The following is a 115,343-nucleotide window of genomic DNA, read 5'->3' as shown; positions in this document are numbered from 1 at the left end:
ATGCACCAGAAGGAATATCCATCATAGGCTCAAAATTGTCCAATACCCATTCACCGCCTAAGATACCCGTCATGCATAAGATTCCATGTTCTGAAAGTAATTTCAGCGAATTTTTCAATGTGACCGTACCCACTAGTTCTAAAACTTTATGCACACCTTTTGGAAAAAAGGAGAAAAGTTGTTCTGATAAACTTGCATCATCAAGCAACACAAAATCCGCACCATATTGCTTTAATAATTCCAGCTTGTTTGTGTTTCGAGTAGTCGAAATGACAGTTGCACCGACACTCTTTGCAAGTTGCAGCGCGGCTAGCCCAACAGAGCTGGTACCTCCACGGATAAGCAGGGGTTCTCCTTTCGTAAGCCGAAGCGTATCAAAAATGGAGGCGTATGCCGTATAATACATTTCAGGAATTGCTGCTAATTCTACCCAATCCATATCATTGTTTACCGGATAAACCTGAGAAGATGGGATCAGGGCATATTCCGCATAACTCCCATCAAATTCACGTCCAAGACCTCCCATTAAGGAGACCACTCGTTGTCCTTTTTGAAAGGAACTATCGGATGGATCCTCAATTTCTCCTACACATTCGATTCCAATTATTCGGGGAAGCTTTACGGACGGGGAATCCCCTTGTCTCGTAAAAATCTCCGACCGATTAATACCAAATGCTTTTATTTTTACCAATACCCAACCTGGTTTCACTTTAGGTATCTGTACTTCCTGGACAACTAATTCATCTGCTCTACAGGGTTTTTCCAATACAACTGCTTTCATTTTAAAATTCTCCTTATCAAGCTATTTTTTACCTTTCAGTAGTCCTGACTTTGTTAAGAAATCTCTTGCAACCGATTCGGCGCTTTTTCTTTCCACACTTACCTCATAATTCATTCTTCGCATTTCGCTATCTGTAATTTTACCGGCAAGTTTGTTCAATGCTGGTACAATCTCTGGATATTTTTGAATGGTTTCTTTTCGTAATAAAGGAGAAGCTTGATATGGCGGAAAGAAGTTTTTGTCATCTTCAAGGACAACCAGATGATTTTTTTCTAATTCACCCTCTGTTGAATAAACAACAACAAGATTTACCTTACCTGTATTAATTGCATGATACCTAACTGATGGGTCCATTGTTACAACGGAATCAAAATGTAATCCATATTCTTGTGCCAAGCCGGGATACCCATCTTTTCTGTCTGCAAACTCAGGATCAAATCCAGCTTTCACATACAGTTGAACTTTTACAAGGTCTGATATCTTTTTCAGTTGATATTTTTCAGCAAAATCTTGCGGGACAGCTAATGCATAGGTATTGTTATATTTCATTGGGTCTAACAATGCCATGTTAAATTTCTCAGCCATACCTTCTTTTGCCTGCTTGTATACATCTTTTCTGTTTGTACTTACTGGGTCTTCTTTCAGTAAATCAGAAATGACAGTCCCCGAAAATTCCGGGTAAATATCAATTTCCTCCGATTTTAACGCATTAAATACAAACGATGTAGGACCTAAACCTGGCTTTAACTCCACCTTTAAGTCTGTATTTTCTTCTATAAGCAATTTATACATATTGTCTAGAATTTCCGGCTCTGTACCAAACTTACCAGAGATAACAATCGTCTTTTGCTCACCTTTGAGAAATGTCGGACCAATCATCGAACCAATGATTAGGATGATAAACAATGCAAAGGCACCAGAGGCGACCATCATCTTTTTAAACGAAATTCTTTCGAGTTGTCGAAGTAAAAGGTCAAAAATAATGGCTAAAAGTGCGGATGGGACTGCTCCCAGTATCACCAATGCATAATCATTCCGGTCAATTCCCAACAGGATAATATCCCCTAATCCTCCTGCACCGATCAGTGCCGCGATTGTTGCAGTTCCAATAATAAAAATGGTAGCAGTTCGGATACCTGCCATGATCACAGGTATTGCCAAAGGAAGCTCGACTTTTAACAGTCTTTTTCTCCTGTTCATCCCCATTGCGCTTGCAGCTTCTAATAACGAGGGGTCTACCTCTTTAATTCCTGTATAGGTATTGCGCAGCAAGGGAAGCAATGCATAACCTACCAGTGCAATAACAGCAGGTACGGTTCCTATTCCAAATATCGGAATGAGCAGACCTAATAATGCTAAAGAAGGAATGGTTTGCAATACTCCAGTAAAGCCAATGATAAATTCGGCAATTCTTTGTTTTCGAGTTAAATAAATTCCTAAAGGTATAGCAATAATCAATGAGAAAAAGAGAGCAATTAATGATATCTGTACATGTTCCAAAAGAGCGTTTAGAAGCTCAGACTTCCTATCTGAAAATACACTTACCAAATTATCCATTAATTTGTCCTCCTTCTCTCAAATATTGAGACATAACCTTAAGCGCAGTTTGTCGGCTAATAATCCCTATTGGTTTTCCATTTTCCTCTACCGAGATTTGTTCGTTCAATTCTAAGTGTTCTAATACCTCTTCTAAAGGAGTAGATAAGGAAATGGTTTTCATATCAGATAACAACGCTCCCCCTGCTGGAGCAGGAGTGATAAGTTCATTCAAATTAATTGCATATTTTCGGCTGCCAACAAATTCGCGTACAAAATCATTGGCAGGATTTGTTAAGAATTCGTGTGGAGTCCCAACTTGAACGATTTCTCCATCTTTCATCAGACAAATACGGTCTCCTAATTTCATGGCTTCTTGCATATCATGTGTAACAAAAACAATTGTTTTTTTAATCTTCCGTTGAATCTCCAGTAAATCATCTTGCAATTTTTCTCGGCTAAATGGATCAAGTGCACTAAACGGCTCGTCCATCAAGAGAAACTCTGGATCCGCAGCTAATGCCCGTAGTACACCAACTCGTTGCTGCTGTCCACCTGATAGCTCACTAGGTTTACGATTTCGATACACTCTGGGGTCGAGCCCAACCATATTTAGTAATTCATCTACACGCGCAGCAATTTTTTCTTTATCCCAATTTTTCAATTCCGGTACAATTGCTATATTTTCAGCAATTGTCATATGTGGAAAAAGCGCAATTTGCTGAAGGACATATCCAATATTCCAACGTAGTTCATTGATATCATAATCACTTATTTTCTTCCCATTAATCCAAACCGTACCTTCTGATAAATCAATGAGACGATTGATTATTTTTAATGTGGTAGTCTTTCCAGAGCCACTGGGACCGATTAAAATAAAAAATTCGCCTTTCTTTATTTCTAAATCTAAAGATTTTGTGGCAAAGGTCCCATTAGGGAATTTTTTCGATACTTGTTCAAATCGAATCATTTTACCTCTCCTTTTAATTAGTAAAATTTTCAATTACATAGATATCTATGTATTATTCCAAAAAAAATTAAAATCTGTTTAAAATCCTTTCCAATAAATGTTCTAACTGTTCTTTTTCGATATTTGTTAAATCTCCGTAAATGACAGTGTTTATTTTTTCTGAAATCTCACGAAAAATTGGTTTCAGATGGATACCCTTTTCTGTAAGATTGATTAAAGTTACTCTGCTGTCCTCCTTACTTTTTATCCTCTCCACATAACCTAGTTTCTGTAACTTATCTACTAATACTGTAACTGTCGGCTGCGTGCGATGGATTTTTTTAGACAGTTCCTTTACAGATAAACCGTTTTTTTCGTAAAGGTGAACTAAAATATCTCCGTGAGAAGGAGCGATACCATCCACTCCGTATTTTCCAAGCTCCGACATAATCATATTGTTTACGGCATCTCTAATCTTTCCAACCATTGAAGCTGTATCATATTTTATCATGTTTACCATTATACATAGATGTCTATATTTTTTCAAGTGATTAAACTATTCTGCACCCGTTCGTTGAACAAGAAAAGGACGAAAATCAACATTACGCTTTAACAGAGCCTTTATTAGAAGAAATCTGTTAAATACCTCCGTTAACCTTTTGTAGATACAAATTTTCAACAATTAATTAACAGAATCTATATAAAAAACACTATCCTGTCTTGATGCTTTAACTAGGAACATTATCTTTTACAATTCAATTAAAATGTAGATTGTGAAGGGTTATACTTAAAGTAACGGATGCGTTTGCTGAAGATGGGATTGCTGCGGCGGTCCTTTTTTTATTGTACAAACAGGTAAAGTTAAGATGAATTTGCATTTCCAATTGTTTCGCATTTGACTTATATTACGAAGGTTTAAATAAAAAATAATAGACAGGAAACTCCTGACTAAATTCTTATATTTCAGGAAGCATTGCTTAATCTATTTTTCTCGTAATTAGAAAAATGCTTCTATATAGGTTTAGTAAATTATCTAACTCTTGGCTACATGTTATTGTTTCATTGCTATTAATACCTGTACTATTTGCAACTTTTACCAATGTTTCTTTCATTTCATCTATACGTTTTAATAAAGATAATTCAAGTGTAAATTTGTTCATTTTATTAAATTCTCCTAGGTAAAATTATGGATTTTAGCACACCAAAACATTATAGAAGGATATTTAAAATTATGAAATAGATTCGACAAACGTTACCAAAATTAGACAAAGGGTAATACTGCACAATACGAAAAAAAATGTGACATATTGTTAAGTCTATATTATAGACAAGTATGTGAAGAACTGTACTTAAATCAAAACCCTGTTTAATCTTGTAACTTCTTAGTTACTGACATGCCACCCATATAACGAAATCTTCTGTGTATCTCTTTATTAACTTCTTGCATTGTTGTTAAATCTTGATGATGATGCCATGTAAATCTTTCCGGAACACCTCCATATTTAAAATCCTCTATCTCATCTGGTGTAAACTGGCTCGCTATTTCTGGATTTTGATAGTGGGAAGAGATCATCCGGCGATGTGCAGAAGCGGTCAAACCTTTGTAGTGGTTCATGTAAGGGTAAACCCAAGAAAAGAAGCATACCATACTCCCTTTTGATTGCACATAGCACATGGACATGTCAAAATTATCATTCATATATAAATAAGCAGACCTTTTCATAACAAAGGTCTGCTTTCATGTATTATTCACCTAAATCCACATTGTGGTACACTTGTTGAACATCTTCTATATCTTCCAACACATCAATCATTTTTTCAAATTGTGCTTGTGCGTCTTCTGGAAGTGTTAGGTCATTTTGTGCAAGCATTGTTAGTTCTGCAACTGTAAATTCAGTTACACCAACATTCTTGAATGCTTCTTGCACTGCATAGAACTGGTCAGGTTCGGCATAAACGATTACCGCTTCATCTTCTTCTAAAACGTCACGTACGTCTACATCTGCTTCCATTAATATTTCAAGCACTTCATCTGCTGTCTTACTTTCAAGACCGATGACAGCCGTAGCATCAAACATATAGGCTACAGATCCACTTACTCCCATGTTGCCGCCGTTTTTATTAAATGCAGCACGCACTTCTGCTGCAGTACGGTTCACGTTATTTGTCAGTGCATCTACGATTATCATTGATCCATTTGGTCCGAAGCCTTCATAACGAAGTTCGTCATAGGTTTCTTCTGAACCGCCTTTCGCTTTTTCAATCGCACGGTCAATAATCGTTTTCGGTACACTATACGTTTTTGCACGCTCGAGAACGACTTTTAAAGCCCGATTTGATTCTGGATCTGGCTCACCTTGCTTTGCTGCTACATAAATTTCACGTCCAAACTTTGCATATATACGACTCGTATTTGCATCTTTTGACGCTTTTTTTTCTTTAATATTGTTCCACTTACGACCCATAATGTTCCACTCTCTTTCAACTTTGAATCTACACAAAATTATTAATATGAAATAAGCTGCTTCTTCAATAATTTTTCAAAATAACTATAAAGAGTTTGTTACGATTTCATATTGCTGACAAACAATACTAATTGAAGATGTTGCATTCATTCACTAGATTATATTATACCTCAATTGCATAATTTGTTAAGAGTTTAATAATCAAAATAAATTCCTTCTTCAAGTCCGATTCCTTCGTCTATACATATTTATGCCCGTAACTAGTAACACTAGTCTCAAGTCTAAAGCAGATATGGAGGATGGGCCATGGGAAAATATTTTAAACAAACATTTGTATTTGTTCTTGACCTATAATTCACTTGTTTGTAGATCGAAAGTCATGAGAGTAACTTTGAATCAAGTGCGGAGAGTAATTTTTCCAACTTGTAAATGAAATACACTCATTAATAGCATGAACTAATTTACATCAAGGAAAGAGACTTCCAATCCGGAAGTCTCTTTTTCTGTCATCTATGCTAATACCCAAGCTTCATCTGCCGGGTTTTTTCGCCATTCCTGTAATTTGTTCATGTCTTCTTTAGAAATAACACCTTTTTCTGCCGCTGTTTCTACAAGGGAAGAATAATCGCTTAATGAGAAGGAAACAACCTTTGCATCTGCAAGTTTTTTATTTCCTGATTCTAGCTCATATGTGAAAATCGATACGATACCGAGAACTTCGCATCCCGCTTCGCGCAATGCTTCTACACATGTAATGGCGCTGCCGCCTGTGGAAATCAAGTCCTCGACAACGACAACCTTTTGTCCTTCTGTCACTTTCCCTTCAATTTGATTACCTTTGCCGTGACCTTTTGCCTTACTGCGCACATAGCACATCGGCTTATTCATCAAATCGCTCACCCATGCAGCATGCGCGATACCAGCCGTAGCCGTTCCAGCGATAACTTCCGCTTCCGGAAAATGTTCTTCAATAAGTGTTTGTAATCCTTTTGCGATTTCTTTTCGCACGTTTGGATAAGAAAGCGTGAGACGATTATCGCAATAAATTGGTGACTTGATGCCAGATGACCATGTAAAAGGCTCGTTCGGCTGTAAAAATACTGCACCGATATCTAATAAATGAGATGCGATTTGTTTTTTCATACAGTAAGTTCCTCCCATTGTCGTTTCACTTCTTGATAAGCCTTATACGGCTGTTCTGCTTTTGTAATGCTGCGGCCGACTACAATATAGCTAGAACCGAGCTCACGAGCGCGCGCAGGCGTAGCGACGCGAACTTGATCGTTCGCATTGTCAGAAGTCATTCGAATACCCGGTGTTACTGTCACAAAATCTTTACCGCAAACCTCTTGCAGCTTCGGCACTTCAAGCGTTGAGCACACCACTCCGTCCAAGCCGCTCTCTTGCGCTAGCTTGGCATAATGTACGACTGTTTCCTCTAAAGATTTTTCAATCCAAATCTCACGTTTCATCACATCTTCAGACGTGCTCGTCAGCTGTGTAACCGCGATGCAAAGCGGACGTTTCGTTCCCTCTTGTCTTCCTTCTTCGAGTCCCTCTAACGCCGCCTTCATCATCGCTGTTCCGCCGGCCGCATGCACATTCACCATATCAACACCTAAACTTGCAAGATTGCGCATCGCACTCTTTACTGTGTTTGGGATATCATGAAGCTTTAAATCCAGGAAAATATGATGTCCCTTTTCTTTTAAATACGTGATGATCGCCGGACCTTCTTTGTAAAAAAGCTCCATCCCGACTTTCACATATAGCTTTTCATTTTCAAAATTCCCGAGAAACATTTCTACTTCTTGTTTGCTCCGAAAATCAAGTGCGACTATGAGCGATTGTGCCATTGTTCCAGCTCCTTCCGTAACATTCCGAAATATGTTCAAATCCGAGCTGATCTAACACATGAGGCAACTCTTCAATAATCGTCGGACATACAAACGGATCAACAAAGTTTGCGGTTCCAACTGCTACCGCGCTTGCACCGGCATAGAAGAATTCCACCACATCTTCTGCAGTTTCGACTCCTCCCATTCCGATAATTGGGATATTTACTACTTGACTTACTTCATAAATCATGCGAAGGGCAACCGGCTTGATAGCCGGACCGGACAAGCCGCCTGTGCGGTTCGCTAAAACCGGTTTTCCTGTTTTCAAGTCCAAGCGCATGCCAAGAAGCGTGTTAATCATTGTTAACCCGTCCGCTCCCGCTTGTTCAATTGCCTTCGCGATGTCCACAATGTTTGCTACATTCGGCGAAAGCTTCACGTACACAGGCACCTCAGAAACTTCTTTCACCTGTCTCGTTAAGTCTGCCGCAATTTCCGGCACTGTTCCGAACGCAATTCCACCTGTTTTAACGTTCGGACAAGATATATTCAGCTCCAATGCATGCACATTCGATGCTTTTGAAATTTCTGCCGCTACTTTTACGTAATCTTCTGCTTGCGAACCTGCAACATTTGCGATGATGGGTACATCGAATTGCCCAAGCCATGGAAGCTCTTCCTTCATCACTTTATCTAATCCAGGATTTTGCAGACCGATTGCATTGAGCATGCCTGCTGATGTTTCCGCTACACGCGGTGTCGGGTTACCAAAACGCGGCTCTGCCGTTGTCGCTTTAATCATGATAGAGCCGAGTGTGCTCAAGTCATACAAGTTCGCAAACTCGCGACCAAATCCGAAGCAGCCAGATGCCGGCATGATTGGATTTTTTAACGATAACCCTGGCAATTCTACATGTAGCTTCTTCATAGCACAACCTCCCCAACCTTGAATACCGGACCGTCACTGCAAATCTTTTTGTAGGAATAACCGTTAGGATCGCTTTGTGTATGACATACGCAAGCAAAGCATGCTCCGATGCCGCAGCCCATTCGTTCTTCCAGTGAAATGTAAGCTTTCTTGTTGCTGTAGCGCTGCTCCAGTGCTTTTAGCATAGGAGTCGGTCCACACGAATATAACACATCAAATGTAATACCATATTGATCTAATATATTTGTAACAAATCCCTTTGTTCCGTGTGATCCATCCACAGTAGCGATATATGTTTCGCCCAATTCCGCAAACTTTTCTTCATAAAATACGGCATCTTTATTTTGAAATCCTAACACATGAATCACACGCACTCCCTTTGCAACAAGACGCTGGGATAATTCGTATAACGGAGGCACCCCGATGCCGCCGCCTACTAAGCATGCAATTTGTCCTTCTTCTGCTTCCTCTACAGGAAACCCGTTACCTAAAGGCCCCAATACATCAATTTTACTTCCGGACAGCTGTTGAGACAGCACCTTCGTCCCTTGTCCTTCCGCACGATACAACATGGTAAATTCACTTTTTTCTTGGTCAATGTTACATATACTGATCGGGCGTCGCAGCAGAGGGGAATTTCCCTCTGCCACCTTAATGTGTACAAACTGCCCGGGTTCGCTCATTTCTTGTACGAGACTGCCTTGCAAAACAAGCTCATAAATGTTGTGTGCGATTTCCTTTTGGCTGACAACTGTCATCATTTCTTTTTGGATCATGAATAGATCACCTCATGATGCTTTACAGGTGTTGCTTCCTTCATTTCCACAGCAGAGAATGTCATGGATTCTAGAACACGGAGGATCGCTTTCGTCGTATCGAGAGATGTTAAGCAAGCCACTCCGTTTTCGACAGATTCACGGCGGATGCGGAAACCGTCGCGCGCCGGCTGTTTTCCTTTTGTTAATGTATTGATCACAAACTGCGCTTTTCCTTGGCGGATAATATCAAGCAAATTGTATTCCTCTGAATCGATTTTGTTTACGACTTGTACTGGAATATTGTTTTGCATCAATGTTTTTGCCGTTCCGTTTGTCGCTAAAATGTTGTATCCAATTTCGTAGAAGCGTCTTGCGATTTCCATCGCTTCATCTTTATCTTTATCGGCTACTGTAATGATGATAGAACCGTGTGTCGGAATGTTGATTCCTGATGCCACAAGTCCTTTATATAATGCTTTTTCAAGCGTTACATCTTTTCCCATTACTTCGCCTGTAGATTTCATTTCCGGTCCTAATGTTGTATCTACAGAACGCAGCTTTGCAAACGAGAATACCGGTGCTTTTACGTACACTTCTTTTCGCTCCGGATGATAACCTGTCGTGTAGCCAAGGCTTTCCAATGAGTTTCCAAGAATAACTTTAGTCGCGATGTTCGCCATCGGCACGTTTGTAATTTTGCTTAAAAATGGTACTGTACGGCTTGATCTTGGGTTTACCTCGATTACATACACATCTTCTTTATACACAACAAATTGAATGTTCAGCAAGCCGATGATGTTGAGCCCTTTTGCAAGAGAGATCGTATACTCGACGATTTTTTCTTTAATCGCTTCAGATAAGCTTTGCGGCGGATATACTGCAATGGAATCGCCAGAGTGAACACCAGCGCGTTCAATGTGCTCCATGATACCCGGGATATATACATTTGTTCCGTCCGAGATGGCATCTACTTCAATTTCTTTTCCAATCATATAACGGTCGATTAGAACAGGATGCTCTGCATGCACTTTTACCGCATTCTTCATGTAGTGAAGAAGCTCTTCTTTATGGTATACGATTTCCATGGCACGTCCGCCGAGTACATAAGATGGTCTTACTAGCACCGGATAGCCGATTGCTTCCGCAATTGCCACTGCCTCTTCTACTTCAGTCGCTGTTTTTCCTAGCGGCTGCGGTACCCCTAGAGCTGTTAAAGCTGCTTCAAACTTATCACGGTCTTCTGCGCGATCCAAATCTTCAAGAGATGTTCCTAAAATTTTCACGCCGCGCGCCTCTAACTTAGCTGCCAGATTGATTGCCGTTTGACCGCCGAATTGTACGATAACCCCTTCTGGTTTTTCCAAATCGATAATATGCATCACATCTTCAATAGTAAGCGGCTCAAAGTACAGCTTATCAGAAATACTGAAGTCTGTTGACACAGTTTCCGGATTGTTGTTGATAATGATTGCCTCATATCCCGCTTCTTTAATTGCCCATACAGAGTGAACTGTCGCATAATCGAATTCAACTCCCTGCCCGATACGGATTGGTCCCGATCCGAGCACAATTACGCTCTTGCGGTCTGTTACGTTGGATTCATTTTCTTCCTCATATGTGCTGTAGTAATAAGGCGTAGAGGATTCAAACTCCGCTGCACATGTATCTACCATTTTGTATACAGGAACGATGCTTTCCGCTTTACGCGTTTCATAGACAGCAAGCTCGTTTGTATCCCACACAGATGCGATGTAGCGGTCGCTGAAGCCCATTTTCTTCGCTGCCTGTAAGGTTGCTACATCACCTTTATTTTCTTTTAAGGTTTTCTCCATACGGACGATGTTCTCTACTTTTTGCAGGAAGAAGAAGTCAATTTTACTCCAAGAATGAATCTCTTCTTTTGTAACGCCTTGGCGGATTGCTTCTGCAACGATGAACAATCTTTCATCATCCGCTTTTGCAATGCGCTTTTTCATCGTTTCTTTATCAAGGGATTTCAGATGCTCCATTTCAAGATGGTATACGCCTAATTCCAACGAGCGAACTGCCTTTAAAAGAGACTCCTCAAGGTTGCGTCCGATTGCCATAACCTCTCCTGTCGCCTTCATTTGTGTCCCGAGCAAGCGATTTGCAGATTCAAATTTATCAAACGGCCAGCGCGGAATTTTTGAAACGACATAATCAAGGGCCGGTTCAAAGCATGCATATGTTTTTTGCGTAACCGGGTTGATGATTTCATCCAGTGTCAATCCTACTGCAATTTTTGCTGCCAGCTTTGCGATCGGATAGCCGGTCGCTTTAGAAGCAAGCGCAGAAGAACGGCTGACGCGCGGGTTTACTTCAATTACATAGTATTGGAAGCTGTGAGGATCCAGCGCAAGCTGTACGTTACAGCCGCCCTCAATGCCTAACGCACGAATAATTTTCAGCGATGTGTTTCGCAGCATTTGGTATTCACGGTCACTTAATGTTTGACTCGGTGCGATAACGATGGAGTCCCCTGTATGCACGCCCACAGGGTCAATGTTTTCCATGTTACATACAACAATCGCATTATCATTTGCATCACGCATAACTTCATATTCAATTTCCTTACAGCCGGCGATGCTTTTTTCGAGCAAGCATTGTGTAACAGGGCTGTGCTTCAATCCGCTTGATACGATTTCAATCAATTCCGCTTCATTGCTGCAAATGCCGCCGCCTGTTCCCCCTAATGTAAATGCCGGACGAACGATTACCGGATAGCCGATTTGATTTACAAATTCATATGCCTCTTCCAGCGTATGAATGATGACACTCTCTGGGATCGGCTCGCCGAGTTCATTCATAAGATTACGGAACAAATCGCGGTCTTCTGCACGTTCAATCGCAGACAATTTCGTTCCTAAAATTTCAACGCCGCACTCTTCCAGTATGCCGGACTTTGCCAGCTCCACTGCCATGTTAAGCCCTGTTTGTCCTCCTAAAGTCGGAAGAACTGCATCCGGACGTTCTTTGCGGATAATACGGCTTACAAATTCAAGTGTCAGCGGCTCAATGTATACTTTATCTGCCGTCGCAGTATCAGTCATAATAGTGGCGGGGTTAGAGTTGACAAGAATTACCTTGTATCCTTCTTCTCTCAAAGCTTGACATGCTTGCGTTCCGGAATAGTCAAACTCCGCTGCTTGCCCGATGACGATAGGTCCGGATCCGATTACTAAAATGGTGTTAATATCTAGGCGTTTTGGCATAGCTCTTCCCCTTCTTTCTTGCAGTTTTCAATCATATTTAAGAACTGATCAAACAATCCATTTGCATCCTCAGGTCCTGGTGAAGCCTCAGGATGGTATTGCACTGTAAATGCCGGTGCATGCTTATGTCGCAATCCTTCTACCGTACCATCGTTTAGCGCCACATGCGTAATCTCAAGCGGTGTATTCGCAACAGTTGCTTCTTCTACTGTATAGCCGTGGTTTTGCGCTGTAATGGCTACTTTGCCCGTCTCAAGATGCTTAACAGGATGGTTAGAGCCGCGGTGACCGAACTTCAGCTTCACTGTATTTGCTCCGCAAGCCAGCGCAAACAGCTGATGCCCCAAACAGATACCAAATAGTGGGATGTTACCGATAATTCCTTTAATCATTTCAATTGCTTCTGGCACGTCCTTTGGATCTCCAGGTCCGTTGCTCAACATAATGCCGTCCGGCTTTAAGCGTAAAATTTCTTCCGCTGTTGTGTTGTACGGAACGACAATGACATCACAATTGCGATTGTTTAATTCACGCAAGATGCCGTGTTTCATGCCGAAATCAACAAGTACTACTCGATATCCGCGGCCCGGGCTCGGGTAAGGATCCTTCGTGGAAACATATTTTACCTGACCGGTAAACACCGTTGTTTTTAGCTCGCTGATAACATCATTGATATCAGCATCCATGTCGCATAAACGACCCTTTAACGCTCCATGCTCTCGAATTATTCTTGTTAGCTTTCTTGTATCAATACCAGAAAGACCCGGAATATTTCGTTCTTTTAAATATTCGCCGAGCGATAGCTCGTTTCGGAAATTTGATGGATATTCACAAAGCTCCTTTACGATTAACCCATTTACAGATGGATTAATTGATTCAAAGTCGTCTCGGTTAATGCCGTAGTTGCCGATTAACGGATACGTAAGCGTCACGATTTGACTGCAGTAAGACGGATCCGATAAAATTTCTTGATATCCTGTCATTCCTGTATTAAAAACCACTTCTCCAGACTTTTCTACATCCCCGCCGAATGCCTCTCCTATAAATACTGTTCCATCCTCTAAAATAAGCTGTCGTTTCATGCGAACACACTCTCCTTTTGCCATGCAATCTTGCCGCTAACAAGCGTCATAACCGGCCAGCCTTTACACTTCCAACCGGCAAACGGCGTATTTTTTCCTTTTGATACGAATGTTTCTGGGTCAATTTCCTGTTCTATTTCCAAATCTACAATTGTGATATCTGCTTCTTTTCCTATCTCCAAGCGCCCTGTTTCCAGTCCGAATGTCTCTGCCGGCTTTTCTGTTAGAAACTTGATTAGCTGTTCCAATGTCAGAATGCCCGTTTCCACAAAGTGTGTGTAGAGAAGCGGAAACGCCGTTTCCAATCCTACAATTCCAAAAGGTGCACGCTGCATGCCTTGCGCCTTTTCTTCCGCAGTATGCGGTGCATGATCTGTTGCAATCATATCGATTGTTCCGTCCAATAGTCCTTCGATAAGCGCTGTACGATCACTGATCCCGCGAAGCGGCGGATTCATCTTAAAGGCTGGATCAAGTCCTGGAATATCTTCTTCACACAAAAGCAAGTGATGCGGTGTTACTTCAGCTGTCACTCGAATACCTGCGCGCTTTGCATCACGAACAACTCTGACAGATTCTTTCGTACTGATATGGCAAACATGGTAGTGACAATCTGCCGCTTCCGCCAACAGAATATCGCGTGCAATATGGACAGATTCGCAAACAGACGGAATGCCGTTCACTCCATGCTCTTTTGAAAAGTTTCCTTCATGGACGCAGCCCTTATTGATTAATGTATTTTCTTCACAGTGCGCTACGATTGGCATGTTTAGCGCTGCAGCTCGTTTCATCGCCTCCAGCATCATACCGGCTGACTGTACGCCCACCCCGTCATCTGTAAAAGCAAATGCACCCAAATCCTTCAGTGCTTCAAAATCTGTCATTTCAGACCCTGCTTGCCTTACTGTTATGGAAGCATACGGCAACACCCGTACATGAGCTGTTTCTTGAATTTTCTTTTGCAAATTCCCCATATGCTCCGGCGTATCCGGAACCGGCTTTGTATTTGGCATGGCGCAAATAGTAGTAAAGCCCCCCGTTGCCGCTGCAAGCGACCCAGTAGCAATTGTTTCTTTATGCTCGCCGCCCGGCTCGCGTAAATGCACATGCACATCAATAAAGCCCGGTGCGATTAATTTTCCTTTTAAGTCAATTACCTCTGCACCATCTGTCTGCAAACCTGCTCCAATTGCGGCAATCTTACCGTTCTTCACAAGAATGTCTGTTTCTTGCAATGCTCCGCTTTCATTTACAAACTGTCCGTTTCTAAACAAGTAATTCATCTGCAACCCCTCCTAATATACCTGGCAAAGCACGTTTTAATACTGCCATTCTTACGTGTACGCCATTTTGCATTTGTTTAAAAATTCGTGAGCGTTCACACTCTACAAGTTCACTCGCAATTTCTACATCGCGGTTAATCGGAGCCGGATGCATAATGATGCTCCCCTGCTTCATCCGTCTCTCTCTTTCTAGCGTCAAACCGTGTTGTCTATGATAGTCACTCATCACTTGCATTGCATATCCATCATGACGCTCATGCTGAACGCGAAGCAGCATAAGCACATCTGCATGCGGAATTAGTTCATCTAAAGAAGCATAAGTGCCGAACTTGTTTTCCTCATCCTTCCATTCATCCGGACTTGCAAAATACACATTCGCGCCAAGTTTTGCCAGCGCCTCTGCGTTTGAACGAGCAACGCGGCTGTGCCGTATGTCTCCTGCAATCGCAACGTTCAACCCTTGAAATTTATGGAACTCCTGTTTAATAGTAAGCAAATCAAGCAAACACTGCGTAGGATGATTGCCGCATCCGTCGCCGGCATTTAAAATCGGGATGCCGACTGAGTTGCTGAGTTCGTCAAAGTAGCGATCTTGAGGATGGCGAATGATTGCTGCCTTCGTTCCGATGGATTCCAGCGTTCTGATTGTATCGTACAAGGTTTCTCCCTTTTGTACGCTTGAAGATTCAGCAGTAAAGTTCAGAACATCCAGCCCCAGCCTCTTTTCAGCTGTCTCAAAGCTGAAGCGCGTTCTCGTACTCGCTTCAAAAAAGAGGTTAGCTACAAAGGTTTGTTCCGCTGCTTTCATTTTCATGCCGCTCGCAAAATCTGCTGCATCTTTTAGGATTTCTGAAATTTCTTGTTCCGACAAATCGCTCATCGTTAACAAATGATTCATAATCATCCCTCATCTCTCTATTTTTCATTTTATCATTTGTGAATGTTTATAACAATATGTGAATAAAAATACCTGATTCTCATAAGACTTCATTTAAAATATAGCCTACGATAATTGCTGTTTTAAATCGTTTACGCGCGTCTCTTCTTTTGTTTTCGGCAAAGGCAGGTCTGAATCTAATCATTGCTGCAAGCACAGTTGCGCCGACCTTGCTGCTTCATGAATATCTAATCATCCTCAATAAAAAAACTCTTTGTGCCCGCTGCACAAAGAGTCCTGCATCCCATACTTAAAAAGCATGAGAAAGCATGACCCTTTGTCAGCCTCACGGGACTGCATTTAAAAGGGCATTACTTTTCATATATACTGACTTTGTCTTCTTGGTCAACCTCAGCGAGTTCAACAACAATTCGTTCATCGCTGGAAGTTGGAATGTTCTTTCCTACATAATCTGCGCGGATGGGCAGTTCACGGTGTCCGCGGTCAGCAAGGACTGCCAGCTGAATTTGCGCTGGTCTGCCGATATCTACGAGCGCATCCATTGCAGCCCGTACCGTTCTTCCCGTATATAACACGTCATCTACAAGGATTACTTTTTTATTTGTAATGTCTGCCGGGATGTCTGAACCCTTTACAAGCGGATCCTTATCCTTTGAATAAAGTGTTAAATCATCTCTGTATAGGGTAATATCAAGTTCGCCTACTGCAACAGACGTTCCTTCAATCTGCTGAATCCGCTCAGCTAATCGTTTTGCGACGAAAAGGCCTCGCGTCTTAATTCCGACTAAGATGCATTCTTCCACTCCTTTATTGCGCTCCACAATTTCGTGACTAATGCGTGTTAAAGCCCTGCGAATCATTGGCTCGTCCAGTACAATCGCTTTTGCCTGCATTTCATTCACCTCCAAAAATATTTGAGAGGAAGGACAAAAAAATCCTCCCGCCATGTGCGAGAGGATTTTTTGAAAAAAGGGTATAGTTCCCCCTTATCTTTCAAACCGTTTCCTTCTCAACCTCACGGGGCTGTGTTAAAGGATCTTATTTAACTGTTGTCAGTATGACAAAATTTTCGCCATATGTCAAGATGATCTGCGTAAATACTCTAATGTATCTTCAAATTCTTTCGGAAGCGGCGCTTCAAACTCTAGGTATTCACCCGTTCTAGGATGGTTGAACCCTAAAATTCCAGCATGCAGCGCTTGCCCCTCAATATCCAATGTTTTTTTCGGTCCATATTTCGGATCACCCGCAAGCGGATAGCCAATATACTTCATATGCACGCGAATTTGATGCGTGCGTCCCGTCTCCAGCTGACACTCTACAAAGGTAAAGTCTTTAAAGCGTTCGAGCACACGGAAATGCGTAACAGCATGCTTGCCGTTTTCCTCTACGGTCATACTTTGACGGTCATGCTTATCACGGCCAATCGGCGCGTCGATTGTGCCTGTATCATGTGGAATAACGCCATGTACAATTGCTTTATATCGTCTCGTTACCGTCTTAGCCACAAGCTGATTCACAAGCGACTCATGTGCCATATCGTTTTTAGCAACCATTAATAACCCTGATGTATCCTTATCGATACGGTGCACAATTCCAGGGCGCATCACACCATTAATACCGGATAAATCATTGCAATGAGCCATTAAGCCATTCACGAGCGTGCCAGTCGTATGCCCAGGCGCCGGGTGCACAACCATGCCGCTTGGCTTGTTCACAACGATAACGTCTTGATCTTCATAATAAATATCTAAGTCCATCTCTTCCGGAAGTACATCAAGCGGCTCCGGTTCAGGAATGAGGATTGTAATCTCATCGCCTGCTTTTGCTTTATAATTGCCTTTTACGCTTTGTCCGTTAACGGTAACGACACCATCTTTAATCCATTGCTGCACCTGCGAACGTGACCATTCCTCATTCACACCTGCAAGCACTTTGTCGATGCGCTCGCCTTTTTGTTCTTCCGTTACAGTCACTTGCACTACTTCTTCCATATATCCTACTCCTTCGCTTTCTTCCCTTCTAGCAGCGTCTGAATGAAAATTAACGCTACACCGATGCACAATGCGGAATCTGCAACGTTAAAGACCGGGAAATTGTATGAGAAAATGTACGTATGAATGAAGTCTACAACTTCTTTACGTACAACGCGATCAATAAAGTTACCGATTGCTCCGCCTAGAATAAGTCCCAATGATATACCCAACAGCTTATCTGTTTTTGCATATTTTCGCATGTAATACACAACAGCAGCAATGAATACTATCGTAATCACATAAAAAAACCACATTTGGTTTTGCAAAATGCCCCATGCAGCTCCTTTGTTCCGGTGAGACGTTATGTACAGCACATCGTTAATGATCGGAATACTCTCTCCTAATTCCATATTTTTCACAATCAGCCATTTTGACAATTGATCAATCAGGATTACAAATAACGCTATCAAATAATAGATCATCTTTTTTCCCCCACATGGACAGTGTACCTCAAAATTTTAGCATAGCTGAGAAGTTTTCACAATGAACTGTCCATGCGAGAGTATAAAATATAAAAGAAGTTGTAAAATATCATTATTGTGTTTGTCCCGTCCTTACATGTCTTTCACTGCAAGAAGCAGAAACAGACGTTAAGAGCGTGATTGATTAAAATCACTATACTGTTAAACGTTCATATAAAAATTCGTGTATAGTACGCGCTGTGGGCATAACACGAAGCTGATCAAAGGATAATGTTTGTCCTGTTTCTTCACATATGCCATACATCCCAATATCCATTTTAAAAAGGGCGCGCTCTACATCCTTTAAGTCCTCCTGAATATGATGAAGAACCGTTTTTTTCTTTCTTTCCTCATCATCTGATAATACTCCAAATAATTCTTCGCTCATTTCTGTGTAATAGAAGGCATGTCTTTCTTTTTGCAGGCGATATTTTAATTCCTCACGTATTAATTCCAATTCTCTTTTAATGTCGGCATAAGCTGCATTCACGTTGAAATTCCCTCCATCACCGTTAAATGTAGCTTTAGTTTGTCCGAAAACATCGCTGTTACCTAACACACTTTTTTCCTATTAAGGGAACAGAAAAACGAAGCCGGCTCGTTCAGGCACAGAGTATAAGGTTCTCCGCCCTAAAAGGCGCTTTTTTCCTTTTGTGGCGGACGGTTCTCTGTTGAAGCATCTATCTATATATGAGTGAATTATAATTTCGACATTTCCATGTGCTATGTGTAACGAAAAAGGAGTATGATATGCTTCTTCTCTCTGGTTTACTCTTGCATGAACCACTACAAAGGTCTGACCGCTTCTGCACGTCGCCAGATGATCTCTCCCCACTATAAAAAAACGTTTTTTTATTCACGTTTATATAGGAGGCGGAGTTAGACAATAAAAAACGGCTGCCTGTGAATAGACAGCCGTTTCTTCATTACTTCACGTAATTTTCTTTTACCACGGAGGCACAGCGCAAGCAAAGTGTCGGATGCTCTGCGTCTTGCCCTACAGTCGGGGATACTACCCAGCAGCGTTCACAAGTTTTGCCTTCTGCCTGTTTAACGAGGACAGCTGTATGCTCATATTTTTGAGCATCTGCAGGTGCTTCTTCCATTGTACCCGCAAGTTCAAAACCGGATACGATGAAGAGTTGCTTTAAGTCCTCTGTAACGGATTCAAGCAATGCTTTCAAGCTGCTTGTCGGATAAAGAGTGATGCTTGCATTCAAAGATTTGCCGATTACCTTTTCGTTACGCGCCGTTTCTAATGCCTTCAGCACATCGTCGCGAAGGAGCATAAATGCATCCCATTTTTCTTTTAATGCATCTGCATCAGCTACCTCTACCAGTTCTGGCATATCAGTAAGCTGCACGCTTTCCTCTGTAACGCCAGGTACGTATGCCCATACTTCATCTGCCGTATGCGATAAAATCGGAGAAACAAGCTTTGTAAGAGAAACAAGCACTTTATACAGAACCGTCTGGATTGCACGGCGGTCGCTGCTGTCCGCTCCCTCGATGTATAAAATGTCTTTTGCAAAATCTAAATAGAACGAACTTAAATCAATCGTACAGAAGTTATGAACCGCATGATAGATAGCCGCAAATTCATATGTGTCATATGCTTCTTTTGTTCTGCGGATTAAATCGTTCAGTTTTACAAGCATATAACGGTCTACTTCACGCAATTCATTTGTTGCCAATGCATGACGGCTTGGGTCGAAGCCGTCCAGGTTACCCAGCAAGAAACGGAATGTGTTGCGGATTTTACGATATACTTCCGCAACTTGTTTTAAGATATCGTCAGAAATACGCACGTCTGCTTGGTAGTCTACTGAAGCAACCCATAAACGCAGGATGTCTCCGCCAAGCTGGTCCAGAATTTTTTTCGGTACTACTACATTGCCAAGCGACTTGCTCATCTTGCGGCCTTCGCCGTCCAATACGAAGCCGTGGCTCAGTACGCCTTTGTATGGCGCTTTTCCTGTTACTGCAACCGCTGTAGACAGGGAAGAGTTGAACCAGCCGCGGTATTGGTCAGAGCCTTCTAGATATAAATCTGCCGGACGCTGTAAATCGTCGCGCTCCTCGAGTACTGCCTGATGAGAAGAGCCGGAATCAAACCAAACATCCATGATGTCTGTTTCTTTTCTAAATCCGCCATTCGGACTGGACGGATGCGTGAAGCCTTCAGGCAATAAATCTTTTGCTTCGCGCTCGAACCAAATATTCGAACCGTGCTCACGGAACAACGCCGCTACATGATCGATTGTTTCATCAGTAATAATCGGATCACCGTTTTCCGCATAGAATACCGGAATCGGCACACCCCATGCACGCTGACGGGAAATACACCAGTCGCCGCGGTCGCGCACCATGTTGAACAGACGCGTTTCGCCCCACGCCGGCACCCATTTTGTTTCTTGCACAGCCTGCATCAGCTCTTTTCGGAAGGAGTCGATAGATGCAAACCATTGCGCTGTCGCGCGGAAGATAATCGGCTTTTTCGTTCTCCAGTCATGCGGATAAGAGTGTGTAATGAAAGCAAGCTTTAATAATGCGCCTGCTTCTTCAAGCTTTTGTGTAATCGGTTTATTTGCTTGATCATAAAATAGACCTTCAAAACCCGGCGCTTCGCTCGTTAAACAGCCTTTATCATCTACTGGACAAAGCACTTCCAATCCGTACTTTTGACTTACTTGAAAGTCATCTTCCCCGTGACCCGGAGCTGTATGAACGCAACCCGTACCTGCATCTGTTGTAACATGCTCGCCTACCATCACAAGAGAGTCGCGACCGTAAATCGGATGTTTCGCCACTACATATTCAAGCTCGATGCCTTTTACCGTTTTAACAACCTCTGGATTTTCCCATGCCAGCGTTTTTGTTACCTCTTCAAGCAAAGCAGAAGCTATGATATATTTTGAGCCGTTTGCTTTCACTACGCTGTACTCAAGCTCCGGATGTAAAGAAATGCCCAAGTTTGCTGGAATTGTCCAAGGAGTCGTTGTCCAGATGATGAATTTCTCATCGCCTTCCAATACGCCTTTTCCATCTTTCACATCAAAGGCTACATAAATAGATGGTGATTTTTTATCCTTATATTCAATTTCCGCTTCAGCGAGTGCCGACTCGCTCGTCGGAGACCAGTATACCGGCTTTAAACCTTTGTAAATATAGCCTTTTTTGGCCATATCGCCAAACACTTTGATTTGCTGCGCTTCGTATTCCGGTTTTAATGTGATATACGGATTGTACCAGTCACCGCGCACGCCAAGGCGCATAAATTGTTCGCGCTGACGATCCACTTGCTCATAAGCATACTCTTCGCACAACTTGCGGAACTCTGCCACCGTCATTTCCTTACGCTTTACACCTTTATTTGTTAAAGCCTGCTCGATTGGCAAACCATGCGTATCCCAGCCCGGTACATATGGTGCACAAAAGCCGTTCATGGATTTATAACGAACAATAAAGTCTTTTAATACTTTGTTTAAAGCATGTCCCATATGAATATCGCCATTTGCATACGGCGGGCCGTCATGCAGCACGAATAGCGGACGATCCTTTGTGCGCTCCTGCACTTTTGCATAAATATCCATATTAGACCAGTTAGATTGAATGTCCGGCTCACGCTTCGGCAAATTGCCGCGCATCGGAAACTCTGTTTTTGGCATCAGTAACGTATCTTTGTAATCCATGCAATCATTCCTCCTAATTTTGCGACAAAAACAAAAAGAGACCCACTCATCCCCAAAAAGGGACGAGAAGGTCTCCCGCGGTACCACCCTAATAGACTATAATAGTCCACCTTATATTCGTAACGTGAATGAACGCCAGCACTTACTCTGTTTCAGCGTGGAACTCCAGGGTGATATTCCTCCTTTTCCTTATATCGAGCTTCCACCGTCCTCGATTCGCTATATAAGGGGGAAAGAAGTACTCGTCCCTATCCTAGTTTTTATCGAAAAGCATTTGTTATTGAATTATATGTAATTATTAGCAATACGTCAAGTTTACAGCGTCTCTTCTTGCTTGAGGAACTCTGTTTCGTCTTCCAGTTCAAGAAGCTTGTCCCAATCATCGTTGCTCAGCATGTCAAGCTGCGCTTCCAAAAGCATGCGGAAGCGGCTGCGGAACACCTTAGACTGCTTTTTCAATTCTTCAATATCAAATGATACTTTGCGTGATTTCATAAGGGCTTCATTAATAATGCGGTCAGCATTCTTTTCTGCCTCGCGAATAATAAGCTTCGCTTCTTTTTGTGCATTGCGCTTCACTTCTTCTGCAGCCTCCTGCGCAATCACAATGGATTTGTTCAGCGTAGCTTCAATGCTTGAGAAATGACTAAGCTTTTGCTCAAGCTCAGCTACTTTTTCTTCCAGCGTTTTTTTCTCGCGGATCACAAGCTCGTAATCTTTAATGACTTGGTCCAGAAACTCATTTACTTCATCTTCATCGTATCCGCGAAAGCCGCGGCCAAATTCTTTATTATGAATATCCAATGGTGTTAAAGGCACAAACGCCACCTCCAAGTAGTCGTATAGAATTACATTTTAGTTATATCTTCTTTTCGACAAAATCAGAAAATCCCCTTCTCAAAACCGACTTATTTTAACAAGCCGTACATAACTCTCCATTTATCGCGCTTTGATTTCCCGTCAATAGACAGAAGTTTGCTGCGCCCGTACCCTCTTACTGAGAATATATCGCCTGCAAAGCATTCGAAAGAGGGCTGCTCTACCGTCTTCCAATTCACCTTCACAAGTCCGTTTTTAATAAGCGGCTGCACCTTTTGACGGGATACATGAAACATTTCAGCTATTAAAACGTCAAGACGAAGAGAAGAGACAGTTCCTGTTTTTTCACTCCATTCTTCTTGTATATGTGCAATTTGGTGCGCTGGAATCGTTGTAAGAGATACTTTTGCCCTGCCGATGGATTGCAAATTCATTATAATATAATCAGAGACTTCTTTTGCTGCTGCGATATGGACAGTTTCTCCTTGGACTAAAATATCACCGTATTTTTCCCTTTTCAATCCAAGCGACATAAGCGCGCCAAGCACTTGTCTATGCTCAATGGTAAAAAACTTAGCAGCATACTCAATCTGAAGAATCTCCACTTGAAAATCTCCTTCTTCCGGAACAACATAAGAAGGAGAAATCAATGCTCGTTTACGCTCTGTACCAGAAGCGCCCCCATAAAATTGAACAGAAACGTCGGAATGACTGCCGATGAGAGAAGTTATAATTTGCTGTTCACGCGGGTCAAGAAAGTCGGTCAGCTTTGTTTTATGATAAAACTCGGCGCCTTCTTTCCATTCCGCTACTTTGTCTACAAAAACAGCTTCTTCTGGTCGAAAATGATCGTAAATACTCATTCCTATAGCTCCTAAGATATCATGTATAATAACCGAGCCAAACCAGTTTTTGCGAAGCGAAGCACCAAAATTGCAACAATCGGCGAAATATCAATCATGCCGAGCGGAGGAATAATGCGTCGAAACGGTTCCAAATATGGTTCGCAAATACGCGCTAAAAAACGCCCAAAGCTTGAATCACGCGCACTCGGCAGCCATGAAAGCAAAATATACACAATTAATGCGTAATAGTAAACCTCAAAGATGGTGAAAAGTACTGAAGAAATAATCGCCATGAAGCTTTACCACCTCTTTACATTAGAATGTTCTTCTTCTCCGAGCAATTCAGATATTGCCCCGACGATATCTACACTTTCTGGCGTGCATATAAATGTCTTGACGCCAAGTTTTTGAATATCTCCGCCAATCGCATATACGGTTCCGCTTAGGAAATCAACGATTCTTAACGCTTGGTCTGTCGGCATTCTCTGCAAGTTAATCACAACTGCTCGACGATTCTTCAAATGGTCCGAGATACCTTGTGCTTCGGAATAGGTGCGAGGCTCAAGAAGAACAACCTTTGCACCGCTTTTTGCCTTTTCAATGCTGACCACGTTTTGCTTTTGGGGCATCTTGGTAAACGGGATTTCTTCATCCATTTCTTCTTCTCTCTCCATTTCCTGTTCATATGACATCTGCTCTTGTCGCTCTTCCGGTGTGTCAAAGAAAAAATATTTTACCTTTGACCAACTCATATATGTCTCCTCCTTACTTGTCTCCTATTAATATCGTTCCTAATCGAATATAAGTCGCTCCTTCTTCTACAGCGATGAAGTAATCATTGGACATGCCCATGGACAATTCGCTGCAAGGAGCATTCGTAAGATGCAGATCCTGCACTTCTTTTTGTACTGCTTTTAAAGTTTGGAAGCATTTGCGGATTTCTTTCGTATCATCCGTGTACGGAGCCATAGTCATAAGCCCGATTACTTGAATTTTATCATATACAGCCAATTCTTCCATAAAAGTTAGCACTTCGTCCGGATGAAGACCATGCTTGGATTCCTCTTCTGATGTTTTCACTTGTACAAAGCATCGGATCGGTTTTTCCGCACGCTTTTGGATTTCCGCCGCCAGCGATAGTCTGTCAAGCGAATGAAGGTAGTCGATTTTATTTATGACCTCTTTCACTTTCCGTGTTTGCAGTGAGCCGATAAAATGCCAGATTGCTTCTTGCCCGATTTCCTCGTGCTTATGTAAAAGCCCTTCATTCCGATTTTCTCCCAAATGCCGTACACCAGCTTCGAGAACCTCTTTTGTTTTTTCGATTCCTACTGTTTTTGTAACTGCAACAAGCGTGACTTCTTCAGGCGAACGGCCTGCTGTCCGGCACGCCTTTTCGATTTCTATTTTCACAGATGAAAGATTATCTTGAACTGTCAATGCTCGGAACCTCCTTAAAACCTATAAAGCTTAGCATACGCCCAGTGTTTCCACGGTCGCGTCTATGAGAGAAAAACCATTGCTCCTCACAGCTTGTACAAAGAGATGACATAAAGATGTGCTTCTCCTGCACGCCTGCCTGTAAGCATAGCAATCGGTTTATCTCTTTTAAATCAAGGGTATATTGACCTTCTGACACCATACGGTATGGAACAGGATTATTTACTATTTCCTTTACTGCGTCTATGACTCTGTCATCCACTACGTAGCAGCATGCTCCGATAGCTGGTCCAATGGCAACTTGTATATCAGAAAGAGGAATATGCTCACCATGCACCCACTTTTTAATCATTTCAAGAGCAATCCCTTTTACGGTGCCTTTCCATCCAGCATGCGCCAAGCCAATAAGCCGCCGGGACGGAGCATAAAAGTAAAGCGGAACACAATCCGCATAACAGGATGTTAATAAAATATTCTCCTCTTGTGTATAAATGCCATCCGTCCCCGGCACTCCGTCTTCATAAGCGTATACGCCTTTTCCTTGTTCAGAAACTCCGACCTTTTGAACAATATTGTCGTGAATCTGCTCGGAGCAAATCCATGTATGTAATGGAAAATGAAGATGTTCAGCAAGAAGACGCCTATTTTCATGCACAGCTTCTTGCTGATCTCTCACATGCAATCCCAAATTCAAAGATGCGTAGTGCTGCTTGCTTACACCGCCTTCTCGTGTCGAAAATCCTGCCGTTACAGTGTCCCAAGCTGTCAAACACAAGATACCGTCTTTGTACTGAAATGGTTCTTTCTTCATAAAACGGCTCACCCCAAAAAAGTATGGTACTTCTTGTCTATTTTACCATACTTTTATTTTTCCATAATGACAATATAAAAGAAAGAAGAAATTGTAATATTTTTTACGAAAATGTCGTAGTTTGAGTATTTTCCGGTGAGATTTGATTATTTTGTGCCCGAACAAGAATCACATCTTCTCCAATTTTTACGATTTGCCGCCACGGAATCACAATCTCTTCTTCTTTTCCGAACAAACCAAGCATTTTCCCCTGTTTAGCAATGATGACCGCCTGAATTTTTCCTGTATTCACATCAATATCAATGTCTCCGATATTACCCAGTTTTTTCCCGTCAGACACATTCACAACATCCTTCATTTGAAAATCGGATATACGAATCATCTCATCCTCTCCTTTTGTAACCATTATATGTTTTAAATATTCTTCCTATGAAATAAGAAAAGCGGAGCTGGACATCACGAAAAGCGGAGCCGGCTCGTTCAGGCGCAGAACCAGAGGTTCTCGCCCCTCAAAAGCGCTTTTTGCTTTTGTGCGGGCGAGAACCTCTGGTGGCAGCGCCTAGCCGGCGGAGCTGGACATCACGAAAAGCGAAGCCGGCGGAGCTAGACAATAAGAAAGCCTCACCTGTAAAAGGTAAGGCTGCCTATCCTTGAATCGTTTTGTTCATTTGTTTAATTGCAGATTTTTCAAGACGGGATACTTGTGCTTGCGAGATGCCGATTTCTTCTGCAACTTCCATTTGTGTTTTTCCTTGAAAGAAACGCTTGCGGATAATCATTTTTTCACGGTCATTAAGCCGCTTCATTCCTTCTTTTAAAGCAAGTTCTTCCACCCATTGTTCATCGCGCTGCCGATCATCACTCAGCTGATCCATCACAAAAATCGGGTCGCCGCCATCGTTATAGATAGGTTCAAATAAGGATACAGGATCTTGAATGGCATCCAAAGCAAACACAATTTCTTCATGTGTTACGCCAAGCACTTCGGCGATGTCCATCGCTGTCGGTTCTTTAGAATTTTCCGCCATAAGCTTTTCTCTTACTTGCAGTGCCTTATAGGCGATATCCCGCAGCGAACGGGACACGCGAATGGGATTATTGTCACGTAAATATCTTCGAATTTCTCCGATAATCATCGGTACAGCATATGTTGAAAATTTGACATTTTGACTCAGGTCAAAATTATCAATAGATTTCATAAGGCCGATGCAGCCGACTTGAAATAAATCGTCAACAAACTCCCCTCTGTTGTTGAACCGCTGGATGACGCTTAGTACAAGTCGCAAGTTTCCGTTTACAAGCTTTTCCCTTGCGCTCGTTTCACCGGATTGCATCTCTTGAAACAGCTTTCGCATTTCATCGTTTTTCAGTACTGGAAGTTTAGATGTATCTACGCCGCAAATTTCTACCTTGTTTCGTGTCAATGTCTTCCCTCCTACTGGGAGTTGCTGTACAGTGTAAAGTATCTCCTGCAGAGGGAATTTTATGCACAAGCCTTGTTAGACCATTTTGTTAAATTCTTTGCGAAGGCGCTTGATGATTCGCTTCTCTAAGCGTGAAATATAGGATTGGGAAATGCCAAGCATATCCGCAACATCCTTTTGTGTTTTTTCTTCACTGCCGTCAAGACCGAACCGCAGTTCCATGATTTGCTTTTCCCGATCATTCAATTGATGTAATGCTTTTAACAATAAATGTCTGTTAACGTTTGCTTCCAAATCCTTTGTAATGATATCATCCTCTGTGCCCAAAACATCGGACAGAAGCAGTTCATTGCCGTCCCAATCAATATTCAGAGGTTCATCAAACGATACCTCGGAACGATTTTTATTATTTCTTCGCAAATGCATCAAAATCTCATTTTCGATACAGCGCGATGCATATGTCGCCAATTTAATTTTCTTCTCTGGATTAAAAGTATTAACAGCTTTAATGAGACCAATTGTACCAATGCTGATTAAATCCTCAATATTAATACCTGTATTTTCAAATTTTCGTGCTATGTAGACGACAAGACGCAGATTGCGCTCAATCAGAAGCGAGCGAGCTGCTTCGTCTCCTTTTGGCAGCTTTCGCAAAAGCAGCTCTTCTTCATCTTTTGTTAATGGCGGCGGCAGCGCTTCACTCCCGCCGATATAATAAATTTCATCGGTCTTAATTCCCAATTTCCATAATATTTTATACAGTAGATACGTTAAATGCAGCTTTAGCTTTCTCATGCGTTTTCCCCCTATCAACAAAGTTTTAAGCAGTCGTTGATAACAGCATCTTTGGATGAATGATGCATGTATACTCATTATCAGATGATAGCTTCGTATGGCTTAATCCTACGAGCACATGATGAACGGAAAGCACCTCGCCGTCTTTATGAATGCGAACGGCATCCGGCTTCACAGCCAATAGGAATTGATTGCTTTGTCCGATGCCGCGGTAAGGTATGATGCGCAGTCGTTTCATCCATTCTGAGTTTTCATCATCCAAATTCGGAAAATGAGTAACTTTCTTGGCTTGCTCCTGCAGCCACTCTGGAAACAAATTCTTCGTCTCTGACACCTCGACAATCATAACGGGCGTCTTCGTAAGCGGATCATACAGCTGGTTTCCATTGTCAATCAACCCGCTCAGCTCTGCTTGCATATCGCCTATGACCAGCTCAACCTTCACAATGTGCTCGTATCGAATTTTCGTAATCTCTATATCTCCGATTCGCTTTTTGGAAAAATAGTAGATAACAGGAAATCCGACACAAACAAACAACCAGCTGACAGGGTCTCCGAATGAAGCAGTTTTTACAGAAGCAGCTTCGCTTATAGAGGGACTTGCCTGCACAAAAAAATGAAGACCAATCAGACCTCCTCCAACCATAAACGTTACAAAATAAAACATAAAAAGCGTTTGTACAAAGGTGCGCACGCGAGTAAAACCAAATGCAGCATACACAATTGCAATAGAGTAAAAAATTTTTGTGACTGGATGCGTCATAGCATAGGCGAAAGGAGTAAATGTAAAAATGACGATAGAAGAGCCAAGCAGCGCTCCTGCGAGAAGACGCCATTTTTTTGCCTTTCGTTTGAGTATGACCGCTGTCAGCAAAAGCAGAAGAAAATCAATACATACATTCAAAAGCCAAATCACATCGGCATATACAACCAAACGCTCACCTCTTTTTGGTGTCGGTTGAAACTAGTATAATGCACAAGCAATGGTAAAGTCTGTCAATTCATGTTGTGAATTTCTTTGTTATTTTGCTGTATTAAGAGATATTGTGTCATGTGCACATCAGAAAAAACGAGCACAGGAAAACGCCCGTGCTCAGTCCTTTTTTAGATGGACATAGTGCGCCAGCTGCGTTAACGAGCAAACCCTTTTAGACGTCCTCCCTGTGTTTGTAACGAAACATACAGGTTGATTCTTTTGTTTATCGTATACTGCGAGTGGTGTAAACACAGGAAAGTATTGCTGCGGAATTTCATACTTTTTTACTTTATAAAAAAAAGAAAGACCCGAGGGCCTTTCTTTTTTTATCGTCTGCGGCGGTTGCGCAAAAATGCAGGAATATCTATGTCTTCAACCTGCGGATTACGTTCGATGACAGGTTCTTCACGCTTTACTTCGCGCGGCTTCGCTTGCGGCACCGGCTGAGGCGCTGGTGTTGGTGTCGGAGCAGTTGTTGCCGGGCGCACGAGCGGTTTTTGCGGCTGTGCTGTGATGCTGTCATCAAATCCGGTTGCGATAACCGTTACGATAATTTCATCTTTTAAGTTTTCGTTAATTACGGAACCGAAAATCATATTTACTTCCAAGTCTGACGCAGAAGCTACGATATCAGCTGCTTCCTGCACTTCATATAAGCTTAAGTTTGTTCCGCCCGTAATATTCATGAGCACGCCTTGTGCACCATCAATAGATGTTTCAAGAAGCGGACTGGAAATAGCACGCTTAGAGGCTTCAGCAGCACGGTTTTCGCCTGTTCCTACCCCAATCCCCATTAGAGCTGAACCTTTGTTAGACATAATTGTCTTCACATCGGCAAAGTCAAGGTTGATGAGACCAGGTACAGCAATTAAGTCAGAAATCCCTTGTACACCTTGGCGCAATACGTTATCCGCTTCACGGAACGCCTCGAGCATCGGCGTATTCTTATCTACAATCTCTAGCAATCTGTCATTTGGAATTACAATTAAAGTATCAACATTTTCTTTGAACGCGGCAATTCCAGATTGCGCCTGGTTTGCACGCTTACGGCCTTCAAACGTAAATGGACGAGTTACCACGCCTACCGTCAAGGCGCCTAGTTCTTTTGCCACCTGTGCAATAACAGGTGCTGCACCAGTACCTGTACCGCCGCCCATTCCAGCTGTTACAAACACCATATCCGCGCCGCGAAGTGCTTCTTGGATTTGTTCTTTGCTTTCCTCAGCGGCCTTTTTTCCGACTTCCGGGTTGGCACCTGCACCGAGTCCGCGTGTCAGCTTTCCGCCGATTTGCATTTTCGTTTCAGCTTTCGATAGATTCAAAGCTTGTGCATCTGTATTTACGGCAATAAAATCAACACCCTGTACACCGTGCTCAATCATTCGGTTTACAGCGTTGTTTCCTCCGCCGCCTACGCCGATTACTTTTATATTCGCTAATTGATCGTGAGTAGTATCAAACTCTAACATGTCAAAATCCTCCTAGAACCTCATTTTTCTTTCGCATATTTAATCCCACAAGTAGCGGATGACTTTCTTCATCTTTGAAATCATTCGCTCTTCTTCGCGAGGCTTCGGCTTTGCCGTTGGCTGTGAAACAGGAGCAGGAATACGGCGTTCATAAACCTCTTGCTTTTCCTGCACCCCTTTTCCTCTTAGTTTTGCTTTTTGATAAGCGTTCTTAATCAGTCCTACACCAATTGTATACTGCGGCTCACGCACACCGATATAGTCAGGAGTCGCAATGCGGACGCTGTTTTGCAGCACCTCTTGCGCCAATTCTAATACTCCGGACATAGAAGCAACACCGCCCGTAAGTACGTATCCGTTTGGCAGCTGCTTAATGCCCAGACGGCGCAGCTCCTGTTGAACAAAGATTAGAATTTCTTCTAATCTTGCTTCAATGATATCAGATAATTCCACTTGTGAAAATTGTTCGTTCTGTTCATTCCCCATGCCGGACACCGTAAACACTTCTTCCTCAGAAGCAGTATCATAATAAGCATGTCCATATTTAAGCTTGAGCTTCTCTGCATTTTCCGTTGATGTTTTAAAGCCTATCGCAATATCTTTTGTGATATGATCGCCGCCGATAGGCAATATGCTTGTAACCTTCAGCTCTCCTTCTTGAAATACAGACAGCGTGGTAGAGCCACCGCCAATATCAATGAGTGCTACCCCCATGCTCTTCTCATCTTTAGAAAGAGCAAGGCTTGCCGCTGCCAGCGGCTGCAAGCATATGTCCATAATTTCAAGACCTGCCCGCTCCACGCAGCGAAGCAAATTATGTAAAAGCGTTTTCGCTCCGGTAACGAGAGTTCCTTCCATTTCAAGGCGAACTCCAATCATGCCGCGCGGATCATTAATTTCATCAAGGCCGTCTACAATAAACTGCCGAGGTACTACATCAATAATTTCCCGCTCTGGGGCAATGGAAACAACCTGTGCAGCTTCTAATACCCGCAGCACATCCTCATTTCCAATTTCTCGATTTTCATTTGAGACAGCGACCACTCCGTGACAAGGATGAAGCTGCACTTGGTTAGCTCCGACTCCGACCACAATACGTTCAATATGCATACCGACCATACGTTCCGCTTGTTCAATTGCTTTTTTAATAGATTGTACAGTTTCATCTATGTCAACAATGGAGCCTTTTTTCAAGCCATTTGATTTTACGTTTCCAACACCAATGATGTTTAAAGTCTCGTTGACCATCTCGCCAATGATAACTTTAACATGGGATGTACCGATGTCAAGACTAACATACATTTCGTTGCTGTTCATACCTTGGCACCTCCTTTTTTATTTATATCATAAAAATCTCTCTATTGAACACCAATCGTCGCTTTGTTTTTATAAGAAAAATATTCAACATTTCCATACGTTTCCCTTTTTTTGCAAGGATATTTTTCTTATTTTTGTTTAGTGTCCATCCATTTCGCCAAAGCCAATCTGCGGATTACAGCTATGTTTTGGAACAGTCTCACTCCAAAAGCGAATATTGCCGCTAAATATAAGTCTACACCAAGATGTACTCCCAGAAAAGCTAAACTTGCCGCTAGGATTATATTAAAAAAGAAACCAGAAATAAAAACGGCTTCATCATACATATTTTGCAAATGAGCCCGCACGCCTCCGAACAGCGTGTCAAGCGCTGCAAGAATGGCGATGGACAAATAGCTGGAATATTGTTCCGGGATCGCTAAATCAGAGCTTAAACCGAGAGCGACTCCAATAATTAATGCTAAGATGGGAAGCCACATGCTATTTCCCCTCACTTTCTGCTGCTTGCATATTATTCGTACGAATGGAATGATCGTATTTTTGTATATGTATATCTTCTGACGGCTTTGACATAACCAATTCAATATTGTCAATCGCAAAGTGGTCGAAAGAGGTTGATACTTTCATGCGATCGTATAGCTTTTGCGCATCCTTTGCAATAACGCGAATCTCGATTGGCAAAGAGGGCAACGGCGTGTTATTCACCGAAAGTCTTCCGTTCACATCCCGAATCGCGGTTGTAGGTACAATTCGTTCATTTGCAATTTGAATTGCTGTTGCTCCGTATGTATTCAGTTCGTTAACTAAACGCTGAAGCAGTTGAGGCGAGACGGCGCCAGGAGCTTTTCCCAATCCCGCTTCACCGAAGAGCGGTTTTAGCTGAAGTGTAATTCCTTCTCCGGTCACATCTGTAAGCCCCGCTTGTTCTTTCAAGTCCTGTAGTGTCTTTTGAAGCGCTTCTTCTTTGCTTCCCTCAAGCTTTGTTTTATAACCTTCAAGCTGCTGTTCATATTTTCTGGTTTCCTTCATCAGTTGAACCTGCAGCTCTTGTTCCGTTTTCAAACTTTCTTTAAGCTGCCATTCATCGCGTGTATCCTTTGTTTTTGGATGCTGAATCGTTTCGTATTGAACAGCAAGCATAAAGCCGATAATTAAAGAGATTAACGTAAAACTCCACTTTTTTTTGTTCACTCTTTTTCACCTTTTTCACATCTACTTTTCATAATACGGCTCTAGTACAATATCTGTTTTCGTTTGAAGCTTTACAGTAATGTTATCCCTGATAAGCTGATCGACGACTCCGCTGCGTATATTCAATGCTTTTGTCAATACATCCGCATTGCCTATGGCAGTAATGACAAACGGTGCCGGATGCTCTGTCCCATTTACATTTACAACCGGCCCTATACATGTTACAAAGGAATGATTTGTTAACCGCTGGCCGTTAATGGCAACAGCGCTGGCTCCCGCTGCATACAATTCATTTAATACAGCTTGGATATGTCCATCATGAACAAGATAATTGTTTACATTTTTGTCGGTGGGAACTTTCGCAGCGTCCGCTAAGGTTATTTCCACTCCCGGCCCTTTTACTTTCACCTTTCCTAAATACATGCGCAAATCTTCGACTTCTTTCACTGTGTCGGACAGTTTCTCCTGCTGGCTCGCGATGTTTTTTTCCTCATTCCGAACGTTTTCTTGCAGTGCTGCCACTTTCGTCTGCAGCTTTGCATTTGTTTTTTCCTGCTCAATGAGCATAGAGCGCAGCTTATACTGCCGGTCCCACTCTCTGTTCCGCTGCTCATGCGGTTCTTTTTTTGCTGTTACAGAATACGAATAAGCGATCATAAAGCCCAGCACGAGGCAAACAAGGGAAAGCAGCGCGTAATGTCCTTTAATTTTCATGAGGTTTTCCCCCTGCATCTAAGTATTCAATATAAGCTCCCACTTCTAAGTGAATGATCGCTTGGGATCCCTGCTTAATTTGCTTTATAATGAGCGGATATGCATCCATTTTTTTCGCAAAATCCTGAACCGTGGCACTCACCTTATAACCTTCGTTCATATACATTATGAAATGGAGCGGATCGGACGGTTTTGGATCAAAGTGAATTTCAGAAATGGAACGAAATATGCCGGGAGACAGCTTCGTCAGCTCAGCGGATAATTCCCGAATCGCGTCTTCTTTCTCAAACTGAAGCAATAGCGGCGCTGCAATCGGAAGCGCATTGCTTGGCAAGGCCGGGAGTATTTTCCCGTTTTCCAGAAGCGGGTACAGCTTTTCTTCCTTATTTATATATCCCGTTGTTTTATATTCTTCAATAGTAATCATGATTTTATTAGGAAATAGTTTTTTAACAGTTGCCTTTTTCACTTCATTTTGCTTTTCCAGCTTTTCTTGCGCTTGCTCGGGTATCACGCGAAAATAACTAGTTTCATATGTAATGCCGGACACTTTCAAGACTTCCTTCTTGCTCATATAATGGTTGCCTTGAACAGAAATATCCGCAATGTTACTGAGCGGAGACCGAAAATAAATTAAAAAAAGAACCAATAAGAATAGGATAGATACATATAAAATCAGTCTTCGGTTGCTCTTTTTTCTTTTTGCTTTTTTCAGCTTCGGGACGCGGTCCTCAAGCTGAATGATCTTTCCGTCCTTCATTTTTTAAGCCTCCCGTAACATAAAGAACGGCATGAATGCACATGCCGTTCTTTTCCTTTATTATAGCATATATTTGGTAATGTGAAGCAGACAACTATTGTCTTCCAATGATTTCTACCTCTGTATGCATTTCCACTCCGAATTGTTCTTGAACCGTCTTTTGGATGAATGCAATTAAATCTAATACATCTTGTGCTGTAGCTGTCCCTGTATTTACAATAAAATTCCCGTGCATAGGCGATATTTGCGCGCCGCCGATTTGATACCCTCTAAGTCCGGCCCGTTCTACAAGATTGCCTGCATAGTTTGGAAGCGGATTTCGGAAGATGCTTCCTGCACAAGGATGGTTCCACGGCTGCGTTTCACGGCGATAATCTTTATTTTTTTGTATGAGCGCAAACACTTGCTCGCGCTCTCCTTCTTTGAGCTGCAATTCCGCTTCTAGGACAATGCCTGGGCGTTTAGTCTGAAGCACTGACGTTCTGTATGAAAATTCGAGTTCTTCCTTTGTGAGCCACTCTATTTCTCCGTCCTCAAACATCACAAGGGCACGCGTAACGACTTCAGACATGTCGGATTTATGGGCACCAGCATTCATGTATACCGCGCCGCCGACACTGCCTGGGATACCGCCTGCAAACTCTAAACCTGCCAGACCTTGACGGCTCAGCAATGTTGCCAATTTGATAAGAGGATATCCACCTTCAACTCGTACTCGCGTTCCTTCTGCTTCTAAATGGTCCAGTCCTTCTCCAAGCTTAATCACAACCCCCTCAATTCCTTTATCAGAAACAAGAAGATTGGAGCCGCGGCCGATTGCTGTCCATTTTGTGCCATGTTTTTTGACAAGCCTTAAAGTGTTTTGGACAGCTTCTGCGTTATTTGGAATAACCATAATATCAGCTGGACCGCCGATTTTCATCGTTGTATGCCGTGCTAACGGCTCTTTAATAAGCACCTTTCCTACATTGGCCTCCGCAAGTTCTTTTGCTAATTGTTCCATGATGATCTCCCCCATATGAATTCTCCGTACTATAGTAGTATGCAGGGCATTCACCTAACGTTATATCTGGCAAGGTCTATCTTCTATATCATCTTGCTGCTTATCAGGAATCCCTAACTTGGTAAAAGCTCTTCTTTTAAGCTTAATTGTCATAATGCAAAAACGTTTCATGATTTTTATCCGCAGATTTCTCCATCATTGTAAAACACTCATTTTCTATTTTTAAAATAGATTCTCTGACGAATTATCTTAAGGACTCGGAATTAAGATACTCGGTTTCCTGAGCACTTGTCAACCATACTAGTTTTCTTTTTTCAAAAAACATGGCGCTAAAAGCATCAAAAATGCAAATTCATGCACCATAGGAAAAACCCTGTTGCACGAACAGGGTTTAGTAGCGTGAATGCCGGCTTATATTTAACAATACACCTACCGCCATCAGCATGAGAGTCAAGCTTGAACCGCCGTAGCTTAAAAACGGCAGCGTAATACCGGTAACCGGCATTAGACCCGTTACTACTCCAATATTAATCATAACTTGAATTGCAATCATTGCCACAATACCGACTGCTAAAAATGTCCCGTATAAATCCGGTGCGCCAAGCGCAACTCGGATGCCCCTCCACAACAACAGACTAAACAATAATAACACAAACGATCCGCCGATAAAACCTAGTTCTTCAGAAAGAATGGCAAAAATGAAATCTGTTTGCGGCTCAGGCAAATAAAAGAACTTTTGTCTACTTTGTCCAAGACCGAGGCCGAACAGTCCTCCGGGACCGATGGCATACAGCGATTGAATAATTTGAAAACCGCTTCCAAGGGGATCTGACCACGGATCTAAATAAGACGTAATCCGTTTCATTCGATATGGTGCTGATAAAATCAATCCAACAAAACCTGCCGCTGCCAGCATGCCTAATATGGCAAAATGCATAATTCTCGCGCCGGCCACAAAAATCATGACTACGCATGTCCCCACCATTACTGTGCCTGTTCCTAAATCGGGCTGCAGCATAATCATGCCGAACGCTAAAAATACAATACCTAAGGATGGCGCCAAACCATACTTAAAAGTAGTAATAACCTTCTGCCTTTCGGACAGAAATTTAGCTAGAAACACAATCATGGCAAACTTCATAAACTCAGAGGGCTGTATAGAGAAGGCTCCAATCCCAATCCAACTTCGCGCTCCCCCTCTCACCATTCCGATTCCAGGAACTAATACGAGAATCAGCAATACGAAACAAATAAGGAGGATAACTTTTGAATACTTCCGCCACACCCAGTAATCGATGTTCATAATAAGAAACATCGCTACTACACCGAGACCGGCAAATAACAGCTGGCGTTTGGCGAAAAAGAAGGAGTCTTCAAACTTATAGGATGCCCACACCGCACTGGCGCTGTACACCATGATCATGCCGACAGCCAAAAGAAGCAGCGTAACCGTCACGATAATAAAATCAGGAGCTTTTTTTGTTGGCAATACAAAACACCTCACAAGCAATGTCTTATCCGCTTTGGAGACCAATCGGCTTATAACATCATTTATACTAGCTTATGCACGGCTTGTATGAACATGTCTCCTCTGTCTTCAAAAGTCTTAAATTGATCCCAGCTTGCACAAGCCGGCGACAGAAGGATAACATCTCCTTCCTGAGACAGAGCATACGCTTCCTGCACTGCTTGTTCCACATTATCGACACGTTTTACTTCTTTCATTCCTGCTTCTTTCGCTGTTCTCATAAGCTTTGGAGCAGTTTGTCCAAATGTAACTAGCGCTTTTACATGATGTAGATAGGGGAGCAATTCATCAAATTCATTTCCGCGGTCCAATCCGCCTGCAAGCAAAACAACCGGCTGTGTGAATGCTGATAATGCTTTTTGCGTCGCCAAAATATTTGTTGCTTTTGAATCGTTATAAAATTTTCGATTTTGTATAGTTGTAATATATTGCAGACGATGCTTTACGCCTGTAAAAGTTTTTAATACGTGAATGATTGCCTCATTTGACACGCCAGCAAGCTTTGCAACGCTCATAGCTGCTAAAATATTTTCAAGGTTATGTTTGCCGGGAAGAGCAATATCAGCAACGTCCGCTACTTTTTCCCCGCGGAAATAAAGAGAATCATTTTGGATGCATGCTCCATCCTCTATAAGCTTCGTCGTGGAAAAATATATTTTTTGTCCGCTGCTGAGTTTGGACAAATCCATTACATCACTATCATCCGCATTAATTACGCTATAATCAGACGCCGTTTGATTTTTAAAAATGTTTGCTTTCGCACGCCCGTACTCTTCTTTTGTGCCGTGATAATCCAAGTGAGCTTCAAACAAATTCAATAATACAGCAATTTGAGGCTGAAATGTTTCAATGCCCATCAGCTGAAAAGAGGACAATTCTGTCACAACAATCTCATCAGGCTTCGCCTCCTGAGCCACCTCACAAGCAACTGTACCAATATTCCCCGCAATGACAGGATGCTTCTTTCCTTCCTGCAGCATTTCAAATACCAATGTTGTCGTTGTTGTTTTACCATTCGACCCTGTAATACCGACAAATGGAGCTTCTGAAATACGATACGCGAGCTCTACCTCTGTAATGATGGAAATTCCTTGTTTCCGTGCCTCTTCTAGCAATGGATTTGAATATGGAATTCCTGGATTTTTCACAATGAGCTCTGTACCGTCAAGCAGTGAATACGGATGATGACCGCATACGACATGAACGCCTTGCTCGTTCAAACTTTGTGCCAATGGATTTTCTTCCAGCGGTTTTTTATCGTTTACCGTTACATTTGCTCCAAGCTTTTTGAGCAACATAGCTGCCGCATAGCCGCTTTTTGCCATCCCTAATACAAGTACGTTTTTACCGTTATAATCGCTTACCTTTTTCAATTAGATCCACACCTCGATATAAATTCCTAACATCGCAAATAAAAGCCCTACAAACCAAAACGTGACGACAACTCGCCATTCCGACCAGCCGCTGAGTTCATAATGGTGATGCAGCGGACTCATCTTAAATACGCGTTTCCCTGTTGTCTTAAATGAAATAACCTGAATGATTACAGAAAGAGTCTCAATGGCAAACACGCCGCCGACAACAGCCAGAAGCAGCTCCAGCTTTGTTAAGATCGCAACCGCCGCAAGCGCCCCGCCAAGCGCAAGAGAACCTGTGTCTCCCATGAACACTTTTGCAGGATGAGCGTTAAATACCAAAAAGCCAAGCACGGCTCCTACTACTGCCATACAGAAGATAGCCACTTCATATTGATTAAGGTTGAATGCCAGAATTGCGTATGCACCGAATGCAACCGCTGCGGTTCCAGCAAGCAAACCATCTAAGCCGTCTGTTAAATTTACTGCATTAGACGATCCTACAAGCAAGAACAAAATGAGCAAGAAGTAACCCCAACTCAGTTCAAAGCTAATATCTGTTCCAGGTATTGTAAGATCTGTAGCGAAACCATATTTTTTATAAAATACAAAAAATACAATTGCAATTGCAATTTGCCCAACAAGCTTCTGCTTTGATGTAAGACCAAGATTCCTTTTCATAACAACCTTAATAAAGTCATCCAAAAATCCAATCAGTCCGTATCCAAATGTGACAAATAACAGAAGATATGTTTCTGTATTCAACTTTCCAAACTTCGCTACCATTAGTACCGTAGTAATTATAAGGGAGATAAAAATTACGATCCCCCCCATGGTAGGTGTTCCCGTCTTCTTTTGGTGGGATTTCGGCCCTTCTTCACGAATGCTTTGTCCAAACTTTAATCGCCGTAGAAACGGGATAAAAACAGGAGACAATGCAACTGCAATTAAAAAGGCTACTCCAATTGTAATAAATAATCCCTGTTCAAGCATACATAATCCCCCTTCCTCTAGTTGCGCGTTCCGCCTGAACGTTTCTCTATTGCTGCTTTTGCAACTAACCGGTCATCAAAATCTAACACTTCCATACCGATAATTTGATACGTTTCATGCCCTTTTCCGGCAATCAGTATAACATCCTCATCGCTTGCTTGGGCAACTGCATGCTCAATAGCTTGCTTGCGATCAACAATGACCTCATACTGCCCTTCCGTTACTCCGGCAGTCATATCTTGCAAAATTGCTTCCGGATTTTCGCTTCGAGGATTATCAGACGTAAAGATAGCACTGTCTGCATACTGTACAGCAATTTGCGCCATCAACGGCCTTTTCGTCCGATCTCGATCTCCGCCGCATCCGACTATGCAATACGTTTTTCCTTTTGCAAATTGAGCAATAGTTTGCAATGCATTTTCTAAGCTGTCCGGTGTATGAGAATAATCAACAATGACCGCAAACGCCTGCCCCGCATCAACAACCTCAAAGCGGCCTGATACGCCCGGCATCGTTTGGATAACATGAACAATAGCGGAAAGCGGCACATTCGATACAAGACAAGCTGCTGTTGCTGCCAAAATATTATATACATTAAACTTGCCAATCAGCTTCATAGTGACCTTTACAGTATCTTGAGGCGTCACAAGCGTAAATGATGTGCCTGCGCTCGTCATTTCAATATCTGTTGCCATAATATCGCTTTTCGTATCGATACCATATGTAATGACTGTTGCTTGCGTAGCAATTTTAAAATCTTCGGAAACCAGGTCATCATTATTAAGCACCGCATATTTCATGCGATTGTGATGATAGCTGTTCCCAAGCTGCGCAAACAGCAAGCCCTTCGCATGCTTATACTCTTCCATTGTCCTATGATAATCCAGATGATCTTGCGTTAAATTTGTAAATACCGCTACATCATATTCACAACCGTGCACCCGCCCTAAATGAAGCGCATGAGACGACACTTCCATCACTGTGGCTGTTACGTCTCTTTCAATCATTTGATGGAACGTTTTTTGCAGCGTGAGCGCATCCGGCGTCGTGTTTTTCACTTCAAATGTCTCATCGCCGATTTTCATATTAATGGTTCCGATCAATCCTGTCTTATGACCATGCTCACGCAGCATCTCATTGATAATATGAGATGTTGTTGTTTTTCCGTTCGTTCCTGTGACACCGATAAGGTGGAGCTTATGTGTCGGCTGATCGTAAAAATAATCAGCAAGTGCTGCCAGTGCACGTGATGTATCGTTTACAAGCACAACCGGAATATCAGCTTGAACAGGCCGTTCCGCCACAATAGCAGCCGCTCCTTGGGCGGCTGCTTGCTGAATAAAATCATGACCATCTACTGTAAATCCGCTGATGCACACAAATAAGCTTCCTTCTTTCACCTGACGGGAATCCATTTCTATGGATATAATCTCTGGATTGTCTTCTGGAACGATTGGAAAATCATGCAAGCATGATAAAAGTGTATGCAACTTCATTTTGCTATATCCTCTCTGCTTTTTAATTTAGTTTATCGTAAACGAAATGTTATCATACTCGCGCTAGTTACCTAAATAGATACGAACCTTAGAGCCTTGCTTGACTTTCACGCCCGACTCCGGGGACTGATCAATCACTTTGTCTCCGCTGCCGCTCACCTCAAGTTTTAAATCGATAAGCTGCTCCTGCAATTCGCTCTTTTTCATCCCAATTAAATTCGGAACCTCAATCGTCGGTGTGTCAAGCCATGTCAGCTCTTTATCAAGACCGCCTTTACGCGGTTCTACCCCTAGTGTCGGCAACATGTCGCGCATCATGTTTCCCACAATCGGCGCAGCTACAACACCCCCGAATTGAACTGTTCCTTTTGGATTATCTACAGCTACATAGACAACAATTTGCGGATCGTCTACCGGCGCAAAGCCAATAAAGGATACGATGTAGTTTCCTTCCATGTATCTGCCGTCTTTTACCTTTTGTGCCGTTCCTGTTTTACCGCCAACCCGATATCCATCAATGTAGGCTCCTTTACCGGAACCTTTTGCAACTACGTTTTCAAGAGCAGTCCGTACTTGCTTAGAAGTTTCCTCGGAAATAACGGTTCGTTTTGCAACAGGAGTTTTACGGCTTACCACTTGCTTTGTTTTCGGATCAATAAACTCTTTGGCAATATAAGGCTGGTATAAAGTGCCCCCATTCACAGCCGCCGCTACCGCCGCTACCTGCTGAATAGGTGTTACAGATACCCCCTGACCGAACGCTGTAGTCGCTTGCTCTACAGGGCCGACACGCTTTAAATCAAATAAAATTCCTTTTCCTTCCCCTTGCAGGTCAATACCTGTTTTTTGTCCGAACCCAAAGTCATGAATGTATTGAAACAGCTTTTCTTTTCCAAGGCGTTCTCCAAGCTCGACAAAACCAGGGTTGCAGGAATTTTGGACAACCTCTAAAAACGTTTGATGACCGTGACCGCCCCTCTTCCAGCAGCGAAGCGTAGCACCCGCCACTTCAGCAGCGCCATCGTCGTTAAACGTGTCTTTATTTAAGTCTACCAAATTTTCATTTAATGCGGCAGCAAGAGTAATAATTTTAAAAGTGGAACCCGGCTCGTATGTACTCCAAACCGGCAAATTTCGATTGTAAACTTCCGGCGCCACATTTTTATAATTGGATGGATCAAAATTCGGACGGCTTGACATCGCCAAAATTTCACCGTTATTCGGATTCATGGCAATTGCAATCATACCATCAGGGTTATAAGTAGCCTGTGCAACGTCCAGTTCCCGTTCCATAATGGTTTGAATACGGGAATCAATGGTCAATCCCAAATCCAATCCGCTTTGCGGCGCTTGATAGTCGTCACCGATATTCGGCATCCGCTTTCCTTTGGCATCCGCATAAAATCTTACGTATCCTTTGTCGCCGGTCAATTCCTTATCATACGACAGTTCAAGTCCCATTAAGCCTTGATTGTCAATGCCGGCAAACCCAAGCACATGCGACAAGTAGTTTCCAAACGGGTAATAACGGATGGAATCCTCTGCAATATAAACGCCTTTTAACCCAAGAGCCCGGATTTCCTTTGCCTTGTCATGTGAAATTTTTCGCCCTTCAGGTTTTACCCATTCTAAATTCGCTTTCTTCGTCACATGCTTATAAATTGCTTCTTGTGGCACACCAAGCACAGCTGCAAGCTTCTTCGCCGTCTCAGCAGGGTTCTCAATTTGGCGCGGAACTACAAGTACAGAAGGAGCGCTTTTGTTCGTCGCAAGCTCCACGCCGTTTCGATCTAAAATCTTTCCGCGCTCGGGCTGAAACGGTATATTTCGGCTCCATGAATCCTTGGCGCGGTCAGTCAGCAAATTGCCAAGAGCAAATTGCACATATCCGAGTCGTACATCTATGATGGTAAAGATGAGCAATCCGCATACTAACACAAATATAAGTCGTTTTCGAACTGTCACGTTTGATACGCGCATAAAAGAACCTCCCTCATCTTGGGCTCGTTCCAATATATGCTTGTACCTTTTCGATTAGAACATGGCCGCCGCTCTACCGTCAAGTACCGGGCGGCTTTTGTATTTCAGCTTCCGGCTGCGGTTCAAGAGGAGGTGCAAGCTTCACTTCAAGAACATCTCCTTTTTTCACAGCTGTGCCTTCTTGTATGCTTTGTTCTGTCACGTATCCTTGTCCTGACGGTTTGAGCTGCAGATCCATCGTATGAGCTAGATTCATTGCATCGCGCATTGACCATCCGATTATATTCGGCATTTTATTGTCTGTTCCTGTCAGTAAAATGCGGTCGCCTTTTAACACGGAATCGCCAGACTGCGGCATTTGAGCTATAACAGAGCCTCCACCGAGAAGCACCGGTGTAAGTCCTGCTTTTTCAAGCGCCGCTTTTGCCGCTGCCATCGTTTGGCCCGAAACATTCGGAACCTTCGCATTTTCTTGTTCGGCAAGCTTCTTCGGATTTTTCACTTCAGACGGTTTAATTTTTAAGTATTGCAAACTGTTCTTCGTTACAGACTTAAAGATGTCTGCAAGCGGTGTTGCACCGTATTCCGTATCCGTTAGTTTTGGTTGTTTAATAGCTACATAAACGACCAATTGCGGATCTGACACAGGCGCCATGCCGAGGAAGGAGAAAATATAATTTTCCTTGCCGGTCATATATTTGCCGTCCGGTCCCGGAATTTGCGCTGTACCTGTTTTTCCGGCTACAGAATAACCGTCAATTTTATACGCCGTTCCTGTTCCCTTAGGAGACGTAATAACCGTTTCAAGCAGCTGCCGCACTTTTTGCGCGCTTGCCTTTGAAATCGGCTTCCCCACCTCTTCAGGTGAAGTTTGCTGCACGACCTTTTTTGTATCCGCATCTACAATGCGGTCAATCACGTACGGCTTCATCATCTTCCCGTCATTTGCAATAGCGGTCGCTGCTTGTATTTGCTGAATCGGGGTTACAGTTGAACCTTGTCCGAAAGCAGTTGTAGCCTTTTGGATTTCCTTGTCGAATAAAATCGTATTTTTACTTTCACCCGGCAAATCAATTCCTGTTTTTTCATCTAAGTGAAATTTATGAAGATATTGCCTGTAGCGATCAAAACCAAGCTGCTTTTGAGCCAAAATGGCAAACGCTACGTTAGAAGAACGCTGTACACCTTCATCAAATGTAATGCTTCCCCATCCGGCTCCACCGTTATGATCTTTAATTTCTGTGTTTCCTACAGCGTATTTCCCAGATTGATAGTATGCTTGGCCGTTATACACGCCTTCATTCACGGCAGCAGCCAATGTGAAGATTTTCATAGTAGAGCCCGGCTCATATGCATATGCAATCGGGTCATTCAGGAAGTACGAAATATCTCGCTTATTCGGATCAAAGCTCGGACGGCTTGACATCGCCAAAATTTTTCCTGTTTTCGGATCTGCAACTACACCAAGAAGCATAGAAGGTTCATACTGCTTTGCTGCCGTATTCATCGCATCTTCCAAAAAGCTTTGAATATGCTGGTCAATTGTCAAATATACATCTTTCCCATTCTTTGGCGGCACAATCTTTTCGTTCCCGGTTGCCAAGCCTCTTGCATCTCCTTTATAGGCAATGCTTCCGTTTTCGGCGTGCAAGTATTTGTCCAGAGTTTTTTCAATTCCAAAGTTTCCTTCGAGAACATCCTGATCATTCGGCTTAGCATATCCAAGAATATAGGAAGCAAAATCACCGTTCGGGTAAATACGCGTTTTTCCGTCGGTGAAGATAATGCCGGGCAGCTTCATGCTTTCAATCTTGTCTTTTTGCTCCTTCGTCAAGTTGCTCCCTTCCGAACCGAATTCAACTTGAGATGCAGGTTTGTTAAGCCTCGCTAAGATCTCCTCTTTACTTAAAGAAAGAACAGACGCAAGCTTTTCGGCAGTCAAATCCTTATCCTTGACATGACCATCACCTTTTAAAACAGCGGCAATCTTATATGCGGACGTATCCTGCGCAAGCACTTCCCCATGCTGATCATAAATGGTTCCGCGCATCGCCTCCAGCACTCCCTTTTTATTGTGCTTCGCTTCTGCCCACTTTTCCAAAGATTGCCCGTGCACTTGTCCTGTTACCTGTATGTACAAAAACCGTGCCAACAACAGAAAAAAGAGCAGGGAAAAAATCAGCATCAAGCATCCTGCTCCCTTATTCATATTGAGTTTTCTCGTCTCCATCTGTATCACGCTCGCTTATGGATTTACCCCTTTAACGTTGTTTTCATCAATTTTAAGCCCCATTTTTTCCGCTATCTTCGCAATGCGCTCGTAGCGGCTGAGCTGTTCGACTTCAGCTTTCAAATCATTGTTTGTTGTCTTTTGCTTTTCAATCGTTTTTTGCAGTTTAGAGGCTTCCGTATTTGCTTCGTACAGCATCGTTTTGTTGCTGATAAGGGCTACAGCTGCATACAGTAAAAACGCAATAAAAGCCGTATACAGCAATTTTTCCAGCAATGTAATCTTCGCTTTCTTGACCGGTCGCGGAGCCTGTTTTGGCATTTGCGAACGATGCTGCTGTTTTTTATATTTCACTGCCAAATTGCTCATTTGTTTCCCTCCTATAATTTTTCAGCTATTCGCAGCTTAGCGGAGCGCGATCGATTATTCTCTCCCAGCTCTTCCTCAGAAGGCAGAATCGGCTTTCTTGTAATCAGTTTCAGCTTCGGTTTGAACTCATCCGGAATGACAGGTAATCCCGGCGGCAATGGAGGGATGCTGCTATGCTTTTTAAAAGTCGTTTTGCAAATCCGGTCCTCTAATGAATGGAACGTAATTACGCTGATTCTTCCGCCCGGCTTAGTTATTTCAATCGCTGCTTCAATTGCATCTTCAAAAACCTGAAGCTCATCATTAACGGCAATACGGATGGCTTGAAACACGCGCTTGGCAGGATGACCTCCTGTTCTTCTTGCCGGAGCAGGTATGCCTTCCTTAATTAATTCCACCAATTGTGCCGTTGTTTCAATCGGCTGCTGTTCCCGATACGCTTCAATTTTTCTTGCGATTTGTTTTGAAAATTTTTCTTCCCCGTATTGGAAGAAGATTTTTACCAGCTTTTCGTAAGGCCATTTGTTTACAACATCATATGCACTTAACGAAGCGTGCTGGTCCATTCTCATGTCAAGAGGAGCATCATGATGATAGCTGAATCCGCGTTCCGGCGTGTCCAGCTGCGGCGAGGATACACCGAGGTCAAATAATACACCGTCTACCTGTGTGATTCCGATTTCATAGAGCTCTTCTTTTAAATAACGAAAATTGCTTTTTACTGCAGTAAAACGGTCTCCATATGCACGAAACTTTTCTTTTGCATGCGCTATGGCTGTATCGTCCTGGTCAAAGGCAATGAGGCGTCCTTCTTCGGAAAGCTGCGATAATAAATACGCGCTATGACCTCCTCCGCCAAGTGTACAATCCACATATGTTCCATTTGGTTTAATATGTAAACCGTCTACTGTTTCCTTTAACAGCACTGTTATGTGATTAAACATCGTTGCACCTACTTCTGTAAAATAATCCCTTTTAAAATTCTACTCATTTCTCTATTATATACTAAATTTTATCATCTTTTACGAAAATGTTAATAAAAATCCTGTCGAATTATAACAATAATTAGCTTACATTTGTATTTCCTTTGTAAAATAATGCCGACTATTTTGTTTTTTTGTTCCTGTAGTATTACTAATATTACATAGCGTTTACTTTTTTACAATTAATTCCACACAGAGAAAAAAAATCCTGCATAAAAAATGCAGGATTTTATATCTTTACGATTTTATGTGTGTTGTCCCATGCGAACGGCAGTCCCACTAGATCGTGAATAAACGAAAAACCGTACTCATTCATATAATAGAACACGTTCCATACGCGCTCTTGCAGGGAACCCATGGGCTGCAGGGCGCTCTCCATACGGCGGAATTTATTTAAACTCACGGCATGCTTCATTTCAATATCCCTTTGAATGGCACGTTCCAATACTTGCAGCTGTTCTTCAATTTTATGTTTGTTCTTCATCGCAAATGCCGTCAAGCCCGGATTCATGCGTTCTGCAAGCGCTCGTAAAGCGGCATGCGTCTGTTCCATTTCATTTCGAGCCTGCATAAAAATATCTTCAATTGGTTCTGTTGTCTGCTCAAACAGCCATGCTTCTTTTATCTTTTCAATTCGTTTTGCAAATGCATCCTCTATAGAAACAGACATATCCTGCAAATCTGCTGCAATATGGCCCTCCACATAGCTGATCATAAGCCTTGGGATAACGGGAGGCATGATAAACCCTATTTCATGAAATACCTGCTGCAGCTCAGCCCAATAAGCAACCTCTCCCGGTCCGGCGATAAAAGCCAATGTCGGAAACAAGTATTCTTGCATAAGGGGACGCGTTACTACATTGTTGCTCAGACGTTCAGGCGTTTCCTTTGCTATTAGCAGCAATTCTTCTAAGGTAAATGACATCTCTCCGTCTTTGCAAGAAAAGACATTTCCTTTTTTTTCAATCAGCCATCTTTCTCCCTCTATATCCAGGAATAGATGCACCGCTTCTGACTTCGTTGTAATTAACGGCGTATAGCCTCGGCTTTGCAAGGCTTTTTGCTGCTTTTGAAGCGCTTCTTGAATTCCCTTATGTTGCTCCAAAAGATCACAAAAGAACGGCGCTTCCCATTTTCGCAGCTCAGATGAACCCGAATCAACAAGGATCAGCCCCTCTTCCTTAAACAATTCTGTAATGATATACGCAAAAAAGTCTGTATATGTTTCAGCGCGGCGCAGACATTCCTTCACAAGCTGCAGCAGCTGCTTTGTATGCTTTGTTTCACGGAAGGTTTTAAATATACTTTCCACCCATGCAAAGCTTAACTCATGATGCAAAGGCGTTTGAGAAGCACTTGCTTTTTTTTCGGTCATTTGAGGCAAAATCGATTTTTTAACTCTTCCATTGCTCATCACGTGCACATGATTAATTTCATCCATATCGTGATCCTCTCCCGCAATCCAAAAGACGGGGACAACGCGCACTCCAAGCTTTTTCTCCTGCTCTTTTGCAAGCTGGATAATGGAAACGATTTTATGAATGGTATATAAAGGACCAGTCAACACACCTGCCTGCTGACCTCCGATTACAGCAACCGTATCAGACTTTTCAAGCGCATGTATATTATTGATCGTTTTGGAACCTGCTCCGAAGCGCTCGTTATAGCGCAATAAATGCGATACAAGTTCACGTCTCGGATATGTGCGTCCCTGCAAGTCCTCCGCTCGCTTTTGAAATACGTTCTCTTGTAACTGGTAATCAAAAAAGGACGTAATCTCCTCTCTTCCCTTCAAGTAGTCTCCTGCTGCACCCCCAAGGAGCGGAACAGAGATTTCTTTTATCTCCATAAAAACTTCTTCCTTTCATCTCCAGACGTTGTTCACCAACAAAATTGTATTCAAAGTTGTATGTAAAAGCAAAAATTTTCTCTTATCGTTCTAATCCTTTTATCGATTGATACAAAAATGATATGATAGGAGTTTGTATATTGCGCCTATACGCCTCTTTTAAAATGTATCCAAGAATGGCATCCGCTTCGGTCGGGCGTTTGTGCAAAATGTCTGTCAACATGGAGGATTGATTCGCTGAAGTATTGCGGCATACTTTGCATACACGGTCCCAATGTCCTTCTTCGTCAGTTTCCCCAAGTGCACCTAGCGTTTCCAAAAGCGTTTGTTTCATCACTTCTTGAAAATGCTCATTTTCCAGCAATTCTCCGTTTTTTACCTTATATAAAGCTGTAAGCGGGTTGATGCATGCATTTATAATAAGTTTATAGGTTGCTGTTTCTCTCCAATCCTCCTCTTCCAAAAGAGGAAACACGGAAGAGAAGAATGAAAATACCGGCTGGAAGTCTTGTTTTGTGCCATTTACCACGCCAAGCTTTGCCACTCCTAATCCTGTATGACGCACAACTGCTGCCCCCTCTTTTTTCGCTCCATGCTCTACGATTCCAACAGCTGTGTTCTTGTCAGACATTTCCTGTATAAAAGAAAGATGTGACATGCCGTTTTGCAAAAACACAATATTTTTACTTGCACTGTTATGCAAACAAGGCAGCAATGATTCTAATTGATATTGTTTCACAGCTACAAACAAATAATCATCTGTAAGAACAGCTTCGTCCAACGCTTGGGCATCAGGAAACACCGCATCCTCCTGATCACCCCTTTTGCATACCACACCTTTATCCCGTATTTGCACGGCCTGTTCTGTTGTACGCGTATACATTGTCACTTGTGCTGATGCTTTTTGCAAATAATACCCGAACAGTAAACCGATGGCTCCCGATCCTATAATCCCGATTTTCATGATTTGTTCTCCTTATGTATTTCTACGCTTAGTGTAGCAAATTTTTTGGCAAAATACCGAAAGAAAGCTCTTCTCTTCATAAATTTTCCAAAATGCATTATAATAGAAGTGTAAATATTTTTACTTTTCTATATTTTACAACAAGAAAGGGATGTGAGAATATGTATATTCCAAAGGTAGAGCGCTTGCTTGTAAACTATAAAACATTGGAAGAGTTCAAAAAATTTAAGGGGTGCGGCGCACAAGAGCTGTCCATGCTTGAGGATTTACAAGCAAATATTATTGAGGACGATAGTGAATCTCCGTTTTACGGCATTTACTTTGGCGAATCGCTCGTAGCACGCATGAGCTTGTATATGACAGAACAATCGCTGATAGAAGGACGATGCGTAGAATTATTTAAACTTGAGGTGCTCCCAGCCCTCCAGCGAAAAGGGTTCGGAAGCGCTCTTGTAAATTATGCGAAAAGCTTACGACTTCCTATTAAAACAACTGCCCGCGTTCATTCCGAGGAGTTTTGGGAAAAGCAAGGCTTTAAAAAAATGATACATGAAGATGAATCTTTTTACGTCTGGTATCCTCAAGCAAATTTGAATACGCTTTCAAGAGAAGAAACTGCATAAAAAAACAGCTGCGCACAGCTGTTTTTTATTTTTCAATTTTCTCCAAAACATTTCGTTCCCGCAGCAATTGCATTTTATTCTCATGATCTCCCGCTACAAAATTCCGTTTTTGATCGATATACTCAAACAATGTTTTATATTCCTCTTCATATATAGAAAGCTTCTTTAAAAGCCAATCCTTTTCCTTTTGCAGCTGTTCAGTTTTCTGTTCTAAAAATTGAATGCGTTCAAGCAAATCCGCTGTAGGCTCTTGCCTCCTTTCCTTGTAATTCTGCAAGAAAGAAATCACGAGGTCCATCGTAAGCACAGAGGCCTGCACTTCTTCAGCAGCTGCTGGAGCGAGTGCTCCCTTGCGCTGCTGCTTCGCTTCCTCAATTTGCTCTTTGTACTGCTTTCTCACTGAAGAATTCCATCGAAATCCGCAAGCAGCTGGAGTTCTTGATAAACTGCGGCCGACTTCCTTGAATGCCGACAGCTGCGTGCCGCTTTCGCGAATATGGCGCAATACGACTTCTGCCAGCAGCAAATCTTCATCCTCGGTCCAAGCGTCCTGACGTGTTGTTGCCACTTCTATCCCTCCTTGAGCATTTTTTACTAAACATATGCACCTGCTAGAAAAGATAGAATGACAAAGTATGAAAAATATGTAATTTTTCTAACGCTTTAAAAAAGATGAAACGGCTTGATGATGCGCATCAGCTTCCCAAAGCACCGCACATTCCTTTATTTCTTCTTTCATGCGCTCCTTTAGGTTCGTTTCACGCCATTTCCGAATCGCTGTTTTTTTATAAGACGCTAGCACTTCCGCACGCGGAACGAGCGTGTCCTCCATCCATTTTTGACATGATAGTTTTTCATCATCGTCAAACACTTCATGCAAAAATCCGAGCTCTTGTGCCTCTTTTGCAGAATAACGACGCGCCGAGCATAGCATTTCCATTGCTTTATCATGGCTGAGCTTTTCAACTAGCATTGCAGCGCCGCCCCATCCCGTTGTGATGGCCAATCTGCCTTGTACGAACCCAACTGTCGCCTTGTGTGCAGCAAACCGATAATCGCAGGCAGAAGCAATTTCACAGCCTCCTCCAACTGCTGTACCGTTCAACAAAGCGATGGTGGGCTTTGGTAGCGTCATAAGTTTATATAACACATCTCCCATTTTCTTTAGCATAGGATATGCTTCCGCTTCTGTCCGCAATGCATGAAATACCTGCAGATCACCGCCGGAACAAAACGCTTCTCCTGCTCCCGTTATTACAAGCGCCTTATCCTTGCTATACTTCACTTCTTCCAGTATTTCATCCAAAGCATCCATCACTTCATAATCAATAGCATTTCTTCGCTCCGGGCGGTTTAAGGTAACCCAAACTGCCCCTAGTTCATCTCGTTCTACCAGCACTTTTTTCACGCCTTGACTCACCTCTGCACATTTTTACATGTACTAAATTTCGAGAAAAGTATACAAATCCCTTTATGAATATAAAAAAAGCGGAACCGGCTCGTTCAGCTCCGAAAGGCAGAGATTCTCTGACAGGAGGAGCTTGCCGGTGGAGCTAGACATAAAAAAAGCGCAGAGGGATAACCCTCTGCGCTAACCAGCATTATTTGCTGATTACTTCTTTACCTTTGTAAGTACCGCATGCTTTACATACACGGTGACCTAATTTCAATTCACCGCAGTTTGGGCATTCTACCATACCTGGCACTGCCAATTTGAAGTGCGTGCGACGCTTTCTTTTTACTGTTTTAGAAGTTCTTCTAAAAGGTACAGCCATTATTCCCACCTCCTTAAAAGAGAGAGTTAGTTTTGTTGAAGGCCTCAGCCGGTCTTCCACTACTTGTCAAAAAACTTTGCAAGTCCTGCCAAACGAGGATCGACTTTCTCAGCCTTTCCTTCTTCTGTAATTACTTGCCAGCCTTGACCCTTTGCCGGTGCTCCGTCTGATGCCGTCTCGCTGAAAATTTGCATTGGGATTTCCAGAAGTATATTTTCCTTAATTACAGGGAGTAAGTCAAGCACTTCTCCTTGTAAATAATGAATGTTTGCATCAGCTTCATATTCTTCCTCAGAAGCTAAGAACACCTCAGTTGTTTCAATGTCAAAAGGTAACGGTACATCTACTAACGTTCTAGAACAAGGCAGTACCATCGTTCCTTGTATATGCAGATGAAATGTAAATTTGCTGGCGCCAAGATCGGCTCTTCCAGTGACACGGACAGGTGAAACATTGCGAATCTCTGAATTCCATCCCGCCACGTCGTCAAACTTAACTGTTTCGTCCAACGTTAGCCCTTTGCTACGGTATTTGTTTAATTGATGGATTGACCATTTCATAAAATCACCCCTAAGGCAACAAAGAAAATTATATCGAGCCATTATGCATTTGTCAATATTTTTTCTTTACACTATAATGTAGTTATTACGAGACAATATATACAGACTATCATGTTTTTATACTATATGCTACAAAGAAAGGAGGCGGTCCTCATAAAAGCTGCGGGTGTAGTTGTAGAATATAACCCATTTCATAACGGACATGCTTATCATTTGCAAGAAACAAAAAACATAACAGATGCTGATGCAGTAATTGCTGTCATGAGCGGATCATTTCTTCAGCGAGGCGAACCGGCTCTTGTATCAAAATGGGCGCGAACTAAGATGGCGCTCGAGGGCGGAGCTGATATCGTAGCAGAGCTTCCCTACGCTTTTTCTACACAAAAAGCGAAAACCTTTGCAAGCGGAGCTGTTTCCATATTGGACGCACTTGGAGCAGAGGAAATTTGCTTCGGGAGCGAAAACGGAAAAATTGAGCCGTTTCTTTCTGCAGTTCACACACAAAACGAGTGCCGTCAAACCTTGAACGAGGCGATTAAAAAGCACCTGAAAGAAGGCGTGAGTTACCCTAAAGCATTGTCTGCGGCATATACGGAAATTGCCGGATTCGAGGCGCTGGACCTCTCACAGCCAAATAATATTCTGGGATTTCATTACACGGAAGCGATTGTGCAGCAAAACAGCCGGATGATACCAAAAACCATACAGCGTTTAAGCGCTCAATATCACGATGAAGCGTTCGCAACAGCTTCCATAGCGAGCGCTACGAGCATCCGCAAGCACATTCAATCCAACAGCTTAGAAACAGCGAGCGGCGTAATGCCTTCTTCAACACTGCGACACCTGCACGACTATCATTGTACATATGGTCTGTTTCATGGTTGGGAAAAATATTTTTCCTTATTGAAATACAAACTGCTGACAATGTCACCGGCAGAACTGAAACAAATATATGAGACAGAAGAAGGACTGGAACATCGTTTGCTGTCCTCCATTAAAAGTGCAGAATCCTTCAAGACCTTCATGGAGTCAATTAAAACGAAACGCTATACGTGGACGCGCCTGCAGCGCCTTTGCTTGCACGTGCTGACGCACACGACAAAAGAACAAATGAAACACGTACCAAAAGAAGAAACAGCGCCTTATATACGGCTTCTTGGAATGTCAAAACGAGGACAAGCATACATATCTCAGAGGAAAAAGAACTTGTCTCTTCCCCTTCTCTCTAATAACAAATCCTTTAATCACCCGCTGCTGCAGCTTGATCATAAAGCAAGCGCCGTGTATTTCTCTATTCTGCCGGAACCGCTTCGCTCTCTGGCATTGAAAGAAAACTATATACAGCATCCCATTCGTTACGACGAAGACCAAGAACTGTTTTTATAGCAAAAGATGCTATATAAATGCAACTAAAAAAATCGACATAAAAACTTTTCTTTTAGGGGAGAGAGAGCATCCAACTAAGCGTAGAAGCGGTCAAACCCTTTTCGTGGTCCATGCAGGAGTAAACCATAGAGAGGGAGCGAGCGCAGTTTCCCTTTTGTTCTACGTGGCAAACGACAGATATGTCGGAATAACAAAGCGGACTTATATAACTCATTATGATATTATCCCTTTATAGTAGACAGAAAAAGCAAAGGCTTGTACTGTTTACTATGAAGGGATTTCTTTATGGGGAAAATCAGAAAAACATATACAACATACAAAAGAACAAACCTATATGCTTAGAAACATAGGAGCAAGCGTCTTGAAGGCAGCGCTACCATACGCATGCACTATGTCTACCTAAAAATAAGAGCACGGGATACCCGTGCTCTTATTTTTTAACAGGAAGCTTTTCTAAATAGTTAAGCGGATCATCCAACGTATCGACCGGCACAATTTTCATTTTCGTTCCGATGTCCTTTGCAGTCTTCACTGCATCACTATAATTGGAGTGCGGGGCATTGTGTTCATTCGGCGCAAAGAAGATATCGGCTCCGGCCTTATCTGCTGCAATCACTTTCTGTGAAATGCCGCCAATCGGCCCAACCTCTCCTTTTGCATCGATCGTACCTGTTCCTGCCACTTCATAGCCCTTTGTAATATCTTCCTTCGTCAGCTGATTATAAATTTCAAGCGTAAACATCATACCCGCTGACGGCCCGCCGATACCATGCGAATCAATTTTTACTTTCTGATCGACCTGGAGCTTCTGATCCGTTGTAATTTGCACGCCAATTCCAACCCGGTCAGGCTCGCCTTTAATAGGAACCAGACTTAAAGAAGTGCTCTTTTTTTCATCGTTTCGAATATAATCAATCCGTACTGTATCTCCTTGCTTCTTTGTTTTCACATAATCAATGAATTCCTCTGACGTTTTCAGCTGCTTGCCGTCGACGGCTGTTAAGCGATCACCGAGCTTCAGTTCTTTTGCTGCCGGCATATTTTTCGATACCGCAACAACGAGTACACCTCGATTTTCAAATTCTACTTTCTTGTTGGCACGCTGATATGCATTAAAAATCGCTGCAGACTGTGATGCATCCATTAAATGCAACTGGCGAAACTGATACTGTTCATCAGATTCTCCTTTTCCCAAAATCTCTTCTTCCGGATAAATTTCATAATACTTGTTAAGTTTCGCTATGACATAGTTTGTAATATTCGCCCGCGACATCGAAACGGTCACAAGCATGAAATCGCCTTTCTCTTTATAGCCGCCATCAACATGCACATATGGCTCCAGCTTTTCTGCCAGCCCTGGCTTTGTGATGTAATACGGCAGCGGCACATACATCACAGCGAACGCAAGCATAATTGCAATTATAAAGACTGTAAAATACCGTAAACGCTTAAACATTATTTTTCTCCTTCCAGTTTTCAATCAGTTCATGAATGTCATCAACATGCTTAATTGCTTCTTCCTCTCCGACGCGTACAATCTCTTCGATGTTCGTAAATGTACGCGAACTGAACTTTTCCACTGCAGGATGCATCATTAAATCCGAAGCAATTTGCCGATGATGTACAAGCTCATGCTGCATAATCTCAATGCTTTGCATAATTACATCATAAATGGACGTCACCTCGCCGTTCACCTTAATCGGGGATACATCAACTGCAATTACAATGTCTGCTCCTAAGCTTTTGACAACAGATACAGGAATACGATCAATTACGCCGCCGTCAACAAGCAAGCGGCCGTTCACCTTCTCCGGCACGAATATACCGGGAACGGAAATGCTGGCTCTCACAGCTTCAGATATAGGCCCCTCAGTAAAGATAACCTTCTCCCCATTTAAGATATCTGTTGCTACTACTGCAGTTGGAATATCCAGCTCTTCCAATCTTTTATTGTATGTAAACATTCTAATCATATCCTTGATACGTTTTCCGGCAATAAATCCCATTTTCGGAACAGTAAAGTCTAAATAATATTTGCGCTTGAACAACTGCGCAATCCGATATAGCCGCTCTACATCCGAACCAGCTGCATAAAACGTCGCAATGAGCGCGCCTATGCTGCTCCCTGCAATCATATCCACAGGTATGCCCGCTTCTTTCAGCACTTTAAGAACACCAACATGCGCGAATCCTTTTGCGCCCCCTGAACCGAGGGCAAGACCAATTTTCGGCTCTTTCATCTACCTCACCCTTTAAAAATTTTTTCTCTATTTTATCTTATGGTCTAAAGCTTCCCCCTATCCTCGTATACTGAAATGAACGCTTGGACAAAAAGGGGGATGCAGCGTGCGTTCTAAGTTGAAAACAGCCTTTATGGCGATTACAATTGCGCTTCTGACAGTCTCGCTGATTGCAAACCCGCAAGCCTGTTTGGAAGCTTCCATTCGCGGATTGGATATGTGGTGGGAAGTCGTATTCCCTTCACTGCTCCCGTTTTTCATTGTATCAGAGCTCCTGATTGGTCTTGGTGTTGTAAGTTTTGTAGGAGTACTGCTGGAGCCTCTCATGCGCCCTTTATTTCGAGTCCCGGGAGTAGGAGGCTTCGTTTGGGCGATGGGAATGGCTTCCGGATTTCCGTCCGGAGCAAAATTAAGCGCCCGTTTACGTCAAGAGAAGCAGTTGACACAAATAGAAGCAGAGCGGCTCGTTTCTTTTACAAATTCATCCAACCCTTTATTTATTTTCGGGGCAGTGTCGGTCGGTTTCTTTCATAATCCGAAATTGGGGATGATTCTTGCGGCTTCCCATTATGTAAGCAACTTTGCAGTAGGACTGCTAATGAGATTTTACGGCGAACCCGAAAAAAAGGAACCCACAGCACAAGCCGCACCTGCTTTCTCCTTGAAGAAAGCATTCCATGCACTCCACAAAAAACGCATGGATGAAAAGCGGCCGCTCGGAAAACTGATTGGAGATGCCATTTCTTCCTCCATTCAAACGCTTCTTATGATTGGCGGCTTTATTATTTTGTTTTCTGTCTTTAACAAAATGCTTGCAGTTGTCCATGTTACAGCATTCGTCAGCTCTATTATCCAACATTTTCTTGCTGTTCTTCAACTTCCTGCTTCATTTAGCGCTCCTGTTTTATCAGGAATCTTTGAAATTACGCTCGGAAACCAATTGACGAGCCAGACAAATGCAGATTTGATGCAGCAGGCGATGGTCGCAAGCTTTATCCTCGCCTTCAGCGGTCTCTCCGTACAAGCACAAGTAGCCAGCATCTTAGCTGAAACTGATATTCGCTTTAAACCGTACTTCATAGCACGGATCATGCAAAGCATCATAGCGCCGCTTTTGACGCTCATACTATGGAAACCGCTATACGAGCATGCTCATTCGTTCCATCCAGGCAGCGGCGATATTCCTGTATTCGCACAGCCTGCTGCAGAAAGCTGGCATTTCCTGCATACATATGGCCCCGCCGTAACACTTCTGTTTTTGTATATATATGTATTTCTGCTATTTCGCAAAACAAGATAAAAACCCCGTGTTTACGGGGTTTTAAATTTTGCTTTTAACGCTTTTTCAACTGCAGGGGGAACAAGATCTGTGACATTTGCTCCATACTTCGCCACTTCCTTGACAATGCTTGAGCTCAAGAAAGAATATTGATTGTTCGTCATCACGAAAAACGTTTCTACATCTTCTTCGAGCTTGCGGTTCATGGCAGTGATTTGCATTTCGTATTCAAAATCAGAAACTGCGCGAAGACCGCGCAGGATAGCGTTTGCATTTTGCATTCTGGCGTATTCAACAAGCAGGCCGCTGTGAATATCTGTCTTTACATTCGGTATATCCTTTGTCACTTCCCGAATCAGTTCTACTCGCTCCTCCGCTGTAAACAGCGGTTTTTTCGAGGAATTGTTCATAACTACAACATACACTTCGTTAAACACTTTTGCGCCCCGTTTAATGATGTCCACGTGTCCGAGTGTAATCGGATCAAAGCTGCCTGGACAAATTGCTATGCTTGCCATTCGTTCTCCTCACCTTCATGCTCATAAATTGAGATGGCCGTTATGCCGTAATTTTCATATCGTGTTCGAGTGAAACTCCCTATTTTCTCGGGAAGTTCTGCATTTGCTGTGTGCTCTGCCATAATGACTCCTGTATCGTTCAGCAAGCCATGCTGCTCAATGACACTTATTAAAGATACTATTTTTTGATCTTTGTAAGGCGGATCTAATAAAATTAAATCAAAGGAAAGTTCGCGCTTAATGAGAGCCTTCAAAGCTCTCTCCGCATCGTTTTTATAAACTTCCACCTTGTCTGTCAGTCTGCACGTTTCTGCATTTTGCCGAATCACCTGCACGGCCTTGCTGTCACGGTCTACAAATATTGTTTTATCCATACCGCGGCTTAACGCTTCAATGCCAAGCCCACCGCTTCCCCCGAACAAATCAAGAGCCAATCCTCCTTCAAAATAAGGACCTATTATATTAAAGATTGCTTCTTTCACTTTATCGGTTGTCGGACGTGTCGTGCTCCCTGGTACAGCCTTTAATGGATGTCCTTTGCATGCGCCTGAAACTACTCTCATATTTATTCACTACCTTTTTACATTAATCCTTTCTAATCCTAACATAAAACAGAAGAAAGAAAAACATCGTCAGGAAAATTTGAATGCTTATGTATATCTTGCATGCAACTGGACATAAATAAGGTTAACAACATCGCTTCCGATGTTGTTGCCAACCGCGGAGAAGACTTACGTTTCCCCATAAGTTCTTCCTCCGGTTTCTCCTCTCCCTTTGCCTTCTTGCTAGTGTTGCACTAGATTAAGAAGGACCCTGCTTAGGCAGGGGTTTTTTTATGTTCATTTTCTTTTTATTGTTTAGGTGGTAAAGTTAAGAGAGAGGAGGAGGAAATAATATGATTCAACGCTTTATTGAACTGGGAGAAGGATACTCAGACTTATATGAACTTTTAGAGATTGCGAAAGCAAACCATCACCGCTTAGCGCATATGCTCCGATTCAATACGATAAAAAATAATCGTGAAGTATGCTCGCTCGCCGTCGTCCTTCATCCGACGAAGCCAGGTGACTTTCAGCCGCTCTACATATGCCGGGAAGGAATCCCTGTATTAAAAGATAAACAAAGCAAACGTGTTCAATTATTTGAAGAAGCCGCAAAAGAGCTCGAGAAAGAAATTACAGTCTTCACAGTAAAACCATCCGACACATTTGCCGAAACAGCGCTGTACTACAGCCACCTAATCGGAATCCTGCGAATGAACCGGTTTATCCCGCCAATGCAATAAGAAAAGCGGAACCGGCTCGTTCAGGCGCAGAGACCAAGGTTCTCCGCCCTAAAAGGCGTTTTTTTGCCTTTTTGCGGTGGAGGTTCTTGGACGGCAGCGCCTAGCCGGTGGAGCTAGACACCACTAAAAGCGGAACCGGCTCGTTCAGGCGCAGAGACCAAGGTTCTCCGCCCTAAAAGGCGTTTTTTTGCCTTTTTGCGGCGGAGGTTCTTGGACGGCAGCGCCTAGCCGATGGAGCTAGACACCACTAAAAGCGGAACCGGCTCGTTCAGGTGCAGAACCAGAGGTTCTCCGCCCTCAAAGGCGCTTTTTTCCTTTGTGCGGTGGAGGTTCTCTGGTGGCAGCACCTAGCCGGTGGAGCTAGACACTACCAAAAGCGGAACCGGCTCGTTCAGCTCCGGAAGACAGAGGTTCTCCCCACAAAAAGGCGCTTTTTGCCTTTATGGGGGGAGGTTCTCTGACAGGAGGAGCTTGCCGGTGGAGCTAGACACCACCAAAAGCGGAACCGGCTCGTTCAGCTCCCTTATTAATCAAAAAACAAGCCCTCCGCTAGCGGGGGCTTATTTAGTCTATCTTATAATCATACTCTTTTGCACGATCAGGCTTTGAGTTTTCAAATTCCGTCTTCAAAAACGGTCTATATGACGGCTCTACTCGTTTTACAAACGGAAAACTGTTCAGCTTCTCCATTAAAAAGTCAATTTGGCTCATATCACAATATAATACAACATATTTAAATCGTCTGGATATATAATGAATGTTGCCGTATTTGCGAAGAAGCTTTGCATGCTTTAAAGAATGCAAATATACGATAATGCCTTGTCGTTGTCCAAACATACGATTCTCCTTTAGATGAATAAGGTTGTCCTTCTTTTATTTTACGAAAAAGCGAGGGGAATTTCATGGGTTTAGATGAAATTTGGAAAGTTTTTTTACAGGAACTGCAGTAGCATCCGTATATTGATATATGCTATAAAAAACTTGTTGTTGGTCTTTCTTTCTTATATATATGCAGTTCACAAGGTGTTCAATCCTTGCAGCACACCATAGCTCAAATTTCAGCACTCGCTATGAAAGGAAAGCGCGTTCATGCAGAATGTATTTTTGTTCGTCAAGAAAATACACTGTTTGTGTTCCGGTATCGCTTTTATGTGCCGCAGCAAAAAATGTTTTGCTGTGGCAACCTATGCATCGACTGTATCCGCTTTCGTACAGAGCATTGAAAAACGGGGACCCATGTAAGGTTACCCCGTTTTACGGCAGCCACAGCTGCCTCCCGTGCCGCAGCCGCCGCTGCAGCCGCCGGCAGAATCAAAGAAAGGATTTCCGGTAGGCACTTTGATATATGGTGAAATTTCACGGCCAATGCTTACACTTACATCGTCAAGCAGCTTTTGCATCTCTGTCTCAGCCTTTTTGAATGCCGCAATTGTATCATGCAAGTCCACTTCACGCTTGAGCTGTCTCATCTCTTGCGTTACAGACGTATAATCGGGATGATATTTCCCGAAACGCTGCACTTCTTCATAGCGATCCTTCATTTTGGTAAATTGCTGAATTAAATCTTGTGCTGCTCTATCTTGCTTTAATATATCATAGCACAGCCGATAATGCTCGGCTGTCTCAGACTGTATAATCATGCGGGCTAGCTGTTCCGCTTCTTCTAAAATTAACACGCTCTCAAGCGTAGCTATTATCATGTAGGACACCTCCGAATATTTATCATATCATATTTGCCGGAGAAGTCATAATTCCTGCTTTCACCAATTACACAATATGCTCCGCTATATTATAACGTCCCACTTTCCATGCTTCTTCATTTAAACAAACATAACTGATGCATGCATTTTTAAGAGGCGTTTTAAAATGAATTTCCTCCGGATGAATTGCGTGAAGAATCGCTTTTATAGCATGCGAATGTGCAACTATAATAACACGTTTTCCCTCGTGTTTTTTCGCAATGTCACAAAGTGCAGAGAAGCAGCGTTCTACAATTTCTTCATCACTTTCCATTCCTTCTACATCCCCCGCCGCAATCATCTCTCTCACGTGTACAATCGGTTTGCCGGATGCATCGCCGAAGTTTCGCTCCACAAAGCGTTCATCCAAATGTATGATATCAATCCCAACAGCATCCGCAATCATTTTGGCCGTTTCATGGGCCCGTACTAATGGACTGCTTATAATAGCGTCCCACTTTTCTTGACGAAGCAGGTCTGCACTTTGTCCCGCTTGTATCCTTCCAACTTCATTTAAAGGGATATCTTCTCTCCCTTGAATGATTTCTTGAAAGTTCCAATCGGTTTGCCCATGTCGTACTAAACAAATTTCCGTCATGCTGCTAGCTCCTTTTTCTCGTAGTCATCTTCTATTGTAGCAGAACTTTTGCATGACGGATACAGTTTTGCAGTTACAGACCGTTTTGCTGCTTCATGTATTGAAACATTTCAACCATAATAGATGCCATAGCAAGCTGGTTTTGGAATTTGGCTACGCGGTCTGGAATTGTTTTTCGATAATATTGCATCGCTGCCAGCTCAAACGTGTCCCGTTCTTCAGGATTTCTTGAAAGCTTACGATACCAGTACGGCTGTTCACGTATGAATTTCTGCAAATCCTCTTGGGATCGCACATATTCCATGAGCTCTCTTCTCACTCTACCCCTCCTAATCCTTTTGGAAGAAAAACGGGTTATTTTGCTGCTGTGGCTGCTGGCTTTGTTTTGTATTATTTCCTTGGAATTGCTGGATTACCTGCTGCACACTGCCGATGGTATTTGTAACATTCGTTAAATGATATTGAACTTGATCCATATTGATGTTTTTAATCAGTGACATCACTTGGCCCACGAAGTTTTTTTGCTCCCCAGATTCATTTCCTTGTGCAGCTGCCACAGCTGTTTGATCGCTTCCTTCCGTCCGATAAACATTCCATATCTCATCATTCTCTCCAAGTAAGTACCATTCTTCATAAAACTGCTGCCACGTTTTGGCGCCGCTGCGCACCTCTTGAATCATTTTAGGGTGATTTCGCACAAATTCCTTGAATTTTTGGACGGAAGGATGCGATTGTCCTTTTGTCATAGTCATTGTGATCACCTCTCCTCGGTTATATTACATTGTAAGAAAAAATGAGGCATATGGTTCGCCTATTTTCAGGCGAACCATATGCCTCATTTTTGAATAAAGTTTTGTGTATAGTATTTGTCATATACGCCTACACCAAGACCTGTAAATTGCGAATTTAATACATTTTTACGGTGTCCCTCGCTGTTCAGCCAGCCTTGCACTGCCGCAATGCCGTCCGCATAATTAGAAGCAATATTTTCTCCAGCTGCCCGGAACGGTACGCGTCCTTTGTTCAATCGATCACCCAGCGTTCCGTATGTAGGAGACTGATGTGCAAAATAATTAGATTCCTTCATATCCTTACTGTGTAAATAAGCTACTTGTGCTGTTTGTTCATCCCAAGATAATAACGGTAGTTGATGCCGGAGCCGAATAACATTTGTTAAATCCAAAATTTGTTTCGCATTCGCCTGTTCTACTTGCCCAAGACGTTCCGGCGGCAGCGCAGAAGGCTCCAAAAGCTGACCTGCATATACGAGCTGATAAGGACGCTGTTTTAATAATGTTTCTTCATCCATATATCGAATGCCTGATAGCTGTCTTGTAAATTTATCGAAGTATAATTGGGCCCAGCCGTTCTTCAATGTAATCAGCGGCTGTTCATTGAGCTCAGATTCTGATAATTCAAACTGATAGCTACTGTTGCTTCGTTCTAATGCTACTTCGTAAGAAAATGGATATTGGGCGTATATATCGTTATATTTTTCGCTTATTCGAAACGGAGATATGTCTACATTCTCTCCCGCAACATAAATTGTAACAATTTTATGATTCAAAACTCCGAATTGCACGTAATTCTTTAAATTTTGATTATAAATCCACCATTCGTAATCGTAAGCAGACGGCTCCATACGGGCGGGCTCTCCAAACTGCGCGAGCAAGCTTTCTGTCTCCCCTCCCAGCAGACGTGATACGGTTTGCGCGGATGTTTGTTCAATTTTGTTTTTCGGCTGTGATTCCATGATTTCTTTATGCTTCTTTGTTCCTTGTGACAATTGATTAATAATAAGTTTTCCGTACAAATTCACAAATAAAAGAAGGGCTGTCAAAAGCAAAATCTTAAGAAGTTTTTTCAATCAATATGCCTCCTGTAACCAGCATGACTAATACATGATACGAATAGAGCATTGTATATTACGGTACTCTCAATATATCATATTTTGTTGCGTTGAACAGATATTCCCCCTGCTTTTCCAAAAAGCTTTTTTATTTTATAATTGATTGCGCTTTCTTATTATTCGTACTATTATAAATCTAGATATCACTTTAATACTAAGGGGGATATGTATGAGATTTGAAGGTACAGAATTAGATGGCCAAGTGGTGGACTTCACTCGTCTGACTGAAGTTATGAGTGAGTACGGCTTTGTTTTAGCAGGACAATGGGATTATGAGCGCGCTACATATGATTATAAATTTGAAATGTTAAAGGATGTATATTATTTACGTGTACAAGCTTATGCTGTAGAGGGCGACATCGGCGGCCGTCATGCCCGTGTGAAGCTGCTTACGCCGCTTCTTGGCAAGCATTACTATCCGCATGGTGTGGAATACGGAGAAGGCGAGGAATTTCCACACGGCGTTCTTCAAAAAAGCAAGCAATTATTACATAACGTAAGCGAAGCTTTAAAAGCTCTTCAAGCAGAATAAAAAGAAAAAGGTGTATCAACTAGGATACGCCTTTATTATTTGCTCTACTTTTACATGAACGGCCTTAACCTGAAGCCCTGTTATGAATTCCACTTCTTTTTTTACATGCTCCTGAATGAACTGACATGTTCCCAAAATAGAGACGTTATGAAATAACGCTACTTTCACTTCAATGATAAGCCCCTTTTCATCATATTGAAGAAAAATCCCCTTTTCTCCCCTGTTTTTCCCGACAGCTTTATATACTGTTTCAGAAAGCGGGGAAATCGTTTTGGCTACTCCTTCTACTTCAGATACGACAATATAAATGAGCTCTGCCAAAGTCCGATCTGTTATGTGTAAAGCACCAAACGGCAGCATTTTCTGTATATCCATCTTCGCTCCTCGCTTTACTTTTTCTTTATCATATGTGTAGTCGAGGCAATTGGGCACAAATATACAAATCTTTTTCTGTTCTTATGTGTAAAAGCGGTAATCGGACTTCACTTTCTTATTATGTTCTATTTAGAAGAGAGATAAGGAGGAACGCTGTAGCTTTGAGCTTTATCTTTTTCCCGTTCTTCTCGCACCCACTTAAAGAAAACATAACCAATCATTGTTCCATATACAATCTCCTGAATAATCTTCATAACAATGCCGCCTGCCTGCTGATCCTCCAGTACCGGTATCCAATGGAGAAAATCAGGACCGGTAAGATGCAAGGAAGACAATGTGTCAGCAGGGACACAAAGCTGCATGGCCTGCATCCACGCTTGCGGGTCGGTGTATGTCATAAATAAAGGCTCACTGGCGAAAATGATTAGAGCACATGCAGGGGTAAGCAGCATACCATTTGCAAATATGTAGCCAATTTTTTTAATTTCACTTAAGGTTTGATTGCGCGGAAGCGGATTCAATACAGGCCACCACATCATAACGGAGGTGAAAAATAGTACAGCTAAAGTTAAAGGATGCAAAAGCTGGCTTTGCTTTACTGTATCAAACACAACAGGCAAGTGATAAATGGAAAATAGTCCGTTAAATACAAAAAGAGCAATCAGAGGCTTGGCAAAGCTTTTCAGAATAAGCTGTACAAGTCTATAACTGACGATATGCGCAAGAAGCCATGTCGGTAAACCCAATAAGAGTAGGGGCGGTACTGCAATGAACATAATAGCCATTTCAGCCATATGGGCACTGAAAATGATATGCCCGAGTAAATCAACAGGTCCCCCCTTTACAAGATATAAAAGAACAATGCCGCTCGTAAAATAAAACTGCTGCCTTTTGCTTACTTTCTCAGCATTAGGAAAACGAGTGCGGTACTTCCCAATGATTAGAAAATATGCAACTAAAACAGCAAGCATAAAAACGAAAAACACAGGGCTCCATAATGCTTCAAATCCGAAGATCCATAGGTTGCTCATGTTCACACGCTCCCTTTTCAGTAAGATATACTGCTAGCACATAGTAAAGCGGGGATTGATCGGCATCAATCCCCCTTGTTCCTAAAGCCATACAATTGTCATAAACGTTAGTACTGTAAGAAATGCCACTGTAATACCAGCGTATAAAAACAAAGTTGGCGCCTCATGTCCTTTATGGCTCATATGCATGAAATAGTAAAGCTGGAAAATAACTTGCACAACAGCAAGCAAGAGAATAAACGGCACAGAGAAAATCGGCGTGAACGTTTTTGGATAAGCAACAGCCAAAAATGCCACAATTGTTAAGAAAATCATTAAAGCAAACGTAATCAGTTGATGCTTCATTTCCTCCGCATTTCTCTTTCTGCGGTAAGCAAGATTTACTTTTGGATTTCCGCTAGTCGTTTCTTTCATCGCCATTGTTTATCCCACCATTCCCATTAAATATACTACAGTGAAAATAAACACCCAAACTACGTCAATAAAGTGCCAATACAGAGAAGCCACATAGTATTTTGGTGCGTTGTAAAGGTTTAACCCGCGCTTTGCATTGCGAACCACTAATGTTGTGATCCAAAGCAATCCGAAAAATACGTGTGCCCCGTGCGTGCCGACGAGTGTATAGAACGCAGAACCGAATGCGCTGCTTCTCATCGTAAGCTTGAATTCATGGATATAATGATTAAACTCGTAAATTTCAAGCCCCAGGAAGCCTGCCCCAAGCAATACTGTAATAACAAACCAAAACTGCATCTTCTTGAAGTTAAAGTTTCTCATATGATAAATTGCATACACGCTCGTTAAGCTGCTCGTTAATAGAAGCATAGTTGCTACGAATACGAGCGTAATCTCAAACATATCCTTTGTTGTCGCTCCACCGTTTGTGGAGTTTTTCAAGGATAAGTACGTTGCGAAGAGAGAGGCGAACAGAACCGTCTCTCCTCCTAAGAATAACCAAAATCCTAAAAATTTATTTTTCCCCTCAAGGGTTGCTTTTTCCGCTTCAGCCGGGAACGTTTCAGCCGTTAATCTTTCTTCTGCGTGCATTATGCCTTAACCCCCTTGTCATCATCTAAATCTTCCTTATGGATATGATAACCGTGGTCGTCAATAACAGAACGTAAGAACATGGCACCAAGGGTTATCCCTAAGCCGAGCAGCGCTACAACTAACCATAGCTTCTCCTTGCCGCCTTCCATATACATAGCTCCAAATGCAGCTACAAACAGCCCAAATGAAATAACAAACGGTAAGAACGAAGAATTCGGCATATGGATATCGCCTACTGGTTCTGCTGGTGTCACTTCGTTTTTACCTTCCATTTTTTCGATCCAAAGTGGATCTAAACCGCGTACAAACGGCAATTGTTTAAAGTTATATTCGGGGGTCGGACTTGGAAGAGACCATTCTAATGTACGACCACTCCCCCATGGATCACGGCCGCATTGCTTGCCGGATACGGTTGTTTTCACAACGTTATAAAGTAAAACAATTACCCCAAAAGCCATGAAAAGCGCTCCGACGGAACTAATCAAGTTGCCGGTTTCCAATCCTTGACCCGGAAGGAATGTAAAGTAACGGCGAGGCATCCCCATCAAACCGAGGAAGTGTTGAATAAAGAAAGTTAAATGGAAACCGATAAAGAATAACCAGAATGATATTTTCCCTAATGTTTCATTTAGTATTTTGCCAAACATGAGCGGCCACCAGTAATGTACGCCGGCCAATATACCTAATACTACCCCGCCTACGATAACATAGTGGAAATGAGCTACTACAAAGTAGGAGTCATGGAATTGATAGTCTGCAGGGGCAGACGCGAGCTGGATACCTGTTACTCCCCCCATTACGAAGGTAGGAATGAACGCAACCGCATACAGCATCGGCACTGTAAAGCGGATGCTGCCGCCCCATATTGTGAACAGCCAGTTAAAAATCTTAATCCCTGTCGGAACAGCAATTGCCATAGTGGCTACCGCAAAGATAGAGTTCGCGATGGGACCTAAACCTGTTGTGAACATATGGTGAGCCCATACCATGAATCCTAAGAATCCGATTAATACAGTCGCAAACACCATGGAAGAATATCCGAATAGTCGCTTTTTTGAGAATGTTGCGAGAATTTCAGAGAAAACTCCAAACGCCGGGAGAATTAGAATATATACTTCCGGGTGTCCGAAGATCCAGAATAAATGCTCCCAGATAACCGTGTTCCCGCCAAGAGCCGGGTGAAAAAATTGTGTTCCAAATAAACGATCTAATCCTAAAAGCGCCAATCCTACTGTTAACGGCGGGAAAGCAAACAAAATAAGTGCGGATACAACAAACGCTGTCCAAGTAAACATCGGCATGCGCATATATGTCATACCCGGGGCACGCATATTAATGATAGTTACGAGAAAGTTAATTCCCCCGATTAATGTACCGATACCCGAAATCTGAAGACCTAGTATATAGAAGTCTACACCGTGCGTTTTAGCTGTAAGAGTCAATGATGCATAAGAAGTCCATCCTGCGTCCGGTGCTCCTCCCAAAAACCAGCTTAAGTTCAGAAATACGCCTCCAAAGAAGAACAACCAAAAGCCTAATGCGTTTATGAATGGAAATGCCACGTCACGGGCACCGATTTGAAGCGGTACAGCTGCGTTCAACAGTGCAAATATGAGCGGCATCGCTGCCAAGAAAATCATTGTCGTACCATGCATTGTCATTACTTGGTTATATGCGTCTCCTACCAGAAAATCATTGTTCGGCACAGCCAGCTGATAGCGAATAAACAACGCTTCAAGCCCGCCGGCTACAAAGAATAATCCTCCTGCAATCAAGTAGAGAATGGCGATTTTCTTATGGTCTACTGTTGTTAAGTAATCCCAAAGCACGCTTTTTTTCTTCGCTACAGAACTCACGTTTTTACCCCCTCTTCCCCTTACTTCTTAACCTTCAAGCCTGACAGATATGCAGTAAGCGCATCTATTTGCTCGTCAGTTAAATTGCCATACTTTTCAGACATTAAATTGCCTGGTTTGACACTTTCTGGGTCTTTCAGCCATGCCTTTAAGTTTTTATCAGTGTGCTCTAAAACGCCGGCTACCATATCACGATCGCCGAAGTTCGCTAAGTTTGGTGCAACGCGTGCTGCCGGCGGACGAGCATCGTTTGCATCCACTGCGTGACAGCCTATACAGCTCTTTTGGAAAATCTGCTGACCTTCTTGCGCTTGTGCAGAAGCTGCCGGCTGCTTTCCGTCTTGCTTCTTCATAGCAGCTACCCAGTCTTTGTACTCGCTTTCATTAACGGCTTTAACTTTGAACTGCATCAGAGCATGAGAAGGACCGCAAAGCTCTGCACAAAATCCGTTGTACGTGCCGGCTTTATCAGCCTGAAGCCACATTGTATTTGTGTTTTCCGGGTTTGTATCCGTCTTCCCTGCCAAAGATGGAACCCAGAAGGAGTGCTTAATGTCAGCACCTTTTAAGTTTAAGTATATTTTCTTGCCTGTAGGGATAATTAAATCTTGTGAAGTAACGACCTTTTCATTTTTGTAAGCAAATTCCCACCAATAGAGGCGTGCCGTTACATCAATCACAACTGTATCCTTATCAAGCTGCTGTTTCTGTGCAGGTTTCACATCCGCAAGCTTAAAGGTATATGTAACTGTAGGAACAGCCAATACTAAGAGCAAAAGAATCGGGATGACTGTCCAAATAATTTCAAGCTTGTGGTTACCTTCTACCTGCCTAGGAATCACATGTTCCTGTCCTTTTTTCTGACGGAACTTCACAATCACGTAAATAAAGATTGCAGTAACAATTAGCACTACAAATACCATGATTGCACTTGATAACAGCAATAAATCATATTGCATCTTTGCTACTTCGCCCTGCGGAATCAAAGTAGATTGAAAGGCTTTACCGCATCCCCCTAACAGTAAAGCCAGCAAAGAAACAAGCGAGATCAGTCGCCACTGTTTCATCAAACAAACCCCACTTTCTTCGTTGATTAGATTTTACTTTATAGTAACCTAAAGTAAATCCCGACGTTGAAAATTTCCCCTTCCCCTTTTCCCCTTAAAACATGACAACAACAATCATGGAAATAAATAAGATTGTTAAATAGTTTAAGGAGTACACAAACATTTGAACGGACCACTTTATGTCGTCCTTCATACGGAATCCGTAGATTCCAAGTGCAAGCCAGCCGATGTTCAGCAAAGTTGCAATCACCACGAAAACAGTGCCTAAAGAATACATATAGAATGGAAGCGGCAATAAGCACGCAACCCAAATCACAATTTGGCGTTTTGTCATTTCAAAACCGTGTACAACCGGAAGCATTGGAATGCCTGCTTTGCGATACTCCTCCACTCGCTTCATCGCAAGCGCAAGAAAATGCGGAATTTGCCAGATGAACATAAGAAGGAACATCATCCAAGCAATGAAATGCAAATTGGCATCAACCGCTGCCCACCCCATTAACGGCGGAACGGCACCTGATACGCTTCCCACTACCGTATTCAGTGTATAGTTCCGCTTTGTCCATAAGGAATACAATACAACATATGTGAAAGTACCAATAAATCCGATGAATGCCGCCATCAGAGTTGTTAACAACAAGAAAGTAAAACCTAATAAAAGCAAAATGGCGCCAAATGCAAATACAAAGCTGCCTTTGAACTTTCCGGTCACTGTTGGACGATTCTTTGTTCTTTCCATCAAGTGATCAATATCGCGGTCAATGTAGTTATTCATAGTGCAAGAACCGGCAATAATAAGAGCGGACCCAAGCAGGGTATAAATCATTTTATCCCAGTGGTCGCTAAAGCTTAAACCATTAAAATGCAGAGCTAACCAAAAACCAGTAAATGCCGTTAACGAGTTGGAGTTGACAAGACCCATCTTCATCAGCGCGAACAAATCTTCTTTTAGAGATGTTTGCGGTATATCATTAACAGCTGGCTGCTCGTGCAGCTGACTACTAACTTGCCCCATTTTAAGAGCCTCCTTCAATAATGTTTCTATATTTGCTCAGCTTTAGTTCATTCCTTGCTCTATTATCTAGAGCTGAGCAATGGTGCACAAATGAAGCTTTCCCCTTCGTCTTTCACTTACAGAAAGGGGAATCTTCTTATTCAGGTTTATATAGCTATATTATTACAGTAGAGATGTTGTTTTGGAGATTACAAGAATCCTACTATAAACTTACTCGACTATATTAAAACATATTTCATTAAGAAATTGTGAAATAAACTTGAACTTTTTGTGTCGCTCCCTAACTTTTATGCTTGTACCATAATCATACCATGAAATACCTTTTTATGATAAAGCATTTTGTCAAATTTCGTATGCAATTGTTTCTATGATTGAAAGAATTGTTGGTTTTCTAACAAGAACATAATGTGTATTCTCTTATTTTTATGCACAATGACATGTGTCAAAATGGTGTCCGCTTGCATATTCCTTTGCTATTTTATTGGTTTTTATATATCATAGGACTGTGGTAAATTTCTTTTTATTAGGTGACCTATTTTACCAAAATATCGCAACATAACTTCATAGAGAAAGTAGGTGAAAAGCTTGCAACGATTCCTAAAATGGTTAGGGGTTGTAACCAGCTTAGATCTTTTGCTCGTTCTGCTTGGCGGAGCGCTAGTAACCAAAACCGGGTCAGGACAGGGTTGCGGTAAATCATGGCCTTTATGCCATGGCCAGCTTATTCCTCACCCATTAACATTAGACACTGTAATTGAACTGAGTCATCGAATTGTCTCTGGCTCTGCAGGCATTTTGGTACTTTTATTATGTGTACTTTCTTGGATTTACATTGGACATGTTCGTGAAACAAAGCCTTTAGCGATTGTGGCATTTTTATTTCTAATTGCACAAGCTCTTATTGGCGCTGCTGCAGTTGTATGGGGACAGTCTTCAACCGTGCTGGCGCTTCATTTTGGCATTTCACTAATTTCTTTTGCATCCGTCCTATTGTTAACGTTACTTATTTTTGAAGTGGATAAAAAATTTGATGCACACTCTTTAATTGTAGACAAGAAAATGCGATTTCATATTTTTGGTGTTACAATCTATAGCTATATAGTGGTATACACAGGCGCGTTAGTCCGCCATGAGAAAGCCAGCTTAGCTTGTCCAAACTTTCCTATGTGCAGCAAATTCAGTCCATTCCCCACTCAGTTTCATGAGTGGGTGCAGATGGGGCATCGCTTTGCAGCAAGTTTAATTTTTGTTTGGATTCTATATGCAACCATACTTGCAATTCGGCAATATAAGCAGCAGCGAGTTATATATTGGGGATGGATTATTTCCCTTATTCTTGTGACACTGCAAATCATTGCCGGCATACTTATCATTTATACAGAGGCAAGCTTATTTGTAGCTCTTATGCATTCACTTTTTATTTCTTGCTTGTTTGCGGTTTTATGCTACCTTGTCATACTTGCAGCAAGAGGAAGCTCTCGCTAGTCCCTATAAAAAATGCTCTATCCACAGCGGATAGAGCATTTTTTATTACTATTTTTCTTATTTAGTCAGCTCGATCAGTAAATCACCAGTTTGAATGGCCTCTCCATCTTTTACGTACACTTCTTTTACTACACCTGAAAACGGAGCTTGAACAGTCGTTTCCATCTTCATTGCTTCTGTAATGGCAACAGATTCTCCTTTTTTCACCTGATCCCCTGTTTTTACAAGGAGTTTAATTACAGTGCCCGGCATGGTAGCATTAATATGGTTCGGGTTATCACGGTCCCCTTTTACTCGCTGGGTAACTACCCCTTTAATACTTTCATCTTTAATAATGACTTCACGCGGCTGTCCATTCAATTCAAAATATACGACACGCGTTCCATCAGGCTGCGGTTCACTTACAGAAATGAGCTTCACGTTTAAAGTTTTTCCGCGTTCAATTTCCATTTCAGTCTCTTCACCCAAACGCATTCCATAGAAAAACGTTGGTGTATCTAACACGGATACATTACCAAATTTGTCAAATATTTTTTGATAATCCATGTACACTTTAGGATAAAGTGCGTATGACAGCATATCAAACATGGTAACTTGGCGATTTAATTTATGGAACAGCGTTTCTTGCAGTGTGCTAAAATCAACCGGCTCGAGCAACTCACCCGGACGAACTGTAAGAGGTTCTTTTCCTTTTAAAATAATGCGCTGCAGTTCTTTTGGAAAACCGCCGTAAGGTTGTCCTAAATATCCTTCAAACAACTCTACAACAGAGTCTGGAAAATCCAGCGTTTCGCCGCGCTCATAAATATCATCTTCTGTTAAATGATTTTGTACCATAAATAAAGCCATATCGCCCACGACTTTTGAAGATGGGGTTACTTTTACAATATCTCCAAACATATCGTTGACCCGGCGATACATTACTTTCACTTCATCGAAGCGATCGCCGAGACCAACCGCTTTTGCCTGTTGCTGCAGATTGCTGTATTGTCCTCCCGGCATTTCATGCATATACACCTCTGTATGCGGAGCATTCATGCCGCTTTCGAAGTGTGAATAATACTTGCGCACATCTTCCCAATAATGTGAAAGTTGTTCTAAAGCATGAATATCTAGATCCGGTTTGCGCTCATTGCTTTCTAAAGCATAGTAAAGTGTATTGGCACTTGGCTGTGAAGTTAGACCGGCCATAGAGCTGACAGCTACATCAACAATATCCACGCCTGCTTCAATCGCCTTAGTGTAAGTGAATATACCATTTCCGCTTGTATCATGGGTATGCAAGTGGATTGGAATGGAAACTGTTTCTTTCAAAGCAGATACCAACTCGTAGGCAGCTGCCGGTTTCAATAGCCCGGCCATATCTTTAATGCCAAGAATATGCGCACCTGATTCCTCAAGTTCCTTAGCTAAATTTTTATAGTATGTTAAATCATATTTGCTGCGCAACGGATCGTGGATGTCACCCGTATAACAAATAGTCGCTTCCGCCAATTTGCCGCTTTCACGCACCGCATCAATAGCCACGCGCATACCTTCTACCCAGTTTAAGCTATCAAATATGCGGAATACGTCAATTCCAGCCTGTGCAGAGGACTCAACGAATTTTTTAATGACGTTATCTGGATAGTTCTTATAACCAACTGCATTGGAAGCGCGAAGAAGCATTTGAAACAAAACATTTGGCATATGTTCGCGAAGCTGTAGCAATCGCTCCCAAGGATCTTCCTTTAAGAAACGGTATGCAACGTCAAAAGTAGCACCGCCCCACATTTCCATAGAAAACAGATTTGGAAGCATACGAGCAGTTGGTTCTGCAATTCGCTTCAAATCTTGCGTGCGGATACGCGTAGCCAGCAATGATTGATGTGCATCACGGAAGGTAGTGTCTGTAAGCAGTACGCCCTTTTGTTCTTGTACCCATTTCACCAAACCTGCCGCGCCGCGTTCTTCAAGAATTTGCTTCGTTCCTGGTTTGATAGATTCCGAATATTTAAGCTTCGGCATGCGCGGCTCTGGGAAAATCGGTTTTTCCTTTTTCCCGACGCCCGGAAAACCGTTGACTGTAACAGACCCGATATACGTAAGCATTTTCGTACCGCGGTCTTTTCGTTTTGGGAAGACAAAAAGCTCAGGCGAAGAATCGAGAAAAGACGTATCATATTCACCTGATAAGAAATTCGGGTGTTTTACTACATTTTCTAAGAATGGAATATTCGTTTTAATACCGCGAATCCGAAACTCTTTTAGGTTGCGCTCCATCTTAGCTGCAGCTTGTTCAAATGTAAGCGCCCATGTTGTTACTTTCACAAGCAAGGAATCATAGTATGGCGTAATAACAGCACCTTGAAAACTATTTCCTGTATCGAGTCGTACACCAAATCCTCCGCCTGAGCGATACGCCATGATTTTTCCTGTATCAGGCATAAAATTGTTAAGCGGATCTTCCGTTGTCACACGCGACTGAATTGCGAACCCGTGCGTTACAATTTTATCTTGATGCGGAATCCCTACTTTATCGCTATGTAAATTGAATCCGTCGGCAATCAAGATTTGCGACTGTACGATATCAATACCAGTAATCATTTCTGTAATTGTATGTTCTACTTGCACGCGCGGATTTACTTCGATAAAATAAAATTCGTTATTTTTCACGAGAAATTCTACCGTTCCGGCATTCACATAATTTACATTTTTTGAAAGATGAACAGCAGCTTCGCAGATGCGGTTACGTAAACCTTCGGGTAACGAAACACTCGGCGCTACTTCCACTACTTTTTGGTGACGCCGCTGCACAGAGCAATCGCGTTCATATAAGTGCACAACGTTTCCATCATGGTCTGCGAGAATTTGCACTTCAATATGCTTTGGATTTTCTACAAACTTTTCTACATACACTTCATCATTTCCGAATGCGGCCTTCGCTTCGGATTTTGCCCGGTCATACGCTTCCTTTACACCTGCTGCGTTGCGAACAATTCGCATGCCGCGTCCGCCGCCGCCAAGGGATGCCTTAATAATGATTGGATAACCATGCGCTTCTCCGAATGCTTCAACCTCCGCCAAGCTCTCTACAGGTCCGTCGCTTCCCGGTATAATAGGAATACGAGCCAGCTGCGCTTGTGTTCTTGCTTTTACTTTATCTCCGAACATGTCCAAATGTTCACTTTTCGGACCAATAAAGATAAGGCCTTCTTCTTCACAACGCTTTGCAAAGTCGATATTTTCAGATAAGAAGCCGTATCCTGGATGAATTGCATCTACGTTATTACTTTTTGCAATTTCAATAATTCCTTCAATATCAAGATACGCATCAATCGGCTTTTTGCCTTCACCGACAAGGTATGCTTCATCGGCCTTGTAGCGATGATAAGATCCCGTATCTTCTTTGGAATAGACAGCTACCGTCCGAAGCCCAAGCTCCGTACAAGCACGGAAAACACGGATGGCAATTTCACCACGGTTTGCTACCAGCACTTTTTGAATTCTTTGTAGCTTTTTCACGATTCTCCCCCTCTTCTTTTACGACAATGACAAATATGAAACTATTTTAATTATCATAACGTATTTTTCAGAAAATGATAAGTATTCTGTATTATCTATTATACAAATTTAGTATAGCACACACAAACAAAAGTAAACACCATTCCGTATATCACATTAACATTAATATGATATACTATTTTTGTTTTAAGGATTTTCGTATAGTTCATTTATAAAACAATACGACTAATTTGCAATATTTTTCAAAAAATTATATATCCCTAACTAAAAAATATATAAAAAAGAACGCTGTTCATTTGAACAGCGCCCCTAATCGGCATTCATAAAATCTAAATTTTTTTCTATATTTATGAGCACAATCCTATTTCACTACAACAAGGTGCGGCTTTTGCGGCACAGTCTCCTGCTTCATTTCCTGCTTCGTTTCCTGCTCCTTTACCCGCGCAGAAATGTTGAGAAGCAATCCCACCGATGCCAAATTTACAACAAGGGAGCTTCCGCCAAAGCTGATAAACGGCAACGGAACTCCTGTAAGAGGCATCATTCCTGTAATACCCCCAATGTTTACAACAGATTGAATGGCAATCATACTGCCGATACCGACTGCAATCATGCTTGCAAACGGGTCACGGCTCTTTTTTGCAAGCTGGAAAGCACGAAGGATAATAACAAGCAAACAAATAAGTACAATCGCTACCCCAAGTATACCGAGCTCTTCTGAAATAATTGCTATAATAAAGTCAGTGTGAGGTTCCGGCAAATACCCGCTCTTTTGTATGCTGTTTCCGAGACCTGCCCCCTTTACGCCGCCAGAAGCAATAGCGATAAAGGAGTTGATGAGCTGCAATCCCGCACCCGTCGGATCAGCAAACGGATTGATGTATGCAGTGAAACGGGACACTTGCACCTTCGTCAGCTTTGCCGCCGCTACGAAATATAGTGTAGGTCCCCATATAATAGAAGTTAACAAAACGCGCTTAAACAGCTGCTCTACCGAAATACCGGAACAAATCGTCATCATTATAATGACACCTGCAATAAGCATATCCGTCCCGAGATCCGGCTGCTTATAAATAAGCGCGAATACTAGAATTAAATAGAAGCCAATGCCACCGACGCCCTGTATGTATGATTCATTCAATTCCTGTTTTTTTGCATAAAATCGTGCGACCACTAAAATAACGGCCAGCTTTGTAAATTCTGCAGGCTGAATTCCAAACAACCAGGATTGTGCATTATTGACTGTAACGCCTATTTTTAATACTAAAACCAGCAAAACGATCGTAACACCATAAATAAAAAAAGCAATCCCTCTTTTTTTCAAAATAGCATAACGTAATCGAAACATGATAAGTAAACCAAATAGTCCTACTCCCATGGCTCGCAGCTGCGACAGAAAAAAATGATTGCTTGAATATCCGTATTTTTCATATCTCGTAATCGCAACGATTGAGCTGGCGCTGTATACCATAATCACTCCGATTGTGCATAGCAAAATAAGCGGAAGCACCAAAGAGTAATCCAAAGACTTCCATGCTTTTTTCATATCGAATCCTCTTTCTCCCTTAATATTAATTCTTTTATTCCATATGCACCCGCTGTCTTCCTCCTCATAAATGTGAAAACAGTGTTTCATTGCATAAAAAAGCTCAAACCTGGTTAGTTTGAGCCCTCTATGTGAACCCGTTATTGTTTCTTTGTGAATGCCTCATGCAACGCAGAAAGCTCGCGCTCCAATTCGCCGAGAATCTCCTTGCCCTGCGCTTCTTCAATTAATCTAAGCCGAACGGCAAAGTCGACTTCGCGAGACAATCCGAACATTTGGGTATCTAATACCTCTTCATATAACGGACATTGCGGCATGGTCAGATGGTCCATTTGCACCTTAATAAGTTTTAAAATTTTCTCTGCATCAGCTTTTAGAAGGGCAAGTGCCTTTTCCTGATGATTCGTTACTGTCTCAGACGCCAAATTGATTCCCTCCGTTTCCGTTCAACTCTCCTATCCTATCTTTTAATATTAAAGATAGTTTTGACAAATTGCAATAAAAATATTTCCTTTATGCGCCGTAGGTGACAATGCTTCGTGCCACCATTATACTGAATAGCAGGAGCATAAAACAAATGGGGGATATTGCTATGAACAACATTTTATTTATTGACGGAAAAGTAACGTATTCCATTACACTTGATCCCGGCGTTTGGATTTTTGATGACAGGAAAGTAGACTTGCTTACCTACTTTCAAACATCGCATGAAGACTACGACGAGCTTGAAGAGTATAAGAAAAAGGTCTCTAAGCATTGGGACCGGGAAATTCGGGAGGGTGCCATTTTTCCTCCTGTGAATAAAAGCATTTCAAAGTTTGAGAAGGAACGGATTATTACAGGAACATTCGGTATGCCGCTTCGGCCTTTTTTAGCAAATGCTGATTTAGAAGAAGGTGCATCGAGAGTAGAAATCCATACAGAAACGGATACTTACACAATTTCTTTGGAAGAGGCAATGCACGCCATCCTTGGCTTCTCAAAGGACGGCAAGCCGTTAAAAGAAGACGGCCCTGTGCATTTTTATTTCGGTGACGGCAAAAACATAGATGCACCGATTAAACAGGTGCGCCGATTTACAGTACTATAATAAGAAAAACGCCCTGTTTCGGGCGTTCTTCTTTTGTTATAACAAGTCAGCTGCCAATTGCGCCAAGCTTGAGCGCTCGCCTTTTACAAATTTTACATGACCGCTGATTTTTTGCTCTTTAAACTTCTCTACTACATAGGTTAATCCGTTGTTGTATTCATCCAAATAAGGATGGTCGATTTGCTGCGGATCTCCCATTAACACAATTTTACTTCGCTCGCCGACACGCGTTAAAATGGTTTTTACTTCGTGTTTCGTTAAGTTTTGTGCTTCATCAATGATGATAAACTGCTCAGGAATGCTGCGGCCGCGAATATACGTTAACGCTTCTACTTCAATTGATCCCATTCCTGCAAGGATCGCATCTAATTCTCCAGGCTTTTTCGTATTGAATAAATACTCAAGATTATCGTAAATCGGCTGCATCCAGGGACGAAGCTTTTCTTCTTTTTCACCTGGCAAATATCCAATATCCTTGCCAACCGGAACAATCGGACGGGCGACAAGCAGCTTTTTATACAAGCCTAAATCCTCTGTTTGCATCAAACCTGCAGCTAAGGCCAGAAGCGTTTTTCCTGTTCCTGCTTTACCTATCAGCGTCACAAGCGGAATGTCGTCCCGCAAAAGCAGCTCCATTCCCATGATTTGCTGTACATTTCGTGCACGTACGCCCCAAATTTGCTCATTTTGAAATACAAGTTTCTTTATTTTTCTTCCCGTATGATCTACGATGCCCACTGCTGATCCTGAACCTCCGAGCGCGTCTTTCATAAGGACAAACTGATTGGAGTAAAGAGGGTGATTGACTATGTCAGTCACCGCTAATTCTCCTTTTTCATAAAATCGGTTCAGCAAATCTTTTTGTATGTAGTACTCTAGAAAGCCGGTGTATATGTTATCCATTTCTATGACACGATCGCTCAAATAATCCTCTGCCTGCAGCCCGAGCGCATCTGCCTTCACTCGCACCAATACGTCTTTACTTACAAGAATAACCGGTTTGCCGTCTTCCTTTTCTTGCTCTTCAAGATAAAGATTTTTAGCGACAGCCAGAATGCGATTATCATTTGTTTTCTCTACAAAAATTTCCTGCAGTTGGACGAATGAACGATGATTTAATTCAATGCGGAACGTTCCCCCGTTTTCAAGCGGAATACTTTCATGAAGCTTTCCAAGCTCGCGGAATTTATCAATAAGCTTAGATACATGACGGGCATTTCGGCCGATCTCATCCATATAGCGTTTCTTTGAATCCACTTCCTCTAGTACAACAGCTGGAATCACTACTTCATTATCTTTAAAAGAAAAAATAGACAATGGATCTTGTAAAAGCACATTCGTATCAAGAACATAAATTTTACTCAATCTGTTACCCCCTGACTCCACCATAGTGAACAAGGGTTTCATCCACAGGCTATGGACGAACCGTTGTTATAATATATGTGCTGCTTTCACGAGATAGAATGGATTAGAAAGGAAAATTCCTTTACAAAAAAGGATGAACAGCCTTCTTGGTGTTCATCCTTATGTACATCAGTATTCTTTCATTGCTGTTAATACTTGATTATCGAGCCTCGCTGCTGCACGCGGGTCATACGTTTTTTCATACTTTGGTTCCACAGACAGCTTAGAGCCGTAAAACATTACGTCGCGTACTTCTTCAATCGTCACTTCTAAAAGCGCAAGCTTAAGCGGAATGTCCTCGATGCGATCTGTTTTAATTTCTGTTTTTCCGCTGATAGAGTATACGGATTCATTTGCCATGACGTTTAAAACAATAGACGGATTATGACGTAAGTTTTCGACGATACGGGAGCGCTGATCTACGGCAAATCGGATTGTGGCCGTATTCATCGCATATATCCAAGATATTGCACTCACATTTGGAGAGCCTTTCTCAAAATCAATCGTTGCAACTGTCACGATGCGCTCCTCTTGTAACGCATGAAGCAAATTTTCAGTTAATACAGGTTCTACTACGTTTGCCATCACTTACACCTCCCTATACTGTTCTACTCTCATCATACCGTGATTTCCTAATAATGAAAATATTTATTTTTTCGTAATGAAACATGGTATACTGGGTACAGAATTTGTTTGATAGAGGTGACATAATGAGAGTTAAATGTATTTTGTGCGAGATCATTGAACAGCTGGACGACGAAAACCCGCTTGCCAAGCGTCTTCGCAACCGTCCTATTCATACATATATGTGTCAGCGCTGTCATGACCGTATTGCAGAGCGTACAAAGGAGCGTCTGGAGACGGGAAAGTTTCGCTTGTACCGTGATAAGCAGCTAGAAGAGGAATGGTGACTCTTGCTTATTTGTCCATTAAAGAAACACCGGCTGTAATCGCTATGAACGTTTTTTCTTTTTGGATGTTAGGTCATATCATGTACGCTGTAACTCTTGCTTACACTTATGAAAAAAGCCCTTATCTGAGATGAGGGCTTTTATTTATAGATAGAACCGTATGAACCTCCCCCACTTACCGTTACACACCATTCACACGCTTGAAGTGGAAATTATTCTCGCCTAATTTATGATAAAAAATTGCGGCATGTCCAGCTCCGCCGGCTCCGCTTTTCTTAATAGTTTTTAAATTTTTCCGGCTCGCGGTTCATTTGATCCAAGTAACAATCAATCAGCTCTAATGGAAAACGTGTCGTTTTTGTTTGCTCTCCTATTTCGTACGTAATGAAATACATATCCTCCAGCTTTTCCACCATCACCTTGCTGATGCCGTAATCGTTGCGCAGCATGTCATCAAACAGTTCATATGTTTCCTGAGCCGCCTGATCATCAAATCTTGCCTCAGCCACAACTTTAATAGTCAGCCAATTATAAATTGCATCTTGTACAGATCGCATCGCCTTTCCCCCTTATGCTTGCTGCTTCTTCGCCTGATGCAGCCGCAGCTTATAAATACCAAGTACAATGGCCACCACAACGAGTCCTTCTGCTACCGGCAAGAATACTGCGAAGAATGTTAAAATGGTGCATCCCAGCACAAGCAGTATATATATGATAATGTTTTGCAAAAGCGGCAATTTACGTGCGAACCCAAGATTATATACAAGTATGCTGAGTATAATAATTGTTCCATATAACATCCACATACCGCTTTGTGCATTGTCATTTACATTATAAAGCCTTGCGAAAAACGTCATTCTCTCCAGCACGTTCACGTCCACGTTTATTTCTCCCCTTTTCCCCTATTCTACTATAAGAGTACCTTGCTTCGAAATGGCTGTCTAGTGTAAACGTTTTAAATAGGAGAAAAAGAAACGCCTCTGCTCTCGCAGAGGCGTCGTATATATTATTGTTCCATTTCCGCATACTTTTTCTTTTTAGCCATGCGTTCGCGCTCGTTTTTATCCAAAATCTTTTTGCGAAGACGAATGGATTCCGGCGTTACTTCACAATACTCGTCATCATTCAAGTATTCTAAAGACTCCTCAAGCGTCATAATACGCGGCTTTTTCATTGTCGCTGTTTGATCTTTGTTTGCAGAACGGATATTTGTTGCTTGTTTTACTTTTACAATGTTAACTGTCAAGTCGTTCTCACGTGTATGCTCTCCCACAATCATGCCTTCATATACTTCCGTACCCGGCTCTAAGAAGATAATACCGCGATCTTCTATCTGCATAATGCCGTAAGTAGATGCTTTTCCTGCTTCCATAGAAACTAGCACACCTTGACGGCGGCCGCCGACTTGACCAGCCTGCATCGGCTGATAACTGTCAAAGGAATGGTTAATGATGCCGTAGCCGCGTGTTAATGTCAAAAATTCTGTTGTATAACCGATTAATCCGCGTGCAGGCACCATGAAAACAAGACGCACTTGTCCGCTTCCGTTGTTAATCATATCAAGCATTTCGCCTTTACGAGCGCCCATAGATTCGATGATCGAGCCTGTATGCTCTTCAGGAACATCGATTTGAACACGCTCTACAGGTTCGCTTCTTACACCGTCGATATTTTTGATGATAACTTCCGGCTTAGATACTTGTAATTCATATCCTTCACGGCGCATATTTTCAATTAAGATAGACAAATGCAGCTCACCGCGGCCGGATACGATCCAAGCATCAGGAGAATCTGTATTTTCTACACGCAGGCTCACGTCTGTTTGCAATTGCGCACGAAGACGCTCTTCGATTTTACGCGCTGTCACATACTTTCCTTCACGTCCCGCAAACGGACTGTTATTCACAAGGAACGTCATTTGCAGCGTAGGCTCATCAATTCGAAGTACAGGAAGCGCTTCTTGATGCTCCACCGGACATACTGTTTCACCTACGTTAATGTCTTCCATACCGGAAACCGCTACTAGGTCTCCTGCTTTTGCTTCTTGGATTTCTTCACGCTTTAAGCCAAAGAATCCGAAAATTTTCGTTACGCGGAACTGCTTGATGCTTCCGTCGAGTTTCATAAGGGAAACAGATTGACCGACTTTCATCGTACCGCGGAATACGCGTCCGATTCCGATACGGCCCACATAATCATTGTAATCCAAAAGCGCAACTTGGAATTGCAGCGGCTCTTCGCTATTGTCTACAGGCGCTGGAATATGTTCAACGATTGTATCAAATAAAGACTTCATGTTTTCTTCTTGACTAGCCGGATTCGGATCCAGACTTGCCGTACCGTTAATACCGGAAGCATACACTACCGGGAATTCCAGTTGCTCTTCGTTCGCTCCAAGCTCGATGAACAAGTCTAACACTTCATCGACGACTTCTTCCGGACGAGCAAAATCACGGTCAATTTTGTTCACGACAACAATCGGAGTCAACTTTTGCTCAAGCGCTTTTTTCAGTACAAAGCGGGTTTGCGGCATACATCCTTCATAAGCATCTACTACAAGAAGAACGCCGTCTACCATTTTCATGATACGTTCAACTTCTCCGCCGAAATCTGCGTGTCCCGGTGTATCTAAAATATTAATACGAGTATCGTTATAATTAATAGCTGTATTTTTCGCTAAAATTGTAATACCACGTTCTCTTTCTAAATCATTAGAATCCATAGCGCGCTCATCTACTTGTTCGTTGCTGCGGAATGTTCCGGCTTGACGAAGCAATTGGTCAACCAACGTTGTTTTCCCGTGGTCAACGTGCGCGATAATCGCTATATTACGTAAATCTTCTCGTTTTTTCAAAATGTCCAACTCCTAATGTCTCTTTTTGGTCCTTCTCTATTATAAGAGTGAAACGTATCAGTTGCAATCTAAATGAAAAAGGCTCGTTAAAATATGGTTGTTTTCCTATAATCTTGTACAGTACAATAAAGCTGGAGGGTGAAACAATGGAACACATTCAATACCGTTTACTAATGATTGCTCTTGTTGCTGTAATTTTTATGATTGGCATTGGTATTATGATTGCTGAAAATAGCACAATCGGCACCATTGTTTGCGTAATTGGCACAATTGCTTCTATAGGCTACGGCTTTATAACAAAGCGGAAGCTGCGCAAGCAATAAAACTCGACTTCTGTGATATCACAGAAGTTTTTTCATTTCCTTATGAATAAAATTCCCTTACGGCTAAAAAAATACACTGCCAAAGAGGCGGTATGCCCCTTTGGCAGTGTATTGACTTAATTTACATATTCCAAGAGCTGTTCATATACACCCGGCTTCGCTACAAGTACGCTGCTTTTTTCAATTGGGTTCAGAGAATTTCCTTTAAAATCAGTAATAATTCCTCCCACCTCTTGCACGATTATTGCGCCTCCGCCGAAGTCCCAAGGAGACAGACGCGGTGTAATATAACCGTCTAATCGTCCAGTTGCCACATACACGATTTCCAATGCGGCACATCCGTAAGAACGCGTCCCTCTTAGACGCCTGACAAGGGCTGTCATTTTCTCGCAATTGAGCATGGAGTTCTCAGTAAGCCATATTGCATTTACAGCGACAATACCTTCTTCTACTATCCCTGTTCCCAATTTCGGAATCGCAATATCGTTGCAGTACGCACCTTCACCAGCTATCGTACTATACAATTCATCTTGAACAGGATCATAAATAATACCGATCTTTCCTATTCCATCATGATAAATGCCGATAGAAATGGCAAAGTTTCGCTTTTGATGCACGAAGTTCATCGTTCCATCAATTGGATCAATCAGCCACACAGTTCCTTCAAAAGAAGTAAGCTTGTCTCCATATCCTTCTTCTCCTAAAATCCGATGATGCGGGTATGTTCCCTGAATTTTTTCGATAAAAAATTGCTCAATTTGCCGATCCATGTTCGTCACAAGGTCAGAAGCACTCGACTTTGTTTCTATAACAAGGGATACCTGCAAAGAAGCAACGAGGAGGCTCCCCGCTTCTTTTATCCATTGTTTCGCATGGTCTGCTATCTCATTCCATTGCATGATCCAACACTCCGATCTTTTTCACAGAAAAAACGAACCTATGCATAAGGTTCGCACCAATTTTGGTTTTATACATAGCCTATTATTACGCCTCTAGGCGAATCATTTCAAGTCTAAGCGTCTCCAGCTTCTTCTTGCACTCTTCTTTTTTCTTCTCATCATTCTCCATCATAGCATCGTACAGAGTTGCTAATTCATAATCTAACTCTAAACGCAACACCGGAATTCTCTTCTCTGCATCCGTTCTCTTTAATGCATTGATTACCTGTCTCATCCTTGTTTGCCTCCTCCCGAGTTTTAGTTTGCCCTTGGCCTAAAATTTACTCAATTTTCAGTTATTTTGTTTTATACTATATTATGTGGGATAAATCCTCTATGCAACAAATTTGGATTTTCACCTAAAAATTTTTTCAAACAGCATTTTTTATGAATCGTACAAGCTATGTTAAAATAAGTAGCAAATCGTTTGATGGAGGAAAAACATGAAACAAACAGCTTTTGATTTACAGGACTTTTCCGTCTTTTCTGTAGACGGTCTCGACGAACGAATGGAGGAGCTAAAGAAGTGCATTCGCCCGAAACTGGAGGCTCTAGGCGAACGGTTCGCACCTTTTTTCACGGAGCATTTACATGAACCCTTTTTTCATCATGTTGCAAAACATGCACGCCGTACGGTAAATCCCCCTAAAGATACATGGGTTGCATTTGCTCCGAATAAACGGGGGTATAAAATGCTTCCGCACTTTCAGATTGGACTTTGGGACTCTCATGTATTTATATACTTCGGTCTTATTTACGAGTGCCCGCAAAAAACTGACTACGCAAACGCATTTCTGCAGCATCTCACTGAGATAGCAGCTTTACCTAAGGAATTTGTTTGGTCAACCGATCATACAAACTCGGCTGCCGCACCGGGACACACGCTTTCTAAAAAGGATCTGACAGCAATGTTTGAACGTCTCGGCAAAGTGAAAAAAGCAGAGCTGTTAACCGGTATTCACATTCCTAAAGAAGAGGCGATTACACTTAGCGACGATGAATTTGTACATAAAATTCAAGATACGTTCCTCACACTCCTTCCTCTTTACAAAGTTGCTTTTCAAAGGTAGAAGAAAACGGACAATGGGTTCATTGTCCGTTTTCTAGTTGTTATATCATTATACCATAGTCACTTTTTCATTTTCAAAATATTTTTACATTTTTATTGTACTGTTTTCTGCTGCTTCCTTTGCCGTTTGCACAACACGGTAGCAGGAATAACCGCTCATCTCTTCAAACTCATTGCACAGTTTTTTTTCTTCTGCCTTGCTCGGCACAATTTCTTTAAAACGGCGGTAAAATTGCATGAATTCTTCCCGTTTAACGCCTTGTTCATACGCTTTTTCTACTGCCTCATAAAAATGAATCACAGCTACGATTTCTTCTGTAGACCAATCATAGTCAAGCGGATATTGATACTCCATCTTTCCACCTCACTTACTCCATCTCATTCGAATATCTTCTGCTTCTTGTATCATGCGGGAGGTTAATTCCTGTACAGTTGGAATATCTTTAATTCTCCCCATAACTTGTCCCGCCCATGCAAAGCCTTCCGCTTCGTTTCCTTCATAAATATAGCGGCGGTTGGCAGAGCCGCTTATGTACTCTTTTAGGTCTTCATAGCCCTTGCCTTCTTGTTCCAATTGCAGGATTTGCCCCGTCCATCCGTTACGAATGACACGTGCAGGCGCACCAAGACTTCTTTTAATTACAACCGTATCAGATTCTGTTCCTTTTACAAGCGCCTCCTTATATAAAGAGTGCGCATGGACACACTCCTGTGTCGCAATAAAACGCGTTCCCATCTCAATTCCTTCTGCGCCGAGACTGAGTGCAGCCATCAATCCCCTTCCGTCTCCAATTCCGCCTGAGGCAATCACGGGGATAGAAACAGCGTCAACTACCTGAGGCACAAGGACAATGGTTCCTATATCAGCTCTTCCTAAATGCCCTCCCCCTTCTTGTCCTACCACCATGACAGCGTCCGCTCCTAATTCTTCAGCTTTTTCCGCCTGACGCCTTGCCGCAACAAGCACAAGCTTTTTAATGCTTGTTCCTTCCAAGCGTTTTATAATCGGAGTCGGATTTCCGCCAGTCATCGTTACTACTGGCACGTTCTCCTCTATTGCAATTTCAAGCATATGCTCAAACGGTCTCCCGTGCTGCCCGATTGCATAATTCACGCCGAACGGCTTTGCCGTCATACTCCGCACTTTTTGAATTTCCTCGCGCAGCGCTTGGGGCGAAGGCAAGCTCATCGCCGTAATTTGCCCTAATCCGCCTGCATTACTCACCGCGGCAGCTAAGTCTGCATAGGCTAAATATGCCAATCCTCCTTGAATAATTGGATATTGAATCCCAAGCAATTTTGTTACTCTTGTCTCCCAATTCATCAGAACATCCCCCTTTGCATTATACACTATTTCTCGTTATTTTCGCCGTTGTCCTTCCTCGGACAAAAAATTGGACATTTTCATATATTTTTCCTATACATCTGTTTTCATAGGTGATATAATTCATTTGTTTTGTATCGAATGACAGCTATTGTTCAGATATAGCAAATTCCGCTCAATAGTCCGTTTCTTCCTCGGGAAACAGACTATTGAGCGGAATAATTATTAAACATAAATAAGTAAAGGGGTGTATAAGTTGTCCCAATATGAAACACCATTGTTCACTGCTTTAACAGAGCACAGCAAACGAAATCCCATTCAATTTCACATTCCAGGACACAAAAAAGGCCAAGGGATGGACCCAGAATTCAGGGAATTTATTGGGCATAATGCGTTATCAATCGACCTAATTAACATCGCGCCGCTCGATGACCTTCATCATCCAAAGGGAATGATTAAAAAGGCACAAGCTCTTGCTGCAGAGGCATTCGGCGCTGATCATACGTTTTTCTCCGTACAAGGTACAAGCGGGGCAATTATGACGATGGTGATGAGCGTTTGCGGGCCCGGAGATAAGATTCTTGTTCCGCGGAACGTTCATAAATCCGTTATGTCTGCTATCATCTTCTCTGGTGCAAAACCGATTTTCATTCATCCGGAGATTGACCCTGTTCTTGGCATTTCACACGGCATGACAATCGCATCCGTTAAGCATGCGCTTGAGCAGCATCCGGATGCCAAAGGTCTTCTTGTAATTAACCCGACATATTTCGGCTTTGCCGCGGACTTGAAGCAAATTGTAGAAATTGCTCATTCTTATCATGTTCCTGTTCTTGTGGACGAAGCGCACGGGGTTCACATTCACTTCCACGAAGATCTGCCGTTATCCGCTATGCAAGCAGGCGCTGATATGGCAGCGACAAGCGTTCATAAGCTTGGAGGCTCCTTAACACAAAGCTCCATCTTAAACGTAAAAGAAGGCCTTGTGAACGTGAAGCATGTGCAATCCATCATTAGTATGCTTACAACTACTTCTACTTCCTATATCCTCCTTGCTTCCTTAGACGTTGCAAGAAAGAGATTGGCAACTGAAGGAACGGAGCTTATTGAGCAAACGATTCAGCTTGCGCAAAAGATACGTCATGATATTAATGAAATCCAATACTTATACTGCCCAGGTGAAGAGCGCCTCGGCACAGATGCAACCTTCGATTTTGATCCGACAAAGCTCCTTATTTCCGTTAAAGATCTTGGCATTACAGGCCATGACGCAGAACGCTGGCTGCGCGAGAAATACAATATTGAAGTAGAAATGTCTGATTTATATAATATCCTCTGTCTCATTACGCTTGGCGATACGGAAGAAGAAGCTGCAATACTCGTTCGCGCTTTGCGTGATTTATCGGATATATTTAAGCATCAAGCAGATCAAAATGTACATCTTCCTGCTGAAGTTCCGGATATTCCCGTTCTCGCATTATCACCGCGTGATGCATTCTACTCCGAAACAGAAGTTGTGCCGTTTGAAGATGCTGCAGGACGCATCATTGCAGAATTCGTGATGGTATATCCTCCAGGAATCCCAATATTTACGCCTGGAGAAATCATTACGAAAGATAACTTAGATTATATTCAAAAGAACCTAGAAGCCGGTTTGCCTGTTCAAGGGCCGGAAGATATGGAACTAAAAACGCTGCGTGTTATAAAAGAATATAAGCCTATCATATGATAGGCTTTTTTCTTTTCTCACGCTTTTTTATCCTTCTCATACGATATATAGAAACTGATATGGGTGGGATTTATTATGATTGTAGTCGGTCGTTCTGTCGTCCTTCCTTATTTGGAGAATGAAACGGAACCTTTCTTTGACGCAAAGCAGCAAATACTCAATATGATGACAAGCAATCAAGAAGTGTATGCCTATCAAACTTCAGATGAGCTTAAGTTTGATGTACAAACTAGAGTGAATTTAATTCTTTCATGCATCGAACTGCTTAACAGCGGTTTACAATTTCGTACATTTAAGCAGTCCTACTGCAACTCTGTATTTTGGGAACGCACGGAACTGGGCGGGTTTCAATTAAAGAAAGGCAAGCTTCCGTCGTTTGGAATACGTGATATTTTCGCAAACGGCACAAAATACGGGACAGAATGCGCAACAGCTATGATTGTCATTATTTATAAGGCATTGCTAGACTTATATACCGAAGATACATTCAATCAATTGTTTAGCAATTTGCTTTTGTATACATGGGACTATGATAAGGATTTGAAATTAATTACAAAAAACGGCAGAGAGGTTATTCCGGGAGACCTTGTATATTTTAAGAACCCGCAAGTCAATCCAGACACGATGGAATGGCAGGGAGAGAACAGCATTTATCTAGGAGATGATCTGTACTACGGGCACGGTGTGGGGATCAAAACAGAAAAACAAATTATTTACAATCTAAATTCACGCCGCTTTCCCGGCGCATTTTTATCTGCATACTTATCAGATTTAATGACAAGGATTAATTACCGTGTCATGAGTCAATATGCTTCTTCTAAAATGCATACAAACATAAAGCTCGTTCCAATTCGAGACGATGTTGTTATTGCTACTGTAGGACATACAACAGCCGTATATTAAGAAAAACTGAGCACGGGAAACCCGGCTTATTCTTTTTGGTGGGCGTAGAAGACTTGCCAAGTGTAGCAGCGGTCAAATCCTTTAAGACGCCCTCCCTGTGTTTTTATTAAGGCATTGGAGTTTATTCTGTTGTATGTTGCATACTGCAAGCATGATGTTCAAAAGAAGGAATGTAATAGGAAGCACTGATGCGGAATTTTATACTTTCTTATCATTTTAAGAAAAACCGAGTCTTCGAGACGCTGCCGGTGGAGTTAGCCATCTTCCCCATTTATAAACTCTTACAACATAAAGAAAAAAGCCTGCTTGGGCAGGCTTTATTTTTCGTTGCATTGCTTCTCAGATGCACCGCAATGAGAGCAGCAATTTCCGTACAATACTGTTACCTTCTCATCCTCAAAGTGTCCAATTGTGTTTTCACATACTTGACATACGATTGTTCCCATTTGCTATTCCTCCTAATTATATAAGTTCCCTTTAGTTTGTAAACGCTTTATTCTATCTGATATTATTTTATTATGTTATACTTTTTTCGTCAATGGATTTTAAGTATAACACATTAAAAATTTTTATTAATATATAATATGTATTATTTTAATGGTATGTGATATTTTTAGGTTATATAACAACCGCTGCTTAGCAGCGGATCCTCTATTCATATTCTACATGCAGCGGTGCGGCTGGTACTAAAAACTTCAGAAACTGCGCCAAATCCTCTGCCTCTTCTGACGAACGAAGGCGGAATATATCTCGCAAATGCTGTGTATTCTCTATATCGTCCGGTCCAAGGAGAGTCACTCGATTCGTTTGCATACAAATGACTAACGGTTTCCCAAAAAACATACTTGTGTATACAATCCCAAAATCATACCGTGTATCATTTGTCGTAAACCCGATAAACCGTACTTTTGCCGTTTCATTCTCGTCATATAGTTTTTCAAACATCTGGATCTCTCCCTCCTTAAAAGATAGTCGTATTTTATATATGAAGATATTGGAGAAAATATGAGTTATATTTGTCAAAAAATTTATAATAATGATACAATAGAGATGTTATATTGAAAATACAGGGGGATTTGCCATGCAACACGCGTTTATAAAACTTGTATCAAAATCAGCACAACAATCCATTACTATTGGAGAAGTAAAGGATTTGTTCACATATTATAAGCAGCTTACATCACAAACAGGTAAACAGCTTTCTTGGGAATATACGGAATCGGCGTTTCCATACGAAATGATAGACACTTCAGATGCAACCATTCATCTTAAATCAAAGCATGACCGGTACCATTCTATTTTTGTGGGAGTGGGCACAGATGAGGATCAGCACTTTATACAGATTACACTTCCTGAAAGCGCTACCTATGGAGACAAAGGAAAAGCAAACGAATTTTGTCGTTTTCTCGCAAAAAAACTTGATGGACAATTGGAGCTGTTTAACGGGCGGATTATGTGCTTTTATAAACGTTAAAAAAATAAAAATATGATATATTTTGCAAACATGAAAACTGCGCTGTTCCAAACAGCAGATAGCAAAGCGTTTCGTTTTCTTTGCAAAAGCATATAAGCCACTATGTAAGCAAGATAAAAAAAAACAATAAACAAGATTATCTTTGACTGAAATTTATCTCTTGGAGAGAGCCACACGACAACAGAAAATCCCATCCATATGAACGTATGGAAGATTATCACAAGAGTTTCTTTCTTCATAATTTCGACTCCTTATATGCTAGTCCTATTCTTACTATATGAAGGTTTCGAGTTTGGAGAACAACAAAAAAGAAGCACCCATTTTTCGGGTGCTTCTTTCTTTATTATTTCACAATGTGGATTGGCATTCCAAGAGCTACTTCTGCAGCTTCCATTGTAATTTCACCTAATGTCGGGTGAGCGTGAATTGTTTGTGCAACATCTTCAGCTGTCATACCAGCTTCAATCGCTAAGCTAAGCTCAGAAATGATATCAGATGCGCCTGCACCGGCAACTTGTGCACCAACGATTAGACCATCTTCTTTACGCGTTACAAGCTGCACGAAACCGTCTGTGCTGTTTAAAGATAATGCACGGCCGTTTGCAGCGAATGGGAATTTAGAAACGACTACTGCCATTCCTTCTTCGTCAGCTTGCTTTTTAGTATAGCCTACAGATGCTAATTCCGGATCAGTAAAGCATACAGCTGGAATTCCGATGTAGTCAATCTCAGCAGGATGGCCGCTGATTGCTTCCGCAGCAATTTTACCTTCATAAGAAGCTTTATGTGCAAGAGGCGGTCCAGGAACGATATCACCAATTGCATAAATGTTTGCTACGCTTGTACGGCATTGCTTATCGATTTCAATAACACCGCGATCTGTCATTTTTACGCCTACTTGCTCAAGACCAATTTCTTGTGTGTTTGGACGACGACCGACTGTAACAAGTACATAGTCAGCTTCAACGGATTTCATTTCACCGTTTACTTCGAAGTTTACTGTTACACCGTTTTCGTTCTCTTCCACAGATTTAGCAAACGCTTTTGTATGAATTTCTACGTTGCCTTTTTGCTTTAAACCACGCTTTACGATAGAGCTCATGGATTTTTCAAAGCCTGCCAAAATTTCATCGCCAGCTTCTAAAATCGTGATTTCAGTACCAAAGTTTGCATATGCAGTACCTAATTCCATACCGATGTAACCGCCGCCGACTACAACAAGCTTCTTAGGAATTTCAGATAAGCCTAGTGCTCCAGTAGAATCAATTACGCGTTTAGAGAACTTAAAGCCAGGAATTTCGATTGGTGTAGAACCCGTTGCGATAATCGCGTTTTTGAATGTGTAAGTTTGAGCAGCAGACTCAGTCATTACACGTAAAGTATTTGCATCTACAAAGTACGCTTCGCCGCTGATGACTTCTACTTTATTCCCTTTAAGAAGTCCTGCTACACCGCCTGTTAATTTCTTAACAACGCTGTCTTTCCAAGCTTGTACTTTAGAGAAATCAACAGTTACGTTTTCTGCCACGATACCCATGTCAGCAGAATGTTTTGCATGCTCATAACGGTGACCTGCAGAGATCAATGCTTTAGAAGGGATACACCCTACGTTTAAGCATACACCGCCAAGAGTTGCTTTTTCAATTACCGCTACTTTTTGACCAAGTTGAGCAGCGCGGATCGCCGCAACGTATCCACCAGGACCTGCACCAATAACGACTGTATCTAGTTCAATTGGGAAATCTCCTACTACCATTTGAAATTACGCCTCCATTACAAGTAATTGTGGGTCATTTAATAAACGTTTAATTTGGTTCAACGCATTTTGAGCAGTTGCCCCGTCAATCAAACGGTGATCAAAGCTTAGAGATAGCGCCAATACTGGTGCTGCTACGATTTCACCATTTTTCACAACCGGTTTTTCAGCGATACGGCCGATACCAAGGATAGCAACCTCTGGGTGGTTGATAACCGGAGTGAACCATTGTCCGCCTGCAGAACCGATATTTGTGATTGTGCAAGATGCGCCTTTCATTTCATTAGGAGCTAAGCGGCCTTCACGCGCTTTTGTTGCAAGCTCATTAATTTCATTAGAAATTGTAAAAATGGACTTGCGATCTGCATCTTTTACAACCGGTACAAGAAGACCTTTTTCAGTGTCCGCTGCAATACCGATGTTGAAGTAGTGTTTGTGAACGACTTCTTGTGACGCGTCATCCAAGGAAGTATTTAACATTGGGAACTCACGCAATGCAGACGTTAATGCTTTTACAACGTAAGGCAAGTAAGTTAACTTGATGCCTTTCTGTGCAGCAACATCTTTGAATTTTTTGCGGTGTGCAACTAAATCAGTCACATCTACTTCGTCCATTAATGTTACGTGTGGAGCTGTATGCTTAGAGTTTACCATTGCTTTTGCAATCGCTTTGCGGATACCGCTCATTTTTTCACGAGTTTCCGGATATTCGCCAACTGGAATTGGCTGTGCTTTTGGCGCTTCAGCTTTAGCTTCTGCTTTAACTTCTGCTGCTGGTGCTGCTACTGCTGGAGCTACTTGTCCACCGTTTGCAAATGCATCGATGTCAGCTTTTACCACTCGTCCGTTTTTGCCAGAACCTTGCACTTTACGGATGTCTACGCCTTTTTCACGAGCATATTTACGTACAGATGGCATAGCAATTACACGTGCATTTTCATCAACTTCTACTGCTGCTGGTGCGTCTGCCACTGCTACTGCCGCTGGCGCTTCTGCCACTGCTACCGCTGCCGGAGCTTCTGCTACAGCTACTGCAGTTCCTCCTGCTGGCGCTTCTTCTTCCTGACCTTTAAACTTCAGGTGTTCGTATCCTGGAGCGTCAAACTTAATAAGAACATCTCCAACTATTGCTACTGTACCTTCACCCACAAGAACTTCTAATACTTTTCCTTTAACTGGAGAAGGGATTTCTACAACTGCTTTATCGTTTTGTACTTCAAGAAGCACATCATCTTCATTTACTTCATCGCCTGGTTTTACAAACCACTTAACGATTTCACCTTCGTGGATACCTTCACCGATATCTGGTAATCTAAATTCAAATGCCACGGAATTCATCTCCCTGTACTATTTGTCGTCTTTATCGTCGCTTGAAATGTACAATTTTATACGGACAGTGTAAAAGAAATCAACAAAACTGATTTCTTTTACACTTCACAATTAAAAGTTCGTTACTTTTTGGATTGCTTCTACGACATCCTTATGGTTTGGAAGCCATACAGTCTCCGCTTGAGAGAACGGGAATACTGTATCAGCTGCCGTTACGCGGACAACTGGAGCTTCAAGGCTAAGAATTGCGCGGTCGTTGATTTCAGCTACAACGTTTGCAGCAATACCCGCTTGCTTTTGTGCCTCTTGTACAACTACTACGCGGCCTGTTTTCTCAACAGAAGCCATAATTGTATCGATGTCCAAAGGTTGTACTGTACGTAAGTCTACAACTTCTACAGATACGCCTTCTTTTTCAAGTTCTTCAGCTGCTTTTAATGCAGTGTGTACCATTGCACCATAAGCAATTACAGATACGTCAGTACCTTCGCGTTTAACATCAGCTTTTCCAAGTTCAACTGTATATTCGCCTTCTGGTACTTCTTCACGGAAAGAGCGATATAATTTCATATGCTCTAAGTAAATAACCGGATCGTTATCACGAATTGCAGAAATTAAAAGCCCTTTTGCATCGTATGGAGTAGCAGGAATAACCACTTTTAATCCAGGCTGTTGTGCCATTAATCCTTCTAAGCTGTCTGCATGTAATTCTGGTGTATGAACGCCGCCGCCGAACGGAGCACGCACTGTAATTGGTGCATTGTAGCGGCCGCCGGAGCGATAACGCATACGAGCCATTTGACCGGAAATAGAATCCATTACCTCAAATACGAAGCCGAAGAATTGGATTTCAGGAACTGGACGGTACCCCTCAAGTGCAAGACCGATTGCAAGGCCCCCGATACCTGATTCTGCAAGCGGAGTGTCAAATACGCGTTGTTCGCCGTACTCAGCTTGTAATCCTTCTGTAGCACGGAATACACCGCCGTTTACACCCACGTCTTCCCCGAACACTAATACGTTAGGGTCGTTTTTCATTTCGACGCGTAACGCATCTGTGATTGCTTGAATCATTGTCATTTGCGCCATGGCTTACTTCGACTCCTTCTCTGTATAAATTTCAAACTGCTCTTGTAAGTTATAAGGCATTTTTTCGTACATGATATTCATCAAGTCCGTTACCTTTTGCTTAGGAGCTTGGTCAGCTTTTGCAATTGCTTCTTTAATATCTTCTTTAGCTTGCTCCATTACTTTTTCCTCTTCTTCTTGAGACCATAGACCTTTGTTCTCTAAGAATTTGCGGAATCGTACGATTGGATCTTTCTTTTCCCATTCGTTTTCTAAATCTTTTGTACGGTAACGAGTAGGATCGTCGCCAGCCATCGTATGCGGACCGTAACGGAATGTTAATGTTTCGATTAATGTAGGACCTTCGCCGTTTACTGCACGCTCACGAGCAAAATGAGTTGCTGCGTATACCGCTAATGGGTCCATACCGTCTACTTGAATACCAGGAATACCTACTGCCACAGCTTTTTGTGCGATTGTTTTAGCAGCAGACTGCTTTTCTACCGGAGTAGAGATAGCAAAACGGTTGTTTTGAACGATAAAGATTGCAGGAGCTTTATACGCAGCTGCAAAGTTCATACCTTCGTAGAAGTCACCTTGAGATGCACCGCCGTCACCTGTGTAAGTTACAGCAACAGCTTTTTTGCCGCGCAATTTCATGCCAAGCGCCACACCGGCAGCTTGTACAATTTGCGCACCAATGATAATTTGCGGAGAAATCGTATTTACACCTTCAGGGATTTGGTTACCCATAAAGTGACCGCGGGAGAATAAGAATGCTTGATATAACGGTAATCCGTGCCAGATCATTTGCGGAACGTCACGGTAGCCAGGCAATACGAAGTCTTCTGCTTCTAGAGCAAAATGACTTGCTAATTGAGAAGCCTCTTGCCCTGCTGTAGGCGCATAGAAACCTAAGCGTCCTTGACGGTTTAAAGAAATAGAACGTTGGTCTAACACACGCGTGTAAACCATACGGCGCATAAGCTCTTTTAATTGATCATCAGTTAGTTCAGGCATTGCTGCTTCATTAACAACTTCGCCTTCTTCATTTAAAATTTGGATTGTTTGAAATGTCGATTCAATTGCTTTAAATTGCTCATCCACATTAAACAGGGCCTTTTTAGTTTTAGTACCCATTCCGTTCACCTCTTCCTCTTTTATGAACATATTCTCAAACGCTTTCATGGGAGCGCTTTAACAGCAGCTCCGAAAGTGCCAATAAAGTGGACCGAACTTCGTCGGTTTTTGAAGATTTTGGAACCCTAACAATCTGTACTAATTTTTTTCATCAAATAATTAATACAATAATATTCACGTTTTTTAGTTTACAACTATCAAATGAACCTGTCAATCACTTTGATTTTGAATTTTTTCGAAAAATAGAGGAGATTATTATTTCCTTAATATTCCTTTCTGTAAAACCTGTATTAATAAACAATAACCTCCTGTTATATTATTCCCTCTTTCCCATTAGTGCTATCATAGAATAATATGTAAACGCTTTACCATTCATCCCCATTTATGGAATGCCCTTAAGTTTCATAAATGTTATTGCTTATATTTTCACCAATATTCATTAATTGCATTGCTTTTATTCTTGGCAGCGTACGGCGGAATCTGCACGATAAAAAAGTTTGCCTCTTCGCTTGCCACTGGGCATATAACTACACACATTTTGAAAATCTTCATACGTTATAGTAACCGCAGCATTCGCGGGAACGATAAAGGAGGTAAAAGATTATGTACGGATACACTTATTGCTACCCATCCTATCCAACTTACGCAGCGCCAGCTTATGGTTATGGTGGCGGCTGCGGTGCTGGACGCGGATTTGCTTTAATCGTTGTATTGTTCATTCTTTTAATTATTGTTGGTGCGGCTTGCATTCGTTAATGCAAATGAACAAACTATTCCAAAAAGGAAGGGCGGCCGCCCTTTCTTTTTCCTGCTCATGACTTTTTGTATAACCTTTGATAGACTAAAGGAAGAAAGGAGAGATGTTACATGCTTACGATGAAAGACATTGTACGCGAAGGCCATCCAGTACTCAGACAAAAAGCAAATGAAGTTGCTCTTCCGCCAACAGAAGCAGATATACATACACTTCGCAGCATGATTGAATTTGTCATGAACAGTCAAAACCCTGAAATCGCTGCTCAATACGAACTGCGTCCCGGCATCGGATTGGCGGCACCGCAAATCGGTGTGCCCAAGCGGATGATTGCGGTACATGTTGCAGATCATGATGGAAAACTATATAGTTATGCACTGTTCAATCCAAAGATTGTCAGTCATTCCGTAGAACGCTCATATTTGTCCGGTGGCGAAGGCTGTCTTTCTGTTGATCGTGCCGTGTCTGGCTATGTACCCCGATATGCGCGCATTACCGTAAAGGCGACAACCGTGGATGGCGAAGAAGTCAAGCTTCGTTTGAAAGGCTTGCCCGCTATTGTATTTCAGCATGAAATTGATCATTTGAACGGGGTTATGTTCTATGACCACATTAACCAGGATGATCCTTTTGCTATACCGGAAAATGCAACACCTCTGGAAAGATAAAAAAGCAGGCAAGCCACCTGCTTTTTACTTTTCTTCGATAACATTGCAGCTGCTCGGACAAGATTTATTTAAAAAACATGCTGCGCATTTTCCTTTTTTAATACACTTTGTAAGACTATATCCCGCATAGCTAAAAATCAACGCACCAAGTACGACGTTAATCATGTACAACCCTTCTTTTTTCTTACATACTCGTAAGACCCTGTCAGCGCATTGAAGAGAGGCTTACAATAAACCCGCCCATTCTAATCCGTGAAAAATACCGTCTTTTGCAACATCTTTTGTTACGTACTTTGCTGCTTTTTTGAGATCTTCGTGACCGTTTCCCATGACAATGCCCGTTCCGACTTCGCGAATCATTTCCATATCGTTCAAACCGTCGCCAAAAGCATATACTTGATTATGCTTGAAGCCCAAGCGCTCAATAAAACGTTCAATTCCCTTCGCTTTTGAGCCGCCGTTTGGAATAATATCCATAGAATAAGCATGCCAGCGAATAAAATGGAACTGGGGATAATCGTTCAAAAACGCTTGCTCTTCGCCTGCTTCGCAAAACAGCAGCGTTTGATAAATATCCCGGTTTTGATAGAAATCAGGCTGAAATGAAGGATGATCAAAAAACAAGCTCCCTAAACTCTCCTTCACAAAGTGATGGCTTTCAACAGACGCCCTCATTTCCTCTTCATTCAAGTATACAAGAGGATAGCCTGCCTTGGCGGCAAACATGGTAAACTCATGCAGCTTATCTGCCGGAAGCGGATTTTTATAAATCACTTCATCTTCAAACACTACATATTGGCCGTTAAAGCTGACAAAGTTATGAATATTTAATTCCTTTCGTACCTCTTCAAACATGAAAGGCGCGCGCCCCGTAGCAATCGCAACATGCACTCCCTTTTCCTGCAGACGTCTCACAGCTTCTTTTGTCGAGGACGGGATGCGTTTTTCATGGTCAAGCAAAGTTCCATCAATATCAAAAAAGACAATTTTATCATTCATTGCAAAAGTCCTTTCTTATGCCGCTTCTTGATTTCGCTTTATTTTTTGTCTCGTAAATGTCGACAAATATACACCGCCGAAAATAAGCAACAATCCAATAATCATATGATATGTAATTTTCTCTCCTAAAATCAAGCTGCCCCATATCATGGCTGAAAGAGGAACTAAATAAGTGACAAACGAAGCGAATTCTGCACTTCCCTCTTTTACCATGTAATAGAAAAGCAGGTATGCGATACCGGATCCGAGCACGCCTAACCCTATTAAAGACATGAGCATATCATAAGAATGTATGACTCGAAACCCTTCCTTGCTTACAAATGTCATCATAAAAAAGCTGATGATGCACGAGGACAGCAGCGTGGATGCTGATAAGACGAGTACAGATAATTGGCCGAGAAATTTGCGTGACAGCTGTGTTCCAAGCGCATAACAGAGAGTCGCAAGCAGAATCATCGCCATCCCGTTCATATTGCCCGAAATGATCTGCCTTACATCAAATTGAAGCAGAATCAAAATACCGAAGAAACCGAGCAAAATGCCGAACCACTGCATTCCCTTCATACGCACGGAAAAAAAGAGATAACCGATTACAACTGTCGAAATTGGGGTCATCGCATTAATCACAGATGCCATACTGCTCGATATCTTCAGTTCTCCAATCGCTATAAAACCAAACGGAAGCACATTATTAATAAAGCCGACCAATAGAATCCAAACAATCGGCAATGTACGCCAAGATACAGCTTCCTTTTTGGCAATCAGTATAAAAACAAGTGTAACCATGCCAAAGAAGCAGCGCCAAAACACAACCCCCCATGCTCCAAGTTCAGGCACAAGCATTTTGATAAACAAAAATGAAGTTCCCCAAATGATGCTTAATGTAAGCAGTGCACTATACAGCTTCCTCAATGATGTTCCCCTCCTCATAATTCATCACATTAAGTATTATATACGAATTGACAAATTCCTGTGTCATACATGAATTTCCCCCTTCCTTCTCATACTATAAAAAAGACCGCATGTTTGAAACCGGGAAAGGAAGGTTAATAATGATTAAAAAATTGAAAGAAAAACTAAAGCTATATTGGAACGGCCTGCTTCGTAAAAAAAGAATAGCCTAATGCGAGCTTTTTTCTTCTTTCTGCGGAAAAAACATGAAAATGAAGCACGTTTCCTTTATAATAGGTTAAAGGCAGCGAAAAATAGAGACAAGGAGAGGTTTTACCATGATTTTTAAAGTATTTTATCAAGACTCTGCTTTAGAGGTACCTGTACGTGAGAAAACAAAGGTACTTTATGTAGAAGCAGAATCAGAACGAGATGTTCGTACAAAACTATCGCCATTTAATTATAATATCGAATTCATTCAAGAGCTTGCCGGTGCTCACCTTGAATACGAAAAACAAAACGAAAATTTCAAAGTGACGGAGAACGTATAGCATATGAAATTTTTAAAAAATGACCAAACCGCCGTCTTTGCCTTAGGAGGACTAGGCGAGATTGGAAAAAATACATACGCGGTTCAGTACCAAGACGAAATCATAATTATTGATGCCGGCATCAAATTCCCAGAAGACGAGCTTCTAGGAATCGATTATGTAATTCCAGACTACACGTATTTCGTACGAAACGAAGAAAAAATTAAAGGACTATTTATCACGCACGGTCACGAAGATCACATCGGCGGTATCCCTTACTTGTTGCGTCAGGTCAATATCCCTATTTACGGCGGAAAATTGGCGCTCGCACTTATTAAAAATAAATTAGAAGAGCACGGATTGCTTCGCAAAGCAAAGCTGTATGAAATTCAGGAAGATGATGTAATTAAATTTCAAAAAACAGCGATTTCCTTTTTCCGGACGACTCACAGCATTCCAGAATCTTACGGAATCGTTGTAAAAACGCCGCAAGGACAAGTTGTTCATACAGGAGATTTTAAATTTGACTTTACGCCAGTCGGTGAGCCTGCTGACTTAACAAAAATGGCTGAGATCGGAAAAGAAGGCGTGCTTTGCTTATTATCAGATAGCACGAACAGTGAAGTTCCTAACTTTACACTGTCTGAACGCCGCGTAGGAGACAGCATTCATGATACTTTCCGCAAAGTGGACGGACGTATTATCTTTGCTACATTCGCTTCTAACATTCACCGCCTTCAACAGGTTGTGGAAGCAGCGGTAGCAAACAACCGTAAAATCGCTGTGTTCGGACGCAGTATGGAAGCGGCGATGGAGATTGGTCAAAACCTTGGCTATATTCGCTGTCCAAAGGACACGTTTGTAGAGGCAGGACAAATTAATCGTTTGCCAGCTCACCAAGTTGTCATTCTTTGTACAGGAAGCCAAGGAGAACCAATGGCTGCATTATCCCGTATTGCCAACGGTACGCACCGTCAAATTCAAATTATCCCAGGCGACACAGTTGTGTTCTCTTCTTCTCCAATTCCAGGCAATACAATTAGCGTGAGCCGCACAATCAACATGCTGTATCGTGCAGGTGCCGATGTAATTCATGGGCCGCTGGCGGATATTCACACGAGCGGACATGGCGGTCAGCAAGAGCAGAAGCTAATGCTTCGTCTTATTAAGCCGAAGTACTTCATGCCGATTCACGGAGAATACCGTATGCAGCGTATGCATGCCAATCTTGCGGTTGAATGCGGTATTCCAGAAGAAAATTGCTTCATACTGGATAACGGTGACGTATTGGCAATTCGTGAAGATGAAGCGGCTGTTGCAGGAAAGATTCCTTCCGGTTCTGTGTATATTGATGGAAACGGTATAGGCGATATCGGAAACATCGTGCTTCGCGATCGCCGTATTCTTTCAGAAGAAGGTCTTGTTATCGTTGTAGTGAGCATCGATATGAAAGAATTCAAAATTGCTGCCGGACCGGATATTATCTCCCGCGGCTTCGTATATATGAGAGAAAGCAGTGATCTCATTAATGACGCGCAATCTCTTATCGCAACTCACTTAAGCAAAGTTATGGAGCGCAAAACAACACAATGGTCTGAAATCAAAAATGAAATTACAGATACATTGGCTCCGTTCTTATATGAAAAAACAAAACGCAAACCGATGATTTTGCCAATCATTATGGAAGTATAAAAAAGAGACAAGGCCATTACAATGGGTCTTGTCTCTTTTTATGTAAAAATTATTTAGTTAAAAAATCTTCAAAGCGATCTACTTCATCATCGCCGCCAATGACAAAGACGAAACACGAGCAAAAACAGCCTTGCTCATTTGAACAAAGCTGTTTCCCTTACTTTTCTCCCTTTACATAGTTTGCGTCAAACAAGAAAAGACGAAGCAATAAGTATAGGGAAGGAATTAAAAGCAGCAGCCCTAAAATAAATACAACTACAAGGGCCATTCCCATCGTTTCGTTTGTGAAACCGGAGTAGATCGTAATGTACGGGTCTAAAATGTACGGCAAGTGTCCTGCTCCGTATCCGAAGAAAGCAAAGAAAAATTGAAACATGACAAACAAAAACGCCAGTCCGTAGCGCTTCCGATGGAAAATGTAATGCGTTGCCCCCAAGAAGCATACAAGAGATAAGCCGAACATCCAAATCGTATCCAATTCCAGCATGCTGTTGAAGTGACGCGCGTTGTGAGCACGTATAGAAAGAAAGACAAACAAGCTTGCCAAAATCGTAGGAACCGCCCAAAACAAAGCGAATTTCCGCAAAATTTCAAGCGATTCACTGTCTCCGGCACGATCTGCATAATACGTTAAAAACGCAGCGCTGATATACAGTACGGAAACAACAGCTAAACATACAACGCTCCAAGAGTAGGAGCTTGTAAAAAGCTTATCAGCAAGAAATACAACCGTATCGCCTTGCTTTTCTAAATATCCGCCTTCTGAAATCGTCAGCGCTGTCGATAGAGCCGCCGGAATCAGCAAGCCTGTTGCACCGTATAAGAACATATACACACGGCTTTGCTTAGATCCATAATTTTCAAATGCATAGAAGGATCCGCGAATCGCTAATAAAACGAGCGCAATGCTCCCTGGAATGAGCAATGCTGTACCATAGTAGTATGCTGCATCCGGGAAAAAGCCGACAAGACCGACGAAAAAGAAAACGAAAAATACATTCGTAACTTCCCAAACCGGCGATAAGTATCGGTTAATGAGCTTTACCATTTTCGGGTCTTTCTTTTTCCATTTTGCATAGTACGCATAAAAACCGGCACCGAAATCAACCGAAGCCACAATTAAGTAGCCGTACAAAAACAGCCAGAGAACCGTAATACCGAGAAGCGGTATACTCATTGTGTCTCCCCCTATCGAATCTTTTAATCAAGATGTTTCTCAAGCTCTAATTCTGCCGGATTAGACTTAAACATCTTAGTCAACACTTTAGTAGAGATAAACCCTAACACGATGTACAGGCCCAAGAAGAGAATGAACATGAGGCCGACATGCTCAGACGGCGCAGTAGTTGCCGCTTCGCCAACCTTCATATAGCCTCGTAAAATCCAAGGCTGACGCCCTACCTCCGCAAAGAACCAGCCGATTTCAATTGTCAGCATTGCGAGCGGGCCGGCAATGAGAATACCGCGAAGAAGCAGACGGTTCATCGTCCATTCTTTTTTGAACTTCAATATAAGAACGTAGGCAAGAGACAGAAGAATCATGTATCCTGCAAATGTTACTTTTAAATCAAATAAATAATGGACATACAGCGGCGGACGAAGGTCCTTCGGTGTCTCATTCAGCCCTTTCACTTCGGCATTGAAATTGCTGAATGCAAGGAAGCTGAGCGCTTTTGGAATACGAATTTCATATTTGATTTTGTCTGTTTTCTCATCCAACACGCCGAACAGAATGAGATCTGCCCCTTTTTCTGTTTCAAAATGCCATTCGGCTGCCGCCAGCTTTTCCGGCTGATATTTCGCCAAGAACTTAGCTGATAAATCACCCGCAATAGCTGTGGCGATGCCAAAGACAAGAGAAGCAATCATCGTAAGCTTCAATGCCTTTTGGTAATACTCCCCGCATCTTCCTTTTAACATCATAAAAGCAGTAATAGCAGCCAACACAAGCGCTGATGTTAAATAAGCTGTAACAATCACATGCAATGTTTTTGTTGGCGTTGCCGGGTTGAACATTGCAAGAAGCGGCTGTAAATCTATGATTCTTCCATCCTCCAATTTAAAGCCTTGCGGCGTGTTCATAAAAGCATTAACTGTTGTAATGAAGAATGCAGATAAGGTAGAGCCGATAATAACCGGAATAGAAAGAAGCCAATGGCGAATCGGATTTTTAAATCGGTCCCACGTATACAAATACATACCTAGAAAAATAGCTTCAAAGAAGAACGCAAATGTCTCCATAAAAAGCGGTAATCCGATTGCTTGACCGGCAAGCTTCATAAAGCTCGGCCACAGCAATGATAATTGCAAACCGATACATGTACCTGTTACAACCCCTACAGCTACTGTAATCGTAAATCCGCGCGTCCAGCGTCTCGCAAGCAAAATGTAGTGCGGATCATTCTTTTTAATACCGTACCATTCCGCAAAGGAAATCATGACCGGCAATCCGACACCGATTGTGGCAAAAATAATATGGAACGCAAGTGTAAGCTCAGTTAAGCCCCTTGCCAACGCTACACTGTCAAAATCCATTTGTTTGTACCCCCTGTATATGAACTCATCCTATAAACGTTATATCATTTACACTATACTTATAGTGTAAATCGCAAAAGATATGCAGGGATAAGAAATTTTAACTATTTCGAAACGAATTCGCGACTTTTTTGTGACATTATTCACAAATATGAGAATATCATTTACTTCTCTATCTATATATGAATGAATTATAATTTCAACATTTACATGTGCTATGTGCAACCAAAAGGGAGTATGGTATGCTTCTTCTCTCTAGTTTACCCTTGCATGAACCACTACAAAGGTTTAACCGCTTCTGCACGTCGCCGGATGATCTCTCCCCACTATCAAAAGACGGTTTTTTTTATTCACTTGGATATATTTCTCTATTTCCTGCTTTTTATATAAAAAGAGAAGACCCATAAAGCCTCCTCTTTCTATTTATCACGCCTTAACGGGCAGTAAAGCCCCCACTGATGGAAGTTTCACTTTATATTCAAGATGTTATTCTGCTTGCTGTGCAGCTTCATCGAGCACTCGGTTCACACGCTTTGTCAGCATTTGCATACCGCTGCCGCCTGCTTGGAAATGGCGCAGCACGCCGCTTTTATCAAACACGTAATACGCAGGAACATATTGGTTTTGGAACGAATCCGTAATACTGTGCTGGTTGTCCACTAAGATCGGCTGTGTAATGCCGTGCTCTTCTGCCACTTTTTGAATATCACTCAAGTCAAGATCAGCTTCAGAACGAGGCATATGAACAGCTACAACATTCAGCTTATCTTTGTAATCGTCACGAAACTGATTGATGCTTGGCATCGCTTCTTTGCATAAGTGACAGCTTACAGACCAAAAATGAATCAATGTCGGCTTATCGCCGATTAACACCTCACGGTTCACTTCGCCATTTAAAACTGTCGTTGCCCCTTCCAAGGAAGGCATTGGCTCACGTAGTTTCATGATTGTTCCTCCTTTAATAATGAAAGGCCTAACATAATTGTTAGACCTTCCTAATGAAATTATGCGTTTATTACACGTTTAAAGTAGCTTGACCTGGTTTCCAGTTTGCAGGGCAAAGTCCGCCAGTTTGCAATGCTTGAAGAACGCGTAATACTTCATCTACTTCACGTCCGATATTGTTGTGGTGTACAACTTGGTACATTAATTCGCCTTCCGGGCTGATGATAAACAAACCGCGAAGCGCGATCCCTTCTTCTTCAATTAATACGCCGTAGTCGCGGGACACAACATGGTTAGTGTCAGCAGCTAATGGGTAACGAAGGTCGCCAAGACCATTTTTCGTACGGTCTGTGTTGATCCATGCTAAGTGTGTGTGAATTGTGTCAGTAGACACGCCTACTACTTCCGCATCTAAATCTTCGAACTCATCGTAGCGGTCAGAAAGAGCGATAATTTCTGTCGGGCATACGAAAGTGAAATCCATTGGATAGAAGTAAAGAACTGTCCATTTATCTTGTTTCATGATGTCTTCAAGGCTTACTTTACCGAATTCTTTGTTCGCTAACACAGCTTCCATCTCAAAACGAGGAGCTTGCTTGCCTACCATACGTTCTGCCATATGTATCAACCTCCGTTAATTATTGTTTACAGTTGTAATTATATAAGAAGAAGTGATTTAAAGTCAATGTTATGTAAGAATTATTACAAACAAAAAACCTCTCTCAATGCTTCTCCCAACTACCATTATAAAGTATTGTGCTGGAATTACAAAAAATATGCACAAATAAAAAAGGCGACACTATAGTTACCCGTTTCTGCCCTCATTATCTTTTTCATCCCTATTCAAAACCTCATTCAGCCGTTCTTCCAACTCATCCAAATTTGCATTCATTTGCTCAATCAATCGTAAAAAGGTTTCCTTTTCCATCGTGTCATCCCTTCTATGTCTATGGACGTCTAGTATATCATGGTTATCTTTCATTATGATTGCGCTCCTATGACATTCTCTCAACAAAAAAACAGACAGGGCATGCCTATCTGTTTCCTTTGAATCTCATATATTGCGCTAAAAATGCAATTGCTTTTTCAATTGCCGCTTCGTTTGGCTGCAGTTGTGCATGGTGAAGGCCGTACTCTGATTCTACACCCAGCCAGAACATAAAGCCTGGCGTTTCTCTTAACATGTAACCAAAATCTTCGCCTGTCATCGCTTCCGTACATTCAATTACTTGCATGTCCGTCTGCTCGCTGGCAAAGTTCATAAACTCCTGCGTCAGCTGCTCGTGGTTGTATACTTGATGATACATGGAGCCGTAATCAATTACCGCCGTGCACTGAAACGCCGCTTGAATTCCTTGCACGATGGCTTCAATGCGCTCTTTTACTTTTATCATAGATTCTACAGATAAGGTTCGGATGGTTCCTTCCAAACGCGCTTTTTCAGCAATGATATTTTGGACTGTGCCGCCCGTGATTTTTCCGATTGTAATAACCGCAGAATCTAACGGGTCTATGTTACGGCTGATGATGGACTGCATTTGTGTCACAAGATAGCTTGCAGCAACGACCATATCAATTGTATTGTGCGGGTATGCCGCGTGACCGCCTTTTCCTTTTAGATCAATGAACAGCTCCGATGTGTTAGCAAACAATAAGCCTCCGCGCGTAGCAATGGTTCCGACCGGATATTCCGGTGCGATGTGAAGTGCAACGATGACGTCAGGCTTCCATTTTTTAAACTCGTCGCTTTCAATCATCGGCTGCGCTCCGCCGGGCCCTTCCTCTGCCGGCTGAAAAATGAAAACAGCGTCGTCGTCAATCGAATTTTGAACAAGCTCGGTTAATACGCCTAATCCGATGCTTGTATGAACATCGTGTCCGCATGCATGCATGAACCCTTCATGCGAAGAAGAGAAGGAGTAACCGGTTTCCTCATCAATTGGCAAACCGTCAATATCTGCACGGTAGCCAATCATTTTTTCCGGATTGCGTCCGTGCACTTTTACAAGCACACCCGTTCTCCACGTTTGCACTTCAATGCGTTCTTTTGGAAGCGTTGCTATATAATTTAAAATATATTGCTGTGTTTTAAACTCCTGAAATCCAAGCTCAGGAATTTGATGCAAATCTCTTCGTATTTGAACGAATCGATTCAATTCCATTATCATCACCGCCATTTATAAAAAGCGTAAGCGCCGAAGCAGCGCTTACGCTTTCTTATTATTATGAAGACAACAGTATGTGACTCCGTTTTTCTTTGCCTAACTCCGCCGGCTAGGCACTGCCGCATAAGAACCTCCGCCTCAAAAAGGCAAAAAGCGCCTTTTAGGGCGGAGAACCTTATACTCTGTGCCTGAACGAGCCGACTCCGTTTTTCTTTGTCTAACTCCGCCGGCTAGGCACTGCCGTCCAAGAACCATCCGCCTCAAAAAGGAAAAAAACGCCTTTTAGGGCGGAGAACCTTGGTCTCTGTGCCTTCGAAGGCTTCGTTTTTCTTATTGTTCCGGATTTAATTGACGAAGCTCTTGTTTGATTTCTGTTTTAGATTTCGTTTTTTCGTCAATTTCTTTAATCACGCGTGCCGGCATGCCTGCTACTACTGTGTACGGAGGCACGTCTTCTGTCACGATTGCACCTGCTGCGACTACTGCGCCTTTTCCGACTGTTACACCTTCAAGAATAACAGCATTTGCACCTACAACAACATCATCTTCTACTATTACAGGCTTTGCAGAAGGCGGCTCAATTACACCAGCAAGCACCGCGCCTGCACCGATGTGGGAGTTTTTCCCCACTGTCGCGCGTCCGCCAAGCACCGCGTTCATATCGATCATTGTACCTTCACCGATTGCTGCACCGATATTGATGACCGCGCCCATCATGATAACCGCGTTATCGCCGATTTCTACTTGGTCACGAATGATTGCACCGGGCTCGATGCGCGCTTTAATTCCTTTTAAGTCCAATAGTGGAATTGCAGAGTTACGGCGGTCGTTTTCAACCACATAATCTGTAATTTCATCGCTGTGCTTGTCCAATACAGCTTTGATTTCAGACCATTCCCCGAATAATACGCCCGTCTTTTTAGAAACGAACGCTTGTAAACTTTCCGGAAACTCAATATCTTTAAGTTGTCCTTTTATGTACACCTTAACGGGAGTTTTCTTTTCGCTTTTTTGAATGAAAGAAATAATCTCATTTGCATCCATCATTTTCATTGTTGAATTTCCTCCTAATTAGTTGATAATGCTACTCTATCAGAGAGTAGCATTATCGGCAAGAATGAATAGCTATTTTTTTGCGGCAAATTGCTTCATCAACTCGACGAAGGCTCCAACCTGTTTCAGCTCAAGCGCCGTGTCGTTGACAAGCAGCCACGTTTCCCTCTTCTCATTCACAGACAAAGGCATCTTATAAACGTTAGGCGGCATTGCTTGCAGTACACTTGAGGGCAATATCGCATAACCGATGCCATGCAGCACCATCTGCTTGCATGTTTCGATTTGATCTACCACAATCGTACGCTTTGGCGGATGCGAAAACATACCGTACCACCAGCCTTGAATCTGTGAATAATAGGTAGAATCGCTTTTAAATTGAATAAACGGCTTGTTCGTCTCTCTTAACATATCTACATTTGCAATTTCTGTATCCACCAAATACAGTTCATCCGACAGCAAATGCCATTTATTCCCCGGAAATTCCTGTGAGCCGCGTAAAATGGCCAGGTGAACATCTCCCTCATAAAAATGCTTTTGTACCTCACTGCTCCATCCAGTAAACATAGAAATCTGGACAAGCGGATACTTTTCCACAAATTGCTTCAGCACACTCGGAAGCCAATATTGTGCAATAATGGAAGCAACCGCAATTTTGAGTGTACCGTGCGTTTTTGTTTGCAGGGAGGCAAGCTCATTTTTAACATTTTCTTCTTGCAGCAGCATTCCCTTTGCATAAGCCGCGACTTTTTCGCCCGCAGGTGTAATCGTCAGCCCTTTTTGCGAGCGGATAAAAAATTTCATGCTCCACTGCTTTTCCATAGACTGCAGTCTCTGGCTCAGCGCCGGCTGCGATACAAACAAACGCTCTGCTGCTTTTCTCATATTCAATTCTTCTGCCAATACAACCATCATTCGAAAATCGTCGAGATGCAAAACCGTATCCCCTTTCTGTAAAAACGTGCAGCTTCTCTAAGAAGCTGCACGTTTGCTGTCACTTATTGTAGCGGCGCACTTGTTTATTGAGAAGCTTCAGTATAGCGCGGCGCGTCAATATGCCCTCAAAATATCCATCTCCATTTTCCACGCATATGAATGGGTGGTTAATGACAGCATCAAGCGCTTCTGAAAAGGTATCATCAAGCTTTAGTCTCGGAATATCCCGATTCATCACTTCTTCCACCTTCATGTGCTCTAACCGCTCAAACTCGATACGCTCAAGCCCAAGAATGCTATCGAGAATCATCGCAGTGCTGATCAGACCATGCAGTTTATAGGTTGAATTTAATACCGGAATTGCAGAATAGCCGGACTTCACAAGCAAGAGAAGCGCATGCTCGAGACTATTGGCCACTTGGACGTGCGCAACCTTTTCGGATGAAATCAGCAAATCTTTTACAAAAATTTGTTTAAACTCTTCTGTCGGAAGACTAATCATTGTTGTTTCCCCCATTTTCTTAGTCTTTTCAGCTTCTATTTCTAAGTTATGATAACGTTTTCACTTTAGGAGTGTCCCCAAATTTTTCTTTTATGAAACAACCATCTCTTATTGTATCATATAAGCGAAAAAAATGACTACCATCACGGCAGTCATAGGTCTTCATTTTTTAAGCGATCAAATAAATGTGTTACCTTTTTGTAATGTCCTATATCCGTTGTTTTTAAACCACTTTCGATATCAGCCAATTCGCATGCGAGAATTTCTGATGCGTAATTTTGCTGAAACAGAACACTGAGTAATAGAGTTCGCTCTTCCTCCGTCAAATACAAATGACTGTTCTTCATACGGCTCCCGACTCTCCCCTACTGTTCATTCCCTATATACTATTATATAAAATATTCTTTCAGTTTAATAGATGAAAAATTTAAAATTTCCTTTATTTCGTATATCGGTTCGCGTAGCTGAAGGCGGCATATGCATCAGGCTTAATTTTGGCTGTCAGCCCCATTGCTGTAATGCGGGTTGTCATATCGAGGATAAATTCTTTTGTCAATCCATAATTTCCAATGTCTAAATGAATCTCCATCGAAAGCTTTGCACCTTCCTTTTGGTACGGATATAACGTTTCAAGCAAAGTACCCAGATGTTCTGGCGTAAATAAATAAGCAATTTCTTGACTAAAGTACGTCTCTAAATGAATTTTTTCCCGGAGGCTCTCAAGCCTTCTATGTATCGTTTGGTTTCGCAGGCAGCCCCATGCCCCTTTACCGACTCTATGAAGATGAATGGCAGTAATAAAGCGTGTTGCGTTTTGATGGGTCTGGGAATCCGTACCGATGGAGAGGCGATACACATTGACTGGATCAGCACGCACAAATTCACATATTCTCAAAAATACTGTGTCAAAATCCATATTCCGCTCCGACAAATTATAAAAGCAGTATTCTCCCATATCGTCACGTCCTTTCTATAGACAGACTTCGCCATTCTCATTGTATGGGAGAAAACTGTTCGTTATTACCCTTTGTTCGTCTCAATATTGCGAATAACACAGCTGCAAGACGGACAAATATAAATCACGTTTTGGTTCGATTGTGCCGTTAACACTTGATCCATTTCTGCTTGTTGTCCGCAGTCGGGGCAAATTACAATCGGGAGCATATATTCCCTCCTTTCCTATTCATTTTGAATAAAAAGGAGGAAGAATATACAAAAAAAACAGCACCCAAAAAGCAGGTACTGTTTTTTTATGTATTAACTAGGAAATCATGTCGTAAATTTCAATGGCAACCATATCAATATTGTCAAATTGATACGTTTGCGGCTTCTCGCCCGGTTGATACACCTCTAGCTCATACGTATCGTTTTTATCAAAATATTTCACACTGCATTTACGCTCGCCGTTCACTTCAAAGTAACGCTGTGCTACTTCTCCGTTTGCCGCTTGTTCTTTCAGACTGACAAGACGAGTTAAAATTCCTTGGAGCAGAGACATAAATATCTCCCCTTTCTCTAATCTTCCTGTAAATAGCTTTTACAACAGCATTGATTCTATCCGTCTGTAACAGAAAAATTGCCTCAGTTTCTAGAATAACGGTTCGTGCACAGAAACTCAATAAATTTGTCGAAAAAAGTTACAGAACAACAACTCCGCACAGCAGAGCAACAAGCACCAACGCCCACGGCGGCAGCTTCCAAATACTGAATAAAGCAAAATACACCAGTACGAGAACAGCATCTATGACTGTTTTAACAGAGCTTGTAAAAATAGGGTCATATAAGGCAGCGAGCAGGATTCCGACAACCCCCGCATTTACTCCAACAAGAGCAGTACGAATTATCTTATTATGGTGCATTGTGTTCCAAAAGGACAAACCGCCTATAATCAATAAAAAGGCCGGCAAAAAAATCCCTATAACAGCCGTTGCAGCTCCTCCAATTCCATACATTGTCGTCCCGATGTAGCTCGAGAAGGTAAACAAGGGGCCGGGCATCGCCTGCGTTAATCCATATCCGGCTAAAAAAATCTCTTTATTCATTAAGCTGGTGCGCACGATTTCATTTTCAAGCAGCGGCAGCACAACATGGCCTCCTCCAAACACGAGCGCCCCTGTGCGGTACATGATATCAAATAGCTGCAGCATAGGAGAAGAAATGCTCGCGCCAGCCACAGGCAACAAAAATAACAGCGCAAAAAATAAAAAAAATGCAATTCCTCCGGCTCTTTTAGAAAGTACAAACGAAACTTTCTCCTCCGTAGTATCTGCTGTTTTCCTATACGCCATATAGCCGATGATTCCGCTTAAAAGCAATACAATAATCTGCATATACGGTGTGGAAAACCATAAGACAGCAGCGGCGGCTCCGAGAATAATCGTCTGCCGTATGCGGTCTGGCGCCAGCTTTTTTCCCATATCAAATACCGCTTGCGCTACGATAACAACCGCTACAAGCTTCAAGCTGTGAATCCAAGCCGCTCCGTCAAGCCGATACGTCTTTACAAGCATGGCAAATAGCGCCAGCACCAGCGCAGACGGGAGGGTAAATCCAAGCCAAGCGAAAAAACCGCCTATTATTCCGGCTCTCATCGTTCCTATAGCAATTCCGACTTGACTGCTGGCAGGGCCGGGCAGGAAATTGGCCAATGCCACCAAATCGGCATAGCTCTTTTCATCCAGCCATTTTCTCTTTGTTACGTACTCATTGCGAAAATAACCGATATGGGCAGCCGGCCCTCCAAATGATGTACAGCCTAATCGAAAGGCAGTCCAAAATACATTCCAATACTGTTTCATGCTTTCACCTCAGCTTCTGATTTTGGTGAAACCATCCTTCATCCGTTGTCTGCTTCTCCTAACTATAATATAATACATAATAAACTTTAGACAAACAGGAGCTATGAACAGTTAATTTTATTTCGATTATCATTCACTCATATATAGTTTAAAGAAATAAAAATGAGAAGGGGGGAATGACTAGTTTGAAATGATTATATACATTTCAAACTAGTCAGGATCTATGAAACAAGTTGAAGTTTATACGCAGCCGGATTGCCCACCATGTCAGATTGTGAAGAAATTTTTGCGCCACTATTCCGTTCCGTACACAGAATATAATATAAAAACCGACAGCACGGCGCAAAATCGCCTCGTTCATGATTATAACTCCTATTCCACGCCTACAGTGATAGTAGACGGCGAAGCAGTAATAGGCTTTGATATTGAGCGTTTACAGCAATTATTAGACATTGAACAATAAAAAAGACGGGCGCTCCCGTCTTTTTTATTTACGCTTTTTCCAGCTTCTGAATTTCAGCTGGCAGTGTTTCATACGAGTTATACCCGCCAACCTTCCATTTTCCTTCCGCCTTTTGAAGAATAATCACTTCATGTACCGGTGTTTCCTTGTTGATACGCTCATATACATATAGAAGTCCGTTTTCTTTATCATATCCGATCTTTGTGGAAGCGCTAAAAGAAAATGGAGGTTTTTTATCGAGAAGATAACTGCCGCCGCCCTTTGTATCACTGCTGTTTTCATCAGTAAACACTTGGAGGAAGTTATCTGTAATATACGGAGTCAGTATATCGTACATTTTCTCTACGGATAAGTGCTTGCCGCGAATGGAATACTGCGCTTCATAACCTTTGCGGATTGTTTCAAAAACCTCTTCTTTATTTATCTTCTCCTCTTTTCCGATAGCGGACGCCACGCTCTGTCCGATAATGAACGCAAGCAACAAACAAAATCCGAGCCATGCTCCATATTTCCTCATTTTTTCTCCTCCCTCAGCTTGTCCTAGCTTCATTGTAGCAATCCTATCCCACGCGCGGGGAAGCTTTCGTTCGCAAAATCCCTACAGCGATAGACAGCGCGCGCAGCGGTTTTTGCTGATACGTATCACTATTTCCACTTTCTTCTAGAAATAAACAAAAAATGCACGAACCATAGGTCCGCGCATTATAAGAGTGCATCTTGCTCAAATAAGAAATCATAGGTTAAGTCAATAAACAAGTATTGATGATCGTCAATAGGAAAGCTGAATGTTCGAATCATCTCTCCTGTTTCAATATCTGCATATAAATCGGACAATTTCCCTTTTTTATCCAAACGCATTTGCATAATGTTAGCTAAAAAATACGGACGCCAGCTCCAGTTTTTCATGTAATAGTCAGGGAGAAGCTCCCACTTTCCGTTTTGCTTCATAACGTTGCCGCATTGCTGAAATCCGTCTTCATCACATACATACAAACGAAAGCTGCAATCGGCTACCTCCTGACTGCATGCAAACAGCCATTTGTTTAAATCTTCTGTTTTGCGATGCTTTGTTATAACGCTTTCAATATAAGTCTGTATTTTCTCTGTTAAATTATATAAGTGTTGCAGCTTGCGCTTCTCATTCACAATAAATTCATGACATTCCTTACGGAGGCGCTCTTTCAGCAAATCTGCGGGCAGCATTTCCGGAAGCGGCTCTTTTAAGTAGTTTCCTTGGTAGTACCGCCCGCCGTTGCGCCATGCATATTGAAGCTGATAAAATGCGTCAATATCCTCATATAAAAGTGTTGCGCCAATGCGCCGCGCGAGCAAAGACAGCGAATACAGGATATCTTGATACGTTTGAAGAAGTGCCGTTTGCCGCAAATTTATTAAATTAATTTTTAAAACATCTGGACTGAGCAAACTAATTCGTTCAAGATTGCTCATCCCTGCTCCCAACTTATTCATTGCAAACTGAATGCCATATGTACGATAATAAACCAACAAATGGTTCAGCTGATCCACATTGTCTTTCAATTCGTGCTCTGTAATTTCCAATACAATATTTTGGAGTTTAAGCCCTTTCTTTTCATACGAGAGCAGCAAATTGAGAAAGGTATCATCGGTGTCATTCATGAGCAGCCTAGCATCCCGATGCAAAAACAATAAAAATGATTGATCGGTTTCGAGCACCTTTTGCAGCGCTTTTTCAGTTACTGTATTATCTGCCTCTAGCCGATATTCATCGGGTACAGAATCATCTTGAAAAAAAGAACCTAAGCTTTGAACCCCTTGTTCCGTTTCCATCCGTCCAACTACTTCATATCCGATAATGGTATGTTCGTCAGCACTGAAGATTGCTTGATAATAAGGAAGAACCCGGTCCAGGTTAGTCATTACATCCAATGCATCTACCAAAGTACTCCCTCCCCTTTGTTTTCAACGATTATATCATGACGATTTGAGAAAAGGGTAATGATTTTTCAAGAATCTTTAGCATTTTTCACATACAGGCTTCGCACAAACGCCATTTCACTTCCTTCTCAAATGAGCGACAATCATGAACCTCCCCCACTTACCGTTACACTACACCATTCACACGCTTGAAGTGGGGGATTCTCGCCTAATTTATGATAAATCAAAAAAATCCCTTCAGCAGCCTGAAGGGACAACGGGGTAAAATGCTAAGGGGAATTAGCATTTGCTGCTATGAAGAAAAAAATGACTGTAGAAGAATTTAAACAAAGAATTATAAACGGTAAAATTAAAGTGCCGGCAACGAAAGAAGAATTCCAGGCATTTCAAGTAAAACAAAATAACAGCCCTCACAGAGGGCTGTTATTTTCAGAGTGACGAGAAACCCAAAGGGTTTCTCGTTTCTTAAAAGAACGATTTGTTTCAAAATAATAAAATAGAATAACATACAGAAGAAATTGTGAGGAATAGTCCTTCACCTTACCTATTTTGGTAAGGT

General features: G+C 42.2%; 124 protein-coding genes and 1 other annotated feature (1 of these 125 running past the window's edge). Of the genes, 19 read left to right on the top strand and 105 right to left on the bottom strand.

The genetic code is table 11. From position 1 onward, the window contains the following. From H540_RS0100650 to H540_RS0100420, 47 genes are all read right to left on the bottom strand, one after another. On the bottom strand, positions 1-781 hold the 5' portion of the coding sequence (locus H540_RS0100650; protein ID WP_028398952.1) for a zinc-binding alcohol dehydrogenase family protein. 191 nt of this gene lie to the left of the window's left edge; 781 of the gene's 972 nt are visible here — the first part of the coding sequence; the start codon lies at positions 779-781; its stop codon lies off the left edge, out of view. Positions 782-802: 21 nt separating this feature from the next. Then, positions 803-2,338: an osmoprotectant update ABC transporter permease/substrate-binding subunit OpuFB gene (opuFB, locus tag H540_RS0100645; RefSeq protein ID WP_028398951.1), complete on the bottom strand. Its 1,536-nt coding sequence runs from the start codon at positions 2,336-2,338 to the stop codon at positions 803-805. Continuing rightward, on the bottom strand, positions 2,331-3,287 hold the full coding sequence (gene opuFA, locus H540_RS0100640; protein WP_028398950.1) for an osmoprotectant update ABC transporter ATP-binding subunit OpuFA: 957 nt from the start codon (positions 3,285-3,287) through the stop codon (positions 2,331-2,333). The genes opuFB and opuFA overlap by 8 nt, the downstream gene beginning before the upstream one ends. 67 nt (positions 3,288-3,354) lie before the next feature. Continuing rightward, complete coding sequence (locus H540_RS0100635; RefSeq protein ID WP_028398949.1) at positions 3,355-3,777, bottom strand: MarR family winged helix-turn-helix transcriptional regulator; 423 nt, start codon at positions 3,775-3,777, stop codon at positions 3,355-3,357. 466 nt (positions 3,778-4,243) lie between these two features. After that, positions 4,244-4,426, bottom strand: coding sequence for an aspartyl-phosphate phosphatase Spo0E family protein (locus H540_RS28660; RefSeq protein ID WP_034670087.1), 183 nt, complete (start codon positions 4,424-4,426; stop codon positions 4,244-4,246). A gap of 206 nt (positions 4,427-4,632) precedes the next feature. Then, on the bottom strand, positions 4,633-4,989 hold the full coding sequence (locus H540_RS28655) for an HNH endonuclease (RefSeq protein ID WP_034670084.1): 357 nt from the start codon (positions 4,987-4,989) through the stop codon (positions 4,633-4,635). 22 nt (positions 4,990-5,011) lie between these two features. Beyond that, positions 5,012-5,731 carry a YebC/PmpR family DNA-binding transcriptional regulator gene (locus tag H540_RS0100620; RefSeq protein WP_028398948.1) on the bottom strand — a complete coding sequence of 240 codons (720 nt, stop codon included), beginning with the start codon at positions 5,729-5,731 and terminating at the stop codon, positions 5,012-5,014. Between the two features lie 510 nt (positions 5,732-6,241). Further along, positions 6,242-6,874, bottom strand: a complete 633-nt coding sequence (gene pyrE / locus H540_RS0100615; RefSeq protein ID WP_028398947.1) for an orotate phosphoribosyltransferase — start codon at positions 6,872-6,874, stop codon at positions 6,242-6,244. Continuing rightward, entirely contained in the window at positions 6,871-7,587 is a 717-nt protein-coding gene (gene pyrF, locus H540_RS0100610) for an orotidine-5'-phosphate decarboxylase (protein ID WP_028398946.1), read from the bottom strand. The genes pyrE and pyrF overlap by 4 nt, the downstream gene beginning before the upstream one ends. Next, positions 7,559-8,497, bottom strand: coding sequence for a dihydroorotate dehydrogenase (locus H540_RS0100605; protein ID WP_028398945.1), 939 nt, complete (start codon positions 8,495-8,497; stop codon positions 7,559-7,561). Before H540_RS0100605 ends, pyrF begins: the two co-directional genes overlap by 29 nt. Then, complete coding sequence (locus H540_RS0100600) at positions 8,494-9,273, bottom strand: dihydroorotate dehydrogenase electron transfer subunit (RefSeq protein WP_028398944.1); 780 nt, start codon at positions 9,271-9,273, stop codon at positions 8,494-8,496. The genes H540_RS0100605 and H540_RS0100600 overlap by 4 nt, the downstream gene beginning before the upstream one ends. Continuing rightward, a complete protein-coding gene (carB, locus tag H540_RS0100595; RefSeq protein ID WP_028398943.1) occupies positions 9,270-12,488 on the bottom strand; it encodes a carbamoyl-phosphate synthase large subunit in 3,219 nt (1,072 codons plus the stop codon). The genes H540_RS0100600 and carB overlap by 4 nt, the downstream gene beginning before the upstream one ends. Further along, on the bottom strand, positions 12,473-13,570 hold the full coding sequence (locus tag H540_RS0100590; protein ID WP_028398942.1) for a carbamoyl phosphate synthase small subunit: 1,098 nt from the start codon (positions 13,568-13,570) through the stop codon (positions 12,473-12,475). Before H540_RS0100590 ends, carB begins: the two co-directional genes overlap by 16 nt. Beyond that, positions 13,567-14,853, bottom strand: a complete 1,287-nt coding sequence (locus H540_RS0100585) for a dihydroorotase (RefSeq protein ID WP_028398941.1) — start codon at positions 14,851-14,853, stop codon at positions 13,567-13,569. Before H540_RS0100585 ends, H540_RS0100590 begins: the two co-directional genes overlap by 4 nt. Continuing rightward, entirely contained in the window at positions 14,837-15,751 is a 915-nt protein-coding gene (locus tag H540_RS0100580; protein ID WP_028398940.1) for an aspartate carbamoyltransferase catalytic subunit, read from the bottom strand. The genes H540_RS0100585 and H540_RS0100580 overlap by 17 nt, the downstream gene beginning before the upstream one ends. Before the next feature lie 350 nt (positions 15,752-16,101). Next, entirely contained in the window at positions 16,102-16,644 is a 543-nt protein-coding gene (gene pyrR / locus H540_RS0100575) for a bifunctional pyr operon transcriptional regulator/uracil phosphoribosyltransferase PyrR (RefSeq protein ID WP_028398939.1), read from the bottom strand. Positions 16,645-16,830: 186 nt separating this feature from the next. After that, positions 16,831-17,745 (bottom strand): RluA family pseudouridine synthase, encoded by a 915-nt coding sequence (locus H540_RS0100570; RefSeq protein WP_028398938.1) that lies wholly within the window; start codon positions 17,743-17,745, stop codon positions 16,831-16,833. Between the two features lie 5 nt (positions 17,746-17,750). Next, complete coding sequence (lspA, locus tag H540_RS0100565; RefSeq protein ID WP_028398937.1) at positions 17,751-18,209, bottom strand: signal peptidase II; 459 nt, start codon at positions 18,207-18,209, stop codon at positions 17,751-17,753. A gap of 193 nt (positions 18,210-18,402) precedes the next feature. Beyond that, positions 18,403-18,738: a TraR/DksA family transcriptional regulator gene (locus H540_RS0100560; protein ID WP_028398936.1), complete on the bottom strand. Its 336-nt coding sequence runs from the start codon at positions 18,736-18,738 to the stop codon at positions 18,403-18,405. 436 nt (positions 18,739-19,174) lie between these two features. After that, positions 19,175-21,940, bottom strand: coding sequence for an isoleucine--tRNA ligase (gene ileS, locus H540_RS0100555; RefSeq protein ID WP_028398935.1), 2,766 nt, complete (start codon positions 21,938-21,940; stop codon positions 19,175-19,177). Positions 21,941-21,995: 55 nt separating this feature from the next. Then, positions 21,996-22,204 (bottom strand) — a binding site (T-box leader). 51 nt (positions 22,205-22,255) lie between these two features. After that, complete coding sequence (locus H540_RS0100550) at positions 22,256-22,759, bottom strand: DivIVA domain-containing protein (protein WP_028398934.1); 504 nt, start codon at positions 22,757-22,759, stop codon at positions 22,256-22,258. A gap of 89 nt (positions 22,760-22,848) precedes the next feature. Next, positions 22,849-23,622: a YlmH family RNA-binding protein gene (locus tag H540_RS0100545; protein WP_028398933.1), complete on the bottom strand. Its 774-nt coding sequence runs from the start codon at positions 23,620-23,622 to the stop codon at positions 22,849-22,851. A gap of 11 nt (positions 23,623-23,633) precedes the next feature. Continuing rightward, complete coding sequence (locus H540_RS0100540; protein ID WP_028398932.1) at positions 23,634-23,897, bottom strand: YggT family protein; 264 nt, start codon at positions 23,895-23,897, stop codon at positions 23,634-23,636. A 6-nt stretch (positions 23,898-23,903) separates the two neighbouring features. Then, the gene (locus H540_RS0100535) at positions 23,904-24,356 is read right to left on the bottom strand and encodes a cell division protein SepF (protein WP_028398931.1); all 453 of its coding nucleotides are present in this window, start codon (positions 24,354-24,356) and stop codon (positions 23,904-23,906) included. A gap of 13 nt (positions 24,357-24,369) precedes the next feature. Continuing rightward, the gene (locus H540_RS0100530; RefSeq protein WP_028398930.1) at positions 24,370-25,044 is read right to left on the bottom strand and encodes a YggS family pyridoxal phosphate-dependent enzyme; all 675 of its coding nucleotides are present in this window, start codon (positions 25,042-25,044) and stop codon (positions 24,370-24,372) included. Then, on the bottom strand, positions 25,028-25,855 hold the full coding sequence (pgeF, locus tag H540_RS0100525) for a peptidoglycan editing factor PgeF (RefSeq protein WP_034670079.1): 828 nt from the start codon (positions 25,853-25,855) through the stop codon (positions 25,028-25,030). The genes H540_RS0100530 and pgeF overlap by 17 nt, the downstream gene beginning before the upstream one ends. Positions 25,856-25,958: 103 nt before the next feature. After that, on the bottom strand, positions 25,959-26,237 hold the full coding sequence (locus H540_RS0100520) for a YlmC/YmxH family sporulation protein (RefSeq protein WP_028398928.1): 279 nt from the start codon (positions 26,235-26,237) through the stop codon (positions 25,959-25,961). 262 nt (positions 26,238-26,499) lie between these two features. Further along, positions 26,500-27,279: an RNA polymerase sporulation sigma factor SigG gene (gene sigG, locus H540_RS0100515; RefSeq protein WP_028398927.1), complete on the bottom strand. Its 780-nt coding sequence runs from the start codon at positions 27,277-27,279 to the stop codon at positions 26,500-26,502. A gap of 75 nt (positions 27,280-27,354) precedes the next feature. Then, a complete protein-coding gene (gene sigE / locus H540_RS0100510; RefSeq protein ID WP_028398926.1) occupies positions 27,355-28,074 on the bottom strand; it encodes an RNA polymerase sporulation sigma factor SigE in 720 nt (239 codons plus the stop codon). Positions 28,075-28,099: 25 nt separating this feature from the next. Next, positions 28,100-29,008 carry a sigma-E processing peptidase SpoIIGA gene (gene spoIIGA, locus H540_RS0100505; protein ID WP_028398925.1) on the bottom strand — a complete coding sequence of 303 codons (909 nt, stop codon included), beginning with the start codon at positions 29,006-29,008 and terminating at the stop codon, positions 28,100-28,102. 368 nt (positions 29,009-29,376) lie between these two features. After that, complete coding sequence (ftsZ, locus tag H540_RS0100500) at positions 29,377-30,519, bottom strand: cell division protein FtsZ (protein WP_028398924.1); 1,143 nt, start codon at positions 30,517-30,519, stop codon at positions 29,377-29,379. 39 nt (positions 30,520-30,558) lie between these two features. Then, positions 30,559-31,836: a cell division protein FtsA gene (gene ftsA / locus H540_RS0100495; RefSeq protein ID WP_028398923.1), complete on the bottom strand. Its 1,278-nt coding sequence runs from the start codon at positions 31,834-31,836 to the stop codon at positions 30,559-30,561. A gap of 128 nt (positions 31,837-31,964) precedes the next feature. Then, positions 31,965-32,315, bottom strand: a complete 351-nt coding sequence (locus tag H540_RS0100490; RefSeq protein WP_028398922.1) for a small basic family protein — start codon at positions 32,313-32,315, stop codon at positions 31,965-31,967. A 1-nt stretch (position 32,316) separates the two neighbouring features. After that, positions 32,317-33,027 carry a DUF881 domain-containing protein gene (locus H540_RS0100485; RefSeq protein ID WP_028398921.1) on the bottom strand — a complete coding sequence of 237 codons (711 nt, stop codon included), beginning with the start codon at positions 33,025-33,027 and terminating at the stop codon, positions 32,317-32,319. 21 nt (positions 33,028-33,048) lie between these two features. Beyond that, a complete protein-coding gene (locus H540_RS0100480) occupies positions 33,049-33,741 on the bottom strand; it encodes a DUF881 domain-containing protein (RefSeq protein ID WP_034670076.1) in 693 nt (230 codons plus the stop codon). Next, on the bottom strand, positions 33,731-34,501 hold the full coding sequence (locus H540_RS0100475; protein WP_028398919.1) for a cell division protein FtsQ/DivIB: 771 nt from the start codon (positions 34,499-34,501) through the stop codon (positions 33,731-33,733). The genes H540_RS0100480 and H540_RS0100475 overlap by 11 nt, the downstream gene beginning before the upstream one ends. Before the next feature lie 94 nt (positions 34,502-34,595). Next, positions 34,596-35,504: a UDP-N-acetylmuramate dehydrogenase gene (gene murB, locus H540_RS0100470; RefSeq protein WP_028398918.1), complete on the bottom strand. Its 909-nt coding sequence runs from the start codon at positions 35,502-35,504 to the stop codon at positions 34,596-34,598. Between the two features lie 391 nt (positions 35,505-35,895). Beyond that, positions 35,896-36,993, bottom strand: coding sequence for a stage V sporulation protein E (gene spoVE / locus H540_RS0100465; RefSeq protein WP_028398917.1), 1,098 nt, complete (start codon positions 36,991-36,993; stop codon positions 35,896-35,898). A 62-nt stretch (positions 36,994-37,055) separates the two neighbouring features. After that, positions 37,056-38,405 carry a UDP-N-acetylmuramoyl-L-alanine--D-glutamate ligase gene (murD, locus tag H540_RS0100460; protein WP_028398916.1) on the bottom strand — a complete coding sequence of 450 codons (1,350 nt, stop codon included), beginning with the start codon at positions 38,403-38,405 and terminating at the stop codon, positions 37,056-37,058. Further along, positions 38,406-39,380: a phospho-N-acetylmuramoyl-pentapeptide-transferase gene (mraY, locus tag H540_RS0100455; RefSeq protein ID WP_028398915.1), complete on the bottom strand. Its 975-nt coding sequence runs from the start codon at positions 39,378-39,380 to the stop codon at positions 38,406-38,408. It abuts the gene before it with no gap. Between the two features lie 17 nt (positions 39,381-39,397). Then, entirely contained in the window at positions 39,398-40,876 is a 1,479-nt protein-coding gene (locus tag H540_RS0100450; RefSeq protein WP_028398914.1) for a UDP-N-acetylmuramoyl-L-alanyl-D-glutamate--2,6-diaminopimelate ligase, read from the bottom strand. A gap of 63 nt (positions 40,877-40,939) precedes the next feature. Next, positions 40,940-42,856: a stage V sporulation protein D gene (locus tag H540_RS0100445; RefSeq protein ID WP_028398913.1), complete on the bottom strand. Its 1,917-nt coding sequence runs from the start codon at positions 42,854-42,856 to the stop codon at positions 40,940-40,942. 79 nt (positions 42,857-42,935) lie between these two features. After that, a complete protein-coding gene (locus tag H540_RS0100440) occupies positions 42,936-45,086 on the bottom strand; it encodes a penicillin-binding protein (protein WP_245592142.1) in 2,151 nt (716 codons plus the stop codon). A 15-nt stretch (positions 45,087-45,101) separates the two neighbouring features. Then, on the bottom strand, positions 45,102-45,455 hold the full coding sequence (gene ftsL, locus H540_RS0100435; RefSeq protein WP_028398911.1) for a cell division protein FtsL: 354 nt from the start codon (positions 45,453-45,455) through the stop codon (positions 45,102-45,104). An 11-nt stretch (positions 45,456-45,466) separates the two neighbouring features. Further along, positions 45,467-46,399: a 16S rRNA (cytosine(1402)-N(4))-methyltransferase RsmH gene (gene rsmH / locus H540_RS0100430; RefSeq protein WP_028398910.1), complete on the bottom strand. Its 933-nt coding sequence runs from the start codon at positions 46,397-46,399 to the stop codon at positions 45,467-45,469. Between the two features lie 268 nt (positions 46,400-46,667). Beyond that, positions 46,668-48,287, bottom strand: a complete 1,620-nt coding sequence (gene bshC, locus H540_RS0100425) for a bacillithiol biosynthesis cysteine-adding enzyme BshC (protein WP_028398909.1) — start codon at positions 48,285-48,287, stop codon at positions 46,668-46,670. Between the two features lie 82 nt (positions 48,288-48,369). Continuing rightward, positions 48,370-49,251 carry a 2-dehydropantoate 2-reductase gene (locus H540_RS0100420; RefSeq protein WP_028398908.1) on the bottom strand — a complete coding sequence of 294 codons (882 nt, stop codon included), beginning with the start codon at positions 49,249-49,251 and terminating at the stop codon, positions 48,370-48,372. A 161-nt stretch (positions 49,252-49,412) separates the two neighbouring features. Between H540_RS0100420 and H540_RS0100415 the strand changes: the two genes are divergently transcribed. Beyond that, positions 49,413-49,874 carry an N-acetyltransferase gene (locus H540_RS0100415; protein WP_028398907.1) on the top strand — a complete coding sequence of 154 codons (462 nt, stop codon included), beginning with the start codon at positions 49,413-49,415 and terminating at the stop codon, positions 49,872-49,874. A 25-nt stretch (positions 49,875-49,899) separates the two neighbouring features. Here the strand turns inward: H540_RS0100415 and H540_RS0100410 are convergent, their stop codons facing one another. The 4 genes from H540_RS0100410 to H540_RS0100395 form a co-directional block, all read right to left on the bottom strand. Next, complete coding sequence (locus H540_RS0100410; protein WP_028398906.1) at positions 49,900-50,442, bottom strand: RsfA family transcriptional regulator; 543 nt, start codon at positions 50,440-50,442, stop codon at positions 49,900-49,902. An 87-nt stretch (positions 50,443-50,529) separates the two neighbouring features. Beyond that, positions 50,530-51,282 (bottom strand): enoyl-CoA hydratase/isomerase family protein, encoded by a 753-nt coding sequence (locus H540_RS0100405; RefSeq protein ID WP_028398905.1) that lies wholly within the window; start codon positions 51,280-51,282, stop codon positions 50,530-50,532. A gap of 193 nt (positions 51,283-51,475) precedes the next feature. Next, positions 51,476-51,649 carry a 50S ribosomal protein L32 gene (gene rpmF / locus H540_RS0100400; protein WP_028398904.1) on the bottom strand — a complete coding sequence of 58 codons (174 nt, stop codon included), beginning with the start codon at positions 51,647-51,649 and terminating at the stop codon, positions 51,476-51,478. Between the two features lie 59 nt (positions 51,650-51,708). Further along, positions 51,709-52,209: a YceD family protein gene (locus H540_RS0100395; RefSeq protein WP_028398903.1), complete on the bottom strand. Its 501-nt coding sequence runs from the start codon at positions 52,207-52,209 to the stop codon at positions 51,709-51,711. 153 nt (positions 52,210-52,362) lie between these two features. On the opposite strand from H540_RS0100395, the gene H540_RS0100390 reads away from it, so the two are divergent. Beyond that, a complete protein-coding gene (locus tag H540_RS0100390; RefSeq protein ID WP_281172439.1) occupies positions 52,363-53,595 on the top strand; it encodes a nucleotidyltransferase in 1,233 nt (410 codons plus the stop codon). Between the two features lie 430 nt (positions 53,596-54,025). On the opposite strand, the gene H540_RS0100385 is transcribed toward H540_RS0100390, so the two are convergent. Beyond that, complete coding sequence (locus tag H540_RS0100385) at positions 54,026-55,051, bottom strand: SepM family pheromone-processing serine protease (protein ID WP_028398901.1); 1,026 nt, start codon at positions 55,049-55,051, stop codon at positions 54,026-54,028. Beyond that, the gene (locus tag H540_RS0100380; protein WP_028398900.1) at positions 55,044-55,835 is read right to left on the bottom strand and encodes a patatin-like phospholipase family protein; all 792 of its coding nucleotides are present in this window, start codon (positions 55,833-55,835) and stop codon (positions 55,044-55,046) included. The genes H540_RS0100385 and H540_RS0100380 overlap by 8 nt, the downstream gene beginning before the upstream one ends. Positions 55,836-55,941: 106 nt before the next feature. Between H540_RS0100380 and ylbJ the strand changes: the two genes are divergently transcribed. Next, positions 55,942-57,135, top strand: coding sequence for a sporulation integral membrane protein YlbJ (gene ylbJ, locus H540_RS0100375; RefSeq protein WP_028398899.1), 1,194 nt, complete (start codon positions 55,942-55,944; stop codon positions 57,133-57,135). Positions 57,136-57,146: 11 nt separating this feature from the next. Here ylbJ and coaD read toward each other — a convergent pair whose 3' ends face one another. Then, positions 57,147-57,632 (bottom strand): pantetheine-phosphate adenylyltransferase, encoded by a 486-nt coding sequence (gene coaD / locus H540_RS0100370; RefSeq protein ID WP_028398898.1) that lies wholly within the window; start codon positions 57,630-57,632, stop codon positions 57,147-57,149. Then, the gene (gene rsmD / locus H540_RS0100365) at positions 57,620-58,195 is read right to left on the bottom strand and encodes a 16S rRNA (guanine(966)-N(2))-methyltransferase RsmD (RefSeq protein WP_028398897.1); all 576 of its coding nucleotides are present in this window, start codon (positions 58,193-58,195) and stop codon (positions 57,620-57,622) included. The genes coaD and rsmD overlap by 13 nt, the downstream gene beginning before the upstream one ends. Positions 58,196-58,527: 332 nt before the next feature. Between rsmD and H540_RS0100355 the strand changes: the two genes are divergently transcribed. After that, positions 58,528-58,917, top strand: a complete 390-nt coding sequence (locus tag H540_RS0100355; protein WP_028398896.1) for a DUF7147 family protein — start codon at positions 58,528-58,530, stop codon at positions 58,915-58,917. Positions 58,918-59,481: 564 nt separating this feature from the next. Here the strand turns inward: H540_RS0100355 and H540_RS0100350 are convergent. From H540_RS0100350 to H540_RS0100320, 6 genes are all read right to left on the bottom strand, one after another. Then, positions 59,482-59,754, bottom strand: a complete 273-nt coding sequence (locus H540_RS0100350; protein ID WP_028398895.1) for a YlbG family protein — start codon at positions 59,752-59,754, stop codon at positions 59,482-59,484. A 407-nt stretch (positions 59,755-60,161) separates the two neighbouring features. Next, complete coding sequence (locus H540_RS0100340; protein ID WP_028398894.1) at positions 60,162-60,617, bottom strand: YlbF/YmcA family competence regulator; 456 nt, start codon at positions 60,615-60,617, stop codon at positions 60,162-60,164. Positions 60,618-60,684: 67 nt separating this feature from the next. Beyond that, complete coding sequence (locus tag H540_RS0100335) at positions 60,685-61,254, bottom strand: histidine phosphatase family protein (RefSeq protein WP_028398893.1); 570 nt, start codon at positions 61,252-61,254, stop codon at positions 60,685-60,687. Between the two features lie 73 nt (positions 61,255-61,327). After that, complete coding sequence (locus H540_RS0100330; protein WP_028398892.1) at positions 61,328-61,573, bottom strand: YlbE-like family protein; 246 nt, start codon at positions 61,571-61,573, stop codon at positions 61,328-61,330. A gap of 10 nt (positions 61,574-61,583) precedes the next feature. Beyond that, positions 61,584-62,006, bottom strand: coding sequence for a YlbD family protein (locus H540_RS0100325; protein ID WP_028398891.1), 423 nt, complete (start codon positions 62,004-62,006; stop codon positions 61,584-61,586). 83 nt (positions 62,007-62,089) lie between these two features. Further along, the gene (locus tag H540_RS0100320; RefSeq protein ID WP_028398890.1) at positions 62,090-63,121 is read right to left on the bottom strand and encodes a CAP domain-containing protein; all 1,032 of its coding nucleotides are present in this window, start codon (positions 63,119-63,121) and stop codon (positions 62,090-62,092) included. A gap of 211 nt (positions 63,122-63,332) precedes the next feature. On the opposite strand from H540_RS0100320, the gene H540_RS0100315 reads away from it, so the two are divergent. After that, positions 63,333-63,695 (top strand): YugN family protein, encoded by a 363-nt coding sequence (locus H540_RS0100315; protein WP_028398889.1) that lies wholly within the window; start codon positions 63,333-63,335, stop codon positions 63,693-63,695. A 15-nt stretch (positions 63,696-63,710) separates the two neighbouring features. Here H540_RS0100315 and H540_RS31235 read toward each other — a convergent pair whose 3' ends face one another. The 7 genes from H540_RS31235 to cyoE form a co-directional block, all read right to left on the bottom strand. Beyond that, a complete protein-coding gene (locus H540_RS31235; protein WP_051316940.1) occupies positions 63,711-64,070 on the bottom strand; it encodes an Asp23/Gls24 family envelope stress response protein in 360 nt (119 codons plus the stop codon). A 125-nt stretch (positions 64,071-64,195) separates the two neighbouring features. Beyond that, the gene (gene ctaG / locus H540_RS0100305) at positions 64,196-65,101 is read right to left on the bottom strand and encodes a cytochrome c oxidase assembly factor CtaG (protein WP_028398888.1); all 906 of its coding nucleotides are present in this window, start codon (positions 65,099-65,101) and stop codon (positions 64,196-64,198) included. An 81-nt stretch (positions 65,102-65,182) separates the two neighbouring features. After that, complete coding sequence (gene ctaF / locus H540_RS0100300; protein ID WP_028398887.1) at positions 65,183-65,521, bottom strand: cytochrome c oxidase subunit IVB; 339 nt, start codon at positions 65,519-65,521, stop codon at positions 65,183-65,185. A 3-nt stretch (positions 65,522-65,524) separates the two neighbouring features. Next, complete coding sequence (locus tag H540_RS0100295) at positions 65,525-66,148, bottom strand: cytochrome (ubi)quinol oxidase subunit III (RefSeq protein WP_028398886.1); 624 nt, start codon at positions 66,146-66,148, stop codon at positions 65,525-65,527. Then, positions 66,148-68,007, bottom strand: a complete 1,860-nt coding sequence (ctaD, locus tag H540_RS0100290) for a cytochrome c oxidase subunit I (RefSeq protein WP_028398885.1) — start codon at positions 68,005-68,007, stop codon at positions 66,148-66,150. Before ctaD ends, H540_RS0100295 begins: the two co-directional genes overlap by 1 nt. 20 nt (positions 68,008-68,027) lie before the next feature. Next, the gene (gene coxB / locus H540_RS0100285) at positions 68,028-69,077 is read right to left on the bottom strand and encodes a cytochrome c oxidase subunit II (RefSeq protein ID WP_028398884.1); all 1,050 of its coding nucleotides are present in this window, start codon (positions 69,075-69,077) and stop codon (positions 68,028-68,030) included. A 91-nt stretch (positions 69,078-69,168) separates the two neighbouring features. After that, a complete protein-coding gene (cyoE, locus tag H540_RS0100280; RefSeq protein ID WP_028398883.1) occupies positions 69,169-70,089 on the bottom strand; it encodes a heme o synthase in 921 nt (306 codons plus the stop codon). A 585-nt stretch (positions 70,090-70,674) separates the two neighbouring features. On the opposite strand from cyoE, the gene H540_RS28640 reads away from it, so the two are divergent. Next, positions 70,675-71,574, top strand: a complete 900-nt coding sequence (locus tag H540_RS28640; RefSeq protein ID WP_051316939.1) for a COX15/CtaA family protein — start codon at positions 70,675-70,677, stop codon at positions 71,572-71,574. Between the two features lie 57 nt (positions 71,575-71,631). Here H540_RS28640 and pyc read toward each other — a convergent pair whose 3' ends face one another. The 3 genes from pyc to H540_RS0100260 all read right to left on the bottom strand — a co-directional run bounded on the left by pyc (position 71,632) and on the right by H540_RS0100260 (position 77,049). Further along, complete coding sequence (gene pyc, locus H540_RS0100270) at positions 71,632-75,078, bottom strand: pyruvate carboxylase (protein ID WP_028398882.1); 3,447 nt, start codon at positions 75,076-75,078, stop codon at positions 71,632-71,634. 361 nt (positions 75,079-75,439) lie between these two features. Next, positions 75,440-76,624: an FtsW/RodA/SpoVE family cell cycle protein gene (locus H540_RS0100265; protein WP_028398881.1), complete on the bottom strand. Its 1,185-nt coding sequence runs from the start codon at positions 76,622-76,624 to the stop codon at positions 75,440-75,442. A 140-nt stretch (positions 76,625-76,764) separates the two neighbouring features. Further along, complete coding sequence (locus H540_RS0100260) at positions 76,765-77,049, bottom strand: Fpa/YlaN family protein (RefSeq protein WP_028398880.1); 285 nt, start codon at positions 77,047-77,049, stop codon at positions 76,765-76,767. Positions 77,050-77,216: 167 nt separating this feature from the next. Here H540_RS0100260 and H540_RS0100255 point away from each other — a divergent pair, with 167 nt between their 5' ends. Further along, positions 77,217-77,714, top strand: a complete 498-nt coding sequence (locus H540_RS0100255; RefSeq protein ID WP_028398879.1) for a molybdopterin-binding protein — start codon at positions 77,217-77,219, stop codon at positions 77,712-77,714. Between the two features lie 36 nt (positions 77,715-77,750). On the opposite strand, the gene H540_RS0100250 is transcribed toward H540_RS0100255, so the two are convergent. Both H540_RS0100250 and H540_RS0100245 read right to left on the bottom strand, forming a co-directional pair. After that, a complete protein-coding gene (locus H540_RS0100250) occupies positions 77,751-79,079 on the bottom strand; it encodes a PhoH family protein (protein ID WP_028398878.1) in 1,329 nt (442 codons plus the stop codon). Positions 79,080-79,247: 168 nt separating this feature from the next. Next, entirely contained in the window at positions 79,248-79,703 is a 456-nt protein-coding gene (locus H540_RS0100245) for a pyridoxamine 5'-phosphate oxidase family protein (RefSeq protein WP_028398877.1), read from the bottom strand. Between the two features lie 125 nt (positions 79,704-79,828). On the opposite strand from H540_RS0100245, the gene H540_RS0100240 reads away from it, so the two are divergent. Further along, positions 79,829-80,029 carry a YlaI family protein gene (locus H540_RS0100240; RefSeq protein ID WP_028398876.1) on the top strand — a complete coding sequence of 67 codons (201 nt, stop codon included), beginning with the start codon at positions 79,829-79,831 and terminating at the stop codon, positions 80,027-80,029. Positions 80,030-80,304: 275 nt separating this feature from the next. Here H540_RS0100240 and H540_RS0100230 read toward each other — a convergent pair whose 3' ends face one another. The 3 genes from H540_RS0100230 to typA all read right to left on the bottom strand — a co-directional run bounded on the left by H540_RS0100230 (position 80,305) and on the right by typA (position 82,886). Beyond that, positions 80,305-80,586, bottom strand: coding sequence for a hypothetical protein (locus H540_RS0100230; RefSeq protein WP_028398875.1), 282 nt, complete (start codon positions 80,584-80,586; stop codon positions 80,305-80,307). 12 nt (positions 80,587-80,598) lie between these two features. Then, positions 80,599-80,898, bottom strand: coding sequence for a YlaH-like family protein (locus H540_RS0100225; protein ID WP_028398874.1), 300 nt, complete (start codon positions 80,896-80,898; stop codon positions 80,599-80,601). 137 nt (positions 80,899-81,035) lie between these two features. Beyond that, the gene (typA, locus tag H540_RS0100220) at positions 81,036-82,886 is read right to left on the bottom strand and encodes a translational GTPase TypA (RefSeq protein WP_028398873.1); all 1,851 of its coding nucleotides are present in this window, start codon (positions 82,884-82,886) and stop codon (positions 81,036-81,038) included. Between the two features lie 143 nt (positions 82,887-83,029). Between typA and H540_RS33765 the strand changes: the two genes are divergently transcribed. After that, a complete protein-coding gene (locus H540_RS33765) occupies positions 83,030-83,206 on the top strand; it encodes a DUF5325 family protein (RefSeq protein WP_028398872.1) in 177 nt (58 codons plus the stop codon). A gap of 116 nt (positions 83,207-83,322) precedes the next feature. Here H540_RS33765 and H540_RS0100210 read toward each other — a convergent pair whose 3' ends face one another. Continuing rightward, positions 83,323-84,105: an inositol monophosphatase family protein gene (locus tag H540_RS0100210; protein WP_028398871.1), complete on the bottom strand. Its 783-nt coding sequence runs from the start codon at positions 84,103-84,105 to the stop codon at positions 83,323-83,325. A gap of 85 nt (positions 84,106-84,190) precedes the next feature. Next, positions 84,191-84,379, bottom strand: a complete 189-nt coding sequence (locus H540_RS0100205) for a hypothetical protein (RefSeq protein ID WP_028398870.1) — start codon at positions 84,377-84,379, stop codon at positions 84,191-84,193. 208 nt (positions 84,380-84,587) lie between these two features. On the opposite strand from H540_RS0100205, the gene H540_RS0100200 reads away from it, so the two are divergent. Next, positions 84,588-85,214: a YktB family protein gene (locus H540_RS0100200; RefSeq protein WP_028398869.1), complete on the top strand. Its 627-nt coding sequence runs from the start codon at positions 84,588-84,590 to the stop codon at positions 85,212-85,214. Positions 85,215-85,298: 84 nt separating this feature from the next. Here the strand turns inward: H540_RS0100200 and H540_RS0100195 are convergent, their stop codons facing one another. Then, positions 85,299-85,568 carry a UPF0223 family protein gene (locus H540_RS0100195; RefSeq protein WP_028398868.1) on the bottom strand — a complete coding sequence of 90 codons (270 nt, stop codon included), beginning with the start codon at positions 85,566-85,568 and terminating at the stop codon, positions 85,299-85,301. A gap of 9 nt (positions 85,569-85,577) precedes the next feature. Further along, positions 85,578-86,537, bottom strand: coding sequence for an NAD(P)H-dependent flavin oxidoreductase (locus tag H540_RS0100190; protein ID WP_028398867.1), 960 nt, complete (start codon positions 86,535-86,537; stop codon positions 85,578-85,580). A gap of 256 nt (positions 86,538-86,793) precedes the next feature. Here H540_RS0100190 and H540_RS0100185 point away from each other — a divergent pair, with 256 nt between their 5' ends. Both H540_RS0100185 and H540_RS0100180 read left to right on the top strand, forming a co-directional pair. Then, positions 86,794-88,266, top strand: a complete 1,473-nt coding sequence (locus H540_RS0100185; RefSeq protein ID WP_028398866.1) for an aminotransferase class I/II-fold pyridoxal phosphate-dependent enzyme — start codon at positions 86,794-86,796, stop codon at positions 88,264-88,266. Between the two features lie 75 nt (positions 88,267-88,341). Beyond that, positions 88,342-89,169: a protein-glutamine gamma-glutamyltransferase gene (locus H540_RS0100180; RefSeq protein WP_028398865.1), complete on the top strand. Its 828-nt coding sequence runs from the start codon at positions 88,342-88,344 to the stop codon at positions 89,167-89,169. A gap of 317 nt (positions 89,170-89,486) precedes the next feature. On the opposite strand, the gene H540_RS0100175 is transcribed toward H540_RS0100180, so the two are convergent. Beyond that, a complete protein-coding gene (locus tag H540_RS0100175; protein WP_028398864.1) occupies positions 89,487-89,615 on the bottom strand; it encodes a GapA-binding peptide SR1P in 129 nt (42 codons plus the stop codon). 205 nt (positions 89,616-89,820) lie between these two features. Further along, positions 89,821-90,114 (bottom strand): DUF3055 domain-containing protein, encoded by a 294-nt coding sequence (locus H540_RS0100170; protein ID WP_028398863.1) that lies wholly within the window; start codon positions 90,112-90,114, stop codon positions 89,821-89,823. 136 nt (positions 90,115-90,250) lie between these two features. Between H540_RS0100170 and H540_RS0100165 the strand changes: the two genes are divergently transcribed. Beyond that, a complete protein-coding gene (locus H540_RS0100165) occupies positions 90,251-90,643 on the top strand; it encodes a DUF1885 family protein (protein WP_028398862.1) in 393 nt (130 codons plus the stop codon). Positions 90,644-90,986: 343 nt separating this feature from the next. Here the strand turns inward: H540_RS0100165 and lpdA are convergent, their stop codons facing one another. The 4 genes from lpdA to pdhA all read right to left on the bottom strand — a co-directional run bounded on the left by lpdA (position 90,987) and on the right by pdhA (position 95,936). Then, complete coding sequence (lpdA, locus tag H540_RS0100155) at positions 90,987-92,399, bottom strand: dihydrolipoyl dehydrogenase (RefSeq protein ID WP_028398860.1); 1,413 nt, start codon at positions 92,397-92,399, stop codon at positions 90,987-90,989. Between the two features lie 6 nt (positions 92,400-92,405). Then, positions 92,406-93,728, bottom strand: a complete 1,323-nt coding sequence (locus H540_RS0100150) for a dihydrolipoamide acetyltransferase family protein (protein ID WP_028398859.1) — start codon at positions 93,726-93,728, stop codon at positions 92,406-92,408. A 111-nt stretch (positions 93,729-93,839) separates the two neighbouring features. Next, positions 93,840-94,817, bottom strand: coding sequence for an alpha-ketoacid dehydrogenase subunit beta (locus H540_RS0100145; protein WP_028398858.1), 978 nt, complete (start codon positions 94,815-94,817; stop codon positions 93,840-93,842). A gap of 3 nt (positions 94,818-94,820) precedes the next feature. Further along, positions 94,821-95,936, bottom strand: a complete 1,116-nt coding sequence (gene pdhA / locus H540_RS0100140; RefSeq protein ID WP_028398857.1) for a pyruvate dehydrogenase (acetyl-transferring) E1 component subunit alpha — start codon at positions 95,934-95,936, stop codon at positions 94,821-94,823. Between the two features lie 603 nt (positions 95,937-96,539). Between pdhA and H540_RS0100135 the strand changes: the two genes are divergently transcribed. Together H540_RS0100135 and def are read left to right on the top strand one after the other, a co-directional pair. Beyond that, positions 96,540-96,692, top strand: coding sequence for a YjcZ family sporulation protein (locus H540_RS0100135; protein ID WP_028398856.1), 153 nt, complete (start codon positions 96,540-96,542; stop codon positions 96,690-96,692). A gap of 111 nt (positions 96,693-96,803) precedes the next feature. Then, a complete protein-coding gene (gene def / locus H540_RS0100130; RefSeq protein WP_028398855.1) occupies positions 96,804-97,358 on the top strand; it encodes a peptide deformylase in 555 nt (184 codons plus the stop codon). Positions 97,359-97,382: 24 nt separating this feature from the next. Here def and H540_RS34315 read toward each other — a convergent pair whose 3' ends face one another. Genes H540_RS34315 through H540_RS0100115 form a run of 3 tightly spaced genes read right to left on the bottom strand, consistent with a single transcriptional unit; the run spans position 97,383 to position 99,269 of the window. After that, a complete protein-coding gene (locus H540_RS34315; RefSeq protein ID WP_169729560.1) occupies positions 97,383-97,523 on the bottom strand; it encodes a FeoB-associated Cys-rich membrane protein in 141 nt (46 codons plus the stop codon). Positions 97,524-97,583: 60 nt separating this feature from the next. Continuing rightward, positions 97,584-98,357, bottom strand: coding sequence for a Cof-type HAD-IIB family hydrolase (locus H540_RS0100120; protein ID WP_028398854.1), 774 nt, complete (start codon positions 98,355-98,357; stop codon positions 97,584-97,586). Between the two features lie 15 nt (positions 98,358-98,372). After that, on the bottom strand, positions 98,373-99,269 hold the full coding sequence (locus H540_RS0100115) for a DMT family transporter (protein WP_028398853.1): 897 nt from the start codon (positions 99,267-99,269) through the stop codon (positions 98,373-98,375). Positions 99,270-99,586: 317 nt separating this feature from the next. On the opposite strand from H540_RS0100115, the gene H540_RS0100105 reads away from it, so the two are divergent. Together H540_RS0100105 and rnjA are read left to right on the top strand one after the other, a co-directional pair. Beyond that, positions 99,587-99,799: a DNA-dependent RNA polymerase subunit epsilon gene (locus H540_RS0100105; protein ID WP_028398852.1), complete on the top strand. Its 213-nt coding sequence runs from the start codon at positions 99,587-99,589 to the stop codon at positions 99,797-99,799. A gap of 3 nt (positions 99,800-99,802) precedes the next feature. Continuing rightward, the gene (gene rnjA / locus H540_RS0100100; RefSeq protein ID WP_028398851.1) at positions 99,803-101,470 is read left to right on the top strand and encodes a ribonuclease J1; all 1,668 of its coding nucleotides are present in this window, start codon (positions 99,803-99,805) and stop codon (positions 101,468-101,470) included. 157 nt (positions 101,471-101,627) lie between these two features. Here rnjA and H540_RS0100095 read toward each other — a convergent pair whose 3' ends face one another. The 14 genes from H540_RS0100095 to chrA form a co-directional block, all read right to left on the bottom strand. Further along, positions 101,628-102,647, bottom strand: a complete 1,020-nt coding sequence (locus tag H540_RS0100095; protein WP_028398850.1) for a cytochrome d ubiquinol oxidase subunit II — start codon at positions 102,645-102,647, stop codon at positions 101,628-101,630. A 23-nt stretch (positions 102,648-102,670) separates the two neighbouring features. Beyond that, entirely contained in the window at positions 102,671-104,005 is a 1,335-nt protein-coding gene (locus H540_RS0100090; protein WP_028398849.1) for a cytochrome ubiquinol oxidase subunit I, read from the bottom strand. Positions 104,006-104,491: 486 nt separating this feature from the next. Then, complete coding sequence (locus H540_RS0100080; RefSeq protein WP_028398848.1) at positions 104,492-104,950, bottom strand: TlpA disulfide reductase family protein; 459 nt, start codon at positions 104,948-104,950, stop codon at positions 104,492-104,494. A gap of 70 nt (positions 104,951-105,020) precedes the next feature. Continuing rightward, a complete protein-coding gene (locus H540_RS0100075; protein ID WP_028398847.1) occupies positions 105,021-105,569 on the bottom strand; it encodes a peroxiredoxin in 549 nt (182 codons plus the stop codon). A 186-nt stretch (positions 105,570-105,755) separates the two neighbouring features. Continuing rightward, positions 105,756-105,932 (bottom strand): hypothetical protein, encoded by a 177-nt coding sequence (locus H540_RS32850; RefSeq protein WP_155890900.1) that lies wholly within the window; start codon positions 105,930-105,932, stop codon positions 105,756-105,758. Between the two features lie 52 nt (positions 105,933-105,984). Further along, positions 105,985-107,112, bottom strand: coding sequence for an N-acetyldiaminopimelate deacetylase (locus H540_RS0100065; protein ID WP_028398846.1), 1,128 nt, complete (start codon positions 107,110-107,112; stop codon positions 105,985-105,987). A gap of 333 nt (positions 107,113-107,445) precedes the next feature. Then, a complete protein-coding gene (dapD, locus tag H540_RS0100060) occupies positions 107,446-108,168 on the bottom strand; it encodes a 2,3,4,5-tetrahydropyridine-2,6-dicarboxylate N-acetyltransferase (RefSeq protein WP_028398845.1) in 723 nt (240 codons plus the stop codon). Positions 108,169-108,240: 72 nt separating this feature from the next. Further along, complete coding sequence (locus H540_RS0100055; protein WP_028398844.1) at positions 108,241-109,104, bottom strand: transcriptional regulator CcpC; 864 nt, start codon at positions 109,102-109,104, stop codon at positions 108,241-108,243. 58 nt (positions 109,105-109,162) lie between these two features. Further along, complete coding sequence (gene cbpB / locus H540_RS0100050; protein WP_028398843.1) at positions 109,163-109,606, bottom strand: cyclic-di-AMP-binding protein CbpB; 444 nt, start codon at positions 109,604-109,606, stop codon at positions 109,163-109,165. A 152-nt stretch (positions 109,607-109,758) separates the two neighbouring features. After that, positions 109,759-109,953, bottom strand: coding sequence for an antirepressor AbbA (gene abbA, locus H540_RS0100045; RefSeq protein ID WP_028398842.1), 195 nt, complete (start codon positions 109,951-109,953; stop codon positions 109,759-109,761). 92 nt (positions 109,954-110,045) lie between these two features. Then, entirely contained in the window at positions 110,046-110,561 is a 516-nt protein-coding gene (locus tag H540_RS0100040) for a ribonuclease H-like YkuK family protein (RefSeq protein ID WP_028398841.1), read from the bottom strand. A gap of 65 nt (positions 110,562-110,626) precedes the next feature. Next, a complete protein-coding gene (locus H540_RS33930; RefSeq protein ID WP_169729559.1) occupies positions 110,627-110,770 on the bottom strand; it encodes a hypothetical protein in 144 nt (47 codons plus the stop codon). A 97-nt stretch (positions 110,771-110,867) separates the two neighbouring features. Continuing rightward, positions 110,868-111,104, bottom strand: a complete 237-nt coding sequence (locus H540_RS0100030; RefSeq protein ID WP_028398840.1) for a YkuJ family protein — start codon at positions 111,102-111,104, stop codon at positions 110,868-110,870. A 139-nt stretch (positions 111,105-111,243) separates the two neighbouring features. Continuing rightward, positions 111,244-112,404, bottom strand: a complete 1,161-nt coding sequence (gene chrA / locus H540_RS0100025) for a chromate efflux transporter (protein ID WP_028398839.1) — start codon at positions 112,402-112,404, stop codon at positions 111,244-111,246. Positions 112,405-112,627: 223 nt separating this feature from the next. On the opposite strand from chrA, the gene H540_RS0100020 reads away from it, so the two are divergent. Beyond that, positions 112,628-112,867 carry a glutaredoxin domain-containing protein gene (locus H540_RS0100020; RefSeq protein ID WP_028398838.1) on the top strand — a complete coding sequence of 80 codons (240 nt, stop codon included), beginning with the start codon at positions 112,628-112,630 and terminating at the stop codon, positions 112,865-112,867. 28 nt (positions 112,868-112,895) lie between these two features. Here the strand turns inward: H540_RS0100020 and H540_RS0100015 are convergent, their stop codons facing one another. After that, positions 112,896-113,384: a DUF3993 domain-containing protein gene (locus tag H540_RS0100015; protein WP_028398837.1), complete on the bottom strand. Its 489-nt coding sequence runs from the start codon at positions 113,382-113,384 to the stop codon at positions 112,896-112,898. A 185-nt stretch (positions 113,385-113,569) separates the two neighbouring features. Continuing rightward, positions 113,570-114,787, bottom strand: coding sequence for an EAL domain-containing protein (locus H540_RS0100010; protein ID WP_028398836.1), 1,218 nt, complete (start codon positions 114,785-114,787; stop codon positions 113,570-113,572). 291 nt (positions 114,788-115,078) lie between these two features. Between H540_RS0100010 and H540_RS32845 the strand changes: the two genes are divergently transcribed. Beyond that, positions 115,079-115,222 (top strand): hypothetical protein, encoded by a 144-nt coding sequence (locus H540_RS32845; RefSeq protein WP_155890899.1) that lies wholly within the window; start codon positions 115,079-115,081, stop codon positions 115,220-115,222. Positions 115,223-115,343 lie beyond the last annotated feature (121 nt).

It is taken from the genome of Ectobacillus panaciterrae DSM 19096, assembly GCF_000430785.1.
GTDB lineage: Bacteria > Bacillota > Bacilli > Bacillales > Bacillaceae_G > Ectobacillus > Ectobacillus panaciterrae.
This window is presented reverse-complemented; position numbering and strand designations above follow the sequence as displayed.

Excerpts from the sequence above, each read along its gene's own strand:
- opuFB (WP_028398951.1), bottom strand. The coding sequence starts at position 2,338 with ATGGATAATTTGGTAAGTGTATTTTCAGATAGGAAGTCTGAGCTTCTA.
- opuFA (WP_028398950.1), bottom strand. The coding sequence starts at position 3,287 with ATGATTCGATTTGAACAAGTATCGAAAAAATTCCCTAATGGGACCTTT.
- H540_RS0100635 (WP_028398949.1), bottom strand. The coding sequence starts at position 3,777 with ATGATAAAATATGATACAGCTTCAATGGTTGGAAAGATTAGAGATGCC.
- H540_RS28660 (WP_034670087.1), bottom strand. The coding sequence starts at position 4,426 with ATGAACAAATTTACACTTGAATTATCTTTATTAAAACGTATAGATGAA.
- H540_RS28655 (WP_034670084.1), bottom strand. The coding sequence starts at position 4,989 with ATGAAAAGGTCTGCTTATTTATATATGAATGATAATTTTGACATGTCC.
- H540_RS0100620 (WP_028398948.1), bottom strand. The coding sequence starts at position 5,731 with ATGGGTCGTAAGTGGAACAATATTAAAGAAAAAAAAGCGTCAAAAGAT.
- pyrE (WP_028398947.1), bottom strand. The coding sequence starts at position 6,874 with ATGAAAAAACAAATCGCATCTCATTTATTAGATATCGGTGCAGTATTT.
- pyrF (WP_028398946.1), bottom strand. The coding sequence starts at position 7,587 with ATGGCACAATCGCTCATAGTCGCACTTGATTTTCGGAGCAAACAAGAA.
- H540_RS0100605 (WP_028398945.1), bottom strand. The coding sequence starts at position 8,497 with ATGAAGAAGCTACATGTAGAATTGCCAGGGTTATCGTTAAAAAATCCA.
- H540_RS0100600 (WP_028398944.1), bottom strand. The coding sequence starts at position 9,273 with ATGATCCAAAAAGAAATGATGACAGTTGTCAGCCAAAAGGAAATCGCA.
- carB (WP_028398943.1), bottom strand. The coding sequence starts at position 12,488 with ATGCCAAAACGCCTAGATATTAACACCATTTTAGTAATCGGATCCGGA.
- H540_RS0100590 (WP_028398942.1), bottom strand. The coding sequence starts at position 13,570 with ATGAAACGACAGCTTATTTTAGAGGATGGAACAGTATTTATAGGAGAG.
- H540_RS0100585 (WP_028398941.1), bottom strand. The coding sequence starts at position 14,853 with ATGAATTACTTGTTTAGAAACGGACAGTTTGTAAATGAAAGCGGAGCA.
- H540_RS0100580 (WP_028398940.1), bottom strand. The coding sequence starts at position 15,751 with ATGAATCATTTGTTAACGATGAGCGATTTGTCGGAACAAGAAATTTCA.
- pyrR (WP_028398939.1), bottom strand. The coding sequence starts at position 16,644 with ATGCAGGCAAAAGCGATTGTACTGGACGAGCCAATGATTCGCAGGGCT.
- H540_RS0100570 (WP_028398938.1), bottom strand. The coding sequence starts at position 17,745 with ATGGAAGAAGTAGTGCAAGTGACTGTAACGGAAGAACAAAAAGGCGAG.
- lspA (WP_028398937.1), bottom strand. The coding sequence starts at position 18,209 with ATGATCTATTATTTGATAGCGTTATTTGTAATCCTGATTGATCAATTG.
- ileS (WP_028398935.1), bottom strand. The coding sequence starts at position 21,940 with ATGGATTACAAAGATACGTTACTGATGCCAAAAACAGAGTTTCCGATG.
- H540_RS0100545 (WP_028398933.1), bottom strand. The coding sequence starts at position 23,622 with ATGAGTATTTACGATCATTTTCGACCAGAAGAAGCTGTTTTTGTAGAC.
- H540_RS0100540 (WP_028398932.1), bottom strand. The coding sequence starts at position 23,897 with ATGGCGATTATTTCTTCAGTACTTTTCACCATCTTTGAGGTTTACTAT.
- H540_RS0100535 (WP_028398931.1), bottom strand. The coding sequence starts at position 24,356 with ATGAGTTGGTCAAAGGTAAAATATTTTTTCTTTGACACACCGGAAGAG.
- pgeF (WP_034670079.1), bottom strand. The coding sequence starts at position 25,855 with ATGAAGAAAGAACCATTTCAGTACAAAGACGGTATCTTGTGTTTGACA.
- H540_RS0100520 (WP_028398928.1), bottom strand. The coding sequence starts at position 26,237 with ATGATTCGTATATCCGATTTTCAAATGAAGGATGTTGTGAATGTGTCT.
- sigE (WP_028398926.1), bottom strand. The coding sequence starts at position 28,074 with ATGAGAAAGCTAAAGCTGCATTTAACGTATCTACTGTATAAAATATTA.
- ftsZ (WP_028398924.1), bottom strand. The coding sequence starts at position 30,519 with ATGTTAGAGTTTGATACTACTCACGATCAATTAGCGAATATAAAAGTA.
- ftsA (WP_028398923.1), bottom strand. The coding sequence starts at position 31,836 with ATGAACAGCAACGAAATGTATGTTAGTCTTGACATCGGTACATCCCAT.
- H540_RS0100490 (WP_028398922.1), bottom strand. The coding sequence starts at position 32,315 with ATGTGGCTTCCCATCTTAGCATTAATTATTGGAGTCGCTCTCGGTTTA.
- H540_RS0100480 (WP_034670076.1), bottom strand. The coding sequence starts at position 33,741 with ATGAAAATTAAAGGACATTACGCGCTGCTTTCCCTTGTTTGCCTCGTG.
- H540_RS0100475 (WP_028398919.1), bottom strand. The coding sequence starts at position 34,501 with ATGAAGGACGGAAAGATCATTCAGCTTGAGGACCGCGTCCCGAAGCTG.
- murB (WP_028398918.1), bottom strand. The coding sequence starts at position 35,504 with ATGGAACAATTAGCAAAAGAACTTGCGGAGGCCAATGTAGGAAAGGTG.
- mraY (WP_028398915.1), bottom strand. The coding sequence starts at position 39,380 with ATGCTTGAACAGGGATTATTTATTACAATTGGAGTAGCCTTTTTAATT.
- H540_RS0100450 (WP_028398914.1), bottom strand. The coding sequence starts at position 40,876 with ATGAAGTTGCATACACTTTTATCATGCTTGCATGATTTTCCAATCGTT.
- H540_RS0100445 (WP_028398913.1), bottom strand. The coding sequence starts at position 42,856 with ATGCGCGTATCAAACGTGACAGTTCGAAAACGACTTATATTTGTGTTA.
- H540_RS0100440 (WP_245592142.1), bottom strand. The coding sequence starts at position 45,086 with ATGGAGACGAGAAAACTCAATATGAATAAGGGAGCAGGATGCTTGATG.
- ftsL (WP_028398911.1), bottom strand. The coding sequence starts at position 45,455 with ATGAGCAATTTGGCAGTGAAATATAAAAAACAGCAGCATCGTTCGCAA.
- rsmH (WP_028398910.1), bottom strand. The coding sequence starts at position 46,399 with ATGTTTAATCACATAACAGTGCTGTTAAAGGAAACAGTAGACGGTTTA.
- bshC (WP_028398909.1), bottom strand. The coding sequence starts at position 48,287 with ATGGAGATAAAAGAAATCTCTGTTCCGCTCCTTGGGGGTGCAGCAGGA.
- H540_RS0100420 (WP_028398908.1), bottom strand. The coding sequence starts at position 49,251 with ATGAAAATCGGGATTATAGGATCGGGAGCCATCGGTTTACTGTTCGGG.
- H540_RS0100415 (WP_028398907.1), top strand. The coding sequence starts at position 49,413 with ATGTATATTCCAAAGGTAGAGCGCTTGCTTGTAAACTATAAAACATTG.
- rpmF (WP_028398904.1), bottom strand. The coding sequence starts at position 51,649 with ATGGCTGTACCTTTTAGAAGAACTTCTAAAACAGTAAAAAGAAAGCGT.
- H540_RS0100395 (WP_028398903.1), bottom strand. The coding sequence starts at position 52,209 with ATGAAATGGTCAATCCATCAATTAAACAAATACCGTAGCAAAGGGCTA.
- H540_RS0100385 (WP_028398901.1), bottom strand. The coding sequence starts at position 55,051 with ATGTTTAAGCGTTTACGGTATTTTACAGTCTTTATAATTGCAATTATG.
- H540_RS0100380 (WP_028398900.1), bottom strand. The coding sequence starts at position 55,835 with ATGAAAGAGCCGAAAATTGGTCTTGCCCTCGGTTCAGGGGGCGCAAAA.
- coaD (WP_028398898.1), bottom strand. The coding sequence starts at position 57,632 with ATGGCAAGCATAGCAATTTGTCCAGGCAGCTTTGATCCGATTACACTC.
- rsmD (WP_028398897.1), bottom strand. The coding sequence starts at position 58,195 with ATGAGAGTAGTTTCAGGCGCATGCAAAGGACATCCATTAAAGGCTGTA.
- H540_RS0100355 (WP_028398896.1), top strand. The coding sequence starts at position 58,528 with ATGATTCAACGCTTTATTGAACTGGGAGAAGGATACTCAGACTTATAT.
- H540_RS0100350 (WP_028398895.1), bottom strand. The coding sequence starts at position 59,754 with ATGTTTGGACAACGACAAGGCATTATCGTATATTTGCATTCTTTAAAG.
- H540_RS0100340 (WP_028398894.1), bottom strand. The coding sequence starts at position 60,617 with ATGATAATAGCTACGCTTGAGAGCGTGTTAATTTTAGAAGAAGCGGAA.
- H540_RS0100335 (WP_028398893.1), bottom strand. The coding sequence starts at position 61,254 with ATGACGGAAATTTGTTTAGTACGACATGGGCAAACCGATTGGAACTTT.
- H540_RS0100325 (WP_028398891.1), bottom strand. The coding sequence starts at position 62,006 with ATGACTATGACAAAAGGACAATCGCATCCTTCCGTCCAAAAATTCAAG.
- H540_RS0100315 (WP_028398889.1), top strand. The coding sequence starts at position 63,333 with ATGAGATTTGAAGGTACAGAATTAGATGGCCAAGTGGTGGACTTCACT.
- H540_RS31235 (WP_051316940.1), bottom strand. The coding sequence starts at position 64,070 with ATGGATATACAGAAAATGCTGCCGTTTGGTGCTTTACACATAACAGAT.
- ctaG (WP_028398888.1), bottom strand. The coding sequence starts at position 65,101 with ATGAGCAACCTATGGATCTTCGGATTTGAAGCATTATGGAGCCCTGTG.
- ctaF (WP_028398887.1), bottom strand. The coding sequence starts at position 65,521 with ATGGCGATGAAAGAAACGACTAGCGGAAATCCAAAAGTAAATCTTGCT.
- H540_RS0100295 (WP_028398886.1), bottom strand. The coding sequence starts at position 66,148 with ATGCACGCAGAAGAAAGATTAACGGCTGAAACGTTCCCGGCTGAAGCG.
- cyoE (WP_028398883.1), bottom strand. The coding sequence starts at position 70,089 with ATGGGGCAAGTTAGTAGTCAGCTGCACGAGCAGCCAGCTGTTAATGAT.
- H540_RS0100265 (WP_028398881.1), bottom strand. The coding sequence starts at position 76,624 with ATGAAAAAAGCATGGAAGTCTTTGGATTACTCTTTGGTGCTTCCGCTT.
- H540_RS0100255 (WP_028398879.1), top strand. The coding sequence starts at position 77,217 with ATGAACAACATTTTATTTATTGACGGAAAAGTAACGTATTCCATTACA.
- H540_RS0100245 (WP_028398877.1), bottom strand. The coding sequence starts at position 79,703 with ATGGCAAACGTAGTAGAACCTGTATTAACTGAAAATTTGCTTCATGCG.
- H540_RS0100240 (WP_028398876.1), top strand. The coding sequence starts at position 79,829 with ATGAGAGTTAAATGTATTTTGTGCGAGATCATTGAACAGCTGGACGAC.
- H540_RS0100230 (WP_028398875.1), bottom strand. The coding sequence starts at position 80,586 with ATGCGATCTGTACAAGATGCAATTTATAATTGGCTGACTATTAAAGTT.
- H540_RS33765 (WP_028398872.1), top strand. The coding sequence starts at position 83,030 with ATGGAACACATTCAATACCGTTTACTAATGATTGCTCTTGTTGCTGTA.
- H540_RS0100210 (WP_028398871.1), bottom strand. The coding sequence starts at position 84,105 with ATGCAATGGAATGAGATAGCAGACCATGCGAAACAATGGATAAAAGAA.
- H540_RS0100205 (WP_028398870.1), bottom strand. The coding sequence starts at position 84,379 with ATGAGACAGGTAATCAATGCATTAAAGAGAACGGATGCAGAGAAGAGA.
- H540_RS0100200 (WP_028398869.1), top strand. The coding sequence starts at position 84,588 with ATGAAACAAACAGCTTTTGATTTACAGGACTTTTCCGTCTTTTCTGTA.
- H540_RS0100195 (WP_028398868.1), bottom strand. The coding sequence starts at position 85,568 with ATGGAGTATCAATATCCGCTTGACTATGATTGGTCTACAGAAGAAATC.
- H540_RS0100190 (WP_028398867.1), bottom strand. The coding sequence starts at position 86,537 with ATGAATTGGGAGACAAGAGTAACAAAATTGCTTGGGATTCAATATCCA.
- H540_RS0100180 (WP_028398865.1), top strand. The coding sequence starts at position 88,342 with ATGATTGTAGTCGGTCGTTCTGTCGTCCTTCCTTATTTGGAGAATGAA.
- H540_RS0100175 (WP_028398864.1), bottom strand. The coding sequence starts at position 89,615 with ATGGGAACAATCGTATGTCAAGTATGTGAAAACACAATTGGACACTTT.
- H540_RS0100170 (WP_028398863.1), bottom strand. The coding sequence starts at position 90,114 with ATGTTTGAAAAACTATATGACGAGAATGAAACGGCAAAAGTACGGTTT.
- H540_RS0100165 (WP_028398862.1), top strand. The coding sequence starts at position 90,251 with ATGCAACACGCGTTTATAAAACTTGTATCAAAATCAGCACAACAATCC.
- lpdA (WP_028398860.1), bottom strand. The coding sequence starts at position 92,399 with ATGGTAGTAGGAGATTTCCCAATTGAACTAGATACAGTCGTTATTGGT.
- H540_RS0100145 (WP_028398858.1), bottom strand. The coding sequence starts at position 94,817 with ATGGCGCAAATGACAATGATTCAAGCAATCACAGATGCGTTACGCGTC.
- pdhA (WP_028398857.1), bottom strand. The coding sequence starts at position 95,936 with ATGGGTACTAAAACTAAAAAGGCCCTGTTTAATGTGGATGAGCAATTT.
- H540_RS0100135 (WP_028398856.1), top strand. The coding sequence starts at position 96,540 with ATGTACGGATACACTTATTGCTACCCATCCTATCCAACTTACGCAGCG.
- def (WP_028398855.1), top strand. The coding sequence starts at position 96,804 with ATGCTTACGATGAAAGACATTGTACGCGAAGGCCATCCAGTACTCAGA.
- H540_RS34315 (WP_169729560.1), bottom strand. The coding sequence starts at position 97,523 with ATGATTAACGTCGTACTTGGTGCGTTGATTTTTAGCTATGCGGGATAT.
- H540_RS0100120 (WP_028398854.1), bottom strand. The coding sequence starts at position 98,357 with ATGAATGATAAAATTGTCTTTTTTGATATTGATGGAACTTTGCTTGAC.
- H540_RS0100105 (WP_028398852.1), top strand. The coding sequence starts at position 99,587 with ATGATTTTTAAAGTATTTTATCAAGACTCTGCTTTAGAGGTACCTGTA.
- rnjA (WP_028398851.1), top strand. The coding sequence starts at position 99,803 with ATGAAATTTTTAAAAAATGACCAAACCGCCGTCTTTGCCTTAGGAGGA.
- H540_RS0100095 (WP_028398850.1), bottom strand. The coding sequence starts at position 102,647 with ATGAGTATACCGCTTCTCGGTATTACGGTTCTCTGGCTGTTTTTGTAC.
- H540_RS0100090 (WP_028398849.1), bottom strand. The coding sequence starts at position 104,005 with ATGGATTTTGACAGTGTAGCGTTGGCAAGGGGCTTAACTGAGCTTACA.
- H540_RS0100080 (WP_028398848.1), bottom strand. The coding sequence starts at position 104,950 with ATGAAACTACGTGAGCCAATGCCTTCCTTGGAAGGGGCAACGACAGTT.
- H540_RS0100075 (WP_028398847.1), bottom strand. The coding sequence starts at position 105,569 with ATGGCAGAACGTATGGTAGGCAAGCAAGCTCCTCGTTTTGAGATGGAA.
- H540_RS32850 (WP_155890900.1), bottom strand. The coding sequence starts at position 105,932 with ATGAAAGATAACCATGATATACTAGACGTCCATAGACATAGAAGGGAT.
- H540_RS0100065 (WP_028398846.1), bottom strand. The coding sequence starts at position 107,112 with ATGGAATTGAATCGATTCGTTCAAATACGAAGAGATTTGCATCAAATT.
- dapD (WP_028398845.1), bottom strand. The coding sequence starts at position 108,168 with ATGAAAATGATGGATGCAAATGAGATTATTTCTTTCATTCAAAAAAGC.
- cbpB (WP_028398843.1), bottom strand. The coding sequence starts at position 109,606 with ATGATTAGTCTTCCGACAGAAGAGTTTAAACAAATTTTTGTAAAAGAT.
- abbA (WP_028398842.1), bottom strand. The coding sequence starts at position 109,953 with ATGAAGAACAGTCATTTGTATTTGACGGAGGAAGAGCGAACTCTATTA.
- H540_RS0100040 (WP_028398841.1), bottom strand. The coding sequence starts at position 110,561 with ATGGGAGAATACTGCTTTTATAATTTGTCGGAGCGGAATATGGATTTT.
- H540_RS33930 (WP_169729559.1), bottom strand. The coding sequence starts at position 110,770 with ATGCTCCCGATTGTAATTTGCCCCGACTGCGGACAACAAGCAGAAATG.
- H540_RS0100030 (WP_028398840.1), bottom strand. The coding sequence starts at position 111,104 with ATGTCTCTGCTCCAAGGAATTTTAACTCGTCTTGTCAGTCTGAAAGAA.
- chrA (WP_028398839.1), bottom strand. The coding sequence starts at position 112,404 with ATGAAACAGTATTGGAATGTATTTTGGACTGCCTTTCGATTAGGCTGT.
- H540_RS0100020 (WP_028398838.1), top strand. The coding sequence starts at position 112,628 with ATGAAACAAGTTGAAGTTTATACGCAGCCGGATTGCCCACCATGTCAG.
- H540_RS0100015 (WP_028398837.1), bottom strand. The coding sequence starts at position 113,384 with ATGAGGAAATATGGAGCATGGCTCGGATTTTGTTTGTTGCTTGCGTTC.
- H540_RS32845 (WP_155890899.1), top strand. The coding sequence starts at position 115,079 with ATGAAGAAAAAAATGACTGTAGAAGAATTTAAACAAAGAATTATAAAC.